Source organism: Cellulosimicrobium composti (assembly GCF_010287905.1).
GTDB lineage: Bacteria > Actinomycetota > Actinomycetes > Actinomycetales > Cellulomonadaceae > Cellulosimicrobium > Cellulosimicrobium composti.
Map to the genome: position 1 here is coordinate 1 of NZ_JAAFAN010000009.1, position 101,622 is coordinate 101,622.

Below are 101,622 nucleotides of genomic sequence, written 5' to 3' on the forward strand. Positions count from 1 at the left end.
TGCGGGTGGTCATGACGGTCTCTTTCGCGGGAGGGCGTCGGGGCGGGGGCCGGGGGGGGGGGGGGGGGGGGGGGGGGGGCGGGCCCCCCCCCCCCCGCCCGCGGGGGGGGCCCCGCGCCGGGGCCGGGGGGGGGGGGGGGCCGGCGGGGCGCGCCCCCCCCCCACAACCGCATGCTCGGCGCCGGGGTGTGTCTGGGATCCCAGACTGAACCTCGCGCCTCGGGCTCCCGGTGCGGCAGGGCGCGGTGTGTCCTGAGGGCATGGCAGCGACGACGCACTCCTCGGCCGTCCCCGGCACGACGACGACCCTCGCCCCCGACCCGGCCCGCGCCGCGCGCGTCGTCGTCGTGGGCGACGGCCCGCTGACGATCGACGACGTCGTCGACGTCGCGCGGCACGGCGCGCGCGTCCGGCTCGCGGACGCGGCGGTCGAGTCGATGGCGGCGAGCCGCGCCGTCGTCGAGGGCCTCGCGGACGACGACCGCCCGCACTACGGCGTCTCCACCGGGTTCGGTGCGCTCGCGCGGCGGCACATCCGCGTCGAGCGGCGCGCGCAGCTGCAGCTCAGCCTCGTGCGGTCGCACGCGGCGGGGTCGGGGCCGGAGGTCGAGCGGGAGGTCGTGCGCGCGCTGCAGCTCCTGCGGCTCGCGACCCTGGCGACCGGGCGGACCGGGGCGCGCCCCGTCGTCGCGCAGACGTACGCGGCGATGCTCGACGCCGGGATCACACCCGTGGTGCGCGAGTTCGGGTCGCTCGGCTGCTCGGGCGACCTCGCGCCGCTCGCGCACGTGGCGCTCGCGGCGCTCGGCGAGGGCGAGGTCCGCGACGCGACGGGGGCCCTCGTGCCCGCCGCCGACGCGCTCGCCACGGCCGGGATCGCGCCGCTCGCGCTGCGCGAGAAGGAGGGCCTCGCGCTCATCAACGGCACGGACGGCATGCTCGGCATGCTGTGCCTCGCGCTGCACGACCTGCGGTCCCTGCTCACGACGGCCGACGTCGCGGCGGCGGCGAGCGTCGAGGCGCTGCTCGGCTCGGACGCGCCGTTCGCCGAAGACCTCGTCGCGATGCGGCCGCACCCCGGGCAGGCGGCGTCGGCCGCGAACCTGCGCGCGCTGCTCGACGGCTCGCCCGTCGTCGCGAGCCATCGCACGCTCGACGCCGAGGGTCGCCCCGAGTGCACCCGGGTGCAGGACGCGTACTCGCTGCGGTGCGCACCGCAGGTGCACGGTGCCGCGCGCGACACTCTCGACCACGCGGCCACCGTCGCGGGGCGCGAGCTCGCGTCGGCGATCGACAACCCGGTCGTCACGGTGGACGGGCGCGTCGAGTCGAACGGCAACTTCCACGGCGCCCCGGTCGCGTACGTGCTCGACTTCCTCGCGATCGCCGCGGCCGACGTCGCGAGCATGAGCGAGCGCCGCACGGACCGGTTCCTCGACAAGGCCCGCAACGAGGGCCTGCCGCCGTTCCTCGCGGACGACCCGGGCGTCGACTCCGGGCTGATGATCGCGCAGTACACGGCGGCGGGGATCGTCTCGGAGCTCAAGCGGATCGCGGCCCCGGCGAGCGTCGACTCGATCCCGTCGTCGGCGATGCAGGAGGACCACGTGTCCATGGGCTGGGCGGGAGCACGGAAGCTCCGCCGCGCGGTCGACGGGCTGGGCCGCGTCCTCGCGATCGAGCTCCTCACGGCGACGCGCGCCCTCGACCTGCGCTGCGACGGCGGGCCCCTGCACCCGGCGCGGGGGACGGGCGCCGTGCGCGACCTCGTGCGCACGGCCGCCGCGGGCCCCGGACCGGACCGCCACCTCGCGCCCGAGATCGAGGCCGTGACCCACCTCGTCACGACGGGTGCCGTGACCGCGGCGGCGAGCGCCGCCGTCGGGCACCTGGCCTGACCCCCTTGAGCCGTCCCCGAAGGAGCGAGCCGACCATGACCCACGAGCCGACCCACCGCCTCGGCACGCCCGTCCCCGTCCGTGCGCCGCGCGGCACGACCCTCACCGCGCGGTCCTGGCAGACCGAGGCGCCGCTGCGGATGCTCATGAACAACCTCGACCCCGAGGTCGCGGAGCGACCCGACGACCTCGTCGTCTACGGCGGCACGGGCCGGGCGGCGCGCGACTGGCCGAGCTACCACGCGATCATCCGCACGCTCACGACGCTCGCGGACGACGAGACGCTCCTCGTGCAGTCGGGCAAGCCGGTCGGGGTGCTGCGGACGCACGAGTGGGCGCCGCGCGTGCTGCTCGCGAACAGCAACCTCGTCGGGGACTGGGCGACGTGGCCCGAGTTCCGCCGGCTCGAGGCGATGGGCCTGACGATGTACGGGCAGATGACGGCCGGGTCGTGGATCTACATCGGCGCGCAGGGCATCCTGCAGGGCACGTACGAGACGCTCGCCGCGGTCGCCGCCCAGCGGTTCGGCGGGACGCTCGCCGGGACGCTGACCCTCACCGGCGGGTGCGGCGGCATGGGCGGCGCGCAGCCGCTCGCGGTGACGCTCAACGGGGGCGCGTGCCTCGTCGTCGACGTCGACCGGTCGCGCCTCGACCGGCGCGTGCGCGAGCGGTACCTCGACGTGGTCGCCGACGACCTCGACGCCGCGGTCCGGCACGTCGAGGACGCCCGGCGCGAGCGCCGGGCGCTGTCGGTGGGCGTCGAGGGGAACAGCGCGGTCGTGGTCCCCGAGCTCCTGCGGCGCGGGGTCGAGGTCGACGTCGTCACGGACCAGACGTCGGCGCACGACCCGCTGTCGTACCTGCCGGTCGGGGTGTCGGTCGACGAGTGGGCGGACTACGCCGCGGCGAAGCCCGACGAGTTCACCGACCGCGCGCGCGAGTCCATGGCCCGGCACGTCGAGGGCATGGTCGGGTTCCTCGACGCGGGTGCCGAGGTGTTCGACTACGGCAACTCGATCCGCGACGAGGCGCGCCGTGGCGGGTACGACCGGGCGTTCGCCTTCCCGGGGTTCGTGCCCGCGTACATCCGGCCCCTGTTCGCGCAGGGCAAGGGGCCGTTCCGGTGGGCCGCGCTGTCCGGCGACCCGCGCGACATCGCCGCGACCGACGCCGCCGTGCTCGACCTGTTCGACGACGACCACCTCCACCGCTGGATCCGCGCCGCCCAGGAGCGGGTCGCGTTCCAGGGTCTGCCCGCGCGCATCTGCTGGCTCGGGCACGGCGAGCGCGACCGCGCGGGCCTCGCGTTCAACGACCTCGTGGCGTCGGGCGCGGTGCGCGCGCCGGTCGTCATCGGCCGCGACCACCTCGACGCCGGGTCGGTCGCGTCCCCGTACCGCGAGACGGAGGCGATGGCCGACGGCTCCGACGCGATCGCGGACTGGCCGTTGCTCAACGCGCTCACGGCCGCGTCGTCGGGCGCGACGTGGGTCTCGATCCACCACGGCGGCGGCGTCGGCATGGGCCGCTCGATCCACGCGGGCCAGGTGTCCGTCGCGGACGGCACGCCGCTCGCCGCGGCGAAGCTCGCGCGCGTGCTCTCGAACGACCCCGGCCTCGGTGTGCTGCGCCACGTCGACGCCGGGTACGACGACGCCGTCGCGGCCGCCGCGCGGGGCGGGCTGCGCGTGCCCGTGCGGGAGAGCGACGCCGTCCCGGCGCGGGAGGTGTGACGTGCGTGAGGTGGAGCACCCGGGCGGTGCGCACCCGGCGACGCTGGTCCTGGGGATCGGCGAGCTCACGACCAACGCCCCCGAGGCGGTCGGCGTCGACCCCGTGGACGACCCGACGGGCGTCGTGCGCGACGCCGCGCTGCTGCTCGACGGCGGTCGGGTCGCCTGGGCCGGCCCGGAGAGCGCGTGCGCGGCCGGCGTGGAGGAGGTGCTCGGCCGCGCGCCCGACCGCGTCGTCGAGGTGGAGGGGCGCGCCGTCCTGCCCGGGTTCGTCGACGCGCACACCCACCTCGTGTTCGCGGGCGACCGCGCCGCCGAGTTCGAGGCGCGCATGGCCGGCCGCCCGTACGAGGCGGGCGGCATCCGGTCCACCGTCGCGGCGACGCGCGCGGCGTCCGACGACGCGCTCCGGGCCGGGCTGGCCCGGCACCTCGACGAGGCGGCGCGGCAGGGCACGACGACGGTCGAGGTGAAGAGCGGGTACGGGCTGACCGTCGCGGACGAGGAGCGGTCGGTGCGGCTCGCGCGCGAGGTGACGCCCGAGGTGACGTTCCTCGGGGCGCACGTCGTGCCCGCCGAGTACGCGGGGCGCGCGGACGAGTACGTCGACCTCGTGTGCGGCGACATGCTCGCGGCGTGCGCGCCGCACGCCCGGTGGGTCGACGTGTTCTGCGAGACGGGCGCGTTCACGCCCGAGCAGTCCCGCCGCGTCCTGGAGGCCGGTGCCGCCGCCGGTCTCGGCGTGCGTCTGCACGCCGGCCAGCTCGGTCCGGGGGAGGGCGTGCGGCTCGCGGTCGAGCTCGGCGCCGCCGCGGTCGACCACTGCACCTACCTCACCGACGACGACGTCGCGGCGCTCGCGGGCTCGTGGACGGACGCCGGGTCGGCGACAGGAGGCACGTCGCCTGGCGCGACGTCGCGCGGCGGGACGCGGCCGGACCGGACGCGTCCGGACGGCACGCGCCCGGACGGGACGACGGGCACCGTCGCGACCCTGCTGCCCGGGGTCGAGTTCTCCACGCGCCAGCCGTACCCCGACGCGCGCCGCCTGCTCGACGCGGGGGCCGTCGTCGCGCTCGCGAGCGACTGCAACCCCGGGTCGAGCTACACGTCGTCGATGCCGCTGTGCGTCGCGCTCGCGGTCCGCGAGATGCGGATGACCGTCGCCGAGGCGGTCTGGTCCGCGACCGCGGGCGGCGCGCTCGCGCTGCGGCGGGACGACGTCGGGCACCTCGCTCCCGGCGCCCGGGCCGACGTCGTGCTGCTCGACGCCCCGAGCCGCACCCACCTCGCCTACCGGCCGGGCGTCCCGCACGTCGCGGCGGTCTGGCAGGACGGCGTCCGCGTCCCCTGAGACACCCCCGACCCGCCGAGCATGCGGTTCTGGCCCGTCCCGGGCGCCTGACTCTCCAGGACCGCATGTTCGGCGGAGGACTACGTGCGAAGGGCGAGGCCCGCCGCGAGCTCGAGGACGCAGAGCGCGGCGAGGCGGACCGTGCGCCCGTCGGGGGCGTCGGCGGTCGCGTCGACCTCGACGACGTCGGCGGAGCGCAGGCGGCCGTCGCGAGCCGCGGCGCGCACGAGCGCGCGCAGCTCCCACGCGGCGATCCCGCCCGGCACGCTCGCGGGGCATCCGGGCGCGACGGAGCGGTCGCACACGTCCACGTCGACGTCGAGGTGCACCGGGCCGCCCCCCGCGCCTGCGACCTCCAGCGCCGCGCGCATCACGTCCTCGGGGCCGCGGCGGCGCAGCTCGTCGACGTGCACGACCGTGATCCCGAGGTCGAGCGCGCGCCGCGCGTACTCGGCGGAGTTCGCGAAGTCCGCGATGCCGACCTGCACGACCCGCCGCGGGTCGAGCCCGGCCTCGACGAGCCGACGCACGGGCGACCCGTTCGAGACGCCGTCGCGCAGGTCGTGGTGGGCGTCGAGCGTGACGAGGCCGGCGGTCACGAGGTCGTCGCCCCACGCGCCGAGCGCGGTCGCGACGGTCACGGAGTTGTCTCCGCCGAGCGCGACGAGCAGCCGTGCCCGGTCCAGCGCCGCGCGGACCGCCGCGCGCGTCCGCCCCTCGCCCTCCTCGCCGTCCGGCTCCTCGACGTCGCCGAGGTCGGCGAGCCTGAGCCGGTCCAGGTCGACCGGCCCCCCACGACCCGACGGCGCTCCGCCCCGAAGGCCCGCACCCGCAGGCGCGGCGGGACCGGGCGCAGCGGGAGCAGGCGCAACGGGACCAGGTGCAACGGGGCCGGGTGCAACGGGGCCGGGTGCACCGGGACCGGGAGCGACGGCGGGTCGCACGCGGGCGGAGGGGCCGGCGTCGGGCAGGGCGCGGTCCGGGACGAGGGCGGGGCTGAACCGGCGCAGCGCGTCGCGCACGGCCGCGGGCGTCGCGTGCGCGCCGGTGGGGGACAGCGACGTGCGCCAGGCCGGGACGCCGAGGACGGCGAGGTCGACGCCGTCCGGGCCGGGCGCGGGCCAGTCGCCGGCCCGCGGCCAGGACGGGTCGTGGGGCAGGGGCTGCGCGGCGCTGCTCACGTCCCGACCGTAGCAACGGCCCGGGCGGCGGGAAGGGTCAGGACGCGAGGGTCGCGAGGAGGGTCGCGAGCCCGAACCCGGACTGGCCGAGCGTCCCGGTCCAGAGCCGGTGGTCGGAGATCCACAGGACGATCCCGCCGAGCGTCATGAACCCCGCGGTGTAGAGCACGAGGGTGCGGCCCTCGTCCACGAGGCCTCGCGCGACGAGCACGACGCCGAGGACCGTGCCCAGCCCGAGGAAGACGTTGTAGAACGCGACGTTGAACGCCCACAGGTCCACCTCGCGCGGCGACGAGCGCTTGCGCAGCAGGAACTGCTGGGCCCACGGGCGCTGGAAGAAGAAGGCCTCGACGACCCCGACGCCGACGTGCAGGACGCCGGCCGTGACGGCGAGGACCTGGGCGAGCGTGCTCATGGGAGCTCCTCCCGGTCGTGCGGCGCGAGCGAGCGGGCGAGGACGTGCGCGCCGTCCCCGTCGAGGTGGGCGAGGGCCGCGGGTCGCCCGGTGAGCAGCAGGAGCAGGGCGGTCATGGAGCCCGTGACCTGCTGGCCGTCGCCGCGGTGCCAGGGCACGTCGTCGGCGACGAGGCGGAACCCGGCGAGGCGGCGCCGGGCGCGGAACGGGAAGGACACGGCCCACACGCGCTCGGCCGCCTCGCGCGCCGCGACGGGCGGGGCGGGGACGGGGGCGCCGAGCGCGACGGCCACGTCCTGGGTGTGCACGAGCGCGTCGACGAGCGCGACGCGCGGCACCGTGCCGGGCGCGAGGTGCCGCGAGGTGACGGTCGCGCGCAGCGCCGCGACGACGTCGTCGCGCGGGCGCGTCCCCGCCTCGCGCGTGAGGAGGTCCATCGTCCGGTCGAAGCTCCCGCGACCCCGCACGAGGCCGCGCACGAGCGCACCGTAGGTGGCGGTGGGGGCGAGGGTGAGGTGCGCCGCGACGTCGTGGACGCGCCACCCGGCGCACAGGCTCGGGCGTTCCCAGGCGGCCGGGTCGAGCCCGGCGACGAGGTCGACGAAGGTGGCCCGGGCACGGGCGACGGCCGCCCACACCTCGTCCTGGGTCATCCAGTAGTCGGGTGCACTCATGGGAGCGCCTCCAGAACTGATACGATGATCTGACGAGTTTAGTCAGTCCATCTGACCATGACAACCCCTGACGGCCCCGGGAGGCGACGCGCGTGAGCGAGCAGGACGAGCTCAACACCGGGCTGCTCCTGTTCATCCCCTACCGCGCGCTCGAGCTGCGCGTGTACGCGGCGGTCCGCGAGGCCGGGTTCGACGACGCGACGCCCGCCCAGCTCCGCGTGTTCCAGCGCGTCGGGCCGCACGGCACACGGCTCACCGAGCTCGCCGATGCGGCCGAGATCACCAAGCAGACGGCCGGGTTCCTCGTGGACCAGCTCGAGGCCGCGGGCTACGTCGAGCGCGTCCCCGACCCGGCCGACGGCCGCGCCCGGCTCGTGCGCGTCACCGCGCGCGGCGAGGAGGCCTCGCGCGTCGCGGCCGCGGAGGTCGCGCGCGTCGAGGCCGAGTGGACCGCGCACCTCGGGGCGCGCGGGATGGCGTCGCTGCGACGCCAGCTCGCGCGCCTGCGCGAGATCACCGACCCCTGGGCCTGAGCGGCCTCAGGGCTTGCCGGCGTGCACGACGGCGACGGCGTGCGTCGCGTGGTGCAGCACCTGCTGGCTCACGGAGCCCAGCAGCATCCCGCGCAGCTCGCCCCGGCCGCGCGAGCCGACGACGGTCAGCGCCGCCCCCGCGGCCGCCTCGCGGATCGCGACGGACGGCTCGCGGTCGACGACGAACGTCTCGACGAGGACGTCGGCGTGCTCGGCGGACCGCACGCGCGCGAGCGCCGCCTCGACGGTGCGCGACGCCTCGGCCCGCGCGTCGCGCTCGACCGCCGTGTAGAACGCGGGGTTCTCCTCCCACAGGGGCCCCACGGGCAGGCGCCACGCGCACACCGCGACGACGCGACCACCCGTGCGGGCGGCCTCGTCGAGCGCGAACCGCAGCGCCGCGTCGCCGTGCACGGACCCGTCGACGCCGACCACGACGTCCGTCGTCCGCTCGCCGGCGTCCGCGACCGGCGGCACGACGACGACCGGCACCGGCGAGCGCGCGGCCAGACGCGCCCCGACCGAGCCGAAGAACATCGAGCCCACGGACCCCAGCCCGCGCGAGCCCACCACGACGAGGTCGGCGTCCTTCGCCTCGTCGAGCAGTGCCTCCGCGGGCGGCCCGGACCGCAGCGCGGTCCGCACGGGCACGGACGGGTCCACGCGCGCGGCGCGCTCGGCGGCCGCCGAGAGGATGGGCCCGGCGATCTCGCCGAGCTCCTCGACCGTCGGGTAGTACGCGCCGCCGACGAACGGCGTCGCGATCACGGGCACGTAGGCGACGTGCAGCACGCGCAGGTCCGCGTCGCGTCGCGCCGCCTCCTTCACGGCCCAGTCCAGGGCCTTGCCGCTCGTCGTGCTGCCGTCCACGCCGACCAGCACGACCTGCCTCGTCGAGTCGCTCACCGTGACCACCTCGGTCCCTCGTGCCCTCCGCGGCGGGAGACACCGCCGCCCGTACTCCTCCTGGATACGCCCCCGCCTGCGCGGCCCGCACCGAGCGTCGGCCCCCGGTCGTGGGGACCCACGGCTCCAGGTCGTGGGACGAAGGTCCCCACCTGCGGCGCGACGCCCTCCCGCGCGCGAGGAACGCGCGGCGACGGGCTACGTTGAGGGCATGGGCTCTCCCCACCCGATCCGCGTGTTCCTGCTCGACGACCACGAGGTGGTCCGCCGCGGCGTCGCCGCGCTGCTCGAGGCGGCCGGCGACATCACCGTCGTCGGCGAGGCCGGCACCGCCGCGTCCGCCCTCGCGCGCATCAAGGCGACGCGACCCGACGTCGCGATCCTCGACGTGCGCCTGCCCGACGGCTCGGGCGTCGAGGTGTGCCGCGAGGTGCGCTCCGAGCTGCCCGAGGTCGGCTGCCTCATGCTCACGTCGTTCGCCGACGACGAGGCGCTGTTCCAGGCCGTGCTCGCCGGCGCGTCGGGGTACGTGCTCAAGCAGATCCACGGGTCCGACCTCGTCGGCGCCGTGCGCACGGTCGCCGCGGGCGGTTCGCTGCTCGACCCGGCCAGCACCGCGCGCGTGCTCGAGCGTCTGCGCCACGCCGCGGACGAGACGCCCGACCGGCTCGAGGGCCTGTCCCAGCAGGAGCGCCAGATCGTCGCGCTCATCGGCGAGGGCCTGACCAACCGCGAGATCGGCAAGCGCCTCTACCTCGCGGAGAAGACCGTCAAGAACTACGTGTCGCACGTCCTCGCGACGCTCGGGCTCCAGCGCCGCACCCAGGTCGCGGTGCTCGCGACCGAGCTGCGCCAGGAGGAGGCGTCGCGCCAGGGCACGGCCGGCGCTGCCGGGGCGAACGGGCCGGTGGGGGACCGGCGGCACGGTGGCGAGCCGCGACGCGCCTGACGGCGCGCGGGGCGACCGGGCGTCGGGGTCCGAGGGCACGCCGTCGCACGGACCCGGGGCCGACGACGGCGGACCGGGCGGCCACGCGGCGTCGGGACCTTCGGCACTCCCGGATCTGACACCGCGGCGCGACGATGGCGGCATGGACACAGTCGAGCGGGCCGGCACCGGGGTACCGGCGGGGGGCGCGGCGGCAGCGACGGTCGAGCGCCCGCGCGCGTCGGCGGGGCTCGCCGAGCTCACGCCCGAGGAGAGCTACGCGCTCGTCGCGACCGTGCCGGTGGGCCGCATCGTCTACACCGACCACGCGCTGCCGGCGATCCAGCCCGTGAACTTCGTGCTCGACGGCCCGGACGTCGTGTTCCGCACCGCCGAGGGGTCGAAGCTCGCGGTCGCCGCGAGCCGGGCGGTCGTCGCGTTCGAGGTCGACCAGTTCGACGCCGACGCGCGCTCGGGATGGTCCGTCGTGCTCGTGGGCCGCACGTTCGAGGTGACCGACCCGGTCGAGCGGGAGCGGCTGCTCGCGCTGCCCCTCGAGACGTTCGTGCCGGGCGTGCGCGACCGCGTGATCAAGGTCGTGCCGCGCATCGTCACGGGGCGCCGCATCGTCCGCTGACGGCGCGGCGTCGCGTCAGACGAGCGGGACCCACCACTCCAGGCGCGTACCGCCCTCCGGGAGCGCGGTCGCCGTGCTCGACCCGCCCAGCGCCGCGGCGCGCGCCTGCATGTTCCGCAGGCCCGAACGGCGCCCGCCGGGCTGGATCCCCACGCCGTCGTCCGTGACCGTCAGGCGCGCCTCGTGCGCCGTGACGGCCAGGTGCACGACGACGGTGCTCGCCTGCGCGTGCCGGGCCACGTTCGTCAGGGACTCGCCGAGCACCACGACGAGCTGGTCCGCGACCTCCGCGGGCAGGCTCGGGCCGCCGTCGGACACGCCCGCGCCCGAGCCCTCCGACGAGACCTCGACGCTCACCTCCGGCGCGAACCCGAGGACCGTCGTCGCCGCCTCCGCCTGCGCGCGGAACCGGTCCTCGATCGACGGCGCGTCCGGGTCGGTCGCGGTGTGCAGCGCGAAGATCGTCGAGCGGATCTGCCGGATCGTCTCGTCGAGGTCCGAGACGGTCTCCTCGATCCGGGTCCGGGCGTTCGGGTCCGTGACGAGCGGCTGCACGCTCATGAGCGTCATGGCCGACGCGAACAGGCGCTGGATGACGACGTCGTGCAGGTCCCGCGCGATCCGGTCGCGGTCCTCCAGGACGCCGACCTGCTTCGCGCGCCCGTAGAGCCGCGCGTTCTCGATCGCGACGCCCGCCGCGGCCGCGAGCGCCACGACCGCCGCCTCGTCCTCCGCGGAGAACTCCTCGCGCGCGCCGCCCGCGCCGAGCTTGTCGGTGAGGTACAGGTTGCCGAACACCGTCTCGCGCACCCGCACCGGGACGCCGAGGAACGTGTGCATCGGCGGGTGCCCGTCGGGGAAGCCCGCCGAGCGCACGTCGTCCGCGATCTCCGGGACGCGGATCGGCGCCGGGTGGTCGATGAGCTCGCCGAGCAGACCCTCGCCGTGCGGCCAGTGGTCGATCGCGGCGACCTCGTCGTCCGACAGGCCCAGGGGGATGAACTGCGCGAGGCGCTCGCGCCCCGACGCGTCCAGCACGCCCAGCGCGCCGTACCGCGCGCCCGTGAGCTCCATCGCCGCCTCGACGATGCGCCGCAGGACCAGCGGGAGGTCGAGGTCGCTCGTCACCGCCACGACGGCGTCCAGCACACGCTGCCCGGCAGCGCTCGGCAGGTCGGTCGTTCCGCTCACCGCTGCAGTCTCCCAGACCCGGGCCGTCCCGCGGCAGCCGGGCACCGCCGGGTGTGACGTGGACGACACCCCGTGCGCTATCGTGCGTCCACATCTCGGGACGTCCGTCGCCGTCCTGCCGTCGGTCCGCACACCGCACACCGCCGGCCCGGCGCCCGGACCCCGGGCCGTCGACGCAGGGGCCGAAGGGACGCGGTGCCGCATGCCGACCACCGACCGCAGCACGGAACCCGCCACCGGGCCCGGACCGGGCCGGAGCAGCCCGCCCGACGCCGGCCCCGCGCCGTACGAGAGCGAGCCCGGGGCGTCCGGCCCGGCCGGTGCCGCGACCGCGCTCGCCGACCTGCGCGCCGCCGTCGGGCACCTGCACCCCGACGACCCCGCCGAGCTCGTCGCCATCGCCGACGACCTGTGCGCCCTCGGCAGCCCCGCCGCCGCCGTCCCGTTCTACGAGTCGGCCGTCGAGCACGGCGTGCCCGGCGCGGTGTACCGGCTGGGCGTCGCGCACCACGAGGCGGGCGACTCCGCCGAGGCGTTCCGGTGCTTCGAGCTCGCCGGCCTCGCGGGTGACGCGCTGGGGGCGTTCATGGCCGCGCAGGTCGCGAGCGAGCGCGGCGACCTGCACGCCGCGCGCCGGTGGTTCGAGCAGGCTCAGGACGTCGAAGGCGCCCCCGTGCGGCTCGCGCAGGTCCTCGCCGAGCTCGGCGAGCAGGACGCCGCCGACGACGTCCTCGCCGCGTCGTCCGGGCAGAGCTGGGAGTCCGCCGTCGAGCTCGTGCGCAGCGGTGCGCTCACGACCGAGGACGCCGTGGCGCTCCTGGAGGGCTGGGCGAGCGCCGGCGAGGTCCGCGTCGCGGCCGCGCTCGCCGACGTCTACGTGCGCGCCGGGCGCGGTCTCGACGCCGAGGACCTGCTCGAGCAGGCCGCGCTCGCGGGCGAGCCGACGGCGCGCACGAGCCTCGGCGTCCTGCGCCTGCGGGCCGGGCGCGTCGCCGAGGCGATGGCGCTGTGGCACGACGCCGCCGCGCAGGGCGACCCGCAGGCGGCGGAGCTCCTGGCGCGCTTCGGCTGAGCGGAACCCGCTCGTCCTGGGCGCCGTCCACGCAGAAGGGCGCCCGGCGGGCGACCGGCTCCGTCGAGCGGTGGTCGCCCTGCCGGGCGCAGAGGGCGGGACGTGCGGGTGGTCTCCCCACCGCCCGCACGTCCCTCTTCCCCCGGGGAGCGACGCCCTGCTGCGACGGCCTCAGAATCGTCGCGCGGTACCGGTCGCTCCGGTGGGCCCGCCGCACACGGCGGGCGGTCCTGCGGTCAGACCAGCCAGGCGTTGTGCTGGACCAGCGGGAGCCGCTGCCAGGTCTTGCCCAGGCCGAGGACGCTGCCCGCACCGAGGAGGGTGAGGGCGATGATCGTCAGCGCCATCGTGATGTGGTCGTCGATGATCGGGTTGGTCACGAGCGGCAGCTCCGCGAGGTACATCAGCAGGAGCAGGGCGGTCGCGCTGACCGCCGCGACCCGCATGCCGATGCCGAGGATCAGCGCGAGCCCGATGCCGAGCAGGCCGACCATGAACAGCACGTCGACGAACGCGTTGCCGGCGAGGTTCGCGAAGACGCCCGAGAACGTGCCCTCGAGGTTCGACAGGAACCCGGTGGTCGGGCTTCCTCCGTTGACCCAGGCCCGCTCCGCGGGGGTCGCGAACCCGAGCCCGAACGTCTTGTCGAGGAAGGCCCAGAGGAAGTAGAACCCGATCAGGATGCGCAGGACCCCGAGCACCACCTGCGTGGGCCGCGTGGCACGCTCCGCGAGGTTGACGGTCTCCGGCTCGGTGCCCTCGACCGTGGGGAGCGGCGCGTTGGCGTTCCGCTCGATCGTCCCCTTCATCACTGTCCCCTCTCATCGACCCGGCCGGTGCGGCCGGGCTTCTTGAGACCAAGCAAACTCCTGTGGAGGAAGGGTGGACGTCGGGCGAAGGTCGCCGCCCGCGGGGACCTAGGTCCCCGGTGCGGTGGCGGTCAGGAGCCGGTGGAACCGTCGAGCTCGGCGCGCAGCTCGTCGACGCGGGTGCGCAGCCGCTCGAGCGCGTCGCGGACCGCGGCGTCTGCGCCGGTGAGCGAGTCCGCGACCTCGCCGAGGCGGTCCGACGCGTCGTCGAGGGCGGCCTCCGCGTCCGCGAGGCGCTGCTCCGCCTCGGCGCGGGTGTCCTCGGTCGCCGTCGCCGCGTCGTCGGCGGCCGCGCGCGCCTCCTCGGCCGCGTCCTGCGCCGCCGCGACGGCCTCCTCGGCGCGGGGGCGCGCGTCCTCGGACAGCGAGCCGATCTCGTCGGCGAGGGACCGCACGTCGTCCCCGATCGTCTCGGCCTGCGAGCGCGCGTCGTCGAGGAACTGCTGGACCTGGTCGCCCGTGAGGGTGAATTCCGGCACGCTCACCGAGCCGTCCTCGGCGCAGCCCGCGAGCGCGACGACGGCGGCGAGGGCCGCGCCGAGCGCGAGCGTGCGGGACGGTGACCTGCGGCGACGCGTCGGGGTGCTCATGCAGGGATTGTCCCGCGCGAACATGAGACAGGGGTGAGAGCCCGGTGGAGGCGGTGTACGGTAAGCGGACGAGGGCACTGTGGCGTGCGGCACACCAGGAGGTGTGGTGCACGCCCGTGACGTCGGTGCGCGACGACGCGCAGAACCGGCGCACGGGGGGCCGCAGGCCCGTGGTCGGGCACGAGGCACGGGAGCGAGCGGTGAGCACCACGGACGACGAGGGCGGCGCAGCGGTCGGCGCGCCCGAGACGCCCGCGCCCGAGACACCTGCGCCCGAGGCGCCCGCGGCCGAGACGCCGAGCCCGCTCGGGCGCCGGGCCCGCGCCGTCTCGCACGTCCTCATCTCCTCCGCCCTCGCGATCACCCTCGCGGCCGCGCTCGCGGGCAGCACCCAGCCGCGGCCCGGTGCGTCGTTCTTCGCCGAGGAGGCCGCCGGCGCGACGCAGGTCGCCGCCGTCTCGAGCACCCTCGGCGCCGGGCTGGACGAGGACCAGCAGCTCGACAGCGCGATCGAGGTCCTCGCGACGGCGAACGCGCTCGACCAGAGCAAGGTCACCGCCCCCGTCGAGCAGGCGCGCGCCGAGCTCGGCATGCTCCTCGCGACGTACCTCGCGCAGCGCGACGCCGCGCGCCGTGTCCCGGTCCAGGTCGTCCCCGACGGCGGCCTCGACCTCGACGACCCGCTGGACGGCGGCGGCGTGCCCGAGCTCCCCGAGCCGCTCGACCCGGACGCCGACGGCGACGCGACCGACACGGACAGCGGCTCCGACGCCGGTTCCGGGAGCCGCGCCCGGACGACGGACCCTCAGGACGAGACCCGCTCGCCGACGCAGCAGCCCACGACCGTGGACGCCGCGGGCGACGCGGACGCGGTCCGCACGTCCGCGCTGCGCGCCGCTCCGTCCCCGAGCCCGACGGGCGACCCGTCGCCCGACCCGTCCCCGAGCGGCTCCCCGTCGCCGGGCGTCTCGCCGTCCCCGGGCTCGACGCCCACGGACGAGGCGGCGGACCCGGGCTCGGGAGCCACGACGCCGGGCGGCTCGCAGGTCCCGCCCGAGCGCGCGCTGCCCGAGGACGCGGTGCCCGCTCCCGACGGCGTCTCGCCGCAGGAGCTCGACGGCACGTCCGACGAGCCGGAGCGGTCGGATGACAGCGGTGACGGCGACCACGCCGAGGACGACGACCACGCGCACGGCACCGTGACGCTCGAGGACGTCGTGACGTCGGCGACGCACCTCGCGAACCTGCTCGGCACGGACCTCGTGCCGGTCGGCGTGATCCCGGCCGTGGGTCGTGGCGCGCCGCCCGCAGGGACGACGCTCGCGGAGCGGCTCGCGGAGGTCGTCGAGCGGTACGCCGGCTCGACGGCGGAGTACCAGAACGGGCGCATCCCGCCCGAGGCGCTGTGCGAGCTCGACTTCGCGCCCGGCAAGACCCTGCGGTGCGACGCCGCGGTGCAGCTCGAGGCGCTCGCCGCCGAGTTCCACAAGGAGTTCGGCTACGCGCTGAAGATCACGGACGCCTACCGCCCGTACGAGGACCAGGTGCGGCTCAAGGCCATCAAGCCGTACCTCGCCGCCGTGCCCGGCACGTCGCAGCACGGGTGGGGCCTCGCGATCGACGTCGGCGGCAGCGTGCCGTCCGGCACGTCGCGCGAGTACGTGTGGATGCGCATGCACGGGCCGGACTACGGGTGGGACAACCCCGCCTGGGCACGCCCGAACGGCTCGAAGCCCGAGCCGTGGCACTTCGAGTTCTTCGCCGCCGGCAAGATGCCGACGCGCTACACGCCGTCCGAGAGCACGGCGCCGTCGACGCCGCAGCGGCCGTCGTCGCCGAGCACGCCGGCCCCCGCGCCCAAGCCGTCCCCGACCCAGCCGGCGAAGCCGACCGAGCCGGCGAAGCCGACCACGCCCACGAACCCGACGCCGACCACCCCCACCGAGCCGACGCCGACGCAGCCCACGACGGTCGCCGTGCCGGGCGGGCTCGTCGGGGGGACGCAGGCCGCGGCCGAGGCCGCGATCGCGAAGGCGGGACTCACGGTCAGCGTGACGACGAAGGCGGACGCCGCGAAGGCGGGCACGGTGCTCGCGGTGACGCCGGGCGCGGGTGCGCAGGTCGCGAAGGGCAGCACCGTGACGATCGTCGTCTCGACCGGCCCGGCGCCCGACCCGGAGCCCGAGCCGACGCCCGACCCGGAGCCCACGCCGGAGCCCGAGCCGACGCCGGACCCGACCGAGCCCGCCCCGGAGCCCACGGTCGCGCCGACGCAGGAGCCGACCGCCGACCCGACGGAGACGCCCGCCTCCTGACGCGGCCCGGCGGACGTCGCGCGCGCCCGCCGAAAAAGCCGTGCGCGCGACCGACCACGGGCGTAGCGTCGTCGGCGATGTGATCCTCACCTGCCCCGACCGCTCCGTCCCGTCGAGCCCGTCGTCGTGGCCCCGCGCCGTCCCCGGCGCGCGCGTGCCGCCCGGGCACCCTGGTAGGTGATCACCCCGTGCCTCGTCCCACCCCTGTCCTGCGCGCGACCGACGTCCGCGTCTCCTTCGCCGGCCGCCCCGTGCTGCGGGGCGTCGACCTCGCCGTCGACCCCGGCCACCGCACCGGCCTCGTCGGCGAGAACGGCGTCGGCAAGTCGACGCTCCTGCGCGTGCTCGCCGGCGTGCTCGCGCCCGACGCCGGCATCGTGTCCTGTCCCGCCGACCTCGGGTACCTGCACCAGGAGTTCCCGTACCCGCCGTCGACGACGGTCCGCGCCGTCGTCGACGACGCGCTCGCGCGCGTCCGCGCGATCGAGCGCGAGCTCGAGGAGGCGGCGCTCGCGCTCGCGGCCGGAGCGAGCACCGGGCCCGGCGCCGACGAGGCGTACGCGCGCGCCCTCGCCCGGGCCGAGCTCGCCGACGTGTGGGACGCGGACGCGCGCGCGGCTCGCACGCTCGCGGGCCTCGGGCTCGACGTCGAGGGCGTCGCGGAGCGCGCGGTCGGCTCGCTCTCGGGCGGGCAGCGCACGCGGCTCGGCCTCGCCGCCCTCCTCGTGCGCCAGCCCGGCGCGATGCTGCTCGACGAGCCGACGAACCACCTCGACGACGACGCCGCCGGGTTCCTCGCGGCCGCGCTGCGAGCCCTCCCGGGCGCCGTCGTGCTCGCGAGCCACGACCGCGTGTTCCTCGACGAGGTGTGCACCGAGATCCTCGACCTCGACCCGGTCGCCGAGCCCGTGCGGGGGTCCGCGGCGCGCGGTGGCGCGGGGCGGCCCGGGGGAGCGGCGACCCTGTACGGCGGCTCCTACAGCGACTACCTGGAGGCGAAGCGGGTCGAGCGCGAGCGCTGGGAGCAGCGGTTCGAGACCGAGCAGGCGGAGCTCGCGGCGCTGCGGCGCTCGGTCGCCGTGACCGCGCGCGACGTCGCGAAGAACCGCGAGCGCGGCAACCAGGCGAAGATCCTCTACGACTTCAAGGGCGAGCGCGTCCAGAGCCAGGTCTCGCGGCGCGTGCGCAACGCCCAGCAGCGGCTCGACGCCCTCGAGCGCGACCAGGTGCGCAAGCCGCCGCCGCCCCTGCGCTTCGCGCCGCCCGCGGGTGCGACGGGACCCGCGGGCGGGGGCGACGTCGTCGCGTGGGCGCGGGACGTCGTCGTGCGCCGCCCGAGGGCGACCGAGGCCCCGGCGGCGCCCGGCGAGCGGCCCCACCGGCTCGACATGACGGCGTCGGGCGTGCCGTCGGTCGAGGTCGCGCGCGGCACGCGCCTGCTCGTGACCGGGGCCAACGGCGCCGGGAAGTCGACGCTGCTGCACGTGCTCGCGGGCGACCTGGACCCGGACGCGGGCACCGTGGGGCGGGTGCGGGGCGCGCGGGTCGGCCTGCTGGAGCAGGACGTCCACCTGCACGACGACGACCGCACCCCGCGCGAGGTCCTCGCCCTCGCGCGCGGCGTCGACCCCGCGGACGCGCGCGACGCGGCCGTCGACGCGCACGGCCTCCTCGCGCCGCGCGACCTCGACCGCCCGCTCGCCGTGCTGTCGGTCGGACAGCGGCGCCGGGTCGTGCTCGCGATGCTCGTGACGCAGGCGCCGGACGTGCTGCTGCTCGACGAGCCGACGAACCACGTCTCGCTGACCCTCGCCGACGAGCTCATGGAGGCGGTGGACGCGTGGCCGGGCGCGGTGGTCGTGGCGTCGCACGACCGCTGGCTGCGCCGGCGGTGGACGGGGGACGTCGTGCACCTGTCGTGACGGCGTAGCCGGGGCCGGACCGCGTGGCGCGGGGAACGCGCTGGCCGCGTCCCGCCCGGCGCGCCTAGGGTCGGGAGCGTGGACGAAGGACGGACCGGTGGGTCGGACAACGCGTGGAAGCAGGTCGTGGCGTCGCTCGCGGACGAGGGCCGGCTGCGGGTGCTCGCGCGCGTGGTGACGGAGGGTCCCGCGGAGGCGGCGCTGACGACGGACGAGCGGCGGCGGCTCGCCCCGCTCCTCGCCGCGGGGGTCGTCGTGCGGGGCGAGGACGGGCTCCTGCGGGCCGCGCCCGAGCGGTTCGCGGCCCTGCTCGCGACGTCGCCCGCCCCGCGGCCGACGGGACCCGAGCGGTTCCTCACGGACGGGCGCCTGCTCCGCACGCCCAAGCGCCTGCGCGACCGCGAGCTCGTCGTGCGGTTCCTCGCGTCGCAGGTCCTCCCGCTCGAGGAGCCCGTCACCGAGCTGACCCTGACGAAGCGGCTCGCGGCGCGCGCCGCCGACCCGGTGTCGCTGCGGCGCGCGATGGTCGACGCCGGCCTCGTGCACCGCACGCGCGACGGCGCGGAGTACTGGCGCACCGTGGTCACGGAGTTCGACGACGTCTGACTCCCGGGCCGGTCGCGCGGGACACCGGGTGGGTAGGGTCGGTCCCATGAGCAGCGAGCGCGCCCTCGCGGCGCTGGAGGCGTCGGGCATCGACTTCACGATCACGCGCCACGGGCGCGTGGGGTCGCTCGAGGAGGCCGCCGCCGCGCGCGGCGTGCACCCCTCGCGCGTGCTCAAGACGATCGTCGTGCGGCGCGCGGAGGACGACTACCTGTTCGTCCTCGTCCCCGGCGACCGTCAGATCTCGTGGCCCAAGCTGCGCGCTCTCCTCGGCGTCTCGCGCCTGTCCCTGCCGGACAAGGAGGTCGCGCGCGACGTCACGGGCTACGAGCGCGGCACGATCACGCCGTTCGGCGCGACGCACGCGTGGCCCGTGGTCGCGGACGTCCGCGTCGTCGCGGACGCGGGCGCCGACGAGGTCGACGTCGCGGGCGACGCGACGGGCGGCGACGGCGGGCAGCGCCTCGTGTCGATCGGCGGCGGCGCGCACGGCGTCGCCGCGACGGTCGACGGGCGCGCGCTCGTCGGCGCGCTCGGCGCGCAGGTCGCCGACGTCACCGACCCCGCCTAGCGGGCGTCCCGCGCGCACGTCCCGCGCTGTTGTGAGGGTTCGGGGGAAGGTGGCGTGCCGTCACGTCCCCGGGCTGGTGCGCGACGCGCGCGGGGTGCACACTCATGGTGCTCCGGTCACGGTCGCCCGGCGCGACGGCCGCCGGGGACGGCGACCGTGAGCGACCGCACGGAGCCTCGCGGGGACGCACGGGAACAGACCCGTCACCGCCGGACGTTGTCCGGAGGGACGGCCGACAGCACGCACGACGACTCGAGAGACGGTGAGCAAGACCCGTGGACACAGGCAGCGCGATCGACCGGGCGAGCGGGATCGTCTACGCCCCGGCGGACGGCGGCGTGGTCGTGAGGATGTGGGGCGAGATCGACGCGGCCCTGCGCGACCGCGCGAGCGAGGCGATGTCGTACGTCCTCGACACGCCGGGCCCCGTCGCGGTCGACGTGGCGGACGTGACCTTCATCGACTCGTCGGGCATCGCGTTCATCATCCAGCTCTACATGCTCGGCGAGGAGGACGGTCGCGAGGTCGTGCTGCGCGACCCGTCGCCGAGCATCGTCGAGCTCCTGGACATGATCGGCATGGGCGGGCGCATCCCGGTCGAGCGGAGCGGCGCCGCGACCGGCCCGATCGAGGCCGTCGGCGCCGTCTGACCCTGCCCCCCGCGCGCCCCGCTCCCGCGTCCCGGGGGCTGTGGGACCCGGCCGGTACGGTGCGGGCATGCGCATCCTGCACACGTCCGACTGGCACCTCGGGCGGACGCTGCACGGGGTCGACCTGCTGGAGCACCAGGCCGCGCACCTCGACCACCTCGTCGAGCTGACCCGCACCGAGGGCGTCGACGCCGTCGTCGTCGCGGGTGACGTGTACGACCGCGCGATCCCGCCCGTGGACGCGGTCGCCCTCCTGTCCGACGCGCTCGCGCGGCTCGCGGAGCACGCGCACGTGGTCGTCACGCCGGGCAACCACGACTCCGCCGTGCGGCTCGGGTTCGGCGACCGCGTCATGCGCCCGGGCGTCCACCTGCGGGCGCGCCTGGCCGACGTCGGGTCGCCCGTCGTCCTTCCACCCCGGGCCGGGGACGCGGGATCGCCCCTGCTGGTCTACGCGCTGCCGTACCTCGACCCCGACGCCGCGCGCCACGCGCTCGCCGAGACCCCCGAGGGCGAGGGGGAGGGCGACGCCGCGCCGCGGCCGCTCGCCCGGTCCCACGAGGCCGTCATGGGCGCCGCGATGCGCCGCGTCGGCGCGGACCTCGCCCGGCGGCGCGCGGCGGACCCGGGCGTGCGGGCCGTCGTGTCGGGCCACGCGTTCGTCGTGGGCGGTCTCGCGTCGGAGTCGGAGCGGGACATCCGCGTCGGCGGGGTCGACGCCGTGCCGGCGGCCACGTTCGGCGGGTGGGGGGTCGACTACGTCGCGCTCGGGCACCTGCACGGACCGCAGCGCGTCACCGTGCCGCACGTCGAGCGCGCGGGCGCGGCGAGCCGGACCGTCGCGCGCTACTCCGGCTCGCCGCTCGCCTTCTCGTTCTCGGAGCAGCACCAGCGCAAGTCCACGACGCTCGTGGACCTCGCGCGGCTCGCCGCGGACCCGGACGCGGCGGTCGAGCTCGTCCCCGCACCCGTGCCTCGCCGGCTCGCCGACGTCACGGCCACGCTCGACGAGCTGCTCGGCGCCGCGGGCGAGCCCCACGTCGACGACTGGCTGCGCGTCGTCGTGACCGACGCCGTCCGCCCCGCCGAGCTCTACGCGCGGGTCCGGGCGCGCTTCCCGCACGCGCTCCAGGTGACCCACCGCCCGCCGCGGCCTGTTGAGCGGGAGGTCGTGACCGCCGTCGGGCCCGGGCGCGACCCGCTCGACGTGGCGCGCGACTTCGTCGAGCACGTCTCGGGCCACGCCCCGAGCGACGCCGAGGTCGCGGTGCTGCGGGAGGCGTTCGAGCTCGCGCTCGCCGAGGAGCGCAGCGCCTGATGCACCTGCACTCGCTCACGTTCCAGGCGATCGGCCCCTTCGCGGGCCGCCACCACGTGGACCTCGCGTCGCTCGGCGCGTCGGGCATCTTCCTGCTCGACGGCCCCACGGGCGCCGGGAAGTCGACCGTCATCGACGCGATCGTGTTCGCGCTCTACGGCAAGGTCGCGTCGGAGTCCGCGAGCGACGACCGCCTCCGCTCGGCCTTCGCCGGGCCGGACGTCGAGTCGTTCGTCGACCTCGTGCTCGAGGTCCCGTCGGGCGTCTACCGCGTGCGGCGCACGCCCGAGTACCGCCGCCCCAAGAAGCGCGGCACGGGCACGACCGTCCAGCAGGCGTCGGTGCGCCTGTGGCGCCTGGCCGCGGTCCCCGAGCCCGGGGACGACGCGGACGACCCGCCCGGAGAGCTCCTGTCGTCGCGCCTGGACGAGGCGGGCGACGAGATCCGTCGCATCGTCGGGCTCGACCGCCGACAGCTCGTGCAGACGGTCGTGCTGCCGCAGGGCGAGTTCGCGACCTTCCTGCGCGCGAAGCCCGAGGACCGCGCCGTGCTGCTGCAGAAGGTCTTCGGCACCGAGCTCTACCACCGTGCCGCGGCGCGCCTCGCCGAGCTCGCGCGCGGGGCCCGCGCCGGGATCGACGCCGCCCGCCAGGGCGTCACCGGCGCGGTCGAGCGGTTCGCGGGCGCGAGCGGGCTCACGCCCGACGACGCGCGGCGGCTGCGCGAGGCGGCGCAGGACGACACGCTGCTCCGGCAGGCCGACGACGCGGACGTCGCGCGCGCCGCCGCGGTGGTGGCAGCCGGGACCCGTGCCGTCGGGACGGGCGCGGCCGGGACGGACGCGGGCGCGGTGGACGCGGCCGGGGTGGCGGGCGCGACGGACGTGGCCGAGGAGCGGCCCGGCGTCCACGCGATCGCGCTCGCCCACGTGGCGCGGCTGGAGGAGGAGGCGGACCGCCTCGCCGAGCGCGAGGTCGCGGCGAACGCGGCCCTCGTCGCGGCGCGCGACCGCCTCGAGGCCGAGCGCGCCCTCGCGGAGGGCGTCGAGCGGCGGGCACGGCTGCGCGCCGAGCAGGAGCGTCTCGACCGTGCGGAGGACGAGGTGGCGCAGGACCGTCGGCGCGTCGACGCCGCGGCCCGGGCGGCCGTCGTCGCGCCCGCCGCCCAGGGTCTCGCGCGCGCCGACCAGGCCCTGCACGCCGCGCACGAGCGGCTCGCGCTCGCCCGGACCGGGCTCCCGCCCGACCTCGCCGACGCGGACGCCACGACGGTCGAGGCGCTGCGGGCCGACGTCGCGACGGCGGCCGTGCGCGCCGCGCGCCTCGTGCCCGTCGGGGCCTCGCTCCCGGTGCGCGAGCGCGAGCTCGCCGACGCCCGGAAGGACCTCGCGCACGCGACCGAGGAGCGCGAGCGCGTCCTGGCCGAGCTCGCCGACCGTCCGACGCTGCGCGACGCGCTGCGGACCCGCGTCGCCGCGCTCGCCGAGGCGGCCGGGGACCTCGGGGTCCTGCAGGAGCGGCTGCTCCGGGCGCGCGCGGTCGAGGTCGCGGCGACGCAGGCGGCAGCCCTCGCGGACGACGTCGAGGCGGCCGAGGAGGAGCGGGCCCGTGCCGCCGCCGCGGCCCGTGCCGCCGTCGAGCACGAGGCGCGGGTCCGCTCCGCGCGCATCGCGGGCCTCGCGGGCGAGCTCGCCGCCGGGCTCGACGCCGGGGAGCCGTGCCCGGTGTGCGGGGGCACGGAGCACCCGCAGCCCGCGCCGCTGGCGCCGGACCACCCCGCGGCCGAGGACGTCGAGCGCGCCGAGCGCGCCCGGACCGAGGCGGAGTGGTCCCTGCACGACGCGTCCGCTCGGGTCCAGGTGCTCGCCGAGCGCCTCGCGTCCGGCCGTCGTGACGCCGAGGGCCTCACGCCCGAGGAGGCGGCGGCACGCGTCGTGGAGGTCGACGTGTCGGTCGCGACCGCCCGCGACGCGGCGCGCGAGCGCGCGGACGCCGAGCGCGAGCTCGAGGCCCTCGACGCCGGGACGGACGCCCTCCAGGAGCGCGCGGGCGAGCTCGCCGCGTCGATCGCGGCCGGTGCCGCGCGCCTCGACGAGCTCGAGACCGCGCTCGCCGCGGACCGCGCCGAGGTCAGGGCCGAGCTCGAGACGGCCGGGCGCCACGTCGGTCTCGACGGCCTGCCCGACCCCCTTGCGGAGCCCGGGGCGCGGAACCCCGTCGCCGTCCTCGCCGCGGCGCTCGAGGACCGCGTGCGGACGATCGACGTGCTCGCCGACGCGACGAGCGCCGTCGCCGCCGCGCACCGGTCGCGCGCCGACCGCGCCGTCGAGCTCGACGCGCTGCTCGACGGGTCCGGGTTCGCCGACGTCGCCGAGGCGCTCGCCGCCGTGCTCGACGACGCCGACCGCCGGGCGCTCGCGCGCCGGGTCGCGGAGCACGACGCCACGCGCGCGGCGACCGCCGCCGGGCTCGCCGACCCGGCCCTGGCCGCGCTCCCCGAGGACGCGCGCCCGGACGTCGCCGCGGCGCGCGCCGCGGTCGCGGAGGCCGAGGCGACGGCGGGTGCCGCCGCCCGCAGCCACGAGCTCGTCGCGCGCCGGGCGCAGGCGGCGCGCGAGGGGGCCGACGGGATCGGCGCCGCCGTCGAGGCGTGGCTCCGCGCCCGGGAGGACGCGGGGCCGGTCACGCGCATGGCGGCCCTCGCGGGCGGCGCCGGGGACAACGCCCAGGCGCTGTCGCTCGCGACGTTCGTGCTCGTGCAGCGGTTCGAGGACGTCGTCGCGGCCGCGAACGAGCGCCTCGCCGAGATGTCGTCCGGTCGGTACGAGCTCGTGCGCAGCGCGACGCGCGAGGACGTGCGCGCGCACAAGCGCGGTCTCGCCATGAAGGTGCTCGACCACGTGACCGAGCGTGAGCGGGACCCACGCACGCTCTCCGGCGGCGAGACCTTCTACGTGTCGTTGTGCCTGGCCCTCGGGCTCGCGGACGTCGTCACGGCCGAGGCGGGCGGGGTCGAGCTCGGGACGCTGTTCGTCGACGAGGGGTTCGGGAGCCTCGACCCCGAGACGCTGGACGCCGTGCTGTCCGCGCTCGGCCGGCTGCGGGCGGGCGGGCGCGTCGTCGGCGTCGTCTCCCACGTGGAGGCGCTCAAGCAGTCCGTCGCCGAGCGGATCGAGGTCCGGCGCGTGCCCGGAGGCGGGAGCACCCTCACCGTGCGAGCGTGACCGGGAGGGCGGTCCGTCGCGCGCGGTGAGCAGGTCGCCGCCGCGCAGCGCGGGCACCGGTGCGTCGGAGGGAGCACCCATGGCTGGTCGGACCCTCGGGGAGCGGGCAGCGGCGCGCGCGGCGCGGCTGCGACGGCGCTGGGACCGCGAGGCGGGCGCCTACGACCGCGGCATGGCGGCGGCCGAGCGGCGGATGTTCCCGGACGTGCGTCCTCGCGTGTGCGGCCTCGCGTCGGGCGACACGCTCGAGGTCGCGATCGGCACGGGCCTCAACCTCGCGCACTACCCCTCCGCCGTGCTCGACGGCCGTCTCACGGGCGTCGAGTGGAGCCCCGGCATGCTCGCGGTCGCGCGGCGCCGGGCCGCGGAGCTGGGGGTCGACGTCGACCTGCGCCTCGGGGACGCGCAACGTCTCGACCTGCCCGACGACGCCTACGACACCGTGGTCTGCACGTTCTCGCTGTGCGCGGTGCCGGACCGCCGTGCGGCGCTCGCCGAGATGGTCCGCGTGCTGCGGCCGGGCGGGCTGCTCGTGCTCGCCGACCACGTGTCGTCGACGGCGTGGCCGGTGCGCGTCCTGCAGGCCGCGGCGGAGGTCGTGAGCGTGCCGCTCGCGGGCGAGCACTTCCGGCGCCGGCCGCTGCGCTGGGTGCTGGAGGCAGGGCTCGCGGTCGAGCAGCACGAGCGCACGCGCGCGGGCGTCATCGAGTGGCTGGCGGCGCGCACACCCGGTCCACGAGCTCGGTGACTGCCGCGCGCACGGGCCGCGGCGGGGCGCCCGCGTCGAGCGCGAGCGCCGCCCGGTCGAACGCGGCGGAGAGCAGGAGCGTGAGCGCGTCGAGCCGGTCGTCGTGGGTGAGGTCGTCGCCGACCGCAGCGTCGCCCCCGCCCGCGGGGGCCGGCTCGGCCTCCGTGCGGGCAGCCGGTGCGTCGAGCGCGGCCGCGAGACCGGCGCGGAGCGTGCGGCGCGCGAACCGGGCGTCGAGCGCGTCCGCTTCAGCGGTCCCCAGCACGGCCGGGGCGTCGACGAGCAGCAGGCGGGTGCGGCCCGGGACGGCCATCGCGTCGAGGTAGGCCCGCGCGCCCTCGACGAGCATCGCGCGGGCGTCCGGCGCGGACGCGCCGGGGCGGTCCGTCGCCCGGGCCCGGTCCTCGATCTCGCGCGCGACGGCCTCGGCCTCGGCCTCGACGACGGCGCGGAACAGGTCCCGCTTGTCGGCGTAGTGGTGGTAGAGCGCGCCACGGGTGACGCGCGCGGCGGTCGCGATCCGCGGCGTCGACGTCGCGGCGTACCCGGCCTCGACGAACAGCCGACGGGCGGCGTCGACGAGCGCGGTGCGGGTGGCGAGCGTCCGCTCGGCGTTGGTACGGCGGCCCTCTTGCATACCGACAGACTGTACGTCATGCTGAACCGACAGACAGCCTGTTTGTTTGTGATCGGATCGCACCCACCGACGAGGAGAGAACCGTGCACATCACGAGCTGGTACCCGGTGATCATGACCGGGGACGTCGCGGCGACCGTCGCGTTCTACGCCGAGCACCTCGACTTCCGGCCGCTCTTCACGAGCGACTGGTACGTCCACCTCCAGTCCGCGCACGACGAGGCGGTGAACCTCGGCGTGCTCGACGGCGATCACGAGACGATCCCCGAGAGCGCCCGGGGGCGGGCGGGCGGCCTGCTGCTCACCCTCGAGGTGGACGACGTCGACGCCGTGCACGCCCGCCTCGTCGCCGCCGGCCTGCCGATCCTGCACTCGCTGCGCGACGAGGCGTTCGGGCAGCGGCACTTCATCACGGCCGACCCGAACGGCGTGCTCGTCGACGTCGTCACGCCGATCCCGCCGACGGGAGAGTTCGTCGACCAGTACGACGAGTCCGGGCTGCCGACGGCCTAGCACTGCGCGGGCAGGCCGCTCGGCACGCGTCGGCGTGCCGCCCGCTCGGCCCCGCGCGTGCGACGGCCCGGCTCTCGTCCGACGGCGGATGTCACGAAACGGCCGCGCGCCGGTCTCTCCGTACGGGGGAGCGGCGACCGGAGTCGTGGTCGCCGCGCGTCACCACCGGGGCGGAGCCGGAAGGACCGCCGCCGGAGCCGTCGAAGGAGAGCAGCAATGTCAGCAGCATCGTCCCCGCTCGAGCGTGAGCTGCGGCGCATGGAGGTCATCGTGCGTCGCGAGCAGCTCCGGCTGATCGGCCGCGTCGCGCCGCGCGTCGCCGAGCGTCGCCGCTGGGCGGACGAGCCGCGTCGGCAGTCGCCGGCGACCGCGGCCCGGCAGGGCGGCTAGGCGTCGTCGGTCGGGCGCCGCCGGCCAGGAGGTCGGTCACGACCGGCGGTCGCGAGGCAGCCGGGGCGCGCCGAGCCCGGCGAGGTCACGCGCCCGGAGCAGCACGTCGTCGAGCATCTGCGGCGTGAGCCGCCCGGTGAACGTGTTCTGCTGGCTCACGTGGAAGCACCCGAGCAGGGTGAGGGTCTGCGCCGGGCCGCCGGGACCGCCGTCGGGCACCGCGCCGGGACCGTCGTGTGGTGATGCGCCAGGGTCGTCGCCGGCCGTGCCGCGGTCGTCGCCCGCCGCGCCGGGGGCTCGGCGGAGCGTCACCTCCGCGCCGTGGGCGAACCGGGGGCGTGGCCGCGGGACGTCCCAGCCCTGCTCGGCGAGCGTCGACAGCAGCGCCTGCCAGCCGAAGCCGCCGAGCACGACCGCGACGCGCACCGTCGCCCCGAGCAGCTCGACCTCCCGCGCGAGGTACGGCCCGCAGCGGCCGCGCTCCTCGGGGGTGGGCTTGTTGTCCGGAGGGGCGCACCGCACGGGCGCGGTGACGCGGATCCCGGTGAGGCGCAGGCCGTCGTCGGCCGAGACCGACGTCGGCTGGTTGGCCAGGCCCGTGCGGTGCATCGCCGCGAAGAGGAAGTCCCCGCTGCGGTCGCCGGTGAACATGCGCCCGGTGCGGTTCGCGCCGTGCGCCGCGGGTGCGAGCCCCACGACGAGGATGCCCGCGCGCTCGTCGCCGAACCCGGGCACGGGCCGGGCCCAGTAGTCGTCGTCGCGGAACGACGCCCGCTTGACCTCGGCCACGTGCTCGCGCCACGCGACGAGCCGCGGGCACGCGCGGCAGTCGACGAGGTGCGCGTCGAGCGCGGCGAGGGTCGGCGCGCTGCGGGCCGCGTGCGGGTAGCCGGGGTCGTCGGGCGTCATCCACCCATCCTTCCCCGCCGAACACGGGGTTGCTGTCGTTATCGAGCGGATAGCGTCAGCAGCCCCGTGTTCGGCAGCGTGCAACCTCGTGCTCGGCGGGACGCCGTGGGCCGGGTCAGGAGCGTCGGTCGGCCAGCACCGTCGTCTCGGCGAGCGCCGCGGGGTCGTCCGGCACGTCGACGGCGGGGTCCCGCACGGTCGCCGCCGCCGTCACCGCCTCGGTCGTCGTCGCGTCAGTCGTCGTGGCCCCGGTCGTCGTCGGGTCAGTCGTGGCCCCGGTCGTCGTCACGTCAGGCGTCGTCCCGGCGGTCGCGGCGCCGTCGGTGCCGTGCGCGCCGAGGGCGTCCGCGGCGTCGTCGGGCACGCGGGCCCCGAACGTGCGGCGCAGGCCGAGGAGCACGGCGCCTGCGACCACGATCACGCCGAACATCACCGCGGCCATCGTCACGGGCGGCGAGCCGCCGAGCAGTCCCGTGACGGGGGCGATGACCGCGCCGACGCCGAACTGGAAGGCGCCGATGAGCGCGGCCGCGCTCCCGGCCCGGTGGGCGTTGCGCTCGAGCGCGATCGCGGGGACGGACGGCATGACGAAGCCGGCGGTGCCGAGCGTGAGCACGATGAGCGGCACGAGCCACGCGAGCCCGCCGCCCGCCAGCGCGGCGACGAGCAGCCCGCCCGAGAGCACGAAGCCTGCGGCGACGGCCGCCTGGAGGATCCGCTCGGGCGCCACGCGGCCGACGAGCGCGCCGTTGATCTGGCTGCCCGCGGTGACGGACACGGCGCCGACGCCGAACACGACCGCGTACTGCTGGGCGGACATGCCGAAGAAGTCCTGGAACACGAACGTCGAGGCGGAGATGTACGTGAACATCGCGGCCATGTAGAAGCCGGCGATGAGCGCGAGGCCGATGAACGACCAGTCGCCGAGGAGCGACCCGTACGAGCGCAGCGCGGCGGTGGTCCCGCCCGAGCGTCGGCGCTCCGCGGGCAGGGTCTCGCGCAGGCGGAGCAGCACGACGACGAACAGCAGCGCTCCGACGGCGGCGAGCGCGACGAACATGCCGCGCCACGACCCGAACCGCAGGAACTGCGCGCCGATGGTCGGCGCGAGGATCGGCGCGACGCCGACCACGAGCATGAGGCGGGCGATGACCTTGCCGATCCGGTAGCCCTCGAACGAGTCGCGCACGATCGCCATCGACAGCACCATGCCCGCGGCCGCGGCGAGGCCCTGGACGAACCGCAGTCCGGTGAGCGCGGCGACCGACCCGGCGACGACGATGCCGACGGACGCGGCGACGTACACGGCGAGCGAGACGAGGAGCGGCGCACGACGGCCCACGGCGTCGGACACCGACCCGATGAGGAGCTGTCCGATCGCGAGCCCGGCGAGCGTCGCGGTGAGGGTGAGCTGGACGCGGGACTCGGTCGTGCCGAGCTCGTCGACGATGCGCGGGAACGCGGAGAGGTACAGGTCGATCGTCAGCGGGCCGACCGCGGTGAGCGCGGAGAGCAGCAGGACGAGGCCCGCGCTGATGCGCCCGGAGCGGTCGGCGGCGGGGCTCGTGGCGGACGGGGTGCCCGGCGGGGCGACGGGCGCGGTCGGCGCCGTGGTCGCGGGTGGCGTGGAGGACATGACAGGGCCAACCGCGCGAGGTGCGTCGTGTGTTCCCGTACGGCCGACGTGATCGGATGCTGAGACGCCGGTCACGGGCTCGCGGTCGAGCACGGGGTTGGTGCCGCCAGGCGCGCCAGAACGACAGCAACCCCGTGCTCGGCGGGACGGTCAGGCGTGGGCGTCGCGCCAGGCGACCCACTCGCGCACGAGCGAGAGGTCGTAGTCGGGGCCGCTCGTGCCGACCGTGAAGAGGGTCGCGCCGGCGGCGACGAGCGCGTCCGCGGACTCCGACGGCGGCCGGGAGACGCCGACCGAGCGCTCGACGAGCGCGGCGGTGTCGCGGCCGACGGCCTGCCCGTGCTCGTCGAGGATCGCGCTCTTGCGTGCGAGCGTGCTCGCGTCGCCGAACGAGTGCCAGACGTCGGCGTGCTCGGCCACGACGCGCAGCGTCTTGCGCTCCCCGCCGCCGCCCACGAGGACGGGGATGTCGCGCGTCGGCGCGGGGTTCGACTCCGCCCACCGGGCCTTGATGCGGGGCAGGGCCTGCGCGAGGTCCGCGATGCGCGCGCCCGCGGTGCCGAACTCGTACCCGAACCGGTCGTAGTCCTTCTCGAACCAGCCCGCCCCGATCCCGAGGATCAGACGCCCGCCGCTGATGTGGTCGACCGTGCGCGCCATGTCGGCCAGGAGGTCGGGGTTGCGGTAGCTGTTGCACGTGACGAGGGCGCCGATCTCGACGCGCTCGGTCTGCTCGGCCCACGCGCCGAGCATGGTCCAGCACTCGAAGTGCTTGCCGTCGGGGTCGCCGGTGAGCGGGAAGAAGTGGTCCCAGTTGGTCAAGTTCCGATGCGCACCTGGTGCACTAGCGTCTCCTCATGGAGCCTCTCGACTACGCCCTCTTCCGGGCACATGTGTATGACGAGCCGAACCGACTTGCCGCGTTCCTCAAGGGACATCTGTGGGTAGAGCGGTGCCTTAACTCATACTTGGATCAAGCGCTGGTTCGAGCAGAAGTGTTGAACATCGCCAAGGAGTCGTTTTCTCGCAAGGTCAATCTTGCAGAAGCCCTGGGGTTGGTTGAGAATTACGCTAGTGCACTCCGCGCCATGAACGCAGTTCGGAATCGCATTGCACACGACCTCGACCACGAGTTAGCCCGTGATGATGTCAAACAGATGTATGCGCCGCTGATAGCCGCTGTGGCCACTACGGACCCGGATTTGTCGCAGGGCCTTCGGATGCACGCAGAGGAGCCGTTGGGAGAAGCGATCTCTAAGTGGTTTGAACTCTGCCTGTCCACTCTTCAAATGCGTGTTCTCGCGATGCATGCCGAAAACGCTTGGCATGAGGACTTGTCTGCCGCCCTGTCGAGCGGTCCAAGAGCCCCACTGCCCAGCGCACCCAACAAAGTCAACCCTGCCGATGTCTGGACCAACCGGACGGTTTCGGGGGGTTTGGACTAGTCCCAGTTGAAGACGACGTCGACGCCGAGGTCCTCGGCGCGCAGCACGGCGTCGCGGACCTGGGCGTACTCCGCGTGCTGCGGCTGGAGCTGGACGCCGATGCGGTACGGGTGACGGGGTGAGGTCATGCCGGGCAATCTACGTCCCGGTCGAGAACGACGACACCCCGCGTCGAGCACGAGGTTGCTGCCGCGAGGAGCCCGAGAACGACAGCAAGGTCGTGCTCGGCGGACCTAGGGTGGGGGCCATGAGGCGACTGGTGGGACTGCTCGTGACGCTCGTGGCGCTCGTGGCGGTGGCCGTCGTCGCGGACCGGGTCGCGGTCGGCGCCGCGGAGCGCGGTGCGGTGACCGCGTTCGAGCAGCAGGCGGACGACGTCACCGGGGCGCAGATCGACATCACGGGCTTCCCGTTCCTCACCCAGCTCCTGCGCGGCGAGCTGACGCACGTCACCGGCTCCGCGGACACGGCGTCGTTCGGCGGCTACGCGATCTCCGACCTGAGGGTCGAGGCCGACGGCGTCGGCACCTCCGAGCCGTACCGCATCGCGTCGGGCGCGGCGTCGGGCGTCATCGCGGCCGAGTCGCTGCAGGAGGTCGTCGCGGAGCAGTCGGGCCTCGACGTCGCCGTCACCTCCTCCGCCGACGTGCTGTCGCTGGGGTTCGACCTGTTCGGTGCGGAGATCACGGTCGACGTGACGCCCCGCGTCTCCGGTCCGGCCGAGCTCGCCGTGGACGTCGTCGCGGTCCGCACGGGCCTCGGCACGGTCTCGGTGGACGACCTGCCGTCCGGGATCGCGGGAGCGCTGTCCGACCTGCGCGTCCCGCTCGACCTGCCCGACGGCGTCACGCTGGACTCCGTGGCGCCCGTCGAGGGTGGCGTGCGGGTCGCGGTGACCGGGACGGACGTCGTCGCCGAGGACCTGGTGGCGTCGTGAGCGGCAGCGGCAGGGCCGGGGGCGGTGCGGTGAGCGTGGCGCCCGTGGACGGACGCCACGTGCTCGCGGCGCGCCTCGCCGCGCAGCGCCTGCGGTCGCCCGACCTGCCCGACGTCCCGAGCGCGGTCGGGCACCTCGTCGCGGTGCAGGGCCAGGAGTTCCACCCCGCGCTGTGGGGCCTCACGCGGCGATTGCGGCCGGACGCGCGGCCCGGCGCGGCCGGGGCCGCCGCGGCCTGCGACCGCGGGGAGGTGGTCCGCACGCACGTGCTGCGCCCCACGTGGCACCTCCTGCGTCCCGACGACGCCCGCTGGCTCCTCGAGCTCAGCGCGCCGCGCGTGCACCAGGCCAACGGGACGATGTACCGGCAGGTGGGCACCGCCGGGCACGCGGCGGAGATCGACCTCGTCGTCGCGGCCGTGCAGGAGCGGCCCCGCACCCGGCGCGAGCTCGCCGGACTGCTCGCCGCCCACGGGCGCCCGCTCGAGGGACTCGCGCTCGGGTACGTGCTCGCGCACGCCGAGCTCGACCGGCTGCTGATCAGCGGTCCCCTCGACGGGAAGCAGCAGACGTTCGCCGCGTTCGACGACCGCGTGCCGCCGGGCTACGGCCCGCTCGGCGAGCGGTTCGACCGGGACGCCGCGCTCGTCGAGCTGCTGCGCCGCTACCTCGCGAGCCGCGCGTACGCGACGGTCAAGGACGTCGCGCAGTGGTCGGGGTTCACGCTCACGGACGTGCGGCACGCGCTCGACCTGCTCGGCGACGAGGTCGTGGCCGTCCCGGGCGCGGGCGCGCTGGACGGCGCGACCCTGTGGCGGCTCGCCGACGCCGACCCACGGGTGCTCGCACCTGAGTCGTTCGCGGGCGCCGTCGCGCCCGACGGCGACCCGGCCGCCCCGGTGGTCGACCTCCTGCAGAGCTACGACGAGCTCTTCGTGTCCTACGGCGAGTCCCGCGGGGTCGTCGTGGCCGACGGCGTCGACCTCGGCGACCGGCGCGGGTCCTTCATCCACGCGATCGCGGTCGACGGCGTCGTGGTCGGCCGGTGGCGCTGGGTCGTCGGGACGCGCGACGTCGTCCTCGAGCCGCAGTGGCGTCGGGCGCCGTCGCCCGCGGAGGAGGCGGCGTTCGCCGCCCAGGCGGACGCGGTGCGTGCGCACTGGGGGCGCGGTGCCCCGGCGCCCGGGGTCAGTGCCGGGGCGGACCCGGGCGCGTGACGAGGTGCACGAGCACGGCCGTCAGCACGATCACCCCCACGTAGACCGCCATCGCGACGGGTGACGTGACGGCGAGGAACGTCAGGGCGGCGTTCCCCACGAGGTGCAGCACGACGGCCGCCGGCACCCCGCCGCGCAGGCGCTCGCTGACGAGCCAGTACGCGCTCGACAGCGGGACCATCGCGAGCAGGAAGAGCGCCGCCTCGACGCTCGCCAGACCGAGGGACGCCTGCCACGTCCCCGTGAGCGCGAACAGCGGCAGGTGCCAGACCGCCCACACCGCGCCGAGCACGACCGACGTCGCGAGCGGCGAGAGCCGGCGGCGCAGGCGCGGTTGCGCGTAGCCGCGCCAGCCCACCTCCTCCGAGAGCGGGCCGGCGCACAGCGAGACGACGGCGAACAGGAGCGGGCCGCCCGCCGCGGCGACGGCCGCCGCCCCGGCCGCGAGGTCCGCCGTCGGGCCGCCGAGCAGCGGGACGACGAGCGCGGTCACGACCGCGGGCGCGGCGCCGACCCCGACGGCGGCCGGGAGCCACCGCCCGGCCGCCGTCCAGCGCGCGGCCCGGGGGCTGCGGCGACCCGCGACCCGGAGCACGAGCGCGGCCAGCGTCGGGCCGAAGCCGCCGAGCGCGAAGAGCGCGAGGACGGCGGGGTCCGCGAGGTCGCCGCCGAGCAGCCACGCCGCTCCCCACGAGGTCCACGACAGGCCGAACGCGAGCGCCCAGAACGCGGCGAGCCCGCCGCGGGGGAGCCGCCCGGGGTCGTCCGGGGCCGGGGCGGAGGATGGGCGGCGGGACCGCTGCGTCGCGGTCCGTGGGTACGCGCTGGTGGTCATGTCTCGATCCCACCGCTTCGTCCGTTTCGCCAGAGCCCGGGACGCCCCCGACCGAGGGTGGGGAGAACCCCACGGTCGCCGTCCTGCGCCGGCGACGGGCCCGCCGCCGGGAGCACGCGTGCCCCGGGGCCAGACCCCGTGCCGTGTCCGGCGGCGAGGGGAGTGGCAGGGTGGGGGCGTGACGACGACGCCCGAGACCTCGCGCCCCGCCAACTGGGCCGGCAACCTCACGTACTCCTCCGCCGCGGTCGAGCACCCCACGACCCCGGGCGAGCTGGCCGACGTCGTGCGGCGCTCGCGGCGCGTCAAGGCGCTCGGGTCGCGGCACTCGTTCGGCGACGTCGCGGACACGACCGGCACGCACGTCGCGCTCGACCGGTACGACGACGGCCGCCCGCCCGTCGAGGTCGACCCCGCCACGGGCGTCGCGTCCGTCGCGGCGGGGCTGCGGTACGGCGACGCGACGCGGTCCGTCCAGGCCGCGGGCCGCGCGCTCGCGAACCTCGCGTCGCTCCCGCACATCTCGGTCGCGGGGTCGGTCGCGACGGCGACCCACGGCTCGGGTGACGCCGTGGGGTCGCTCGCGAGCGCCGTCGTCGGGCTCGAGCTCGTCACGGGCGACGGCGAGGCGCGCACGCTGCGCCGCGGGGACGCGGACCTCCCGGGCGCGGTCGTCGCGCTCGGGGCGCTGGGCGTCGTGACGCGCGTCGAGCTGGAGACGGTCCCGACGTTCGACGTGCGTCAGGACGTGCACGTCGGGCTGCCGTGGGACGCGGTGACCGACCACTACGACGAGATCACGGCGTCGGCGTACTCGGTGAGCCTCTTCACGGACTGGGGGCCCGACGGCGTCCAGCAGGTCTGGCGCAAGTCGCGCCTCGCGCCGGGCGAGGCGGGGACCGCGCGCGCCGAGCTCTTCGGCGCCACGCCCGCGCGCACGCCGTTGCACCCTCTCCCGGGCGTGGACCCCGTGCACTGCACGACCCAGCTCGGCGAGCCCGGGCCGTGGAACGAGCGGCTGCCGCACTTCCGCCTCGACTTCACGCCGAGCAACGGCGCCGAGCTGCAGTCGGAGTACCTCGTGCCGCGCGCCCGCGCGCAGGAGGCGTTCGCCGCGATGCGCGACCTGGGCCCGCGCGTGACCCCGCTGCTCCAGGTGGGGGAGATCCGCACGGTCGCGCCCGACCCCGCGCCGTTGTGGCTCAGCCCGTTCGACGGCCCCGCCGTGGGGATCCACCTCACGTGGAAGCCCCTGGCCGACGACGTCGCGCGCGTCCTGCGCGACGTCGAGTCCGCGCTCCTCCCGCTCGGCGCGCGCCCGCACTGGGGCAAGCTCTCGCACGCGCTCGTGCACGACCCCGGCTCGGTCGCGGGGCTGTACCCGCGGTTCGACGACTTCGGCGAGCTCGTGCAGCGGTACGACCCGCAGGGCCGGTTCCTCGGCGGGTACGTCGAGCGCCTGCTGGCGGGCTGAGCCGCCCGGCCCCGCTCGGCTCGCTGCACGACCCCCGTCTGGATTACGGTCGGACTGGAGACGACCGGCCCGACGACGCGCCGCCACGACCGGGCGCGCGGGCACGCACCGAGGAGGACCGTGGCAACGACCGGAACGGCCGGCACAGGGCCGACGACGCAGAAGCCCCGCGAGGAGTGGACCGGGCAGGTCGGGTTCATCATCGCGGCGATCGGCTCGGCCGTCGGGCTGGGCAACATCTGGCGGTTCCCCGGCGTGGCGTACGAGAACGGGGGCGGCGCGTTCCTCGTGCCCTACCTCGTCGCGCTGCTCACCGCGGGCATCCCGATCCTGTTCCTCGACTACGCGATCGGGCACCGCTTCCGCGGCTCCGCGCCGACGGCGTTCCGGCGCATCCGGACGTGGCTCGAGAGCCTCGGCTGGTTCCAGGTGATGATCTGCTTCGTCATCGCGCTGTACTACACGGCGGTCATCGCGTGGGCGGTGAGCTTCTTCGTCTTCTCGTTCGACCTGCGCTGGGGCGACGACCCCGCGGGGTTCTTCACGGGCGACTACCTCCAGCTGGCCGACCCGGGCGTGAGCCTGGAGTTCGTGCCGTCGGTGCTCGTCCCGCTCGTCGCGGTGTGGGTCGTGACGATCGCCGTCCTCGCGGCCGGCGTCGCGAAGGGCGTGCAGCGCGCCAACATGGTGTTCCTGCCGCTGCTCGTCGTCGCGTTCCTCGTGCTCGTGGTGCGCTCGCTCTTCCTCGAGGGCGCGGCCGATGGCCTGAACGCCCTGTTCACGCCGGACTGGGCGGCGCTCGGGGACGCGAACGTGTGGATCGCGGCCTACAGCCAGATCTTCTTCTCGCTGTCCATCGCGTTCGGGATCATGATCACCTACGCGTCCTACCGCAAGCGGCGCGCCAACCTCACGACGCCGGGCCTCGTCGTCGCGTTCTCCAACTCGTCGTTCGAGATCCTCGCGGGCATCGGGGTCTTCGCGACGCTCGGCTTCCTCGCGCACGAGCAGGGCGTGGGCGTGGGCGAGCTCGAGGGCATCAGCGGTCCGATCCTGTCGTTCGTCACGTTCCCCGCGATCGTGTCGCAGATGCCGGGCGGCCCGTTCTTCGGCGCGCTGTTCTTCGGTTCCCTCGCGATGGCGGGGTTCACGTCGCTCCTGTCGATCCTCCAGGTGGTCTCGGCGGGGTTCCAGGAGAAGTTCGGCTGGTCGCCGCGGCAGGCGTCCGTGCGTCTCGGCGTCGTGAGCGCGGTGATCTCCGTGGCCCTGTTCTCCACGACGACGGGCCTCATCGCGCTCGACACCGCCGACCAGTGGGCCAACAACATCGGCATCGTCGCGTCCGCAGTGCTCATGTCGGTGCTCGTGCTGTGGGTGCTGCGCCGTGGACCCGAGCTGCGCTACCACCTCAACACCGTGTCGACGTTCCGGCTCGGTGCCTGGTGGCAGGTGCTCGTCGCGGTGCTCGCGCCGCTCGTGCTCGGCTACATGCTCGTCTCCCGGATCGTCACGCTCCTCGTCGACGGCTACGAGGGGTACCCCGGCTGGTACCTCGCGCTCGTGGGCTGGGGGACGGTCGCGTTCGTCGTGGTCGCCGCGCTCGTCCTCGCCGCGATGCGTTGGCGCCGCAGCCCGGACGACTTCGTGCCGTGGCCGCCGTTCCCGCCGGGTGAGGCCGTGCAGGGCGCGGGACGCACGCCGTCGGCGGGCGGGAGCGCCGCCCGACGACCGGCCGGCACCGCGGGGGAGGAGGCTCGATGAGCGCCGAGGCCGTGACCCTGCTCGTGCTCTCGATCGTCGTCGTCTGGGGCGGGCTGCTCGCCGCGATCCTGCGCCTGCGGGCGCGGCCGGAGCGCACCGACCTCCCGTCCGGCGGCGAGGACGACCACCGTGAGGACGTCGCGCCCGTCGAGCGCGACACCTGAGCGGCTCGCGCCCCGGCGGGAGCGCGCGTTTCGTCACGGTTGGGCGTCGATGTCCCCGTCGGTTTGGTGAGCGGGGGGCTGCGGCCTCACACTCGTGCGCAGGTGCTGCGCACCGCCGGGTCCTCTGTTCCCCGTACGTTCCCCAGCCGCGAGGCCGGGTGCCGACGTAACACGACGGAGACGATCGGTGTCTACGCTGCCCCTGCCCGGACCACCCCCCGATCGGAGAGAACCCCGTGCGTACGACCCTGCGCAAGCCTTCCCTGACCGGCCTCGTCGCGCTCGCGGCGACGAGCGCCCTCCTGCTCACCGCGTGCACCGACGCGTCCCAGACCGGGACCGACGGCGGCGCGTCGGGGTCCGACGAGACGTCGGCCGCGCCGTCGTTCGACCCCTCGACGATCGAGGTCGACGAGGCGGCGGCGGCGCTCCTGCCCGAGGACGTCGCGTCCGCCGGCACGCTCGTCGTCGGCTCGAACACCGAGTACGCGCCCGCCGAGTTCGTCGACGCCGACGGCAAGACGCCGATCGGCTTCGACATCGACGTCATCAAGGCCGTCGGCGCGACGCTCGGCCTCGACGTCGACGTCCAGTCGGCCGACTTCCCGGCGATCATCCCCGCGCTCGGCACCAAGTTCGACGCCGGGATCTCCTCGTTCACGATCACCGCGGAGCGCATGGAGCAGGCGAACATGATCGCGTTCCTCAACGCGGGCTCGGCCTACGCGGTCGCCGCGGGCAACCCGGACGACGTCGACCCGGCGAACCTGTGCGGCGTGACCGTCGCCGTGCAGACCGGCACGATCCAGGACGAGGACATCGCCGTGCAGAGCCAGGCGTGCACCGACGCCGGCGAGGAGAAGATCGACATCCTCCAGTACGACTCGCAGTCCGACGCCACGACGAACGTCGCGGGCGGCAAGGCGCAGGTCCTCTACGCGGACTCGCCCGTCATCGGCTACGCGGTCGAGCAGACCGGCGGCCAGCTCGAGCAGCTCGGCGACGTGTTCGACAGCGCGCCGCAGGGCGTCGTCGTCGCGAAGGAGGACACCGAGCTCGCCGAGGCGATCCAGGCGGCGCTGCAGTCGCTCATGGACAGCGGCCAGCTCGCCGAGATCCTCGGCGCGTGGGGCAGCGGCGACGCCGCGCTCGACACGGCGGAGCTCAACCCGTCCGTCGGCTGACGCCGTCCGCCCTCCAGTCCCGCCGTGTCGCGGGCGCCCGGACGGCGCCCGCGACCGGCACACTGGACGCCTGCGCGGGCGACGACGCCCGCGCGGCCCGGCTCGTGCCGCGAGCCCCGACCCCCCGAGGTGCACCATGACCGGTAGGACACCCGGCGGCGACGCCGCCGGAGCGCCGGGCGACGACCCGGTACCCGACCGCATCCACGCCCGCCCCGTCCCCCGCCCGGGACGATGGGTCTCCGCCGTCGTGCTGCTCGTGCTCGCCGCGATGGCGGTCAACGCGCTGCTGACGAACGAGAAGTTCCGGTGGGACGTCGTCTGGCTCTACTTCCGCGACGTGACGGTCGTGCGCGGCGTGGGCTGGACCCTCGTGCTGACGTTCGGATCGATGCTCATCGCGATCGTCCTCGCCGTGCTGCTCGCGATCATGCGGCGCTCGGACAACCCCGTGATGAAGGCCGTGAGCTGGGGCTACATCTGGTTCTTCCGCGGCACCCCGATCTACACCCAGCTCGTGTTCTGGGGCCTCATCTCGGTGCTCTACCCGCGCCTGAGCCTCGGCATCCCGTTCGGCCCCGAGTTCTTCGAGTTCCGCACCGCCGACCTGTTCACCGCGTTCGTGTGCGCGCTCATCGGGCTGTCGCTCAACGAGGCGGCGTACCTCGCGGAGATCGTGCGCGCCGGCCTCGGGTCCGTCGACCCGGGCCAGACGGAGGCCGCGAAGGCGCTCGGCATGAAAGACGGCAAGATCCTCACGCGCATCGTGCTGCCGCAGGCCATGCGCGTCATCGTGCCGCCCACGGGCAACGAGACGATCTCCATGCTCAAGACGACGTCGCTCGTCCTCGCCGTGCCGTTCACGCTCGACCTGCAGTACTCGACCAACGCGATCGGCAACCGGCTGTTCCTGCCCATCCCGCTGCTCATGGTCGCCGCCATCTGGTACCTGCTCATCACGAGCGTCCTCATGGTCGGCCAGCACTACGTCGAGCGGTACTACGGGCGCGGGTTCGGCACGCAGACGTCGGGCGGCCGCCGCGGGCGCGGCCCGGGCGGGCGCGGTCGGCGCCCCCGCAAGCAGGACCTCATCGCCGCGTCCGGCACGACGAAGGACGACCCCTTCCTGGAGGTGACCCCGTGAGCGGGACGCACGACGCGCCGGCCCCGGCCGCCGGGACCCCGATGGTCCAGGTCGAGGGCCTGCACAAGATGTTCGGCGACCTGCACGTGCTCAAGGGCGTGGACCTTGAGGTCCCGCGCGGCTCGGTGTGCGTCGTGCTCGGACCGTCCGGCTCGGGCAAGTCGACGCTGCTGCGCTGCGTCAACGAGCTCGAGGAGATCACCGGCGGACGCATCCGCGTCGACGGCGAGCTCATGGGCTATCGCGAGGTGACGAAGGACGGGCGCACGCGCCTGCACCGCCTGCACCCCAAGGTCGTCGCGCGGCAGCGCTCGCGCATCGGCATGGTGTTCCAGCACTTCAACCTGTTCCCGCACATGACGGCGCTCGACAACGTCGCGGAGGCGCCCGTCCAGGTGCGCGGGCTGAGCAGGTCCGAGGCGCGCGCCCGCGCGGCCGAGCTCCTCGACCGCGTCGGCCTCGCCGACCGCGCGGACCACTACCCGGCGCAGCTCTCCGGCGGGCAGCAGCAGCGCGTGGCCATCGCCCGCGCGCTCGCGATGGACCCCGAGCTCATGCTGTTCGACGAGCCGACGTCCGCGCTCGACCCCGAGCTCGTCGGCGAGGTGCTCGCGGTCATGCGCGACCTCGCGCGGTCCGGCATGACGATGATGGTCGTGACGCACGAGATCGGGTTCGCGCGCGAGGTCGCGGACACCGTGGTCTTCATGGACGAGGGCGTCATCGTCGAGCAGGGCACGCCCGAGCAGGTGCTCGGCGACCCGCAGCACGAGCGCACGCGGTCGTTCCTCGCGCACGTGCTCTAGCCCGCGCGAGCCGTCGCGCAGGCGCCGTCCGGGCTCGGCGCGCGCGACGGCGGCGCGGCGAGCGGGCCTCGACGGTCGTCAGCCCGCGCGACGGCGGCGCGGGAGCGCGGGGGCGTCGTGCGCCGGCGCGAGGCGGGGGGACAGTCCCGTGGGTCGCGCGACCGTGACCATCTCCCCGCTGAGCGCCCGGCCCAGGTGCACGAGCGGCAGCATGTGCTCGTGCTCGACCACGAGCGCGTCGTAGATCGGGGTCTCGCTGTCCGGGGCGTGGGAGGAGGATCGCGTCAGCACGCCTCCCACTGTCGGTGAGCGACGTGCGTTCCGCGACCGGAAGCCGTGACGTGTCCGTGAGGCGTTCGTGGAGACCGCGGGCGCGCAGCGGCCTCACCAGCTCCAGTCGCCCCAGTTCCAGCCGCCGTCGTTGCCGCCGTCGTCGTTGCCGCCACCTCCACCGCCGCCGTCGTCGCCGCCGCCCGGGCCGCCGTTCCCGCGGCCCGGCCGGTTCTGCTGCTCCTTCTCGCGCTCGTCCTGCTGCTTCTGGCGGTCGTCGAGCTCCTGCGCGCGCTGCGCGGCGTCCGCCTCGGCCTGGGCCACGGCCTCCTCGCGTGCGGTGAGCTGCGCCGTCGCCTCGTCGAGCGCGGCGCGCTGCGACTCGAGGTCCGCGCGCTCCGTCTCGAGCTGCTCGCGCTCCGCCGCGACCTCGCTCTGCACGCGCTGCGCCTCCGCCTTCTCGCGCTGCGCCTCGCCCTGCACCGAGAGCGTGAGGCCGATGCCGACGAGCAGTCCGACCGCGACGCCGGCCAGCCCGACGGCGGTCGGCACCAGCCAGCGGCGACCCCGGTCGGGCGCGCCGTCCTCGTCGTCGTCCGCCGCCGGGAGGGCCAGGGGGCCGACGCTCGTCGCGCGCGGCGTCGGCCCGGACGTCGCGCCGCCGGGCGGCCCCGCGGGCGTCGGGCCCACGGGCACGACGCCGGAGCGGGACCCGGCGGGGACGGACGCCACGCCCGGCGCGGGACGGGCCGGCGCGCCCGCCGCGGGGTCGTCGAGCGCGGCGCCGAGGGCCGGGAGGATCATCGTCGAGCTCGCGACGGGGTGGTCGTCGACGCCCGGCGCGGCGGCCGGGGCGAGCGTCGCGACGCGCGTCGCGTCCGCCGGGGCGAAGGCACCCACCGCGGGCGTCGGGCCGGACGAGCGGGCGCCCACCGCGGGGGTCGGGCCGGACGAGCGGGCGCGCAGCGAGCGGCGGGTGGGCACGGCGCCCGCGGGCAGCGGCTCCGTCGAGCGCAGGACCGGCGGCTCGGGCACGGGAGCGGGCGCGGCCGGCTCGGCGACGTCCTCCCAGAACACCCATCCCGGCGGGGGCGGGGGCCACGACGGGTCCGGGTGCCAGTCGGTCGTGGGGGTGAAGCCCTCGGGGACGGGCCACCCCGGGGGCGGCACGAACCGCACGGCCATGGGTCCTCCTTCGGTAGCGCCCGCTGGGCGGTCGACGGATGCGGGTCTCGACGGACGCGGGGGTTCGACGGGGCGCCGGGTTCGACGGGAACAGTAGGGGAGTCGTGGCCCTCGGCACGAATCCCGGGGTCGTGGCGGGCAACGGCGCAGCCCCGGCCGGTGGCGTGGGCGGTCGCTGGTAGAACGGTCCCAGACCGGTGGACGGCGCGGCGCACGTGCCGCGGGCCCGGCCCCCGGCCCTGACCCGGAGGTGTCTGTGTTCCTCGTCGACGAGCCGGTGGTGCGGACCGCCACGGCGACCGCCGAGCCCGGGCGGCCCGCCGCCGGCGCCCCGCCGCGCGAGCGGGTGCTCGTGCACGCCGCGGGGGACCTCGTGGTCGCCGCCGAGTGCGAGTACCGCCTCCTGTGCCGGCTCGACGAGCAGCTCGGCCGCGCGCCCCGCCGTGAGTCGGCCGAGGACGCCCTGCTCGCGCGCGCCACGGCTCTCGGCGCGCGGCACGAGCGCGAGGTCCTCGCGAGCCTCGAGGCCGAGCACGGGCCGTTCGACCCGGCGACGGGGCGGGGCGTCGTGCGGGTCGAGCCGCCGCGCACGGCGTCGTGGGACGAGCTCGTCGCCGCGCACGCGCGCACGCTCGCGGCCGTCGAGGCGGGGGCCGACGTCGTGCACCAGGCCGCCCTGTTCGACGGGACCTTCCACGGCCGTGCCGACTTCCTCGTGCGGACCGGCACGGACGACGCGGGCGCGGCCCGCTACGCCGTCGTCGAGACGAAGCTCGCGCGGCGCGCCAAGGTGACCGCGCTCCTCCAGGCCGCCGCGTACGCGGACCAGCTCCTCGCCGCCGGCGTGCCCGTGGACCCCCAGGTCGCGCTCGTCCTCGGCACGCGCGAGCGCACGACGCACCGCCTCGCGGACCTCCTGCCGGTGCTGCGCGCGCGGCGCGACCGGCTCGTGCGGCTCACCGCCGAGCACGTGGCGCGCGACGCGCGCGCGCCCTGGGACGACCCGGACGTCCTCGCGTGCGGGCGGTGCGAGGACTGCCGGGCGCAGATCGAGGAGCGCCGGGACGTGCTGCTCGTCGGCGGGGTGTACGAGTCGCAGCGCGCGCGCCTGCACGCCGCGGGCATCCGCACGATCGACGAGCTCGCCGCCGCGACGGACGAGACGCCCGTCCCGGACGGCATGAGCGCGTCCGCGTTCGCGCGCGTGCGGCGGCAGGCCGCGCTGCAGCTCGGGACGGGGCCCGCCGACGGGACGGTCGTGTGGGCGGACGCGTCCGGACCGCACGAGCTCTCGTGGCGCATCGACGACCCGTCGCCGGTGCTCGCCCTGCCCGCGCCGAGCCCGGGAGACCTGTTCTTCGACTTCGAGGGCGACCCGCTGTGGACGGACGCGGGCGGGACGACGTGGGGCATCGACTACCTGTTCGGGTGGGTCGAGCGACCGGCGTCCCCCGAGGACCGCCCGCCCTTCCACGCGCTGTGGGCGCACGACCTCGCGGCCGAGCGCGACGCGCTCGTCGCGTTCGTCGACCACGTCAACGCGCGCCGCCGCGTGCACCCCGACCTGCACGTGTACCACTACGCCGACTACGAGCGCGCGCACCTCCTCGCGATCGCGGCGCGGCACGGCGTGTACGAGGAGGAGGTCGACGACCTGCTGCGCGACGGCGTCCTCGTCGACCTCTACGCCGTCGTCCGGCAGGCCCTGCACGTCTCCGACCGGTCGCGCTCGATCAAGCGGCTCGAGCCGCTCTACATGGGCGACGAGCTGCGCACGGGCGACGTGACGACGGGCGCCGCGTCCGTCGTCGCATACGCGGAGTACACCGCGCTCCGGGACGCGGGCCGCGACGCCGAGGCGGACGACCTGCTGCGCGGGATCGCGGACTACAACCGCTACGACTGCGTGTCGACGCTGCGGCTCGCGGACTGGCTGCGGTCCGCGGCCGCCGCCGTGGCGGACCGCGCCCGGGTCGTCCCGGGCGCGGGGACCGGCACGGGGGCAGCCGCGCCGACCGGCGGGGCGGACGGGACGCCGGGCGCGGCGACCCCGCCGCGCGAGCGGTCGTCCGCGGTGGCGCTCGAGGAGGAGATCCGGCGGGCGGTCGGGGAGGACCGGGCGCGGCGCGGCCCGGACGAGAGCGGGCTCGCGCTCTACGGTGCGGCGGCCGGGTACTTCCGGCGCGAGGCCAAGCCGTTCTGGCACGAGCACTACTCGCGCCTGTCGCTCCCCACCGACGAGTGGCTGGGCCGTCGCAACGCGTTCCTCGTGGAGGACGCCGTCGTCGTCTCGGGCTGGGAGGTCGAGCCGGGGCGGCGCACGCTGTCGCGTCGCCTCGAGCTCGTGGGCCGGCTGCCGGAGGGCAGCGACCTGCGCGTCGGCGTCGCGCCGTTCGCGCTCTACGACCCGCCGCTTCCCGCGTGCGCGCGCACGGCCGCCGACGGCGTGCGCGGCTGGCTCACGGGCGCGTCGATCCTCGACGCCGGGCGTCGCGGGACGCCCGCCGGCGAGCGGGACGTGCTCGTCGTGCGCGAGCAGCTCCCCACGGGGGCCGAGCCGTTCGACGCGACCCCGGTCGCGCTCACGCCGTCCCCCGGCCCCAGCGCGAAGCCGCTCGAGGCCGCGGCCGAGGCGGCTGCGCGTCGCGCGCTCGGCACGTGGCGCGACGCCGGGACCCTGCCGCGCGACGCGGCGACCGACGTCCTGCTGCGACGGCCGCCGCGGCTCGTCGGGGCGTCGGGCCCGGACGGCGGCACCGCCACGGGCGACCCGGCGGGGGCGGGCCTGCCGCCGGTCGTGGGCGACGACGTCGTGGCGGCGGTGACGCGCGCCGTCGAGCGGCTCGACGACTCCTACCTCGCCGTCCAGGGACCGCCCGGGACGGGCAAGACGTACGTCGGCTCGCACGTCGTCGCGCGGCTCGTCGCGCAGGGGTGGCGCGTGGGCGTGGTCGCGCAGTCGCACGCCGTGGTCGAGAACATGCTGCGCGCCGTCGTGCTCGGGGCCGGCGTCCCGCGCGAGCGCGTCGCGAAGAAGGTCGCCGCCGACGGGCCCTCCGCGCGCGCCGTCTACGACGAGGTCGACGGCACGCGCCTCGCCGCGTTCGCGACCGAGCCGGGCGGGCGCGTCGTCGGCGGCACCGCGTGGGACTTCGCCGCCGAACGCCTCCCGGCGGGCACGCTCGACCTGCTCGTCGTCGACGAGGCCGGGCAGCTCTCGCTCGCGACCACCGTCGCCGTCGCACGGGCCGCGCGGCGCCTCCTGCTGCTCGGCGACCCGCAGCAGCTCCCGCAGGTGAGCCAGGGCCGCCACCCGGAGCCCGTCGACCGGTCGGCGCTCGGCTGGCTCGCGGACGGGCACGGCGTGCTCCCGCCCGACCGCGGCTACTTCCTCCCGACGACGTGGCGCATGCACCCGCGCCTCGCGCGCGCCGTCTCGACGCTCGCGTACGAGGACCGGCTGCGCGCGCACCCGTCGACCGCGGGCCGCCACCTCGACGGGGTCGAGCCCGGCGTCGAGCAGGTGCTCGTCGAGCACGCGGGGAACTCCGTGCGCTCGCCCGAGGAGGCTGCCGAGGTCGTGCGGCAGGTCGAGCGCGTGCTCGGCCGCACGTGGACGACGACGGTCGACGGGGTCGTGCGCGAGCGGCCGCTCGGTCAGGCGGACGTGCTCGTCGTCGCGGCGTACAACGCCCAGGTGTGGGCCGTGCGCGGTGCGCTCGCGGGCGCCGGGCTTCCCGACATCGAGGTCGGCACGGTCGACCGGTTCCAGGGCAAGGAGGCGCCCGTCGTCGTCGTGACGCTCGCGGCGTCGTCGGCGCGCGACGCGTCCCGCGGCCTCGGCTTCCTGCTCTCGCGGAACCGGGTGAACGTCGCGGTCTCGCGCGCGCAGTGGAGCGCGGTCGTCGTGCGCGCGCCCGGCCTGACCGACGTCCTGCCGCACTCGCCGCGCGGCGTCGAGGAGCTCGGCGCGTTCCTCGCCCTCACCGCCTCGGCGCCCGGCGACTGACGGGAGACCGGCAGGGGACGACCGGCCCCGGACGCACGAGTGCCCCCGACCCGAGGGGTCGGGGGCACTCGGTGAACGATCAGGGGGCGCGGCCGTCGAGGGCCGTCACCGCGGAGATCGGGTCAGAGCGCGCGGATGTTCTCCGCCTGCGGGCCCTTCGGGCCCTGCGTCACGTCGAACTCGACGCGCTGGTTCTCCTCCAGCGTGCGGAAGCCCTGCGACTGGATCGCGGAGTAGTGCGCGAACACGTCGGCCGAGCCGTCCTCGGGGGCGATGAAGCCGTAGCCCTTCTCGCTGTTGAACCACTTCACGGTTCCGGTAGCCATTGTTACTCCTTCAAGAGTGTGGAAACACCCCCCGCGGGCGCAGGGGAGTACATCACGGTGTTCGTCGTCAACTCTTGGGTAACAAGGTCCGCCGGGCGGCCGCCGCGAGGGCGATCACGTCGACGCGAGGACAAGCGAGGCACTGCAATCTCGGAGACAACCGTACAGGGTATGCCCGGACTTGGCCATGGTCCTTTCCCGAGTCGTGTCGGGAGCCCGGCCGGGCGCGGCGCGCTCCACGGGTCAGCGCCCGAGCGTCGTGACCTCGACGACGGGGACGACGCGCCGCCAGTCCGGCTCCCCGCGCTCGGCGGCGAGCGGCTCGGCCCACTCGCGGAGCACCGGCTCCAGCATCGCCCACCCCTGGGCGTGCCCGTCCGCGTACGCGCGCAGGAGGCCCGCGCCGACCTCGGGGGGCAGGACGCGCGTCGTGGCCCGGACGCCGCGCCGCCGCCCCGTCCACACGAGGACGCGCGGGTCGGCGACGACGTTGCGGTACCACTGCGACCGCGGGCCGAGCCCCGCGACCACGACCCACGACCCCGGCGCGGGCCGGTCCACGACCTCCAGCACGACGTACCGCACCGCCCCCGTCGTCCGGCCCCGGTGCGCGAGCATCAGCAGGCGGCTGCCGGCGAGGGCGCCGAGGCCGGACCGGAAGAGCGCGATCGGCGCGCGGACGAACCAGCGGGCGTGCAGGAGACGGGACGCGAGGGGCATCGTCCGACGGTAGTCCGGGGCCCGGGAACGGCACATCCGTACCGTCCACGGAACGAAACGAGACCCTTGCGTTACGAGTCGGTAACAACTCGCTGCGCCCCAGGAAATCCGAACCGCCTACGTTCGCGTCACCCAGGAACGCGGAGGGCGCCACCTCCCGCGGATCCGTGGGTCCGGAGCTCCGCGGGACGCCCCGCGGGACCTCGGACGACACGTCCGCGCGAAGGTTTCGTCCCCTCGTGACCTGTGTCACTATTCAGCACGCTATTCAGTGTTGAATTCAGCGATCGACCGCGGGGACATGCGGCTCTCGGGCCCTCCGCGGGGATCAGGACCACGGAGGTTGGCATGCATCGCACAGCACGACGGGCGAGCGGGGGTGCCGCGCTGCTCCTCGCGGCCACTCTCGTCCTCACCGCCTGCGGTCCCCAGTCCCAGGGCGGCGGAGGCGACGAGACGACCGGGACGTCGACCGAGACCGACGACGGCGGCTCGACCGAGCTCAGCATCGTCCCCTCGGTCCAGATCGACATCGAGGGCGCCGAGGTCGAGGCGACCGAGGGCGGCGACCCGGCCGACCCGGCCGGCGACGGCAGCGCCGAGTGCGCCGAGGGCACGGCGATCGCGATGGCCGGTGCCCTCACGGGCCCGAACGCCGCGCTCGGCCTCAACATCCTCTACGGGGCGCAGCTCGCGGTGGACGAGTTCAACGCGGCGAACCCCGGGTGCCAGGTGACGATCAAGGAGTTCGACACCGAGGGCGACCCGCAGAAGGCGACCCAGGTCGCGCCGCAGATCGTCGGTGACGCGTCCGTGCTCGGCCTCCTCGGCCCCGCGTTCTCCGGCGAGACCGCGGCTACCGGCGACGTCTTCAACCAGGCGGGCCTGCTGTCGCTCAGCGCGTCGGCCACGAACCCCGACCTGACGAAGAACGGCTGGACGAACTTCTTCCGCGGCCTCGCGAACGACGCCGTCCAGGGCCCGTCGGTCGCGAAGTACCTCGTGAACACGAAGAGCTTCGGCAGCGTCTGCGTCGTCTCCGACAACTCGGACTACGGCATCGGGCTCGCCCAGCAGATCACCGAGGGTCTCGGTGACGCGGCGAACGACGAGTGCGCCGCCGAGGTCAAGACGGGCGACAAGGACTTCTCCGCAGCCGTCCAGATCATCTCGGGCGCCGACGCCGACGCCGTGTTCTACGCCGGCTACTACGCGGAGGCCGCGCCGTTCGTCCAGCAGCTGCGCGACGGCGGCGTCGACATCCCGTTCGTCTCGGCGGACGGCACCAACGACCCGCAGTTCGTCTCGCAGGCCGGCGCCTCGTCCGAGGGCGCGATCCTGTCCTGCCCGTGCGGCCCCGCCCCGGACGAGTTCGCGGCGGCGTACGAGGAGTCGGCCGGCCAGGCGCCGGGCGTGTACTCGGTCGAGGGCTACGACCTCGCGACGATCATGCTCTCGGGCATCGCGTCGGGCGTCGCGGACCGTGCCGGCCTGATCGACTACGTGGCGAACTACTCCGGTGACGGCCTGGCCCGCACCTACGAGTGGGACTCCGCGGGCGAGCTCGCCGCAGCGCTCATCTGGATCTACGAGGTCCAGTAGTCCGACGACGACGGGCGCCCCGCCCCGACCCCCGCACCGCGGGGGCCGCCGGGTGGGGCGCCCGTCGTGGACCACGACCTCGTACCCCCAGCAGAACCAGGGAGCGTCATGCCCGCTCTTGCAGAAGCGCTGGTGCACAGCGCGACCGCCGGACCCCTCGTCCACCAGTCCCTCATCGACTTCAACCTCGCCGGCCTCGGCCGGAACTTCTGGGGCCTCACCATCGAGGGCCTCACGTACGGCGCGATCTACGCGCTCGTGGCCGTCGGCTACACGCTCGTCTACGGCGTGCTGCGGCTCATCAACTTCGCCCACTCCGAGGTCTTCATGCTCGGCATGTTCGGGCAGTACGCGACCCTCCTGCTCCTGGGCTTCTACCCGAGCGGGAACGCGTACGACAAGGGGATCCTGCTCACCGTGCTGTACCTGGGCATCGCGATGCTCGGCGGCATGATCGTCGCGGGCGGCACCGCCGTCGGGCTCGAGCGTGTGGCGTACCGCCCGCTGCGCAAGCGCGGCGCACCCTCCCTCGTGTTCCTCATCACCGCGATCGGCATGTCCTTCGTGCTGCAGGAGTTCGTGCACTTCGTGCTCCCCAAGCTCACGGGTGGCACGCTCGGCGGCGTCAACGCGCAGCAGCCGATCCGGCTCGTGCAGCCCGAGGTGCAGTTCACGATCGGCGGCGCGCCCGTCACGAACGTCACGCTCGTGATCATCCTGTCGGCGCTCGTCCTCGCGCTCGCGACGGACCTGTTCATCAACCGCACCAAGTTCGGCCGCGGCATCCGCGCCGTCGCGCAGGACCCGGTGACGGCGACGCTCATGGGCGTCTCGCGCGAGCGCGTGATCATGCTGACGTTCCTCATCGGCGGCATCCTCGCGGGCGCCGCCGCGCTGCTGTACACGCTGCGCGTCCCCAACGGGATCATCTACTCCGGCGGCTTCATCCTGGGCATCAAGGCGTTCTCCGCCGCGGTGCTCGGCGGCATCGGCAACCTGCGCGGCGCGCTGCTCGGTGGTCTGCTGCTCGGCGTCATGGAGAACTACGGCCAGGTGGTCTTCGGCACGGAGTGGCGCGACGTCGTCGCCTTCGTGCTCCTCATCGTCGTCCTGATGTTCCGCCCGACGGGCATCCTCGGGGAGTCGCTGGGGAGGGCCCGCGCATGAGCACCTCGACACCTGCACCGCAGTCCTCGTCGTCGGGGGCGCCCCCGTCGATGCCGCCGGCCGGCCGCGTCGCGACGAAGGACCGCCCGCACGGCGGCGTCGGCGACCGCCTCCGCCTCTGGTGGGACGCGCTCCCGCGCCCGACGCAGTGGCTCGTCGGCGTGCCGTTCGTCCTCTTCATGGCGCTCGTGCCGATCCTCAACATCCCGGTGCTCACGACGGTCGGGACGAACTTCGGCGGCGTCATGGCGCAGTTCGGGATGATCGCGCTCATCGCGATCGGCCTGAACGTCGTCGTGGGCCAGGCCGGCCTGCTCGACCTCGGGTACGTCGGCTTCTACGCCATCGGCGCGTACACGGTCGCGATCCTCACGAGCCCCGACAGCCCCTGGAACCAGGCCGGCGAGGGGCACTGGCTCGGGCGCGAGTGGGCATGGCTCGCGGCGCTGCCGGTCGCGATCGCGATCACGTCGCTCTCCGGTCTCATCCTCGGGTCGCCGACGCTGCGCCTGCGCGGCGACTACCTCGCGATCGTCACGCTGGGCTTCGGCGAGATCGTCCGCCTCCTCGCGGACAACCTCGACGAGCTCACGGGCGGCGGCCAGGGCCTGCGCGGCGTGGCCTACCCGCGGCTCGGCGTGACGGAGGACCTGCCGAACGGCGTCTTCTCCGCGGGCAACGCGGCGGGAACGCTCAACTCGGGCGTCTGGTGGTACTGGCTCAGCCTCGTCTTCATCATCATCTCGCTCCTGTTCGTCGGGAACCTCGAGCGCTCGCGCGTCGGGCGCGCGTGGGTCGCGATCCGCGAGGACGAGGACGCGGCCGAGATCATGGGCGTGCCGACGTTCCGCTTCAAGCTCTGGGCGTTCGTCATCGGCGCCTCGATCGGGGGCGTCGCGGGCGCGCTCTACGCCGGGCAGGTCCAGTTCGTCATCCCGACGAACTTCAACGTCATCAACTCGGTCCTCTTCCTGTGCGCCGTCGTGCTCGGCGGCCAGGGGAACAAGCTCGGGGTCATCCTCGGCGCGTTCATCATCGTCTACGTGCCGAACTTCTTCCTCGGCCGCACCGAGCTGTTCGGCATCCCGATCAACGGCAACGAGATCGCGAGCTACCGGTACCTGTTCTTCGGTCTCGCGCTGGTCGTGCTCATGATCTTCCGACCGCAAGGACTCCTGCCCGTCCGGCAGAAGCTGCTCACGTACGGGCGCGAGCTCTACGTGGCGGCGCGGCGCGCCGCGCACGCGGTCGCCCCGCGCGGCGGGTCCGACGGCGGCGCGCGTCCGGGCACCCCGGCCGTCGCGACGGCGTCGGGCGGCGCGGGCGGGGCCGCTCCCGTCGCGGGAGGACCGACGGCGGACGGGCCGGGGACGGCCCGGAGCACGACGAACGAGGAGGAGACCCGATGAGCACCCACGACCCGGGCGGGATCGGGGCGGGCGGCGAGCACGGGGACGAGCACCTCGCGGCGTCGGGCCGCGCCGACTCCTCGCGCGCGGACCTGTACATGCCGGGCGCCGTCCTGGAGGAGCCGGCGATCGTCGACGTCGCGGAGGTGCGGCCCGAGCTCGCCAACCCGGACCTCGTCGACGCGATGGTCGCGCCGGACCGCACGGTCCGCGCGAAGGTCGGCGAGCCGCTGCTCCAGATGGAGAACGTCACCGTGCAGTTCGGCGGGCTCGTGGCGCTGGACGACGTGACGTTCGAGATCCGGCGCGGCGAGATCCTCGGCCTCATCGGCCCCAACGGCGCGGGCAAGACGACGGCGTTCAACGCGATGACCGGCGTCTACCGCCCCACGAAGGGGCAGGTCGTGTTCGACGGCACGCCCGTGGGCAAGCTCAAGCGCTACCGGATCACGCAGCGCGGCATCGCGCGCACGTTCCAGAACATCCGCCTGTTCAACGAGATGACGGCGCTCGAGAACGTCGTCGTCGGCTCGGACGCGCGGCACCGCACGTCGGTCCCCGGCGCGCTGTTCCGCACGCCGCGGCACCGGCGCGAGGAGCGCGACGCGATCGACCGTGCGATGGCGCTGCTCGAGTTCGTGGGCGTCGGCGGCCGGGCCACGGAGAAGGCGCGCAACCTCTCCTACGGCGACCAGCGCCGTCTGGAGATCGCGCGCGCCCTCGCGACCGAGCCCAAGCTCCTGTGCCTCGACGAGCCCGCGGCGGGCTTCAACCCGGCGGAGAAGGAGGCCCTCATGGACCTCATCCGCCACATCCGCGACGACGGGTACACCGTGCTGCTCATCGAGCACGACATGCGCCTGGTCCGTGGGGTCACGGACCGGATCGTCGTGCTGGAGTTCGGGCGGGTCATCGCGGACGGCACGCCCGACGAGGTGACGAACGACCCCAAGGTCATCGCCGCCTACCTGGGCGTGCCCGACGAGGAGCTGGCCGCCGCGGAGGGCGGCACGGGCGCCGACGCGCCCGCCGCCCCGACGACCGAAGGAGGCAGCGGCGATGCCTCTGCTTGAGCTGCAGGACATGACGGTCGCGTACGGCCGCATCGAGGCGGTGCGCGGCATCTCGATCACCGTGGAGGAGGGCGAGCTCGTCACCCTCATCGGGGCCAACGGCGCCGGGAAGACGACGACGATGCGCGCGATCTCGGGCATCCGCCCGGTCTCGCGCGGCAGGGTCGTCTTCGACGGCAAGGACATCACGCGCATGAAGGCGCACCTGCGCGTGCTCGAGGGCATCGTGCAGGCGCCCGAGGGCCGCGGGATCTTCCCCGGGATGACCGTCGTCGAGAACCTTGAGATGGGCTCCTACGCGCGGACGTTCTCCTCGAAGGCCGAGCACGACGAGACGGTGGAGCGGGTGTTCGACCTGTTCCCGCGTCTCGCGGAGCGCAAGGACCAGGTGGGCGGAACCATGTCCGGCGGCGAGCAGCAGATGCTCGCGATCGGGCGGGCGCTCATGGCGCGGCCGCGCCTGCTCCTGCTCGACGAGCCGTCGATGGGTCTCGCGCCCATGGTGATCCAGCAGATCTTCCGCATCGTGTCGGAGATCAACGCGCAGGGGACGACGGTCCTGCTCGTGGAGCAGAACGCGCAGCAGGCGCTGTCGCGCTCCGACCGCGCGTACGTGCTCGAGACCGGCGAGGTCGTGCGCACCGGTGGTGGCCGGGAGCTCCTCGCCGACCCGAGCATCAAGGAGGCGTACCTGGGCGTCGCCTGACGCCCGTCGACCCCGACCGGCGGCCACCGGTCGCCCGCAGCGCCCGGCGGCGGCGCGCCCTCCTCGGACGGCGCGTCCCGCCGGGCGTCGGCGCGTCGGGACACGTCCGTGCGCGGGCCCGGCGCGGGGTCCCGCGCGGCCGCCGTTCCCCTACGCTGGACGGGTGCCGCTCCGCCGCCGTGACGCCCGGGACCGACTGACCTTCGAGCTGGTCGAGTCGACGGACGAGGACGTCGACGACGAGGTCGCGCCGCCGGCGCCGCGGACCCGCCCGCCGGGCGCGCCCGGGTTCACCCGGCCCTCCCCGGGCGCGCAGACCTCGCGCCCCGCCGACCTCGACGCCCGGCCCGGCCCGGCGCCGGTCGCGAGCGACGACCCCGCCGACACCGCGGCGTCCCCCGACCCCGGGCCCGGCGTCGCCGAGGACGCCGTCGGCGACGGACCCGACGGTGGCGACGGCGACGCGCCCGACGGCGCGCGCGACGAGACCGTCCCGCCGCGGCGCGGTCGGCGGACCGCCGTCGTGGGCGCCACCGCCGCGGGCGTCGCGCTCGTGCTGGGCGGCATGCTCGCGGTCGACGCGTGGCAGGGGCGGGGCGAGCTCGACCGGCTGCGCACGGCCCCGGGTGCGGTCGAGCCGCTCCCGGACGCGCCCGAGGAGCGGTGGACGACGGACGTCGCCGTCGCCAACAGCATCGGGTTCCTGCCCTCGACGGTCGTCACGGTCGAGGAGGGCGCCGCCGTCGGGTCCTCGCTCGACACCGGCGAGGAGCTCTGGCGCGTCGACGTGGGCGTCGGTGCGGCGTGCGGGAGCGTCTTCCTGTGGTCGCCGCCCGCCGGGGAGCCCGACCCCACGATCGTGTGCGTGGCGCCGGTCCTGGACGGCGCGGGTGCGCAGGACGAGGACGACCTGCCGACCGACCCGTGGACCGGGCGCGTGCAGACCACGGACTGGGAGGTCGTCGTCGTGGACGCCGCCGGCGAGGTGCTCGGGCGGCGCAGCACGACGACCGAGGGCGGGGTCCCCGCGCCGGGACCCGGGGGCACGGTCGTGCGCGCCGAGCGCGTCGGCCCGGTGCCCGAGGGCGACGGCACGGAGCTCGAGATCGACATGACGACGGGCAGCGTCGGAGAGATCCCGGAGGGCCGGGCCGCCGTCCTGCGCGTCGAGGACGCCCTCACGGGCGACGTCCGCTGGGACGCCGAGCTGCCGTTCGTGGCGCGGTCCGGCCAGTGCGTCGAGTGGAGCGAGGTCGACGGCGCCGAGACCGTCCGCGCGTCGCTCGAGGGCCTGTGGACGGGTGCGGAGCCGCGCCTCGTCCGCGTCGACGGCTGCGGCGTGACGGGGTGGTTCACCCCGGACGGCGCGCGGCTCGACGACCCGGACAACCCCGTCGACAGCGTCGTCGCGCTCGGGGACGGCAGCTACTACCGCGACCCGGCGAGCAACGAGTACGGCTGGGGCTACGGGTCCCCGGAGCCGGCCGACCCGGCCGCGGCGCCGGCGGTCCTCGGGCCCGACGGGTCGCTGCGCTGGGAGGCGCCGGGCCCGGTGCTCGTGCCGCAGTCGACCGACGGGCGGCCCGCGCCGCTGCTCGTCCAGGACGGGCTCGAGGTGGCTGCGTTCGACGGGACCGGGGCGGAGGTCTGGCGCGGGACGGAGCCCTGGACGCCCGAGAGCGTGCTCGTCGCGGCGGGCGGGACGTTCGTCGTGAGCACGGGGTACGGGGGTGCCGTGCTCGTCGGGATCGACGCCGCCACGGGGCGTGAGACGTGGTCGCTCTCGCGCGACGACGTGGACGGCCTCCTCGGGGACTCGGGCTCGGAGGCGTCGGGCTGGTCGGTCGACTCCGCGTACACCGACGGCTCGCGAGCCATCGCGGTGGTCTCCAACTGGCAGGACGGGTCGAGCACGCTCGTGGCCCTCGACCTCGCCGACGGGCGGGTGGTGTGGACCGCGGACTGGGGGGAGGACGCCCGCGGCTCGTGGGTGCTCCCGATCCAGGGGCGCCTGCTGCGCCTCGGCGAGGCGGCGATCACCCGGCTCGGTTGACGCCCGTCCTACGCTGGGGACGTGCCGCTCCGACGACGCGACGGCGGTGACGACCGCCGGACGTTCGAGCTCGTCGACACGGCCGGGGTCGACGTGGACCCCGACCTCCTCGACGCGCCCCGCACGGTGCTGCTCGGCGCGCCCCCGCGCGGCCCCGACGCGCGCGACCTCGCGTCCGGCACGGACGACCGGGCGGCGCCCGGTGAGGGCGGCACCGCACCCGGGCCCCCGGCCACGACGGGCGGGCCCGGCGCCGACCGCCGTCGACGCCGCACGGTCGGTGCCGCGGTGACCGGCGGCGTCGTGGTCCTGGTCGTCGGCGGGATGCTCGTGGTCGACGCGGTGACGAGCGGCGACGCGCAGGATCGCCTCGAGTCCGCGCGCGGCGCGGTGCGTGCGCTCGACGGCGCCCCGGTCGAGCGCTGGACGGCGCCCGTGGCGGCGGAGCGTGGCGTCGCCTACCTGCCGGGCCTGCTCGTCACGGTCGACGGCGACGAGGCGGTCGCGCTCGACCTCGACACGGGCGCCGAGGCGTGGCGCACCGCGATCGGCAGCGACGAGGCGGTGTGCGGGTCGTGGAGCCCGTGGCCGGCGTCCGGCCCGGCGCCGAGCACGGTCGTGTGCGTCGCGGGCCCGGGGGTCGTGCCGTTCTGGTACGACCCGGTCGACGAGCCGCGCACCGCGCCGGACGAGGTCGACGTGACGGTCCTCGACGCCGACGGCCGCGTGGTGGGGGAGCGCACCGTCGAGGTGGGCGGGGACGTGCTCGTGCCCGGTCCCGACGGGGCCCTGGTCCGGGCCGAGCGCGTCGGCGAGCCCGGCCCCCCGATCGGCGCCCCGGTCGCCGTCGACCCGGGGGCGGGGGAGTCGGTCGACGGCGTGTCCGGCCGCGACGCCGTCGTGACGGTCGAGGACGCGCTGAGCGGCGAGGTGCGCTGGCGCGGCGAGCTCCCGTTCCAGGACGTGCCGTGGTCGTGCACCACGTGGGACGCCGAGACCGGCGGCGAGGTGATCGAGCCGGAGCACCTCACGGTCGTCGCGACCGACACGATGGTGGAGGTCTCCGGCTGCGGCGTCGCGGCGTCGTTCCACGTGGACGGTCGGCGGCTCGACGACGCCGACGTGCCCACGGACGGCGCGGTGCCGCTCGCCGGCGGCCGGTTCCTCGTGGACGCCGACCGCCAGGGCACGACGGGCGCGCTGCGCGCCGACCGCGTGCTCGACCCCGACGGGAGGCCCGTGCTCGACGCCCCGGGCGAGGTCCTCGACCCCTGGGCGACCGACGACCCGGTGCCCGGCGTGCTGCTCGTGCGCGACGGCATCGACCTGCGCGCCTTCGACGACGAGGGCGCGCGCCTGTGGACGTACGACGGCGCGCGCGTGCCCGAGGCCGTGTACGCCCTCGCGGGCGGGACGGCCGTCGTCGGCACGGCCAACACCGTCCTCGGCCTCGACGCGCTCTCGGGCACGGCGACGTGGTCGCGGTTCCTCGACGACCTCGGGAACGACGGCGGGGACGCGATGGTGACGCAGGCCTTCACCGACGGGCGGTGCGCGTTCCTCGTGCTCGTCGACCCGGCGACGGGGACGCACCCGCGGGTGGTCGCGCTCGAGCTGTCGTCGGGCGCGGTCGTCTGGGAGGACGACCTGCCGGGGGAGTGGGCGTCGTTCGCCCCGGTCCAGGGGCGGCTCCTGCGCTGGGACGACGCGGCGGTCACGCTGCTGGGCTGACCCGCCCACGGCCGCCGGCCGCACTACCCTGGCCAGATGCCTGACGACCTCACGCAGACCGCCACGTCCCCGACCCCCGCGCACGGGGAGGGACCGGCCGCCCCGGTCGCGCCCCGCCGCCCGGCGTCGCGCACGCACCACGGCGAGACCGTCGTCGACGACTACGAGTGGCTGCGGGACAAGGAGTCGCCCGAGGTCGTCGCGCACCTCGAGGCGGAGAACGCGTACACCGAGGCGCAGCTCGCGCACCTCGCGCCGCTGCGCGAGCGGATCTTCGAGGAGATCAAGGCGCGCACGCTCGAGACGGACCTGTCTGTGCCGGTGCGCCAGGGCGCGTACTGGTACTACTCCCGCACGGTCGAGGGGTCGCAGTACCCGGTGCGGGCGCGCGCGCCGATCGACGCGAGCCTGGGCAGCGACGCGCCGTCCGCGTGGGTGCCGCCCGTGCTCGAGCCGGGCGTGCCCGTGCCGGGCGAGCAGGTGCTGCTCGACGACAACGTCGAGGCGCGCGGGCACGACTTCTTCTCCCTCGGCTCGTTCGACGTCTCCGCCGACGGGACGCGGCTCGCGTACGCCGTCGACGTCGTGGGCGACGAGCGGTACACGCTGCGCGTCCGCGACCTCACGACCGGCACCGACCTCGCCGACGAGGTCCCGGGCACCTTCCCGGGGGCCACGTTCTCGCCGGACGGGCGCTTCGTGTTCTACCCGACGGTCGACGACGCGTGGCGCCCCTGGCGCGTCTGGCGCCACGAGGTCGGCACGCCCGCGACGCAGGACGTCGTGGTCTTCGAGGAGCCGGACGAGCGCTTCTGGGTCGGCGTGGGCGTCACGCGCTCGCAGCGGTTCGTGCAGATCGACGTGGGCTCGAAGATCACGTCGGAGACGTGGCTGATCGACGCCGACGACCCGACCGGGGAGCCGCGCGTCGTCTGGCCCCGGCGCGAGGGCGTGGAGTACACCGTCGAGCACGCGGTCCTGCCGCCCGCGTGGCTCCCTGCCGACCATGCGGACGTGTCCCGTCCCGAGGCCGGGACGGGCGACGATCGCATGGTCGGCGGTCGAGGGGCGGCTGGTCGCGACGCGCTGCTCGTGCTGCACAACGAGGGCGCGGAGAACTTCGAGCTCGTCGTCACCGGCGTCCCCGGTCCGGGCGCGCCGCTCGACCCCGCGGACGCGACCGTCGTCGTGCCGCACGACCCGGCGGCGCGGCTCGAGGCGGTCGACGCGTTCGCCGGCCACCTCGTCGTGTCCTTCCGGCGCGACGCGCTGTCCCGTGTCGGCGTCGTCGACCTCGCCGCCGACGAGCCCACGCGGCCCGCGGGTCTGCCGACCCCGATCCGCACCGGCGACACCCCGGCGCCGGGCGACCCGTGGCACGTGCGCGAGGTCGCGTTCGACGAGCCGCTCTACACCGTCGCGCTCGCGGGCAACCCCGAGTGGGAGCAGCCGAACGTCCGCCTGTCGTACACGAGCTTCGTCACGCCGTCGACCGTCTACGACCTGCGCGTCGAGACGGGCGGCCTGACGCTGCTCAAGCAGCAGCCCGTGCTCGGCGGGTACGACGCCGCCGACTACGTGCAGCGGCGCGAGTGGGCGACGGCCGAGGACGGCACCCAGGTGCCCGTCTCGCTCGTGTGGCGGCGCGACGCCGTCGGGCTCGACGCGACCGGCACCGGCGCGGAGCCCGCCCCGCTGCTGCTGTACGGCTACGGGTCGTACGAGATCAGCATCGACCCCGGCTTCTCCATCTCGCGCCTGTCGCTGCTCGACCGCGGCGTCGTGTTCGCCGTCGCGCACGTGCGGGGCGGCGGGGAGATGGGGCGCCGCTGGTACGACGAGGGGAAGACGCTCGCCAAGCGGAACACGTTCACCGACTTCGTCGCCGTCGCACGGCACCTCGTCGACGCGGGCTGGACGAGCCCCGAGCGGCTCGTCGCGCAGGGCGGCTCGGCGGGCGGCCTGCTCATGGGCGCGGTGACCAACCTCGCGCCCGAGCTCTTCGCGGGCGTGCTCGCGCAGGTCCCGTTCGTCGACGCGCTCACGTCGATCCTCGACCCGTCGCTCCCGCTGACGGTCGTCGAGTGGGACGAGTGGGGCGACCCGCTCCACGACGCCGAGGTCTACCGGTACATGCGCACGTACTCGCCGTACGAGAACGTGCCCGACGACGCGTCGCACTACCCGAGGATCCTCGCCGTGACGTCGTTCCACGACACGCGGGTGCTCTACGTCGAGCCGGCCAAGTGGGTCGCGCGCCTGCGCGCGGCCGGGGCGCCCGCGCTGCTGAAGATCGAGATGCACGCCGGGCACGGCGGCGTCTCGGGCCGGTACGAGGGCTGGCGCGAGGTCGCGTACGAGGACGCGTGGGTGCTCGACGTGCTCGGCCTGGCCGGGTGACGCACGCGCGGCGAGGGGAGACGCGATGACGGAGAGGGCGACGCGATGACCGGGACGACGGTCCCCGACCCGCGCACGACGCACGACGCGACCCCGCCCGGGCCCGTGGCGCTGCGGCTGCGGCCCCTGGGCTACCTCGCCGTCGCGCTCGGGCTGACGGCGGTCGGGATCGCCCTCGCGGGCCTGTACCTCTCGGTCGCGGTCCGGGGGCTCGTCGAGCCGCCGGAGACGCAGGTGCCGTGGGCCGAGGTCGTCGCCGACCCGGGCGCCGCGCTCGGCCGGCTCGCCGTGCTCGCGCCGGTGCTCGTCGTGCTCGCCGGGCCCGTCGCCTGGTACGTCTCGTGCGCGGTGTGGCCGCTCGCCGCGCTGGCGTTCGTGCACGCCGGGCGCGCGCTGCGACCGTCGTCGCGGGGCGACCGCGTGTCGTTCACGAGCCGGGTCGTCGCGGGCGCGACGCTCGGCACGGCCGTCCCGGGCCGCGTCCCCCTCGTCCTGCAGCCGCAGCGGCGCTCGCGACTCACGGACACGCTCGTGCGCTTCGCCGTGTGCGGCTGGCGACCGGACCGGCGCGAGGCGGGGGCCGCCGTCCCCGCGGGCGTCGCCTGGGTGCTCGCGAGCGCCGGGGCCTCGACCGCGCTCCCGTCGGGGTGGCGCACCGGGCTCGTCCTGACGGCGGTCCCGTTCGCGCTGTGGTCGGTGGTCGCCCTGCGACGCCGGTGGGCGTGGCGGTTCCACGGGGAGCGCGTGCGCGAGGCGCGGCGCGAGCGGTGGATCGCGCAGCACGGTGACCGTCGTGACCTGCGCGACGGCCCGCGCGTCGTGCGCTCGCGCCCGCAGTCGGCCGAGCACCGCGCGCGCGTCGAGGCCGAGCGTGCCGCTGCCCGTGCGTCCCGGGACAGCCTGACGAGCCTGTCGAGCGACGCGATCGGGGAGCGCCGCGAGGCGGTGCTGCGCGCACGCCGCGAGCGGGCCGCGCGCGAACGGGCCCAGACGGACGACGGGCGTCACCAGGGCTGAGCCGAGCATGCGGTTGCCGCCCGTCAGAGGCCCGGGACGGTCGACGACCGCATGCTCGGCGGGCGGTCAGACGTGCGGGCTGCCGCACTCCGCGCAGAACCGCGCGCCCGGCGTGCTCTCGGCACCGCACTCGCGGCACGCGGTGCTCGGCGCGAGGCGCTCGCCGCACTCGGGGCAGAACTTGCCGCCGCCGACCTTCGCCGCGCACGACGGGCACTGCGTCACGGCCGGCGTCGCGAGGTCCGTGCCGCCGACGAGGTCGGTCGTGCGGAGCTGGTCCCGCAGCTGGTAGCGGCGAGCCTCGGCCTGGAGCTGCGCGAGCTCCTCGGCCTGTTTGGGCGAGCAGCGCACGCACTGCCCGACGGCGTCGTTCCAGCAGACCTCGTGGCACATCCAGTCGCCGCACCCGTGGCACTGGCGGAACGCGTCGCGCACCTCGCCGACGGCGGCGTCGAGCGCCTTGTCCTTCGCCTGCGAGTTGGTCTGGCGGTCCGCGGCCCACGACCCCGCCGCGTAGGACAGGTCCGCGACCTTGCCGCCGAAGAGGCGGCCCGCGGCCTTGATGAGGCTGCTCCCCTTGGCCACGACGTCCGTCTGGTACGCGGAGCGGTAACCGTTGCCGCACCGCTCGCACCGGAACTCGAACTGGTACCCGCCCGAGTTCGACAGGTCGCGGACGTTGTCGGTGAAGGCGATGGGCGTGCTCATGGGTCGGACCTCGGCGGCTCGTGGGCTGTGACCTGCGGAGGGGAACCGCAGGAGGGGGCGTCATGGGGATCCCGTGACCGCTGCGATGCTACCTATCGACCCGCCGACCGTGGGGGATCACCGGGTGAAATCGGGCAGAGCGGCCGCGTCCGGCGAGGGCCTGGGCCGGGTCAGGGCCGGACGAGGCGCAGCGGCGCGTCCGCGGTGCGGACGGTGACCGTCTGGCCCCACGAGGCGACGAGGCGGTCGACCTCCACGCCGTCGCCGAACACGACGAGCCGGTCCGACGCGACGACGAGCGCGACGTCGGCGCCGTCCTCGACGTAGCCCTCGGTGAGGGACGCCCCGGTCGACGGCGAGGGCCACGCCTCGCGCACGAACCAGCCGAGCCGGTGCTCGGTGCGGCCCGGCGCGGGACGACCGCCGCGGTCGTGGGCGAGCGACGCCCACCACCCGGTGGCGCCCGTGCCCGTCGCGACGAGCACGCCCGACGACGACTGGCGCTCCTCGCCCGCCGCGCACCGCAGCGTGTAGCGCGCGCTCTGGTGGCTCGAGTGCCCGACGAACACCTCGTTGAGCGCCGTGAGGTGCTGCCCGTCGTCGAGGTCGGCGCGGACCATGGTGAGCGCGTCGACGGGGAGGGTCGCGACGCGGTCGGGCGCGCCGCCGGGTGCGTCGTCCTCGGTGCCGAGGCCGCGCAGGAGGGCCGTCGCGGCCGCGACCGGGTGGCGCACGAGCACGCCGGCGTTGACGCCCGGCTCGGGGTCGACGCCCAGCACGGGCTGGCCGTCCAGGTACTTGGCGACGTTCGCGACGAGACCGTCCTGGCCGACGACGACCACGACGTCCTCGGGTGCGACGAGGAACCGCGACAGGTCGCCGCGCTCGACGTCCGCGCGCGCCCACCCGGCGGGGAGGGCGGCCACGACGGCGTCGCGCGCCGCCGTGAGCGCGTCGTGCCTCGCCTGGACCTCGGCGAGCGACCGGCCGCGCGAGCGGAGGAAGAACTCGGCCTGGCCCCGGGTGCCGTGGCGGTCCACCAGGTCGTCGAGCTCGGTGCGCCGGTGGACGACGACGGCGCGTCGCCTCAGCATCCTCAGGCCGCCTTCCCGGTGGTCGCCGCTCCGGTGCCGCCCTGCGGCCCGGTCGGCCCGCCGTCCCCGGCCATCCCGCGGGCGAGGGTCCCCAGGACCCCGGTGAGCAGGTCCGGCGTGATGGTGAGGTTCTGGACGTCGGGGAGCGACCCGGCCGCCTCGCGGAGCGCGAGCGCGAGCAGCGTGCCCTGGCCGGCGTTCGCGTAGACCTCCATGCGCGCCTGCTCGGCCGCGGCCTCCGCCGCGCCGACGACGCGCACCTGCTCGGCCTTCGCGTCGGTCGCGAGCTGTGCGCGCTCGGCCGTCGCTCGGGCGTCGACGAGCGCGGCCGCGGCCTTCTCCTCGGCCTCGCGCCGGGCGTTCGCGCCCTCCTGGGCGACGAGGCGCTCGCGGCGCGTCGCGAGCTCGATCTTGCTCGCGAGCTCGTTCTCGGCGATCGCGCGCTCGCGCTCGACCGCGAGCGCGCGCCGCTCGTACGTCGCGCGGTCGGCCTCGGCCTGGACGTGCTCGCGCGCCGGCATCTGCAGCGCGCGCTCGACGTCCTTCTCGGGGCGGACGGCGAGCACCTGGACGCCGATCACGACGATCCCCGTCGCGGCGAGGCGCGGGTCCGTGGTGAGCGCCTCGGTGAGGACGTCGCGCACGTGCGGCACGCCGGCGGTGAGCGCGTCGGCGAGCGGCATCGCGGCGAGCGCGTCGGTCGCCCGGCTCTGCGCGAGGCGTCCGACGATGCTCGTCACCTGGTCGCGCCCCGCGGTGCTGACCTCGCCGGTGCCGGGGTCGATCGCGAAGTCGAGGCGCTGCGAGACCGTCACGGGGTCGGCGAACCGGTACGTCACGCCCGCCTGGACGGTGACGTCCTGGTGGTCGGAGGTCACGGCGTGGAAGAAGACGGGCAGCTCCTGGTCGTCGACGGGGACCTCCGAGAGGACCGACGTCGTCGGACGGAACCAGAACGCCTGCCCCACGCCCTCGTGGGCGACGCGGCCGCGGCGCAGGTGCACGACGTGCCCGGTGGGGCTGCCGAGGAAGTGCCGGGTCCAGGGGTAGGTCCGGATGGTGGCCATGGTCGTCTCCGATCGCTTTTCGTCATTCTGACGATAAGAGCGTAGGCACGGCCATGGGTTCTCGTCAATCTGACACGAACGTGCGATGATCGTCCGCATGAGCACCCCGGACCCGGCCCGCGCCGTCCCGCCCTCGGCCGCGCTGCTGCCCGTGACCGTCGACGTCGTCGCGCTCACCGTGCGCGACGACGCGCTCCACGTGCTCCTCGTCGAGCGCGGGGTCGAGCCCTTCCGCGGCGCGCTCGCCCTCCCGGGCGGGTTCGTCCTGCCCGGGGAGCGGCTCGCGGCCGCCGCGCGCCGCGAGCTCGCGGAGGAGACCGGCGTCCGGCCGCCCGGGCACCTCGAGCAGCTGCGCACGTACGGGCCGCTCGACCGCGACCCGCGCGGCCCCGTCCTGTCCGTCGCGTACCTGCTGCTCGCGCCCGAGTTCGGCGTCGTGCACGCGGGGTCCGACGCCGGGGGCGCGGCCTGGCACCCCGTCGAGCCCCTGCTCGGGGCCGGGCCCGACGACCGCCTCGCGTTCGACCACGCGCGGATCCTCGCCGACGGCGTCGAGCGCGCCCGCGCCAAGCTCGAGTACTCGGCGCTCGCGACGGCGTTCTGCCCGCCCGAGTTCACCGTCGCCGACCTGCGGCGCGTCTACGAGGCCGTGTGGGGCGTGCGGCTCGACCCGCGCAACTTCTCGCGCAAGGCGACGACGACCGCCGGCTTCCTCGAGGAGACGGGCCGCACGACGTCGGGCGGCACGGGCCGGCCCGCGGCGCTCTACCGCGCGGCGCCCGCAACCTCGGGCACGGGCGCCGCGGCGGACGCGCGGCCCGCCGACGTCGACCCCGACGACGCGCCCGCCTCCGTGCCCGCCGTGCTCGACCCCCCGCTCATGCGCCCGCGGCGCTGACGCCCGGCGCGGCCGCGGCGCGCCGACGGGGGAGTTCTCCCCCTCGACAGCCCGGCCTGCGTGGGTACGCTCGCGCGCATGTCGACCTACAGCTCCTGGCGCAGCGACCAGGGCAACATGCGCGCCCTCTCGGACGAGCTGGCCGCCCAGGCCGCGATGGCGCGGTCGCGCGAGGCGGCCCTCAACCGGCGCCTGCGCTCGCTCGAGGGCGACCTCTCGAGCCGCGTCGAGGTGCTGCAGCGCCTCGTCAACGCGCTCATCGAGCTCGGCGAGGTGCGCGAGGAGCTCGCGCTGTTCGCGCCCGCGCGCCGGGCGCGCGACGCGGCCCGCGCCCTGACGCGCGCCGTCGTCACGGGCGAGGGCGACGTGTCGCACCTGCGCCGCGCGCCCGACCTCGCCGACGTCCCCGGCTACTGGCTCGTCCCCGCCGCGCTCGCGGTGGCCGACCTGCCCGCGGGCCGTGTCGACGCCGAGGCCGCCCAGGAGGCCCTCCTGCGCGACCGGCGCCGTGCGGCGACGTACCTCGTCGCCGTGTGCGCGCTCGTCGGGCGGCCCGGGCTCGCGCGCGAGTGGGCGCCGTGGGCCCTCGACGCCCCCGTCCTGCCCGCCGCCGGTTGGGGCAGCGCGGACGGGGCGCCCGAGCCCGCGCCCGCACGGACGACGTCGGCGCGCGCGGCGGCCGGGGACCCGGCGCCCGACGAGGTGCTCGTGACGGGCGCCGAGCGCGCGCTGTGGCTCGCCGCCGCGGCGGGCGCCCTCGGCGACGACGGCGCGGCGGACGTGCGCCGCGCGCTCCGCGAGCGCGTCGCGCTGCTCGACGACGACGCCCGCGCGCGGTGGCGCACGCGCCTCCTGGAGGCCGCGCCCGCGCTGCCCGGCGGCGGCGCGGACTGGGGCACGCCCGCGGACCACGCACGCGGCCGCCGTCGGGCCGCCGCGCCGGACACCCTGCCCCTCCTGCGGTCCTGGGCGGCGTGGTCGCGCGCCGTCGCGGACGGTGAGATCGTCGCGCCGGCCGCCGAGCCCCGCCCGCTCCTGCTCGGCGCGGCGGGGGTCCCGTCCGGCGCGACCGCCGCCCCCGGGGGCGACGAGGACGCCGAGGCGCCCGGCGAGGCGCTGCTGCGCGTCGTCGGGTCGCTCGTGGACGAGGGGGCGCCCGTCGAGCGTGACCTCCTCCAGCGGGCCGAGGTGCTCGGCGAGCGCGTCGGGCGCGCGCCGGAGGACGACGGCCCGGCCTGGGACGCGTCCGCGGGGACGCTCGTCGACCTCCTCGTGGCCGACGCGCGGGGCACCGACCCGGGCCGCGCCGCGTTCGTCGCCCCGCTGGTCGCCGACGACCTGCGCGACGCGAGCCACGCGCGCGCCGCGCAGCTCGCGGCGGCCCCGGCGCCGTCCCGCGCGCTGCGCCTCGGGGGGCGCACCGTGACGGTCACGCCGACGGACGACGCCACCGCGCCCGCCGCGACCGCGCGTGCCGAGCTCCTCGCGCGGCCCGTGGAGGGGCCGTCGTGGGGCGTCGTCGGCGCGGCGGGGGCCGCCGCCGTCGTCGCGCTCGTGCTCGGGATCGTGGCCGGTCCGGCGTGGTTCGTCGTGACCGTCGTCGCGGGCGTCGTCGCCGCGTGGCAGTGGTTCGCGGGCGAGCAGCGGGGCCGCGACCAGCGCATGCAGGCGCAGCAGCGCGCCGAGCAGTTCGACGCCGACCTCGCCGCGGCGCGTCGCGACGTCGCGGCCGAGGCGGACCGCGCGAGGACCCAGCGCGAGGCCGTCGCGACCGTGGTCTCCGACCTCGACGAGGCGCTCGCCGACGTCGGCGCGCGGACGCCCGCCTGACCCTCGTCCGGCGTTCGAACAGGGCTTCGAACGCCGGATGAACTGTCGGTGAACAGTGGCGGAAGAATCCACAGGATGGTCGAGCCGGGCCCGGCCCTGACCCCACCATGGAGGACGTGACCGAGACGCTCCTGCTGGTGCTCGTCGTCGTGACCGCACTGGCCTTCGACTTCACCAACGGCTTCCACGACACGGGCAACGCGATGGCCACGTCCATCGCCACCAAGGCCCTCAAGCCCAAGACCGCCGTCGCCCTCTCCGCGGTCCTCAACATGGTCGGGGCGTTCCTCTCCCTGGCCGTCGCGGCGACCATCGCGAAGGGACTGGTCGACGCGAACGTCATCACCCTCGAGGTCGTCCTCGCGGGCCTCGTGGGTGGCATCACCTGGAACCTGCTGACGTGGCTGCTCGGCATCCCGTCGAGCTCGTCGCACGCGCTCGTCGGCGGCGTCGTGGGCTCGGTGCTCGCGGCCGTCGGCTCGCAGGGCGTCATCTGGAGCGGCGTCGCGGCCAAGGTGCTCATCCCCGCCCTGCTCGCCCCGCTCATCGCGGTCGGCGTCGCGAGCGCGGGCACGTGGGCCGTCGCGCGCCTTACGCGCGACGTCCCCGAGGACGTGTCGACGCGCGCGTTCCGCTGGGGCCAGGTCGGCTCCGCGTCGCTCGTCTCGCTCGCGCACGGCACCAACGACGCGCAGAAGTCGATGGGCATCATCCTGCTCGCGCTCATCGCGGCGGGCGCGGTGCCCGCCGACTCGGGCGTGCCGTTCTGGGTCATCCTGTCGTGCGCGTTCTTCATGGCCCTCGGCACGTACCTCGGCGGCTGGCGCATCATCCGCACCCTTGGCAAGGGCCTCGTCGAGATCGACACGCGCCAGGGCATGGCCGCCGAGACGTCGTCCGCGGCCGTCATCCTCATGTCCGGCTTCTTCGGCTACTCGCTGTCGACGACGCACGTCGCCACCGGCTCGATCCTCGGCTCGGGGGTCGGCATGCCCGGCGCCAAGGTCCGCTGGGGCGTCGCGGGCCGCATGCTCGCCGCGTGGGGCCTCACGCTCCCGGCGGCCGGCCTCGTCGGGGCGGCGTGCTACGGCATCCAGCACGGGATCGGGGGCGCCGCCGGGACCGTCGTGGTGTTCGCGGTCCTCGTCGCGACGTCCGTCGCCATCTGGGTCGCGTCGCGCCGCAAGCCCGTGGACCACACCAACGTCAATGACGCCTGGGAGGAGGGCGCGGTCGACGCCGGGCTCGAGACCGAGGTCGTCGAGGCGCGCGAGGCCGCGCTCGAGCGCCGCCTCGACGTCGCCGACCCGTTCACCGGCGCTGAGACCCCCGCGACCGCCGCCCCGGCGGCGACGCCCGCACCGTCCACCCCCGCCTCGCGCCAGCGCGCGGGCGTCTGACCCGACCGCGACAGGAGAGAACCGTGTTCGTCGAGATCGACTCGCTGCTCAAGGTCGTCGTCGCCGGCCTCGTCGTCGGCGCGGGCCTGCCCGCGCTGTTCGCGCTCGGGGTCCGGCTCGCCGCGGGGCGTGCCGTCCCGGTCGAGGTCGGCACCCCGGACGGCCGCTTCACGTCCGACGGCCGGACCGTGCGCGTCGAGCGCGCGACACGGCCCCGTCAGGTCGGCGCGGCGGTGTGCTTCGCCGTCGTCGTCCTCGCCATCGCCGGGGGCATCGCCTTCGTCGCGGGCGGGGGCCACTGACCCGGCCCGCTCAGGCCGAGCGGCGCACCACGAGGCTCGGGTCGAAGACGACCGAGCGCGGCTCCGTCGCCGGGTCGTCGATCACGGCGAGCAGGAGCCGGGCCATCTCGGCTGCCATCTCCTCGACCGGCTGACGCACCGTCGTGAGCGGCGGGTGCGACTGCGGCGCGACCGTCGAGTCGTCGAAGCCCACGAGCGCGACGTCCTCGGGCACGCGGCGGCCCGCCGCCTGCAGCGCCGTGGACGCGCCGTCGGCCATGAGGTCGCTCGCCGCGAAGACGCCGTCCACGTCGGGCCGGGCCGCGAGCAGCTCGCGCGCCGCCGTCTCGCCGCTCGCGCGCGTGAAGTCGCCCTCGACGACGAGGGGCTCCGCGAGCCCCGCCTCGCGCACGGCTCCGAGGAACCCGTCGAGCCGGGCCCGCGCGAACGGGACGTCCGTGGGCCCGGCGACGGTCGCGAGGCGCGTGCGCCCGGTGCTCACGAGGCGCTCGGCGGCGAGCCGGCCGCCTGCGGCCTGGTCGAGGTCGACCCAGCTCACGCCCGCCGCCTCGTCCGCGCCGTCGATGTGCGTCGAGAGCACGACCGGCGTCGCGAGCGCGGCGAACCGTGCGGGCAGGGGATCGCCCGCGCTCGACGTGACGAGGAGGACCCCGTCGACGTGCCCCTGGCGCACGTAGCGCACCACCTGGTCGTGCGCGGGCGGGTCGGCGGGCAGGATCGCGAGGTGGATGTCGCGCGGGCGCAGCACCTGCTGGGCCCCGGCGGTCACGCGGCCGATGTACGGGTCGGTGAACAGCCGCTCGAGGAACGGGCTCGACGAGCCGTGCTCGGTGGGCTCCGAGACGACGAGCGCGACGGACCCCGTGCGGCGCGTGACGAGCGTGCGCGCGGCGAGGTTGGGGACGTAGCCCGTCTCGTCGATCGCCTTCTCGACGACCTCGACGATCGCCGGGTCGACGGTCGGCACGCCGTTGATCACGCGTGAGACGGTGGCTCGGGACACGCCCGCGACGGCCGCGACGGCCTCGAGCGTCGGGCGGGGTGCGGGCTGACGGGCTGTCATGGCGTCAGTTATACCGCCCGGCCACCCGGCCGGTCCGGGACCCGCGGACATCCCCGCGGGCGCGTCTCAGCGCAGCCGCTCCTTCGCGGCGAGCACGCGCTGCACCGCCGCGTCGACCTTCGCGGCGAACGCCGGGTCCGTGCTCGCGCGCTCGACGACGGCCGCCACCATCGGCTCGACGACTCCCGGGTCCGCCGAGGCGAGCACCATGTCGCCGCCCGCCTCGATCGTGAGGACGGCACGCTCGGCGGGCGACCAGGCCTGCACCTGCTGCGCCGCTGACACGTCGTCGGTGATGACGACGCCGTCGAACCCGAGGTCCTCGCGGAGCATCCCGTCGACGACGACGGGCGAGAAGGCCGCCGGGAGCGACGGGTCGATCTGCGTGTAGACCGCGGTCGACGTCATGACGAACGCGGCGCCCGCCTCGATCCCCGAGGCGAAGACCGCCACGGACGGGTCGTCGCGCGTGGTCACGTCGTCCGTGACGCCCGCGTCGGTGTCGGTGTTCTCGGCGACGCGCCCCAGGCCCGGGAAGTGCTTGATCGTCACGTCCACGCCCGAGGCCTCCATGCCGGCGCTGAACGCGTTCGCGTGCGACGTGACGGCGTCGGGCGTGAACCCGTAGCTGCGCTGGAAGTACCCGATCGGCGGGTTCTGCGCGGCCGTGGCCTCGGGCACGAGGTCCATGACGGGCGCGAGGTTGAGGTTGACGCCCGCGGCGGCGAGCTCGGCGCCCCACGTGGTCGCGTCGGCCCGGAGCGCGGACGGGTCGAGCCCGGCCTGGTCGAGGGCCGTGGGGATCTGGGAGAACCCGGGCCCGCGCAGCACCTGGACGTACCCGCCCTCCTGGTCGGTCGCGACGAACAGCGGCGTGCCGTTCGTCGTCTCCGGCGAGACGAGCGCGGTGAAGCCCGCGACGAGGTCCGCCGTCGGACCGGTGCCCGCCTGCGAGCGACCGGCGAGGAACACGTTGCCGACGTGCAGGCGTGACACCGCGTCGTAGCTCGTCTGCTGCGGGGCGCTCACGTCGACGCCGACCATGAAGAGCTGCCCGACCTTCTGCTCGAGCGACCACCCCGCGAGCGGGTCCTCGGGCGGCGTGGACGGCGTCGGCGGCGTGGGCGTCGGCGACGGGTCCGGCGCGACGGTCGGCGCGCCGGACGGGGTCGGGGACGGCGCGGGTGCGGGTGCGGGGCGGGCGAGATACCAGGCGACCGCCGCGACGGCGGCGAGCGCGCTGACGAGGGCGACGACGATCCAGACGGTGCGTGCACGAGGGGTCACGGATACCTCCAGCGGTCTAACCTACCCATGCGGTGAGAGAGTGACGCACGCCACACGGAAGCGCCGTCATGGCGGGAGGCGATCGACGTCTCACCGGTGGAAGCGAGGCCGGGGTCCCCCTCCTCGGCGAACGTCTACCTGGAGCACCCATGACCCGCAGCTCGTCCCCCTTCACCTCCGCGAGGCCACGCGGACCGCGTCGGCTGCTCGCCGCGGCCACCGCGGCCGCGCTGGCGCTGTCCGGTGCGCTCGTCGTGGTCGCCGGCCCCTCCGCCGCGCCCGCGTCCGCGGTCCCCGGGCAGTGCCCCGCCCCCGGCGAGATGCCGGGCATCGGGAACCTGCCGCCGAAGTTCACCGACAACAACGTGGCCGTGTACGCGGGGGGCAACTACCTCGCGACGGGCAGCGCCGCCGAGTCCGAGGGCGTGCTGCTCGTGCGCGGCGACGCGACGTTCGACAAGGACCCGGACGGCCTCTTCAACGTCGGGACGGTCGGCGTCGGCTCGCAGATCGCGCCCGACCCCGGCGCGCTCATGCTCGCCGTCGGCGGCGACCTGACGATCGTCGGGACGAACACCGTCCAGGTCGGCGCGGGCCTCACGCCCGGCGGCGCGGTGCAGGTGGGCGGGGCCCTGACGGCTGCCGCAGGCCAGCCCGAGACCCAGGGCGCGCCCGTGACCACCGGCATGGGCCAGGCCGCCGCGATGTCGCCGTTCGCCGACTTCCAGGACGTCATCACCGAGACGTCGGCGACGCTCGGCACGGCGACCGCCACCGGGACGGCGACGCGCGACGGCGGGCGCGTGACCTTCACGAGCACCGACCCGTCGAACGTCACGCTGCAGGCGTTCACGATCGACGCCGCGGACCTCGACGGCGCGTCCGAGTTCTTCTTCGCCGGGATCCCGGCCGACGCGCCCGTCGTGATCAACGTCGTCGGCGGCCCGGTCGCGGTGTCCGCGAACTACGTCGACTACAACGGCGTGCGTGCGGACGACCTCTCGAGCGCCGCGCTCGGCGAGGCCGCGTCGCGCATCCTGTGGAACTTCGTCGACGCCGAGCAGGTCGACATCACCGGGAGCGGCCAGTTCATCGGGTCGATCCTCGCCCCGGCCGCGAGCTCGACGATCACGTCGAGCACGAACGGCCGCGTGTACGTCGGCAACGACCTGACGACGGCCGGCTCCGGCAACGAGCAGCACAACTACCCGTGGATCGGCCCGGGGCCGTTCGACTGCATCGCGGGCAGCGAGGGCGGCTTCTCCGTCGCGAAGCTCGTCGACGGCACCGGCGCGGCCTCCGTCCCGGCCGGCACCGAGTTCACGGTCACGTGGTCCGCGCAGATCCCCGACGGCGTCGTGTACGAGGGCGAGACCAGCGGCACCCTGACGCTGCTCGCCGACGGCACCGTGGTGGACGGGCCGTCCGACCTGCCCGAGGGCACCGTCGTCACGCTCGCCGAGCCGACGCTCCCGGAGCTGCCGGGCATCGCGTGGGGCACGCCCGCGTTCGACCCGTCGGCCGAGATCACGATCGGCGCGGGCTCGACGACCGCCGTCACCCTGACCAACACCGCGACGCTCGCCGTCGGCGGGTTCTCGCTGAGCAAGGCCGTGCAGGGCTCCGGGGCCGGAGCCGTCCCGGGTGACGCGTCGTTCACCGTCGCGTGGACCGCGCAGGTGCCCGACGGCGTCGTCTACGACGGCGCGACCACGGGGACGGTCACCGTCCTCGCGGACGGGACCGTCGCCGACGGCCCGCAGGACCTCCCGGTCGGCACGGTCGTGACGTTCGAGGAGACCGTCTTCCCCGAGGTGCCCGGCATCTCCTGGGGCACGCCCGTGCTCGACCCGTCGAGCGTGACGGTCGGCGACGGGACGAACACGCTCGTCACGGTGACCAACGCCGCCGTGCAGCAGGTCGGCGGCTTCTCGGTCGCGAAGTCGGTCGAGGGCGAGGCGTCCGGCCTGGTCCCGGACGACGCGCAGTTCACGGTCGAGTACTCCTACGAGCTCGACGGCACGACGGTCACGGGCTCGCTGACGGTCCTGGCGGACGGCACGCCGGTGGACGGTCCGCAGAACCTGCCGGTGGGCACGGTCGTGACGTTCATCGAGGTGCAGCTGCCCGAGGTCGAGGGCGTCGTGTGGGGCGCGCCGTCGTTCTCCCCGTCGAGCGTGACGGTGGGTGACGGCGAGAACGCCCTGGTGACCCTGACGAACACCGCGACGGACGCGCCCGCGGGCGGCTTCTCGGTCGCGAAGTCGGTCGAGGGCGAGGCGTCCGGCCTGGTCCCGGACGACGCGCAGTTCACGGTCGAGTACTCCTACGAGCTCGACGGCACGACGGTCACGGGCTCGCTGACGGTCCTGGCGGACGGCACGCCGGTGGACGGTCCGCAGAACCTGCCGGTCGGCACGGTCGTGACGTTCACCGAGGTCGACCTGCCGACCCTCCCCGGCGTCATCTGGGGTGCGCCGCAGATCAGCCCCGAGTCGGTCACCGTGGCGGACGACGTGAACGCCGAGGTCGTCGTGACGAACACCGCGACGCTGCAGGTCGGCGGCTTCCAGGCCGTGAAGGTCGTCGAGGGCACCGGCGCGGGCCGCGTCCCGGCCGGCACGGAGTTCACCGTGGAGTGGACCGCAGAGATCCCCGACGGCATCGTCTACGACGGCGCGACGAGCGGCACGTTCGCGCTGCTCACGGACGGCACCGTGGTCGCGGGCCCGCTGGACCTGCCGATCGGCACGGTCGTCACCTTCGCCGAGCCGGAGATCCCCGAGTTCGACGGCGTCGTGTGGGGCGCCCCGGCGTTCGACCCCGAGACCGTGACCGTCGCCGACGGCCAGGTCGTCACCGTCACGGTGACGAACACCGCGACCGAGCTCTTCGGCACCTTCTCCGTCGAGAAGCAGGTCGCGGGCGAGGCCGCGGGGCTCGTCCCCGACGGCACCGAGTTCACGGTCACGTGGACGGCGCAGCTCCCCGCGGGCACGTCGTACGAGGGCCCGTCGACCGGTGAGGTCGTCGTCGCCGCCGGCGGTGGTGCGGTCGACGCGGGCGTGAGCCTGCCGCTCGGCACGGTCGTGACGTTCGCCGAGACCACGCTGCCCGACGTCGACGGCGTCGTGTGGGGCACCCCCACGTTCGAGCCCGCCTCGATCACCCTCACGTCGACCAGCGAGACCGCCGAGGTCGTCGTGACCAACGACGCGACCACGGCACCCGCGGGCGGGTTCTCCGTCGCGAAGGCGCTCACGGGCGAGGGAGCGTCGCTCGTCCCCGCCGACACCGCGTTCACCGTCGAGTACGCGTACGACCTCGACGGCACCCCGGTCACGGGGACGCTCACGGTCCTCGCGGACGGCACCGTCGTCGACGGCCCGCAGAACCTCCCGGTCGGCACGGTCGTCACCTTCACGGAGACGAACCTGCCGGACGTGCCGGGCGTCGTGTGGGGCGCCCCGGTCTTCAGCCCGGAGAGCGTCACCGTCGCCGACGGCGAGAACGTGCTCGTCACCCTGACGAACACCGCGCAGGACGGCCGGACCGGCGGCTTCTCGGTCGCCAAGGACGTCGTCGGCGGCGCCGCGGCCTCCGTCCCGGGTGACGCGCAGTTCACGGTCGAGTACTCCTACGAGCTCGAGGGCGTGCCGACCACGGGGACGCTCGTCGTCACCGCGGACGGGACCGTCGTCGACGGCCCGCAGAACCTTGCGGTCGGGACGGTCGTGACGTTCGCCGAGACCGTCCGGCCCACCGTGCCGGGCGTGGCGTGGGGCGCCGCGGAGTTCAGCCCGCAGTCCGTGACCGTCGGCGACGGCGAGAACACGCTCGTCACGCTGACGAACACGGCCGACGTCGCCGCGGGCGGGTTCTCCGTCCACAAGGTCGTCACGGGCGAGGCGAAGGGCACGGTCCCCGCGGACACGACGTTCACCGTCGCGTACGAGTACACGGTCGGCGACCAGGCCGTCACGGGCACGCTCGCGCTGCGCGCCGACGGGACCGTCGTCGACGGGCCGCAGGGCCTGCCGCACGGCACGGTCGTGACGCTGCGCGAGGTCGACCTCCCGGCGGTCGCGGGTGTCGACTGGGGCACGCCGTACTTCACGGTCGACGGCGAGAAGGTCACCACGGTGACCGTGGTCGGCGGCGGGTCGGTCGGCGTGACGCTGACCAACACGGCGACGTCCGCCGGCGGCGGGCTCGCGACGACGGGCGCGAGCACGGCCCTGTTCGCGGGCCTCGGCGCGCTGCTCGTCGTGGGCGGAGCCGCGCTGCTCGTGGTGACGAGGCGCCGCCGCAGCGCCTGACGCGCCGGTCGGCCGGGTCCCTCCGGCCGCACGGCGACGGGCCGGTCACCTCCGCGCGGAGGTGACCGGCCCGTCGTCGTGCGGGGACCGCTCAGTCGCGGCCGGCGAGCGTCCCGAGCGCCTTCGTCCACAGGGCACGGGCGCGCTCCGCGCGCTCGGCCGACTCGATGTTGCGCTCGTCGACGCGCACGCGCGTGCCGGAGTCGTCGGGCTCGAGCGTGATCGCGATGTCGTGATAGCTCTCCGGCACGTCCGGCAGGCCCATCGTCGGGGAGAAGTGCGTGAAGTGCAGCAGGCGCGGGCGGTCGACGGCGACGACCGTGCCCCAGTCCGCGAACTCGCGCCCCATGTAGTGGCCCTCGAACGTGATGGCGCTCCCCGGGACGAAGTCGCTCTCGACGTTCATGCCCAGCATCCAGCGGGCGCTCGGGTGCATCAGCTCGGCCCACACGACCTGCGGCGGCCGGCCGACGTGGACCTCGACGGACGTGCTGTGCTCGGTGAGAGTGGGGTCGGACATGTGCGTACCTCCGTGCTGCGTGCTGGTCTGGGGCCGACGCTAGACCCTCCGGGCGGGTCCGGCAGCCGGTAGGTTCGGCGGGTGACCCGACTCGTGCTCGTCCACGGCCGCGACAACCAGGGGCTCGACGCCGAGCAGCTCGACCGCACCTGGGTCACCGCGTTGGACGCGGGCCTCGCGGCCGCCGGGTCCGACCTGCGCCTGCGCGACGAGGACACGTCGTTCGTGTTCTACGGCGACGCGCTCGCCGGCCTCGTCGCGGGCGACGCGGCACCACCCCCGGTCACGGTCCACGCCGCCGACGACCCCGCCGGAGGGGCCGGACCCGTGCTGCCCGACGACGAGCTCGCGTTCGTCGCGGACGTCGCCGAGGAGGTGCTGCGCGCGGCCGGGGCCGACGTGCCCGTCCGCGCGGAGGGCTCGGGCCTGGGCGGCGGAGCCGCGTGGGTCAACCTGCTGCTGTCCGCGCTCGACCGTTCCGTGCCCGGGCTCAGCGCCGCCGTCGTCGTGCTGCTCGCCCGCGACGTCTGGGCGTACCTGCACGACCCGGACGTGCGCACCGTGCTGGACGACGCGCTCGCCGCCGCGCTGGCGACCGACGGGCCGGCCGTCGTCGTCGCGCACTCGCTCGGGTCGGTCGTCGCCTACGGGGTGCTCCGCGAGCACCCGGCCGCGGGGCGGTGGGACGTGCCCCTGCTGCTCACGCTCGGGTCGCCGCTCGCCGTCCGCGCGATCCGCGACGTGCTCGCGGCGCGCGCCCCGCTGCGCGTCCCGGCGCCGGTGCGGCGCTGGGTCGCCGTCCGGGACCGGCGCGACGCGCTCGCGCTGCACGGTCTCGGCCCGGACGCGTTCCCGCTCCGGCCGCCGGCGCCGCCGGTCGAGGAGCTCGTCGTCGCGAACGCCGCCCCCGGCCACCACGCGGCGGCCGTCGTGCTCGACGACGGCCGGCCCGCCGGCTACCTCGCGGTGCCCGAGGTCGCGCGCACCGTCGCGGACGCGCTCGACGCCTGACGCAAGGCCGTCGTCACGCACGCCCGGGTGGCAGCGCGGCGGTCAGGCGACGCCGTGCAGGCGCGCGTGCAGGGCCCGGACCTCGACCTCGAGCTCGTACGCGGGGCCGCGCACGACGACGCCGGGCGCGACCTCGCCGATCGCGAGCGGCCGCACGGGCCCGGGCGCCACGCCCCACTCCTCGAGCCAGCCGAGCAGCTGCGTCGTGCTCGCGGCGTAGACGATCGGGCCGAGGCCGACCCACGCGTGCGCGGCGCTGCACATCGCGCAGTGCTCGCCCGACGTGTAGACGACGGCGCCGCGGCGCTCCTCGGGGGTGAGGTGCGTGGCGGCCCAGCGGGCGATCTCGAATTCGGGGTGGCGGGTCGCGTCACCGCCCTGCACGCGGTTGCGGTCCTCGAACCGCACGACCCCGTCGGCGTCGACGAGGACGGAGCCGAACGGCTCGTCGCCGTCGTCGAGCGCCTCACGGGCGAGCTCGACGCAGCGGCGCAGGTGCACGAGGTCGTCAGGGGTGGGTGGCGTCACGGGAGTCATGGCGCCATCCTCGCCCGGTCAGAGCCCGACCGCGAGGGTGCGGTGCACGTCCGCGACGAACCCGTCCACGTCCTCGGGCGTCGTGTCCCACGCGCACATCCAGCGCACCTCGACGCGCTCGGGCGTCTCGCCCGGCCCCCAGTCGTAGAAGCGGTGGCGCTCGCGCAGGCGCGCGACGGCGGCGCGCGGGAGCGTCGCGAACACCGCGTTGACGAGCGTGGGCTGGGTGAGCGCGAGGCCGGGGGCGTCGGCGAGACCGGCGCGCAGCCGCGCGGCCATCGCGTTGGCGTGCCGCGCGTTGCGCAGCCACAGCTCGTCGAGGTGCGCGGCGTCGTCGACCTCCGCGACGGCGTCGCCCACGGGCTCGAACAGCGCGAGGAGCTGCGCGGAGACGTAGCGCATCTTCGACGCGAGCTGCATCGTCGCCTTGCGCACGAACTCCACGCCGTCGACGGCCGAGGGGTCGAGCACGACGACCGCCTCGCCGAGCGCGAGGCCGTTCTTGGTCCCGCCGAACGACAGGACGTCCACGCCCGCGTCCGACGTCAGCGCGCGCAGCGGCACGTCGAGCGCCGCGGCGGCGTTCGCGAGGCGCGACCCGTCGAGGTGCACGCGCATCCCGTGCGCGTGCGCGGCGTCGGCGACCTCCCGGATCTCCGCGGGGGTGTAGAGCGTGCCGAGCTCGGTCGACTGCGTGAGCGAGACGACGAGCGGCTGGGCGCGGTGCGGGTCGCCGAGGTCGCCCGCGAACCGCTCGACGGCGTCGGGGCCGATCTTCCCGTCGGGCGCGGGGACCGCGAGGACCTTGACGCCGCCGACCCGCTCGGGCGCGCCGTTCTCGTCGGTGTTGAGGTGCGCGTGCTCGGACGCGACGACGCCGCCCCACCGGGGCAGCATCGCCATGAGCGCGACGACGTTCGCCCCCGTCCCCGTGAGGACCGGCCAGGCGGTCGCGTCCGCGCCGAACCGCTCCCGCACGGCGTCCTGCAGGCGGGCCGTCCACGGGTCCTCGCCGTAGGAGATCGCGTGCCCGGCGCTCGCCGCCGCGAGCGCGGCGAGGACGTCGGGGTGGGCGGGGGAGTAGTTGTCCGAGGCGAACGAGGTCACGGCCCCAGGGTAGGACGCGCGCCCGGACGCGCCCGACGGTGCCCGCGGCGGGCGAGCGAGCCGAGCCGTGCCTAGCGTCGGAGGGGAACGCAGACGGAATCCCGAGCAGCGTCGCGAGCAGCACGGAGGTGCAGCCATGACCACGAACTCCCACGACCCCGTCGACCCGGACCGTCGCACCGACCCGGGCGGACCGGTCGAGCCGGCGCGACCGGCCGAGCCGACGGTCGCGCCGCCCAAGTCGCCGGGGCCGCCCGCGGACCCCTCGGAGCCGCCGCACGACCCGAGCCACGCGGACCCGGTGCCGGGCGAGCCGCGCCCGTCCGACCCCGACTCGCCGCCCGACTGGCCCTCGTCGCCGGGCCGACCGGTCGGCCCGGACGAGCCCAGCCACGACGACTGACGTGCGGCGCACGGCCCGGGCGCGTGCGGCTCACAGGAGCCGGCGCGACCCCGGGTGCGTGACGCGCAGCCACCGGTAGCCGTAGCCGTCGAGCCGGACCTCGGCCTTCCCGTCGGGGTCCGGCTCGACGTCGTCCGCGTCGAGCAGGTCGACGAGGCGCGCGCCCTCGGGCAGCTCGCCGAGCGCGAGCGGGACCACGACCGGGTCCGGCGAGAGGTTGTGGAGCGTGACCATCGACGCCTCCTGCCACGTGCTGCGCAGCGCGAGGACCGACGCCTCGGGCTGGTCGAGCACGTCGACGTCGCCCCACCCGAGCTCGGGGCACTCGCGGTAGCGGTGCGCGAGCAGGCGCACGAACGTCAGCAGCGAGTCGGGGTCGCGCCGCTGGTCCGCGACGTTGACGTGCTCGGGCGCGTACCCGTCCCCGGGGACCGGCCCGGACAGGCGGCGCGCGGGCGCGCGCGAGAACCCGCCGTTCGGCCCCGACGTCCACTGCATCGGCGTCCGCACGGCGAGCCGGCCGTCGGCTGCGAGGTTCTCGCCCATGCCGATCTCCTCGCCGTAGAAGAGCACCGGGGTGCCCGGGAGCGCGAAGAGCAGCGAGTACACCATCCGCACGTGGCGCGGGTCGCCACCGAGCATCGGCGGGAGCCGGCGCCGCAGGCCGCGGCCGTAGAGCTGCATGTCCTCCTCGGGCCCGAACGCGGCGAAGACCTCCTGGCGCTCGTCCTCGGACAGCTTGTCGAGCGTGAGCTCGTCGTGGTTGCGCACGAACGTCGCCCACTGCGCGTCGTGCGGGATCGGGGGCCGCGCCTCGAGCGACGCGGCGAGGGGCCCGGCGTCGTGCCGCGCGAGGGACAGGTACATCGCCTGCATGCCGTTGAAGTCGAACTGGAGGGTGAGCTCGGAGCTCGACGGGCCGGACTCGCTCCCGTCGCCCTCCCCGTCGTCGCCGAAGTACAGGCGCTGCTCGGCGAACGGCAGGTTGACCTCGCCCATGAGGATCGAGTCGCCCGTGCGGCGCGAGAGGAACGAGCGCAGCGCGCGCAGGAAGTCGTGCGGGTCCTCGATCTCGTCCGACGGGTTCGCCGCCGCGTCGCCGAGGAAGAACGGGACGGCGTCGACGCGGAACCCCGACAGGCCGAGCTGGACCCAGTAGCCCATCGACTTCGCGATCGCGTCGCGGACCAGCGGGTTCGCCGTGTTGAGGTCCGGCATGTGGCGGTAGAACCGGTGCCGGTACCACTCGCCGGTGCGGTCGTCCTTCGTCCAGATGCCGCCCTCCTGGTCGGGGAAGATCACCTCGTCCTTCGTCGGCGGCGGCTTGTCGGCGCGCCACACGTAGAAGTCGCGGTACGGGTCGTCCGTGCTCGACCGCGACGCCGTGAACCACGGGTGCCGGTCCGACGTGTGGTTCACGACGAGGTCCGCGATGACGCGGATGCCGCGGTCGTTCGCGGTCCTGATCAGCTCGACGAGGTCGCCCACGTCGCCGAGCCGCGGGTCGACGCCGAGGAAGTCGGTGATGTCGTAGCCGTCGTCGCGGTCCGCGGTCGGGTAGAACGGCATGAGCCACAGGCACGTGACCCCGAGGTCGGCCAGGTGGTCGAGGCGCTGCACGAGCCCCGCGAAGTCGCCGATCCCGTCGTCGTCCCAGTCCATGAACGTCTCGACGTCGAGGCAGTAGATCACCGCGTTCTTCCACCACAGGTCGCCGGTGTCGCTGATCCTCATGCCGCACCCCCGCCGGTCGTGGTGGCCGACCGCAGGAGCGGCAGGAGCGTCTCGCCCGCGGCGTCGAGGAACGCGTCCTGCTGCTGCCCCACGTGGTGCAGGTACACCTCGTCGAACCCGCACGCCGCGAGCTCGGCGACGCGGTCGGCGAACCGCTGCGCGTCGTGCTCGACGAGGACCGTCCCGCGCACCTCCTCCGGGCGCACGAGGTCCGCGACGGCGTCGAACTGCTCGGGCGTCTCCAGGTGCCAGCTCACGCTGGGTGGCAGCAGGTTGGAGCGCCACTGGTCGTGCGCGACGGCGAACGCGGCCTCGTCGTCGTCGCCCCACGCGACGTGCACCTGGAGCGCGAGCGGTCCGCGCCCGCCCGCGTCGCGGTACTCGCCGACGACGCGGCGCAGCGCCTCGACCGGCTGGTTCACCGTCACGAGGCCGTCCGCCCAGTCCGCGTGGCGGCGCGCCGTCGCCGGGGTGACCGCCGGGCCGACGAGGCGCGGGACGACGTCGGGCAGCGACCAGACCCGGGCCCGGTCCACGGTGACGTGCCCGTGGTGCGTGACCTCCTCGCCGGCGAGGAGCGCGCGGATCACGCCGACGCACTCGCGCAGCCGCTCGTCGCGCTCGGCCTTCGTGGGCCACCGGTCGCCCGTGACGTGCTCGTTCATCGCCTCGCCCGAGCCGAGCGCGGCCCAGAACCGGCCGGGGAACATCGACCCGAGCGTCGCGACCGCCTGCGCGACGACCGCCGGGTGGTAGCGCTGGCCCGGGGCCGTCACGACGCCGAACGGCAGGCCGGTCGTGGCGAGCGCCGCGCCGAGCCACGACCACGAGTGCCCCGACTCGCCCTGCCGCACGCTCCACGGCGCGAGGTGGTCGGAGCACATCGCGACGTCGAACCCCACCTCCTCGGCACGCCGTGCGGCGCGGAGGAGCGGGCCCGGGGGGATCTGCTCGTGGGACGCGTGGAAGCCGAGGGAGACCATCTCGCCAGTGAACCGAGGCTTCGTCGACCACGCGCGCGGAGGAGGGGGAACGGTGGAGGGTCGGTGGGCGGTCCGGGGCGGCTCCCGGATCCGGGTGCGAGGCCCCTACGCTGGCGTGGTGCGCCTGCTGACCTGGACGTTCGCCGCCTACCTCGCCGCGGTCCTCGTCGTGACCCTGTGGCCGTCGCCGCAGTCGACCGACGCCCCCGGCTGGGCGACCGCGACGCTCGGCTTCCTGCAGGGCCTCGGGATCCCGATCACGCTGCCCGTCCTCGAGGCGCTCGCGAACGTCGTCATGTTCGGCCCGTTCGGCCTGCTCGGCGTGCCGCTCGCGCGCGGCGCGGGTGCCCGACGACGCGGGGTCGCGCCCGGTCCGTGGCGGACCGCGGCGCTCGTGACCCTCGCGGGGTGCGCGCTCTCGGTCGCGATCGAGCTCACGCAGCACCTGCTGCCGGGCCGCGTCCCGACCGTCCAGGACGTCGTCATGAACACCGCGGGCGCGTTCCTCGGCGCGGCGCTCGTCGCGCTCGCGGTCGTCGCCGCGTCGGCGCGCCGCCGCGTGGTCGCCGGCGTCGCGTGACCGGCGGTCTCAGCCCACGTCGCCGTCGACGTAGTACCAGCGGTCGCCCTCGCGCACGAACCGGCTCACCTCGTGGAGCCGTCCGCGGTCGGTGCGGTCGGTGCGTGAGCGGTGGTGCGCGACGAACTCGACGACGCCCGCGGCGTCGAACGGGCCGCCCGCATCGGTCCGCAGCACGTCGAGCCGGCGCCACTCGAGGTCGTCGTCGAGGTCGAGGTCCGCCGGACGGGTCGACGTGTGCCACGTCGCGTGCAGGTAGGCGGCGTCACCCACGGCGAAGGCGCTGTAGCGCGAGCGCATGAGCGCCTCGGCGGTCGGCGCCCACGGGCCGGGCGCGGCGCCGTCCGCCCCGGTGCGCATCCCGGCGTGGTACCGGCCGCAGCACGCGCCGTACGCGTCGCCGGACAGGCAGGGGCAGCGCGCGTCGTCGGTCAGCGGGCCGGTCACGACGCCTCCCGGGCGCGGCCCGGCCCGCCGGCCCCGTCGTCCGGCTCCCGGCCCTCCGCGGACGTCCCGCGCGAGCGCTCGACCGACTCCTGGATCGTGCGCGAGACCGACTCGAGCCGGGCGAGGCCGTCGGGGCCGAGGGGCTCGAACACCAGCTCGCGCAGGAGCGCGGTGTGCCCGCGGACCGCGCGCAGGAGCGCGCGGCGGCCCGGGTTGGTGAGCCCGATCCAGGTGCCGCGCGCGTCGTCGACGCACTCGCCGCGCTCGACGAGGCCGCGCTCGCCCATGCGGCGCACGAGGTGCGAGACGCGGCTGCGCTCCCAGCACAGCGCGGCGGCGAGCTCGCCGGTGCGCAGCGTGCGGTCGCGCGCGGAGTGCAGCGCCAACAGGGCCTCGAACTCGGCCTCGGAGAGGTCGGCGTCGTCCCGGAGCCCGGCGGCCAGGGCCCGGTCCAGCGCTGTGCGCATCGCGACGTAGGCGTCCCACGCCGCGCGCTCGGCGTCGTCGAGGATCGGGTGGCCCGTCATGGGGACGATCCTAGCCGCGATAGGTGACACATCACCGAGCACGAGCTAGGGGTGACGCATCACCAACTTTGGTGACACGTCACTCTTTCTGGAGGAACCATGTCCTCGACCCTGCGCATCGCGATCCTCGTCGGGAGCACGCGCACCGGGCGCAACGGCGAGGGGGTCGCGCGCTGGGTGCTCGACCGCGCGTCGCGGCGCACCGACGCGACGTTCGAGCTCGTCGACCTCGCCGACCACCCCCTGCCGCACCTCGACGAGGCGCTCCCGCCCCGGATGCAGCAGTACGAGAACCCGCTCGTGTGGGAGTGGTCGCGCGTGATCGACGGCTACGACGGCTACGTCGTCGTGACCCCCGAGTACAACCACGCGCCGCCCGCCGTGCTGAAGAACGCGATGGACTGGCTCTACCACGAGTGGACCGACAAGGCCGTGGGCTTCGTCGGCTACGGCGCGCAGGGCGGCGCGCGCGCCGTCGAGCAGCTGCGGCTCGTCGCGGGCGAGCTGCGCCTCGCCGACGTGCGCACCGCCGTCGGGCTGTCGCTCTACGACGACTTCGAGGAGTTCCGCACGCTCGCGCCGCGCGAGCGGCACGCGCGCGACCTCGACGCGACCCTCGACGAGGTCGTCGCGTGGAGCGGCGCGCTCGCGACCGTGCGCGCGGCGAGGGCCGTCAGCGCCGCCTGACGCCGCGGAGTCCGCGCACGACCGCGCCCGCCCACCGGGAGGTGAGCGGGCGCCGTCGTGCCGTGCCTCACCCGGGCGCAGGTCCCGGGCGGGGGCGCGTCAGTCCTGCGGGTCCCACGGACCCCAGCGGTCGCCGGGCTCCTGGTTCCGCGTCCACCACCTCGCGGTGTACGTCGTGCCCTCGTGGGTCACGGTGTCGCCCTGGACGTACACGCGGCTCGGCTTCCACGACCCGACGCCGTTCGAGTCGACCCCCGCGATCTCCTCCCACGGGCCCCACGGGTCACCGGGCGTCTGGCCCTGGGTCCACCACTGCGCACGCCACACGGAGCCCGCGTACGTGACGGTCTCCCCGCCCTGGTAGGTGGCACCCTTCGACCAGGCCGCCGGCTCGTCGTACGTCGGCTGGGCCTGCGGGTTGAGCTCGTCCGCGACGACCGACCGCGCCGCGTTCGTGAGCGGGTCGTCGAGCAGCAGGACGTCGAGACCCTGCTGGATGTCGTTCGAGATGATCGCGCCGTTGTACCAGTACGCCGACCACGAGCCGCCGAGGATCAGCCGCTCGGAGGACAGCGGGCCGCGGTCGAACCACGCGATCTCGACAGGGTTGGCCGAGTCCGTGAAGTCCCACACGGAGATGCCGCCCTGGTACCAGGCCTGGACCATGATGTCGCGGCCCGGGACGGGGATGAGCGAACCGTTGTGCGCGACGCAGTTCTCCGTCGCGGCCTGCTCGCGGTCGATCTTGTAGTAGCTCTTGAACACGAGCTCGCCGTCCACGATGTCGTAGATCGCGTCGGCGCCCTTCTCCGGCCCGGTCGCCGCGTTGCACGTGGGCGCGCCGCCGCCGCCGAGCTCGTCGGTGAAGACGACCTTGGTGCCCGCGTTGTTGAACGTCGCCGAGTGCCAGAACGCGAAGTTCGTCGTGTCGCGCACGACCTCGGTGACCACCGGGTGCGCGCGGTCGGAGATGTCCATGAGGATGCCGTCGCCCATGCACGCGCCCGCCGCGAGGTCCTTCGACGGGTAGGTCGTGATGTCGTGGCAGCCCGACGTCGTGCTCGACCCGTTGCCGCCCGGGTTGCCGCCGTCCGGGAAGAGGACGGGCGTCGAGACGAGAGCGGCCGACGCCGGGTCGTCGAGCGGGATCTGCACGACCGAGATCAGGTCGTGCGGCGGCTGGCAGTCGGGGAAGGCCGCGTTCGGGCTGTACGACGACACGTAGACGAACAGCTCCTCGCCGTCCTTCGACGGCGCGAGCGAGTGCGTGTGCGAGCCGCACTGCGTCTCGACCGACGCCACGTACTGCGGCGACGTCGGCTCGGAGATGTCGAAGACCTTGATGCCCTCCCACGACTCCTTGATCGCCGCGCTCTGGGCGACGTTGTCGCACGAGTCGTTGCTGCGCGACGAGTCGGTGCTGAGGACCAGGAGGTCCCCGTAGACGGAGATGTCGTTCTGCGAGCCCGGGCAGACGACCTGGGCGACCTGCTGCGGGGCGGTCGGGTTCGCGACGTCGTACACCGTGAACCCGCCGTAGTTGCCGGCGAAGGCGTAGCGGCCCTGGAACGCGAGGTCGCTGCTGTACTGGCCCTCGGGGGCGAACTCGCCGTTCTTCGGGATGTTGGCGACGTGGGTGAGGTTCGGGCTGCCCGCGACCTCGCCGGGTGCCAGGACGTCGGTGGCCTGGGCGAGCGGGGCGAGGCGCTGGGCGGGGAGGTCCGGGAGCGAGCCGGCGGCCTGCCCGGTGAGCGCGGCCACCGCCTCGGGAGAGCCGTCGGACGGCTCGGCGGACGCCGCCGTGGCGAGCGCGAGCGAACCGGCGGAGAGGGTGACGGCCACGGACGAGGCGAGCAGGACCCGGCGTCGTTGCCGGTGTGACTTCCGGTGCGTCGTTCGATGCACGGGGGAAACACCTCCTTGGTAGTGTTCTGCGAATTCTGACCGGGAGGTGTGATCTGTACCACCCAAACCGGGCGGATTCCGGAGACTTTTTACACGGAGGGAACGGAGCGGGTGCAGAGTTTTCCTCGTCGTAACGCAACCCGGCGGGCCGCCGCCCGCGCCCTGACCTGCGGCGTCGTCGCGCTCGCCGTCTCGCTCGGCGCCGCGGCGTGCACCGCGGACCCGGCCCCGACCTCGACGCCGTCCAGCGTCGTCGTGCAGCCCGGGCGACCGGGCGAGGACGCGACGACCGTCGCCCCGGAGGACTACGAGGCGTCGCCCGAGGGGGACACCTGGAACCGCGCCGACGTCGCGTTCGTGACGGGCATGATCGAGCACCACCTCCAGGCGCTCGAGATCGCGGCGCTCGCGCCCGAGCGCGCGGAGTCGGACGCCGTGCGCGCGTTCGCCGAGCGCGTCACCGCCGCGCAGGGGCCGGAGGTCCACGCGCTCGCGTCGTGGCTCCAGGCGCGCGACCTCGCCGTGCCGGAGGGCGTCGAGGGCGCCGGCGGGACGGGCCCGCGCGCGCCCGACGGCGCGGACCACGAGCACGGCGACGGCGTGGCCGGGATGCTCTCCGCCGAGCAGCTCGACGCGCTCGAGGCGGCGCGCGGCGCGGAGTTCGACCGCCTCTTCCTCGAGGGGATGATCCAGCACCACGAGGGCGCGCTCGCGATGGTCGACGTCGTGCTCGTCGAGGGCCAGGACCTCGCCGCGAACGAGATCGCCGCCGAGACGGGGGCGGGGCAGGGCGGCGAGATCGAGCGCATGCGCGACCTCCTCGACGCGCTCTGACGCGCGAGCCCGCTCCCGGCGGGCGCAGAGCCGTGGCCCGTCCCCGCCGGGGACGGGCCACAGCCGTGCGCTCGGGCGGTCAGCAGTAGAGGTTCGCGCCCGTCGTCGTGCCGAGGATCTGCGCGAAGTGCTGGAACGCGGTCACGCGCGACTGGACCTGGGCGGGGTTGCCGCCGTTGCACTCGATCGAGCCGTTGATCGAGCGGATCGACTCGCCGAAGCCCGCCCCGGAGACGATCGCCTGGTGGCCGGACATCGTGCCCGCGCCGGACTGCGTGTTCCAGAACCACAGCCCCGTCTTCCACGCGACCGCCGAGTCCTGCTCGACGAGGTACGGGTTGTTGAGCAGGTCGATGCCGAGCGCGTCCCCGGCCGCCTTGTAGTTGTAGTTCCAGCTCAGCTGGACCGGTCCCTTGCCGTAGTACGCGCTCTGGCCCGCGGGGCAGCCGTACGGCTGGGAGGCGTCGCAGTAGTGCGGGTAGTTCGCGGTGTTGATCTCCTTGACGTAGACCAGGCCGCCCGTCTCGTGGTTGACGTTCGCGAGGAACGCGGCTGCCTCGCGCTTGGCGACCTCGGTGCCGCCCGTCGTCGCGAAGCCCGGGTACGCGGACAGCGCGTCGACGAGGCCCTGGTACGTGTAGAACGGGTTCCGGTTCGGGAACATCTGGTTGAACTGCGCCTCGGAGACGACGAAGCCCGTCGAGGTGCCGGGGTCGCCCGGCCCGCCCGGATCGCCCGGGTCGGTCGTGCCGCCGCCGCACGCGCCCTGGGAGCGCCACACGCCCCACTCGCCGGTGGTGCCGGGCGTCTCGCCCTGCGTCCACCAGCCGGCCTGCCAGTTCTGGCCGCCGTGCGAGACGACGGCGCCGCCGAGGTAGACGGCGCTCGCGCTCCACGCCGGCGCGCACGTCGCGGCGTGCGCCTGGCGGACGGGACCGGCCACCGTCCAGGAGAGCGCTCCCACAAGCGCGAGCAGAACGGCCAGGAGCAGGGCGGCCGGGCGGGACGCGGGCCGCAGGGCCACGGCGGGCGCCGCGGGGGAGGGCGCCGGAGCTCGGGTGTGCATCGGTGCACCTTTCGTCGAGGGTCGGGTCGCGTCGAGCCTGGGCGCGGCGCCCCCGCGTGGACAACCCCCGTACGCGGAACCCCGTAGGCGTGGGAGCGCGCGGTCCGGTCGAGGCGCGACGTCAGGCCGGTCCGCGCCCGACGACGTCGGTCGCGGCGTGCGGGGTTGACGCACCGGGCGACGGATGCGAGAGTGGCGCCAACCCGGAAACGTTTCCAGGCGGAACGACGCCGGAAATCTGGAAACGTTTCCAGACCGAGGACTTCGACGACGAGGTGGACGACAGTGACGTCATCACGCGCCACGCTGATCCAGGTGGCACAGCGGGCCGGGGTCTCCCTGGCCTCGACGTCCCGCGCGCTGCACGGGACGGGCGCGAGCCCGGCGATGGTCGAGCGCGTGCGCGCGGCCGCGACCGAGCTCGGCTACAGCCCCGACGCGATCGGGCGGTCCCTGCGCCTGAAGAAGACCTTCCAGGTCGCGTTCGCGGTCGCGGACATCGGCAACCCCGTCTACGTCGAGATGATGACCGCGATCCACGAGGTCCTCGCGCCCCACGGCTACCGCGTCGTCGTCATGACCACGGGGGACACGACGACGTCCACGGCCGAGCTCGTGCGCAGCCTGTCCAGCGGGTTCGTCGACGCGATGATCCTCAGCCCGCTGCGCACGGACGACGCGCTCGTCGAGGAGATCCGGCAGGCGTCCGTGCCCGTCGTCGTCATCGGCCGCACCCTCGCGGACCGCGGCATCGACTCCGTCTCGACCGACTCCGCGGGCGGCATCGGCGAGGCCGTGCGGCACCTGCTCGGCCTCGGCCGTCGCCGCCTCACGTTCCTCAACGGCCCGCTCGACACGACGCCCGGTGAGGCGCGCCAGCGCGGCTTCGACGCCGCGACGCGCACCGACGGGTTCACGGGCGAGCGGGCGGACGCCGTCGTCGCGGCCGACTTCACCGTGGCCGCGGGCCTCGCCGCGACGCGCGCCCTGCTCGACGCGGCCGACGGCGACGCCCGACCGGACGCGATCGTCGCCGCGAACGACCTGCTCGCGATCGGCGCCGTCCGGGCCGTCCGCGAGCGCGGGCTGGCCGTCCCGCAGGACGTCGCGGTCACCGGGATGGACGACACCGAGATCGGCCGCGTGTTCCAGCCGAGCCTCACGAGCGTGTCGCTCGGATCGACCGAGCGAGGGCGCGCCGCGGCGCAGCTCGTGGTCGACCTCGTCGACGGCGACGCGCAGCCGGGCCGGCACATGGCCGTCGGGCCGCGGCTCGTCGTGCGCGAGTCGACCGACCCCGCCGCGGGCGACGGCGTCTCGGCCGGCACCCCGGACGACGGCACGGGAGGTGGGCACCGATGAGCACCCCGACCCTCGCGGGCGACCCGCACGCCGCGGCAGCGCGCCGCCCCGACCGCGGGTCGCCGCGCCGGACCGGCGGCATGGCCCGCGCCAAGCGGCGTGAGGCGATCGCGCTCGTCATGCCGTCGCTGCTGCCGATCCTCGTGCTCAGCGTCGCGCCGCTCGTCATGGGCGTCGCGCTCGCGTTCACCGACGCGCGCCTCGTGCGGCACCCGGACTACCAGTTCGTGGGCGTCGACAACTTCGTGCGCCTCGCGGACAACTCGTTCTTCTGGGACTCCTTCCGGATCGGCATGGTCTGGGCCGTCTCGGTGACGCTGCTCCAGCTCGTCGCGGCGATGGGCCTCGCGCTCCTGCTCAACTCGGGCCTGCGGCTCCAGGGGCTCACGCGCGTCCTCGCGCTCATCCCGTGGGCGATGCCGCCCGTCGTCGTGGCGATCATGTGGCAGATGATCTACTCGCCCAACGCCGGGCCGCTCAACGCGTTCCTCGGCGCGCTCGGGCTCCCGGACGACATCAACTGGCTCGCGGACTTCTCGACCGCGCTGCCCGCGGTGATCGTCGTGGGGGTGTGGGTCGGCATGCCGCAGACCACGGTGACGCTCCTCGCGGGGCTCCAGCAGATCCCGGGCGAGCTGCACGAGGCGGCGGCGATGGACGGCGCGGGCGCGTGGCGGCGGTTCACCGCGGTGACGCTCCCGAGCCTGCGACCGATCATCACGTCGATCACGTCGCTGAACTTCATCTGGAACTTCAACTCGTTCTCGCTGGTCTACGTGCTCACCGAGGGCGGGCCGGGCGGCCGGACGATGCTGCCGATGCTGTTCACGTACCTCGAGGCGTTCAAGAACCGGAACATCGGCTACGCCGCCGCGATGGGCGTGGTGCTCGTGATCGTCGTCGTCCTCCTGCTCGCGATCTACCTGCGGTCGCAGTTCCGCACCGAGAAGGAGAGCTGACCCGTGCGCGCACTCGTCCGCCCGGCCCAGTACGTGGCCCTGGCCTTCTACATCGTCTTCCTCGGCTTCCCGCTGCTCTGGCTGATCTCGGCGTCGCTCAAGTCGTCGGGCGAGCTCAACTCGCTCACGGTGAGCCTGATCCCGCAGGACGTGCACTGGGACAACTACTCCCAGGCGCTCGCACGGCAGGGTCTCGTGCGCTCGGCGTGGAACAGCGCCGTCGTCGCGCTCGTCTCGACCGCGCTCGTCATCGTCATCGCGCTGCCCGCGTCGTACGTGCTGGCCCGGCTGCGGGGCAAGATCCGCGCCGCGGGCGTCGGCTGGATCCTCGTGAGCCAGGTGTTCCCGGTGATCCTCATCATCCTGCCGCTGTTCCTCATCCTGCGGACCATCGGGCTCACCGACTCCCTCGTCGGCCTCACGCTCGTCCACACCACGTACACGCTGCCGTTCGCGCTGTGGATGATGCAGGGCTACGTGGCCGCCATCCCCGTCGACCTCGAGGAGGCGGGGTCGATGGACGGCGCGAACCGGTTCACCGTCCTGCGCACCATCGTCTTCCCGCTGCTCATGCCGGGCATCGTGGCGACGGCGATGTTCAGCTTCGTGTCCTCGTGGAACGAGTTCTTCTTCGCGCTCGTGCTGCTCCAGTCGCCCGAGAACTACACGCTGCCCATCACGCTGAAGATGTTCATCGGCGGCGAGGGCAAGGTGGCGCTCGGCCCGCTCGCCGCGGGCTCCGTGCTCGCGGCCATCCCCAGCATCGTCTTCTTCTCGATCATGCAGAAGAAGCTCACCGGCGGCCTGCTCTCGGGCGCGGTGAAGGGCTGACCGTGACCCCTTCCACGCCCGGTCCCGCCCCCAGGCTCTCTCGACCCCACCCCCACCCGAAAGGTAGAACCATGAAGACTCGTGGTGCGTCCATCGCCGCATGCCTCACGATCACGACCCTGCTCGTCGCCTCCTGCTCGAGCGGGGGCGGCAGCGGGGACGACGGCGCCGACGGCGGCCCGGTGACCCTGACGTTCCAGTCCCTCTCGGACCAGCCCGCCGCGATCGAGGCGACCGAGAAGATCGTCGCCGACTGGAACGAGGCGAACCCCGACGTCCAGGTCGAGATCGTGCCCGCGGGCTGGGACGGGATCTACGACAAGCTCATCACGCAGTTCAACGGCGGCGCCGCGCCGGACATCATCCACTACGAGGCGGCGAGCATCGTGCCGTTCGCCGTGGACGGCTACCTCGCGGACCTGTCCGAGTACATGTCGGACGAGAAGCGCGCCGACATCCCCGAGGGCATCCTCGACTCCGTGACGGTCGACGACCAGGTCATCGCGTACCCGACCGAGCTCCAGTCCTACATGGTGTTCGCCAACCGGACGATGCTCGAGGACGCCGGCGTGGAGATCCCCACGGGCGAGACCATGACGTGGGACGAGCTGCGCGAGATCGCGCAGGCCACGACGAAGGACGGCGCGTACGGCCTCGGCTGGGGCCTCGCGAGCCCGACGGCCGCGTTCATGGCGATGGCCCCCGGCTTCGGCGGCGAGTACTTCGAGGGCACGGGCGCCGACGCGAGCATCACCATCGGCGAGGGCGAGATGGCCCTGCCCGAGCTCGTCGACACGATGGCGCACACCGACAACACCGTGCTCCCCGTGACGCTCACGCAGTCCGGCTCCGAGACGCTCGCGTCGTTCTACGCGGGCCAGGTCGCCATGACGATCCAGGGCTCCTACCAGGCGGCGAACATCGCGAACGACGCGCCCGAGGGCTTCGACTGGGTCGTGCTGCCGCCGCTCGAGGGCCCCGACGGCGCCGAGCAGGCCGCCAACCCGCAGACGCTCTCGGTGAACATCGACTCCGAGCACGTCGAGGAGGCCGCGGAGTTCATCGACTTCTTCACGGACACCGACAACCTCGCCGCGCTCAACGAGGCGGACGCGCTCATCCCGGCGACGACGTCGGCGCAGGAGGCCATGGCCTCCTCCCTCGGCGACGAGAACGGCTGGTCGACGATCCTCTCGTCCGGGCAGTACCTCACGTCGGCGCCGTACCTGTTCGTCGACGCGTACGCGCAGTGGAAGGACACCGTCGCGACGCCCGCGTACCAGAAGTTCCTCGCCCAGGAGATCGACGCCGACCAGCTCGCGAGCGAGCTCGAGGCGGGCTGGGACGAGATCACGAAGTAGCGGCTCGGGCGCCCGCCGCGACACCGCGGCGAGCGCCGAGCAGCAGCGGCCGGGGCGGCCGCGCACGCGACCGCCCCGGCCCCGAAGCGCGACCCGCACGGGTCGCACCGGGCGCGAGAGCGCCGAGAGAGATCGACAGGGAGTGGACCGTGACCTGGCTGGACGACCGAGCGGTGGCCGTGATCACCGGAGCGGCGGTGGGGGACGCGCTGGGGGGCGCCACCGAGGGCTGGACCCCCGAGCAGATCGAGGAGCGCCACGGCGGGCGCGTCACCGGGATCGTGGGGCCCTGGTACCCGAACTGGCAGGAGGCGCGTCCGATCGCGCCCTACCACAAGGGTGACGGGCACGTCACGGACGACACCCTCATGACGCGCGCGCTCGTCGAGGTGTACGCGAAGCGCCGCGACCACCTCGACGCGTACGCGATGGCCGAGGACCTCGTGCCGCTCATGATCGGCGAGCCGCGCTGGATCCCCGAGCTCGAGTCGACCGCGCTCCTGCTGCAGCGCGTGTTCCTCGCCGAGAAGTGGATCGTCGCGCGCCTGCACTACGGGCACGTCGACCCGCGCGAGGCCGGCGTCGGGAACGTCGTGAACTGCGGCGCCGCGATGTACGTCGCGCCGGTGGGCCTCGCGAACGCCGGCGACCCGCGCGGCGCGTACGCCGAGGCGATCGACCTCACCGGCGCGCACCAGTCGAGCTACGGCCGCGAGGCCGCGGGCGTGTTCGCGGCCATGGTCGCCGCGTCGGTCGCACCCGGGGCGACGGTCGACGACGTCGTGCACGCCGCGCTCGACGTCGCCCACGACGGCACCGCGGCCGCGCTGCGCGCCGTCGTCGAGGCGTTCGACGGCTGGACGACGGCGCCCACCACGGACGAGGAGGAGCGCGCCCTCGCGCGGCTGATCCGCGACACGGTCGCGCCGTTCGACTCCGTCGGGCCCGCGTACCGGCAGATGTCGATGGACGCGCGCCGCCCGTCGCGCACCAAGTCGATCGAGGAGCTGCCCGCCGCGCTCGGGTTCGTGCTCGGGCACCGCGGCGACTTCCGCGGCGCGGTCCTCGGCGCCGTGAACTACGGCCGCGACGCCGACTCCATCGCCGTCATGGCCGGCGCGGTGTGCGCCGGGCTCGGGGGGACGGCCGTCGTGCCGGACGAGTGGCTCGACGCGATCGAGGAGGCGAGCCGCATGGACATCCGCGAGACCGGGCGCCTCATGGCGTCCGCCGCGGCCGACATCCTGCGCGCCGACCGCGAGCGCGCGACGGCCCGCCTGCGCGGGCTCGCCGAGCTCGGCTCGGCCACGGTCGACGAGGCCGCGGTCGACGGGGCCTCGACGCCCGACGGCGCGGCGCGGGCCGCGCGGGCGGGGGACCCGGCGTGAGGCTCACGTGGGCCCAGCCCGAGGACCTGCTCGCGCACGAGCTCGTCCAGGCGGCGGCCGAGGGCAAGGACGCGGCGGCGCTCGCGGACGTGCGCGAGCGGTGGGCCGCCGCGGGGGGCGACCCCGTCGCCGCGGTGAGCGGCGCCGGCCCGGTTCCCGCGACCCCGGCGCTGCGCGCGCTCGCGCGCGACCTGCTCGTCGAGCTCGACGCGCTGCCCGCCGCGCCCGCGCCGCACGAGCCCGACGACTGGGACGCGATCCTCGCGACGCTCCCGGCCGCGCCCGCACTGCCCACGGCCGGTCCCGCGTACGGCGACCGCGTGCTCGGCGCGTGGACGGGCCGCGCGGCGGGCTGCCTGCTCGGCAAGCCCGTGGAGAAGATCCCGCGCGCGGGCATCGAGGAGATCCTGCGCGCGACGGGCCGGTGGCCGCTCGACCGCTGGTTCACCGCCGTCGGGCTGCCCGACGACGTCGCCGCGCGCTGGCCGTGGAACAAGCGCAGCGCCCCGACGTCGCTCGAGGAGAACATCGACGGGATGCCCGAGGACGACGACCTCAACTACCCGATCCTCGCGCTCGCCCTGCTGGAGAAGCACGGGCGCGGCTTCACGACGGACGACGTCGCGCAGCTCTGGCTCGACGCGCTGCCCGCGGGCCGCGTGTTCACGGCCGAGCGCGCCGCGTACCGCAACGTGCTGGATGCGCGGCCGGTACCCGAGACCGCGACGCACCACAACCCGTTCCGGGAGTGGATCGGCGCGCTCATCCGCACGGACGTGCTCGGCTGGGTCTCGCCCGGCGACGTGCGTGAGGCGGCACGGCTCGCGTGGATGGACGCGCGGCTGAGCCACACGCGCAACGGCGTGTACGGCGCGATGTGGGCGGCCGCGCTCGCGTCGGCCGCGACGGTCTGCGAGACGGTGGACGAGGTGCTCGACGCCGCGGACGCCGTCGTGCCGCCGGGCAGCCGCCTGGCGGCCGCGATCCGGCTCGGGCGGGACGCGGGCCGCGACGGCGACGCGTCGGAGGCGGGCGTGCGCGCCGGGCTCGACACGATCCACGCCGCGTACGGCGACCTGCACTGGGTGCACGTGCTCAACAACGCCGCGGTGATCGCGTACGCGCTCACCGCGGGTCGCGGGCCGGACGGGCGCGGCGACTTCGGCGCGAGCGTCGCGATCGCCGTCACCGCGGGCTGGGACACCGACTCCGCGGGGGCGACGGTCGGCGGCGTGGTGGGTGCGCTGCAGGGCGTCGAGGGCATCGGCCAGCGGTGGACGCGCCCGCTCGACGGCCACATCGCGACCTCGCTGCCCGGCGGCGAGCAGAGGATCGTGGACCTCGCGGCGCGGACGGTCGCGCTCGCGATCGGTGCCGGGGACGCGGCGCAGGGAACGGTGCAGGGAGCGGAGGCGCGCGCATGAGCACGGACGGGACGCAGGGCGGCACGGTGCCGCGCACGGGCCAGGTCGTCGTCGTGGGGTCCGCGAACGTCGACCTCGTCGTCGACGTGCCCCGGCACCCCGGCGGCGGCGAGACGATCCTCGGCGGCGACCTGCGCCGCAACCCCGGCGGCAAGGGCGCGAACCAGGCCGTCGGCGCGGCGCGCGCGGGCGGTGCCGGGACGACGTTCGTCGGCGCCCTCGGGCACGACGACGCCGCCGACCTCCTGCTCGCGTCGCTCGACGGCGCGGGCGTGCGGACCGACCTCGTCGAGCGCGTCGACGTCCCGACCGGGACCGCGCTCATCACCGTCTCGCCCGACGGCGAGAACGCGATCGTCGTCGCACCCGGGGCCAACTCGCACGTGCGCGTCGGCGCGGCGCAGGCCGCGCGGATCGCGGCTGCGGACGTCGTGCTCGCCCAGCTCGAGATCCCGCTCGACGTCGTCCGCGCGGCCGCGGCCGCGCGCCGTCCCGCAGCGCTCCTGGTGCTCAACGCGGCGCCGTCGCGCGACCTGCCGCGCGACGTCTGGGACGCGATCGACGTGCTCGTCGTCAACGAGCACGAGGCGGCGGACCTGGCCGGCGCGACGGGTGACGCCGACCCGAGCACGCTCGCGGCGCTGCTGCTGGAGCGCGTGCCGGCCGTCGTCGTGACGCTCGGACGAGAGGGCGGCCTCGTGGCGGAGCGTCGTGCCGACGGCCCGCTGCTCACGACCGTCCCCGCGACCCCGGTCGAGGCCGTCGACACGACCGGCGCGGGCGACACGTTCTGCGGCGTCCTCGCCGCGGCGCTCGCGCGCGGCGCGGACCTACCCGACGCCGCGCGCCTCGCCGCCGCCGCGGGCGCGCTCGCGGTGACCCGGCCCGGGGCGCAGGACGCGGTGCCCGACGCGGCCGACGTCGTCGCGCTCGCACAGCGGACCGCGCACCCGGCGCCCCAGGCCTGACCAACCCGCACGACCGAGCGCGGGCCCCGGCCCGCCGAGGGAAAGGCACCATGACCTACACGTTCGACCCGCTCGTCCCGCGGCCCATCGACCGGCCGACCGACGTCGCGCTCGACGGGCCGCTCACGCCCGAGCAGTCCCTCGCGCTCGACGAGGCGAAGATCTTCGTCGGGCCGGCCGACCCCGCCGACCGTCCGGCCTGGCGCGAGCGCCTCGCCGCGTGGCGCGACGACGCGCGCCGCCGCCACGGGTACACGGGCGCCGCGTACGACCGCCCGGACGCGGCGTGGGCCGCGGGCTGCTCGACGGTCGCGCAGGTCTGGCTCTGGGACGAGCTGCTGTACTCGTTCGCCGAGCACCGGTTCACGCCCGAGCGGTTCCTCGCGGACGCGCGCGAGCGGTTCGGCGGCCTCGACGCCGTCGTGCTGTGGCACGCGTACCCCGTCATCGGGATCGACGACCGCAACCAGTGGGACTTCTACCGCGACGTCCCGGGGATCGTCGACCTCGTGCGGACCTTCCACGACGCGGGCCTGCACGTGTTCGTCGACTACAACCCGTGGGACGTCGGCACGCGCCGCGGCGACGACGACCTCACCGAGCTCGCCGCGCTCGTGCGCGACCTCGGCGCCGACGGCGTCTTCCTCGACACCCTGAAGAAGGCCGAGCCGGAGCTCGTCGCGCGGCTCGAGGCCGCGCGCCCGGGCGTCGTCCTGGAGGGCGAGTCGAAGCTCCCGGTCGAGCGCATCGAGGACCACTCGTCGTCGTGGGCGCAGTTCTTCGCCGACTCGCCCGTGCCCGGCGTGCTGCGCGCGCACTGGTACGAGCGCCGGCACATGCAGCACCACGTGCGCCGCTGGCACCGCGACCACTCCGAGGAGCTCCAGTCCGCGTGGCTCAACGGCGTGGGCGTCATGGTGTGGGAGGTCGTGTTCGGCGTGTGGGTCGGCTGGTCGCCGCGCGACGCCGCGACCGTGAAGCGCCTCGTCACCGTCCAGCGCGCGGCCCGGCCGCTGCTGCTCGACGGCGCGTGGACGCCGCTCGCCGAGCTCGCGCCCGAGGCCGAGGCCGCGGGGGTGTACGCATCGCGCTGGGAGCTCGACGGCGTGACCCTGTGGACGCTCGTCAACCGGGGCGACGCCGACTACGCGGGCCCGCTCCTCCCGGGCGGCGCGGGCGGTGCAGCAGGCGCGGCCGGCTCTGTCGGCGCGGACGTGCGCGTGCCTGGCCGGGGGATCGCCGCGGCGCTGCACGTGGCCGACGACGCGGAGGAGCCCGCGTGGCTGGCGCACCTGCACGACGTGGTCGCCTCGCTCGACGAGACCGCGCCCCACGATCCCGACGCGCGGTTCCCGCACCGGCTCGCGCGCCGCCTCGACGCGTCCGCCCCCACCCCCGCGCCGACCAGGGGGACGGGCGCGCCCGGGCCGGGCGCCGCCGTCGGGCGGGACGCCACCGGGGCGACGGGCGCGCCCGAGCCGGGGGCCGTCGTCGTGCCCGCCGGGCCGTACGTGCTGACCGTCCGGTACCGCGCGCGCGAGACCGGGATGTACCAGGGCGCGCCGTACGTGGACGAGTGGAAGCCGCTCCCGCCGCGCCTGCACGACGCGCGGACCCTCCAGCGCGACGGCGAGCTCGCCGCGCCGGTCGCGGTCGGGGCCGACGTGACGAACGCGCAGTTCGCGGAGTTCGTCGCCGCGACCGGGTACGCGCCCGCCGTCGCGCACCGCTTCCTCGCTCACTGGGCCGACGGGCGTCCCGCACCCGGCACCGAGGACGAGCCCGTGACGTTCGTCGACCTCGACGACGCGCGCGCGTACTGCGCGTGGCGCGGCGGGCGCCTGCCCACCGAGGACGAGTGGCAGCTCGCCGCCGAGCGGCCCGGCTGGACGCGCGGCGAGCCCGCCGTGTGGAGCTGGACGGCGTCCGAGCACTCCGACGGTCGCACGCGGTTCGTCATGCTCAAGGGCGGCAGCGACCACCGCGCCGAGGGCTCCGACTGGTACGTCGAGGGCGGACGACACGCCCCCGACTACGCGGTCAAGCTCCTCGTGCCCGGCCTGGGGCTCGCCCGCGGCGCGACCGTCGGGTTCCGCTGCGCGTGGGACCTGCTCACGGAGGAGGTGACGGCATGACCGACGCACCCCGCGTCTCGCGCGACCCCGCCGCCGGCGCGCTCGCCGGCCTGCGCGTGATCGACGCGTCGACGCTGTTCGCCGGCCCCATGGCCGCGATGCACCTCGGCGACCTGGGCGCCGACGTCGTCAAGGTCGAGCACCCCACGAGGCCCGACCCGTCGCGCACGCACGGCGCCGCGAAGGACGGCGTCAACCTGTGGTGGAAGACGCTCGGTCGCAACAAGCGCACCGTCACCGCGAACCTCGGCAGCGACGGCGGCCGGGAGGTGTTCCTCGCGCTCGTCGCCGACGCCGACGTCGTCATCGAGAACTTCCGGCCCGGCACGCTCGAGCGCTGGGGCCTCGGCTACGACGAGCTGTCCGCGCGCAACCCGCGGCTCGTGCTCGCGCGCGTCAGCGGGTTCGGGCAGGTCGGGCCCTACCGCACGCGCCCCGGGTTCGGCACGCTCGCCGAGGCGATGAGCGGGTTCGCCGCGATGACCGGCGAGCCCGACGGCCCGCCGACCCTCCCGCCGTTCGGGCTCGCCGACGGCGTCGCGTCGCTCGCGACCGCGTTCGCCGTCATGGTCGCGCTGTCCACGCGCGAGCGCACCGGGCACGGGCAGGTCGTCGACACGGCGATCGTCGAGCCCATCCTCGCGATGCTCGGGCCGCAGATCACGCGCTGGGACCAGCTCCGCACCGTGCAGCCGCGCACCGGCAACCGCTCCGCGAACAACGCGCCGCGCAACACCTACCGCACGCGCGACGGGCAGTGGGTCGCGGTGTCGACGTCGGCGCAGTCCATCGCCGAGCGCGTCATGCGCCTGGTCGGGCGCCCCGAGATCCTCGAGGAGTCGTGGTTCGCCAGCGGCGTCGAGCGCGCGCAGCACGCCGACCTGCTCGACGAGGCCGTCGGCGGCTGGATCGCGCAGCGCACGCGGGACGAGGTCGTCGCCGCGTTCGAGGAGGCGCAGGCCGCCGTCGCGCCGATCTACGACGCGCACGACATCGTCGACGACCCGCAGTTCCGCGCGCTCGGCACGATCCACGAGATCGAGGACCCCGACCTCGGGCCGATGCTCATGCAGGGCCCGCTGTTCCGGCTCTCCGACAACGACGGCGTCATCCGCTTCACCGGCCGCCCCCACGGCGCCGACACCGACGCCGTGCTCGGCGAGCTCGGGTTCACGCCCGAGCGCGTCGCGGAGCTGCGCGCGGAGGGGGCGGTATGAGCGCGTCGGGTCCGGGCGGCGCGCTCACCTCCCCGCCCGGGGCACCCCCGCTGACGCTGCTGTACGTGCCCGCGGACCGGCCGGACCGGGTGGCGAAGGCGCTCGGGTCGGCGGCCGACGTCGTGCTCGTGGACCTCGAGGACGCCGTCGCGCCGGCGCGCAAGGACGAGGCGCGGGGATACGTCGTCGGGCTGCTCGACGACGCGGCCGCCGCCCGCGGGGTCCAGGTGCGGGTCAACCACCCCGCGACGCCGTGGCACGCCGACGACGTCGCGGCGCTCGCGGGCCTGCCGCTCGCGGTCGGTGCGCGCGTGCCGAAGGTCGAGTCGGCCGACGACGTGCGCGCGCTCGCCGCCGCGCTCCCCGGGCGGGCGCTGCACCTGCTCGTCGAGTCGGCGCTCGGCGTCGAGCGCGCGTTCGAGCTCGCGTCGGCGTCGCCGCAGGTCGCGTCGCTCGCGCTCGGCGAGGCCGACCTGCGCTCCGACCTGCGGGTCGACGACGAGGCCGGGCTCGCGTGGGCACGCAGCCGGGTCGTCGTCGCGGCCCGGGCGGCGGGGCTGCCCTCGCCCGCGATGTCCGCGTTCACGCACGTGCGCGACCTCGACGGGCTCGCGGCGTCGTGCCGCGCCGGTCGCGCGCTCGGCTTCTGCGGCCGCACCGCGATCCACCCGGGACAGCTCGACACGATCCGCGACGCGTTCCTCCCGACCCCGGACGAGGAGGCCCGCGCGCGCGAGGTCGTCGAGCGCGTCGGCGACGCCGCGGCGTCGGGCACGGGCGTCGTGGCGCTCGACGACGGCACGTTCCTCGACGCCGCGATGGTCGAGCGCGCGCGCACCGTGCTCGCGCTCGCCGCGCGCCGCCCGGCGGTGTGACCCGCCGAACACGACTCTGCTCCGCGTCGAGCACGGGGTTGCTGTCGTCATCCGCCCGAGAACGACGTCAACCCCGTGCTCGGCGGGAGACCGACCACCCGATCTCGACGAGGAGACACGATGGACGCAGCACGACGGCCGCACCGGCGGCCCTGCACGACGGCGGCGCTCACGGCGCTCGCGGTGAGCGCGACGATCGGCGGGGCCGCGCTCGCGCTGCCCGCGACCGCCGCGGAGCAGGGCACGGTCGAGGCGGGACGGGTCGCGGACTCCGCGGCCGGACCGATCGACTACACGGTCTACCTGCCGCCCGGCTACGACGACGCCGAGCAGGAGTACCCGACGCTCTACCTGCTGCACGGTCGCGGCGACACGCAGGCCGCGTGGCAGCAGGTCACGGGCGACCTCGACGAGCTCATCGGGTCGGGCGACATCCAGCCGATGGTCGTCGTCATGCCCGACGCGCCGTGGAACGACCGCGGCTCCTGGTACACGGACTCCCTGTACACCGGGGACGCGACGGGCGCCGGGGCCGGCACGGCCGTCGAGACGGCGTTCACGCGCGACCTCGTCGAGCACGTCGACGCGACGTACCGCACGGTCGAGGACCGCGAGGCGCGCGCCGTCGGCGGCTACTCCATGGGCGGCGCGGGCGCGCTGCGGTTCACGCTCGCCCACCAGGACACGTTCTCCGCGGGCATCGTGCTGAGCCCCGCCGTCTACGTGCCGCAGCCCCCGGCCGACTCCTCGGCCCGCGACCACGGCGGCTACGGCGTCGGGACCGCGCCGTTCGACGCCGACCGGTACACCGAGCTCTCGTACCCGACGGCGCTCGCGGCGCTCGACCCGGCGCTCCCGGTGCACCTGTTCGTCGCCGTCGGCGACGACGAGTGGGCCAACCCCGACCCCGCCGAGGCCACGCACGACATCGACTTCGAGTCCGCGCGCCTCTACAACCAGGCGCGCCGCGTCCCGGGCGTGACGGCCGAGCTGCGCGTGCTCGACGGCGGCCACGACTGGGACGTCTGGCGGCCCGCGTTCCGCGAGGGGGTCGTCGACGTCTCGGCGCGCCTGCGCACCACGCCCGCCGCGCCGTGGGACGCCGAGCTCCTCGGCTCCGCGGGCGACGACCGCGCGGGCGGGATCGCGGCCCTGCCCGACGGCGGGACCGCCGTCGCGCTGAACCTCGCCGGTGCGTGGGACGGGTACGAGCCCGCGGGCGGGCTCGACACGGTCGTCGTGCGGCGCGACGCCGACGGTGCCGAGGTCTGGCGGCACGCGGTCGCGACGGCCGCGGACGACCGCGCGTACGGCGTCGTGCCGGGCGCCGACGGCGGCGTGCTCGTCGCCGGGTACACGAAGGGCGACCTCGACGGCGCCCACGCGGGCACGACGCGCGACGACGGGTTCGTCGCGGCCGTCACCGCCACCGGCGAGCGCGCCTGGACGCTGCAGACCGGCGACCCCGGCGCGGCCGACCGCTTCTACGCCGTCGCGCCCGACGGCGCGGGCGGCGCCTACGTCGCCGGGTACACGAGCGTTGCCGTGGGCGATGCGCCGAGCGCCGGGGACAAGGACGCGCTGGTCGGGCGGGTCTCCGCGGCGGGCGAGCTGCTGTGGCTGCGCCAGGTGGGCGGGCCTGGCGAGGACAAGGCGCTCGCCGTCGCGGCCTCGCCCGACGGCGCGGTGTACGTGGGCGGGGTGTCCGGCGGCGGGATGCCCGGGGCCGAGCACCTGGGCGCGAACGACGGCTGGGTCGCGCGGTACGACGCGGACGGTGAGCAGGAGTGGCTGCGCGCCGTCGCGACGGGCGAGAACGACCAGGTCAGCGGCCTCGTCGTCCGGTCGGACGGGTCGGTCGTCGCCGTCGGGCACACGCGCGGCGCGCTCGGCGAGGGCGGCGCCCTCGGGGACAACGACGTCGTCGTGCGCGCGGTCGACCCCGCGGGAGAGGTCCTGTGGACGACGCAGGTCGGCACGTCGACCGACGACCGCGGCGTCACGGGCGTGCTCGGCGCGGACGACGCCGTGCTCGTCGTCGGGACGACGTACGGGGCGATGGGCTCGGCCGTGGGCGGGGTCGACGTCGTGACGGTCCCCGTCGCGGCGGACGGCACGCCGGGCGAGCCGACGCAGACCGGGTCGCGCGAGCGCGACGGCGCCGACGAGTGGGACGACGCGAACCTGTTCGCGGCCCCCGCGCCCGCCGCCGACGGCCGTGAGGGCGCGGCGCTGCTCACCGGGCTGACCTACGGGGCGCCCGCCGGCACGGCGAACGCGGGCGCCGCGGACGTGTTCGTCGCGCGCGTGCCGTGGGACGCCGTCGTGCCGGGGCCCTCCGGTCCGGGCGAGCCGCCGCTGACCGTGACCGCCGAGGCGCGCTGCCTCGCGGGCAGCGCCTACGTCGCGGTCCGCGCGACGAGCACCGCGGACGCGCCCGTCGACGTCGAGCTCGCGACGCCGTACGGCACGCGCGTCGTCGCGGGCGTCGCTCCGGGCGCGAGCGCCTACCAGGCGTTCCCGGTGAGGGCGCCCGAGGTGCCCGCGGGCGAGGCCACCGCGACCGCCGAGGGTCGCACCGCCGTCGTCCCGTACGACGCGCTCGCCTGCGGCTGACGCCGGCCGCACCGCCGAGAACGACCCTGCGCGCGGCCCCAACCCGGGGTTGGCGGGGGTTGAACCCCCGAAACACAACACCCACCCGGTGAGGGGCCGGGGCCGGGGGTAGCCCCCGAA

At 75.6% G+C, this 101,622-nt stretch carries 87 protein-coding genes and 1 pseudogene; 57 read left to right on the forward strand and 31 right to left on the reverse strand.

What is annotated here, in order from left to right; translation table 11 throughout:
- The first annotated feature begins 260 nt into the window (after nt 1–260).
- From hutH to GYH36_RS04120, 3 genes are read left to right on the forward strand one after another with little or no spacing between them, the layout of a single operon-like run.
- Entirely contained in the window at nt 261–1,898 is a 1,638-nt protein-coding gene (gene hutH / locus GYH36_RS04110; RefSeq protein ID WP_162289186.1) for a histidine ammonia-lyase, read from the forward strand.
- Between the two features lie 35 nt (nt 1,899–1,933).
- Complete coding sequence (hutU, locus tag GYH36_RS04115) at nt 1,934–3,634, forward strand: urocanate hydratase (protein ID WP_162289187.1); 1,701 nt, start codon at nt 1,934–1,936, stop codon at nt 3,632–3,634.
- Nucleotide 3,635: 1 nt separating this feature from the next.
- Nucleotides 3,636–4,988, forward strand: a complete 1,353-nt coding sequence (locus GYH36_RS04120) for an amidohydrolase family protein (RefSeq protein WP_312028502.1) — start codon at nt 3,636–3,638, stop codon at nt 4,986–4,988.
- An 80-nt stretch (nt 4,989–5,068) separates the two neighbouring features.
- Here GYH36_RS04120 and GYH36_RS04125 read toward each other — a convergent pair whose 3' ends face one another.
- Genes GYH36_RS04125 through GYH36_RS04135 form a run of 3 tightly spaced genes read right to left on the reverse strand, consistent with a single transcriptional unit; the run spans nt 5,069 to nt 7,258 of the window.
- Nucleotides 5,069–6,169 (reverse strand): arginase family protein, encoded by a 1,101-nt coding sequence (locus tag GYH36_RS04125; protein WP_162289188.1) that lies wholly within the window; start codon nt 6,167–6,169, stop codon nt 5,069–5,071.
- Between the two features lie 37 nt (nt 6,170–6,206).
- Nucleotides 6,207–6,584, reverse strand: a complete 378-nt coding sequence (locus GYH36_RS04130) for a DUF1304 family protein (RefSeq protein WP_024841342.1) — start codon at nt 6,582–6,584, stop codon at nt 6,207–6,209.
- Nucleotides 6,581–7,258 carry a maleylpyruvate isomerase family mycothiol-dependent enzyme gene (locus GYH36_RS04135; RefSeq protein WP_203231561.1) on the reverse strand — a complete coding sequence of 226 codons (678 nt, stop codon included), beginning with the start codon at nt 7,256–7,258 and terminating at the stop codon, nt 6,581–6,583. Before GYH36_RS04135 ends, GYH36_RS04130 begins: the two co-directional genes overlap by 4 nt.
- A gap of 92 nt (nt 7,259–7,350) precedes the next feature.
- On the opposite strand from GYH36_RS04135, the gene GYH36_RS04140 reads away from it, so the two are divergent.
- On the forward strand, nt 7,351–7,791 hold the full coding sequence (locus GYH36_RS04140; protein WP_162289189.1) for a MarR family winged helix-turn-helix transcriptional regulator: 441 nt from the start codon (nt 7,351–7,353) through the stop codon (nt 7,789–7,791).
- Between the two features lie 6 nt (nt 7,792–7,797).
- Here the strand turns inward: GYH36_RS04140 and GYH36_RS04145 are convergent, their stop codons facing one another.
- Nucleotides 7,798–8,697, reverse strand: coding sequence for a universal stress protein (locus tag GYH36_RS04145; RefSeq protein WP_162289190.1), 900 nt, complete (start codon nt 8,695–8,697; stop codon nt 7,798–7,800).
- A gap of 211 nt (nt 8,698–8,908) precedes the next feature.
- On the opposite strand from GYH36_RS04145, the gene GYH36_RS04150 reads away from it, so the two are divergent.
- On the forward strand, nt 8,909–9,646 hold the full coding sequence (locus tag GYH36_RS04150) for a response regulator (protein WP_024841338.1): 738 nt from the start codon (nt 8,909–8,911) through the stop codon (nt 9,644–9,646).
- A 142-nt stretch (nt 9,647–9,788) separates the two neighbouring features.
- A complete protein-coding gene (locus GYH36_RS04155; protein WP_162289191.1) occupies nt 9,789–10,262 on the forward strand; it encodes a pyridoxamine 5'-phosphate oxidase family protein in 474 nt (157 codons plus the stop codon).
- Between the two features lie 15 nt (nt 10,263–10,277).
- On the opposite strand, the gene GYH36_RS04160 is transcribed toward GYH36_RS04155, so the two are convergent.
- Nucleotides 10,278–11,453, reverse strand: a complete 1,176-nt coding sequence (locus GYH36_RS04160) for a GAF domain-containing sensor histidine kinase (protein ID WP_231492866.1) — start codon at nt 11,451–11,453, stop codon at nt 10,278–10,280.
- Between the two features lie 202 nt (nt 11,454–11,655).
- Here GYH36_RS04160 and GYH36_RS04165 point away from each other — a divergent pair, with 202 nt between their 5' ends.
- On the forward strand, nt 11,656–12,525 hold the full coding sequence (locus GYH36_RS04165; protein WP_162289192.1) for a tetratricopeptide repeat protein: 870 nt from the start codon (nt 11,656–11,658) through the stop codon (nt 12,523–12,525).
- Nucleotides 12,526–12,761: 236 nt separating this feature from the next.
- Here GYH36_RS04165 and GYH36_RS04170 read toward each other — a convergent pair whose 3' ends face one another.
- Nucleotides 12,762–13,334, reverse strand: coding sequence for a hypothetical protein (locus GYH36_RS04170; protein ID WP_024841334.1), 573 nt, complete (start codon nt 13,332–13,334; stop codon nt 12,762–12,764).
- A gap of 131 nt (nt 13,335–13,465) precedes the next feature.
- On the reverse strand, nt 13,466–13,984 hold the full coding sequence (locus tag GYH36_RS04175) for a hypothetical protein (protein WP_024841333.1): 519 nt from the start codon (nt 13,982–13,984) through the stop codon (nt 13,466–13,468).
- Between the two features lie 200 nt (nt 13,985–14,184).
- Here GYH36_RS04175 and GYH36_RS04180 point away from each other — a divergent pair, with 200 nt between their 5' ends.
- From GYH36_RS04180 to GYH36_RS04215, 8 genes are all read left to right on the forward strand, one after another.
- A complete protein-coding gene (locus GYH36_RS04180; RefSeq protein ID WP_162289193.1) occupies nt 14,185–16,299 on the forward strand; it encodes a M15 family metallopeptidase in 2,115 nt (704 codons plus the stop codon).
- Nucleotides 16,300–16,487: 188 nt separating this feature from the next.
- Complete coding sequence (locus tag GYH36_RS04185) at nt 16,488–18,221, forward strand: ABC-F family ATP-binding cassette domain-containing protein (protein ID WP_162289194.1); 1,734 nt, start codon at nt 16,488–16,490, stop codon at nt 18,219–18,221.
- A 78-nt stretch (nt 18,222–18,299) separates the two neighbouring features.
- Nucleotides 18,300–18,827, forward strand: coding sequence for a DUF2087 domain-containing protein (locus GYH36_RS20250; protein WP_312028503.1), 528 nt, complete (start codon nt 18,300–18,302; stop codon nt 18,825–18,827).
- A gap of 46 nt (nt 18,828–18,873) precedes the next feature.
- Nucleotides 18,874–19,398 (forward strand): aminoacyl-tRNA deacylase, encoded by a 525-nt coding sequence (locus GYH36_RS04195; RefSeq protein ID WP_024841329.1) that lies wholly within the window; start codon nt 18,874–18,876, stop codon nt 19,396–19,398.
- A 275-nt stretch (nt 19,399–19,673) separates the two neighbouring features.
- Nucleotides 19,674–20,048, forward strand: a complete 375-nt coding sequence (locus tag GYH36_RS04200; protein ID WP_312028504.1) for an STAS domain-containing protein — start codon at nt 19,674–19,676, stop codon at nt 20,046–20,048.
- Nucleotides 20,049–20,115: 67 nt separating this feature from the next.
- Entirely contained in the window at nt 20,116–21,366 is a 1,251-nt protein-coding gene (locus GYH36_RS04205; protein ID WP_024841327.1) for an exonuclease SbcCD subunit D, read from the forward strand.
- Nucleotides 21,366–24,590 (forward strand): AAA family ATPase, encoded by a 3,225-nt coding sequence (locus GYH36_RS04210; protein ID WP_162289195.1) that lies wholly within the window; start codon nt 21,366–21,368, stop codon nt 24,588–24,590. The genes GYH36_RS04205 and GYH36_RS04210 overlap by 1 nt, the downstream gene beginning before the upstream one ends.
- 79 nt (nt 24,591–24,669) lie before the next feature.
- Complete coding sequence (locus tag GYH36_RS04215) at nt 24,670–25,338, forward strand: class I SAM-dependent methyltransferase (protein ID WP_162289196.1); 669 nt, start codon at nt 24,670–24,672, stop codon at nt 25,336–25,338.
- Here the strand turns inward: GYH36_RS04215 and GYH36_RS04220 are convergent.
- Complete coding sequence (locus tag GYH36_RS04220) at nt 25,292–25,975, reverse strand: TetR family transcriptional regulator (protein WP_162289197.1); 684 nt, start codon at nt 25,973–25,975, stop codon at nt 25,292–25,294. The two genes, GYH36_RS04215 and GYH36_RS04220, sit on opposite strands and share 47 nt — an antisense overlap.
- Nucleotides 25,976–26,058: 83 nt before the next feature.
- Between GYH36_RS04220 and GYH36_RS04225 the strand changes: the two genes are divergently transcribed.
- Both GYH36_RS04225 and GYH36_RS04230 read left to right on the forward strand, forming a co-directional pair.
- On the forward strand, nt 26,059–26,487 hold the full coding sequence (locus GYH36_RS04225) for a VOC family protein (RefSeq protein ID WP_162289198.1): 429 nt from the start codon (nt 26,059–26,061) through the stop codon (nt 26,485–26,487).
- A gap of 216 nt (nt 26,488–26,703) precedes the next feature.
- A complete protein-coding gene (locus tag GYH36_RS04230) occupies nt 26,704–26,877 on the forward strand; it encodes a hypothetical protein (protein WP_155098846.1) in 174 nt (57 codons plus the stop codon).
- A 36-nt stretch (nt 26,878–26,913) separates the two neighbouring features.
- On the opposite strand, the gene GYH36_RS04235 is transcribed toward GYH36_RS04230, so the two are convergent.
- The 3 genes from GYH36_RS04235 to GYH36_RS04245 all read right to left on the reverse strand — a co-directional run bounded on the left by GYH36_RS04235 (nt 26,914) and on the right by GYH36_RS04245 (nt 30,244).
- On the reverse strand, nt 26,914–27,786 hold the full coding sequence (locus GYH36_RS04235; protein ID WP_162289199.1) for a uracil-DNA glycosylase: 873 nt from the start codon (nt 27,784–27,786) through the stop codon (nt 26,914–26,916).
- Nucleotides 27,787–27,901: 115 nt separating this feature from the next.
- A complete protein-coding gene (locus tag GYH36_RS04240) occupies nt 27,902–29,422 on the reverse strand; it encodes a multidrug effflux MFS transporter (RefSeq protein ID WP_246209178.1) in 1,521 nt (506 codons plus the stop codon).
- Between the two features lie 150 nt (nt 29,423–29,572).
- Nucleotides 29,573–30,244: an LLM class F420-dependent oxidoreductase gene (locus tag GYH36_RS04245; RefSeq protein WP_203231562.1), complete on the reverse strand. Its 672-nt coding sequence runs from the start codon at nt 30,242–30,244 to the stop codon at nt 29,573–29,575.
- A 35-nt stretch (nt 30,245–30,279) separates the two neighbouring features.
- Here GYH36_RS04245 and GYH36_RS04250 point away from each other — a divergent pair, with 35 nt between their 5' ends.
- Nucleotides 30,280–30,867: a hypothetical protein gene (locus GYH36_RS04250; protein ID WP_162289200.1), complete on the forward strand. Its 588-nt coding sequence runs from the start codon at nt 30,280–30,282 to the stop codon at nt 30,865–30,867.
- Here GYH36_RS04250 and GYH36_RS04255 read toward each other — a convergent pair.
- Nucleotides 30,867–30,995 (reverse strand): annotated as a pseudogene (locus GYH36_RS04255) (LLM class F420-dependent oxidoreductase); the annotation flags it as partial. The gene GYH36_RS04250 and the pseudogene GYH36_RS04255 sit on opposite strands and share 1 nt — an antisense overlap.
- A gap of 119 nt (nt 30,996–31,114) precedes the next feature.
- Between GYH36_RS04255 and GYH36_RS04260 the strand changes: the two are divergent.
- Nucleotides 31,115–31,804 (forward strand): LmeA family phospholipid-binding protein, encoded by a 690-nt coding sequence (locus GYH36_RS04260; protein WP_151192025.1) that lies wholly within the window; start codon nt 31,115–31,117, stop codon nt 31,802–31,804.
- Nucleotides 31,805–31,848: 44 nt separating this feature from the next.
- Entirely contained in the window at nt 31,849–33,021 is a 1,173-nt protein-coding gene (locus GYH36_RS04265) for a DNA glycosylase AlkZ-like family protein (protein ID WP_162289201.1), read from the forward strand.
- On the opposite strand, the gene GYH36_RS04270 is transcribed toward GYH36_RS04265, so the two are convergent.
- Entirely contained in the window at nt 32,993–33,856 is an 864-nt protein-coding gene (locus GYH36_RS04270; protein WP_024841317.1) for a CPBP family intramembrane glutamic endopeptidase, read from the reverse strand. The two genes, GYH36_RS04265 and GYH36_RS04270, sit on opposite strands and share 29 nt — an antisense overlap.
- A 178-nt stretch (nt 33,857–34,034) precedes the next feature.
- On the opposite strand from GYH36_RS04270, the gene GYH36_RS04275 reads away from it, so the two are divergent.
- The 6 genes from GYH36_RS04275 (at nt 34,035) to GYH36_RS04300 (ending at nt 40,389) form a co-directional block, all read left to right on the forward strand.
- On the forward strand, nt 34,035–35,330 hold the full coding sequence (locus tag GYH36_RS04275; RefSeq protein ID WP_024841316.1) for an FAD-binding protein: 1,296 nt from the start codon (nt 34,035–34,037) through the stop codon (nt 35,328–35,330).
- Nucleotides 35,331–35,450: 120 nt separating this feature from the next.
- A complete protein-coding gene (locus tag GYH36_RS04280; RefSeq protein WP_024841315.1) occupies nt 35,451–37,091 on the forward strand; it encodes a sodium-dependent transporter in 1,641 nt (546 codons plus the stop codon).
- The gene (locus GYH36_RS04285; protein ID WP_081772393.1) at nt 37,088–37,255 is read left to right on the forward strand and encodes a methionine/alanine import family NSS transporter small subunit; all 168 of its coding nucleotides are present in this window, start codon (nt 37,088–37,090) and stop codon (nt 37,253–37,255) included. Before GYH36_RS04280 ends, GYH36_RS04285 begins: the two co-directional genes overlap by 4 nt.
- 236 nt (nt 37,256–37,491) lie before the next feature.
- Entirely contained in the window at nt 37,492–38,439 is a 948-nt protein-coding gene (locus tag GYH36_RS04290; RefSeq protein ID WP_231492865.1) for an ABC transporter substrate-binding protein, read from the forward strand.
- A 136-nt stretch (nt 38,440–38,575) separates the two neighbouring features.
- Nucleotides 38,576–39,583, forward strand: a complete 1,008-nt coding sequence (locus GYH36_RS04295; protein ID WP_024841313.1) for an amino acid ABC transporter permease — start codon at nt 38,576–38,578, stop codon at nt 39,581–39,583.
- A gap of 41 nt (nt 39,584–39,624) precedes the next feature.
- Nucleotides 39,625–40,389: an amino acid ABC transporter ATP-binding protein gene (locus GYH36_RS04300; protein ID WP_162289224.1), complete on the forward strand. Its 765-nt coding sequence runs from the start codon at nt 39,625–39,627 to the stop codon at nt 40,387–40,389.
- Nucleotides 40,390–40,467: 78 nt separating this feature from the next.
- Here GYH36_RS04300 and GYH36_RS04305 read toward each other — a convergent pair whose 3' ends face one another.
- Together GYH36_RS04305 and GYH36_RS04310 are read right to left on the reverse strand one after the other, a co-directional pair.
- Nucleotides 40,468–40,680 (reverse strand): hypothetical protein, encoded by a 213-nt coding sequence (locus GYH36_RS04305; protein WP_024841311.1) that lies wholly within the window; start codon nt 40,678–40,680, stop codon nt 40,468–40,470.
- A gap of 93 nt (nt 40,681–40,773) precedes the next feature.
- Nucleotides 40,774–41,844: a hypothetical protein gene (locus GYH36_RS04310; protein ID WP_115941383.1), complete on the reverse strand. Its 1,071-nt coding sequence runs from the start codon at nt 41,842–41,844 to the stop codon at nt 40,774–40,776.
- A gap of 256 nt (nt 41,845–42,100) precedes the next feature.
- Between GYH36_RS04310 and GYH36_RS04315 the strand changes: the two genes are divergently transcribed.
- The gene (locus GYH36_RS04315) at nt 42,101–45,853 is read left to right on the forward strand and encodes a TM0106 family RecB-like putative nuclease (protein WP_312028505.1); all 3,753 of its coding nucleotides are present in this window, start codon (nt 42,101–42,103) and stop codon (nt 45,851–45,853) included.
- A 122-nt stretch (nt 45,854–45,975) separates the two neighbouring features.
- On the opposite strand, the gene cspE is transcribed toward GYH36_RS04315, so the two are convergent.
- Nucleotides 45,976–46,179: a transcription antiterminator/RNA stability regulator CspE gene (gene cspE / locus GYH36_RS04320; protein ID WP_024841308.1), complete on the reverse strand. Its 204-nt coding sequence runs from the start codon at nt 46,177–46,179 to the stop codon at nt 45,976–45,978.
- Between the two features lie 243 nt (nt 46,180–46,422).
- Nucleotides 46,423–46,899: a nitroreductase family deazaflavin-dependent oxidoreductase gene (locus GYH36_RS04325; protein ID WP_162289202.1), complete on the reverse strand. Its 477-nt coding sequence runs from the start codon at nt 46,897–46,899 to the stop codon at nt 46,423–46,425.
- Between the two features lie 348 nt (nt 46,900–47,247).
- On the opposite strand from GYH36_RS04325, the gene GYH36_RS04330 reads away from it, so the two are divergent.
- The 9 genes from GYH36_RS04330 (at nt 47,248) to GYH36_RS04370 (ending at nt 60,057) form a co-directional block, all read left to right on the forward strand.
- Nucleotides 47,248–48,501, forward strand: a complete 1,254-nt coding sequence (locus GYH36_RS04330) for a branched-chain amino acid ABC transporter substrate-binding protein (RefSeq protein WP_024841306.1) — start codon at nt 47,248–47,250, stop codon at nt 48,499–48,501.
- A gap of 132 nt (nt 48,502–48,633) precedes the next feature.
- Nucleotides 48,634–49,668 (forward strand): branched-chain amino acid ABC transporter permease, encoded by a 1,035-nt coding sequence (locus GYH36_RS04335; RefSeq protein ID WP_231492864.1) that lies wholly within the window; start codon nt 48,634–48,636, stop codon nt 49,666–49,668.
- On the forward strand, nt 49,665–51,077 hold the full coding sequence (locus GYH36_RS04340; RefSeq protein WP_024841304.1) for a branched-chain amino acid ABC transporter permease: 1,413 nt from the start codon (nt 49,665–49,667) through the stop codon (nt 51,075–51,077). Before GYH36_RS04335 ends, GYH36_RS04340 begins: the two co-directional genes overlap by 4 nt.
- Nucleotides 51,074–52,150, forward strand: a complete 1,077-nt coding sequence (locus GYH36_RS04345) for an ABC transporter ATP-binding protein (RefSeq protein WP_115941380.1) — start codon at nt 51,074–51,076, stop codon at nt 52,148–52,150. The genes GYH36_RS04340 and GYH36_RS04345 overlap by 4 nt, the downstream gene beginning before the upstream one ends.
- Nucleotides 52,137–52,856, forward strand: a complete 720-nt coding sequence (locus tag GYH36_RS04350) for an ABC transporter ATP-binding protein (protein WP_024841302.1) — start codon at nt 52,137–52,139, stop codon at nt 52,854–52,856. The genes GYH36_RS04345 and GYH36_RS04350 overlap by 14 nt, the downstream gene beginning before the upstream one ends.
- 163 nt (nt 52,857–53,019) lie before the next feature.
- Nucleotides 53,020–54,909, forward strand: coding sequence for a PQQ-binding-like beta-propeller repeat protein (locus GYH36_RS04355; protein ID WP_162289203.1), 1,890 nt, complete (start codon nt 53,020–53,022; stop codon nt 54,907–54,909).
- A gap of 21 nt (nt 54,910–54,930) precedes the next feature.
- A complete protein-coding gene (locus GYH36_RS04360) occupies nt 54,931–56,640 on the forward strand; it encodes a hypothetical protein (RefSeq protein ID WP_162289204.1) in 1,710 nt (569 codons plus the stop codon).
- Nucleotides 56,641–56,676: 36 nt separating this feature from the next.
- Entirely contained in the window at nt 56,677–59,040 is a 2,364-nt protein-coding gene (locus GYH36_RS04365; protein ID WP_115941377.1) for a S9 family peptidase, read from the forward strand.
- Between the two features lie 45 nt (nt 59,041–59,085).
- Nucleotides 59,086–60,057, forward strand: a complete 972-nt coding sequence (locus GYH36_RS04370) for a hypothetical protein (RefSeq protein WP_162289205.1) — start codon at nt 59,086–59,088, stop codon at nt 60,055–60,057.
- Between the two features lie 66 nt (nt 60,058–60,123).
- Here the strand turns inward: GYH36_RS04370 and GYH36_RS04375 are convergent, their stop codons facing one another.
- The 3 genes from GYH36_RS04375 to GYH36_RS04385 all read right to left on the reverse strand — a co-directional run bounded on the left by GYH36_RS04375 (nt 60,124) and on the right by GYH36_RS04385 (nt 62,926).
- A complete protein-coding gene (locus tag GYH36_RS04375; protein ID WP_197022560.1) occupies nt 60,124–60,765 on the reverse strand; it encodes a double zinc ribbon domain-containing protein in 642 nt (213 codons plus the stop codon).
- A gap of 170 nt (nt 60,766–60,935) precedes the next feature.
- Entirely contained in the window at nt 60,936–61,859 is a 924-nt protein-coding gene (locus GYH36_RS04380; RefSeq protein ID WP_162289206.1) for a hypothetical protein, read from the reverse strand.
- Nucleotides 61,860–61,861: 2 nt separating this feature from the next.
- Entirely contained in the window at nt 61,862–62,926 is a 1,065-nt protein-coding gene (locus GYH36_RS04385; protein ID WP_115941373.1) for an SPFH domain-containing protein, read from the reverse strand.
- A 97-nt stretch (nt 62,927–63,023) separates the two neighbouring features.
- On the opposite strand from GYH36_RS04385, the gene GYH36_RS04390 reads away from it, so the two are divergent.
- From GYH36_RS04390 to GYH36_RS04405, 4 genes are all read left to right on the forward strand, one after another.
- Nucleotides 63,024–63,824: an NUDIX hydrolase gene (locus tag GYH36_RS04390; RefSeq protein WP_034604791.1), complete on the forward strand. Its 801-nt coding sequence runs from the start codon at nt 63,024–63,026 to the stop codon at nt 63,822–63,824.
- 78 nt (nt 63,825–63,902) lie between these two features.
- Nucleotides 63,903–65,654 carry a hypothetical protein gene (locus GYH36_RS04395; protein ID WP_162289207.1) on the forward strand — a complete coding sequence of 584 codons (1,752 nt, stop codon included), beginning with the start codon at nt 63,903–63,905 and terminating at the stop codon, nt 65,652–65,654.
- Nucleotides 65,655–65,761: 107 nt separating this feature from the next.
- Entirely contained in the window at nt 65,762–67,054 is a 1,293-nt protein-coding gene (locus GYH36_RS04400; protein ID WP_034604781.1) for an inorganic phosphate transporter, read from the forward strand.
- A 23-nt stretch (nt 67,055–67,077) separates the two neighbouring features.
- Nucleotides 67,078–67,356: a hypothetical protein gene (locus GYH36_RS04405; protein ID WP_024841291.1), complete on the forward strand. Its 279-nt coding sequence runs from the start codon at nt 67,078–67,080 to the stop codon at nt 67,354–67,356.
- Nucleotides 67,357–67,366: 10 nt separating this feature from the next.
- Here the strand turns inward: GYH36_RS04405 and GYH36_RS04410 are convergent, their stop codons facing one another.
- Nucleotides 67,367–68,419, reverse strand: a complete 1,053-nt coding sequence (locus GYH36_RS04410; protein ID WP_024841290.1) for a LacI family DNA-binding transcriptional regulator — start codon at nt 68,417–68,419, stop codon at nt 67,367–67,369.
- Between the two features lie 66 nt (nt 68,420–68,485).
- The gene (locus GYH36_RS04415) at nt 68,486–69,706 is read right to left on the reverse strand and encodes a glycoside hydrolase family 3 N-terminal domain-containing protein (RefSeq protein WP_312028506.1); all 1,221 of its coding nucleotides are present in this window, start codon (nt 69,704–69,706) and stop codon (nt 68,486–68,488) included.
- 149 nt (nt 69,707–69,855) lie between these two features.
- On the opposite strand from GYH36_RS04415, the gene GYH36_RS04420 reads away from it, so the two are divergent.
- On the forward strand, nt 69,856–74,025 hold the full coding sequence (locus GYH36_RS04420) for a DUF5979 domain-containing protein (protein ID WP_162289208.1): 4,170 nt from the start codon (nt 69,856–69,858) through the stop codon (nt 74,023–74,025).
- A gap of 91 nt (nt 74,026–74,116) precedes the next feature.
- Here the strand turns inward: GYH36_RS04420 and GYH36_RS04425 are convergent, their stop codons facing one another.
- Nucleotides 74,117–74,545 carry an SRPBCC family protein gene (locus GYH36_RS04425; protein ID WP_155098306.1) on the reverse strand — a complete coding sequence of 143 codons (429 nt, stop codon included), beginning with the start codon at nt 74,543–74,545 and terminating at the stop codon, nt 74,117–74,119.
- 81 nt (nt 74,546–74,626) lie between these two features.
- Between GYH36_RS04425 and GYH36_RS04430 the strand changes: the two genes are divergently transcribed.
- Entirely contained in the window at nt 74,627–75,556 is a 930-nt protein-coding gene (locus tag GYH36_RS04430) for a hypothetical protein (protein WP_151192023.1), read from the forward strand.
- A 42-nt stretch (nt 75,557–75,598) separates the two neighbouring features.
- Here the strand turns inward: GYH36_RS04430 and GYH36_RS04435 are convergent, their stop codons facing one another.
- Both GYH36_RS04435 and GYH36_RS04440 read right to left on the reverse strand, forming a co-directional pair.
- Nucleotides 75,599–76,093 carry a nucleoside deaminase gene (locus GYH36_RS04435; protein ID WP_162289209.1) on the reverse strand — a complete coding sequence of 165 codons (495 nt, stop codon included), beginning with the start codon at nt 76,091–76,093 and terminating at the stop codon, nt 75,599–75,601.
- 18 nt (nt 76,094–76,111) lie between these two features.
- Complete coding sequence (locus GYH36_RS04440) at nt 76,112–77,200, reverse strand: threonine aldolase family protein (RefSeq protein WP_312028507.1); 1,089 nt, start codon at nt 77,198–77,200, stop codon at nt 76,112–76,114.
- Between the two features lie 136 nt (nt 77,201–77,336).
- On the opposite strand from GYH36_RS04440, the gene GYH36_RS04445 reads away from it, so the two are divergent.
- Nucleotides 77,337–77,603 carry a hypothetical protein gene (locus GYH36_RS04445; RefSeq protein ID WP_162289211.1) on the forward strand — a complete coding sequence of 89 codons (267 nt, stop codon included), beginning with the start codon at nt 77,337–77,339 and terminating at the stop codon, nt 77,601–77,603.
- A gap of 30 nt (nt 77,604–77,633) precedes the next feature.
- On the opposite strand, the gene GYH36_RS04450 is transcribed toward GYH36_RS04445, so the two are convergent.
- Together GYH36_RS04450 and GYH36_RS04455 are read right to left on the reverse strand one after the other, a co-directional pair.
- The gene (locus tag GYH36_RS04450; RefSeq protein WP_162289212.1) at nt 77,634–79,337 is read right to left on the reverse strand and encodes an alpha-amylase family protein; all 1,704 of its coding nucleotides are present in this window, start codon (nt 79,335–79,337) and stop codon (nt 77,634–77,636) included.
- Nucleotides 79,334–80,320, reverse strand: a complete 987-nt coding sequence (locus tag GYH36_RS04455) for a TIGR03885 family FMN-dependent LLM class oxidoreductase (protein ID WP_024841393.1) — start codon at nt 80,318–80,320, stop codon at nt 79,334–79,336. Before GYH36_RS04455 ends, GYH36_RS04450 begins: the two co-directional genes overlap by 4 nt.
- 118 nt (nt 80,321–80,438) lie before the next feature.
- Here GYH36_RS04455 and GYH36_RS04460 point away from each other — a divergent pair, with 118 nt between their 5' ends.
- A complete protein-coding gene (locus GYH36_RS04460) occupies nt 80,439–80,900 on the forward strand; it encodes a VanZ family protein (RefSeq protein ID WP_155098301.1) in 462 nt (153 codons plus the stop codon).
- Between the two features lie 9 nt (nt 80,901–80,909).
- Here GYH36_RS04460 and GYH36_RS04465 read toward each other — a convergent pair whose 3' ends face one another.
- Complete coding sequence (locus GYH36_RS04465) at nt 80,910–81,347, reverse strand: YchJ family protein (RefSeq protein WP_231492870.1); 438 nt, start codon at nt 81,345–81,347, stop codon at nt 80,910–80,912.
- Entirely contained in the window at nt 81,344–81,874 is a 531-nt protein-coding gene (locus tag GYH36_RS04470; RefSeq protein ID WP_024841396.1) for a MarR family winged helix-turn-helix transcriptional regulator, read from the reverse strand. The genes GYH36_RS04465 and GYH36_RS04470 overlap by 4 nt, the downstream gene beginning before the upstream one ends.
- Nucleotides 81,875–81,973: 99 nt before the next feature.
- Between GYH36_RS04470 and GYH36_RS04475 the strand changes: the two genes are divergently transcribed.
- The gene (locus tag GYH36_RS04475) at nt 81,974–82,561 is read left to right on the forward strand and encodes an NADPH-dependent FMN reductase (protein WP_034604839.1); all 588 of its coding nucleotides are present in this window, start codon (nt 81,974–81,976) and stop codon (nt 82,559–82,561) included.
- 99 nt (nt 82,562–82,660) lie between these two features.
- Here GYH36_RS04475 and GYH36_RS04480 read toward each other — a convergent pair whose 3' ends face one another.
- Entirely contained in the window at nt 82,661–84,403 is a 1,743-nt protein-coding gene (locus tag GYH36_RS04480) for a carbohydrate-binding protein (protein WP_024841398.1), read from the reverse strand.
- Between the two features lie 174 nt (nt 84,404–84,577).
- Here GYH36_RS04480 and GYH36_RS19540 point away from each other — a divergent pair, with 174 nt between their 5' ends.
- The gene (locus tag GYH36_RS19540; RefSeq protein WP_024841399.1) at nt 84,578–85,300 is read left to right on the forward strand and encodes a DUF305 domain-containing protein; all 723 of its coding nucleotides are present in this window, start codon (nt 84,578–84,580) and stop codon (nt 85,298–85,300) included.
- Between the two features lie 79 nt (nt 85,301–85,379).
- Here GYH36_RS19540 and GYH36_RS04490 read toward each other — a convergent pair whose 3' ends face one another.
- Entirely contained in the window at nt 85,380–86,366 is a 987-nt protein-coding gene (locus tag GYH36_RS04490) for a glycoside hydrolase family 19 protein (RefSeq protein WP_162289213.1), read from the reverse strand.
- A 285-nt stretch (nt 86,367–86,651) separates the two neighbouring features.
- Between GYH36_RS04490 and GYH36_RS04495 the strand changes: the two genes are divergently transcribed.
- From GYH36_RS04495 to GYH36_RS04545, 11 genes are all read left to right on the forward strand, one after another.
- Complete coding sequence (locus tag GYH36_RS04495) at nt 86,652–87,728, forward strand: LacI family DNA-binding transcriptional regulator (RefSeq protein WP_024841401.1); 1,077 nt, start codon at nt 86,652–86,654, stop codon at nt 87,726–87,728.
- Complete coding sequence (locus tag GYH36_RS04500; RefSeq protein WP_246209179.1) at nt 87,725–88,687, forward strand: carbohydrate ABC transporter permease; 963 nt, start codon at nt 87,725–87,727, stop codon at nt 88,685–88,687. The genes GYH36_RS04495 and GYH36_RS04500 overlap by 4 nt, the downstream gene beginning before the upstream one ends.
- A 3-nt stretch (nt 88,688–88,690) precedes the next feature.
- Nucleotides 88,691–89,518 carry a carbohydrate ABC transporter permease gene (locus tag GYH36_RS04505; protein WP_162289214.1) on the forward strand — a complete coding sequence of 276 codons (828 nt, stop codon included), beginning with the start codon at nt 88,691–88,693 and terminating at the stop codon, nt 89,516–89,518.
- Between the two features lie 71 nt (nt 89,519–89,589).
- Complete coding sequence (locus GYH36_RS04510; protein WP_162289215.1) at nt 89,590–90,879, forward strand: ABC transporter substrate-binding protein; 1,290 nt, start codon at nt 89,590–89,592, stop codon at nt 90,877–90,879.
- 149 nt (nt 90,880–91,028) lie between these two features.
- Nucleotides 91,029–92,267 carry an ADP-ribosylglycohydrolase family protein gene (locus GYH36_RS04515; RefSeq protein ID WP_312028508.1) on the forward strand — a complete coding sequence of 413 codons (1,239 nt, stop codon included), beginning with the start codon at nt 91,029–91,031 and terminating at the stop codon, nt 92,265–92,267.
- The gene (locus GYH36_RS04520; RefSeq protein WP_162289216.1) at nt 92,264–93,691 is read left to right on the forward strand and encodes an ADP-ribosylglycohydrolase family protein; all 1,428 of its coding nucleotides are present in this window, start codon (nt 92,264–92,266) and stop codon (nt 93,689–93,691) included. Before GYH36_RS04515 ends, GYH36_RS04520 begins: the two co-directional genes overlap by 4 nt.
- A complete protein-coding gene (locus GYH36_RS04525) occupies nt 93,688–94,659 on the forward strand; it encodes a ribokinase (RefSeq protein WP_162289217.1) in 972 nt (323 codons plus the stop codon). Before GYH36_RS04520 ends, GYH36_RS04525 begins: the two co-directional genes overlap by 4 nt.
- Nucleotides 94,660–94,709: 50 nt before the next feature.
- A complete protein-coding gene (locus GYH36_RS04530; protein ID WP_162289218.1) occupies nt 94,710–96,794 on the forward strand; it encodes an SUMF1/EgtB/PvdO family nonheme iron enzyme in 2,085 nt (694 codons plus the stop codon).
- A complete protein-coding gene (locus tag GYH36_RS04535) occupies nt 96,791–98,011 on the forward strand; it encodes a CaiB/BaiF CoA transferase family protein (RefSeq protein WP_162289219.1) in 1,221 nt (406 codons plus the stop codon). The genes GYH36_RS04530 and GYH36_RS04535 overlap by 4 nt, the downstream gene beginning before the upstream one ends.
- Nucleotides 98,008–98,886: an HpcH/HpaI aldolase/citrate lyase family protein gene (locus tag GYH36_RS04540; protein ID WP_162289220.1), complete on the forward strand. Its 879-nt coding sequence runs from the start codon at nt 98,008–98,010 to the stop codon at nt 98,884–98,886. The genes GYH36_RS04535 and GYH36_RS04540 overlap by 4 nt, the downstream gene beginning before the upstream one ends.
- Nucleotides 98,887–99,006: 120 nt before the next feature.
- On the forward strand, nt 99,007–101,502 hold the full coding sequence (locus GYH36_RS04545; protein ID WP_162289221.1) for an alpha/beta hydrolase-fold protein: 2,496 nt from the start codon (nt 99,007–99,009) through the stop codon (nt 101,500–101,502).
- Nucleotides 101,503–101,622 lie beyond the last annotated feature (120 nt).

What these genes read in the sequence shown, in the direction of transcription:
- hutH (WP_162289186.1), top strand. Translation starts at nt 261, where the DNA reads ATGGCAGCGACGACGCACTCCTCGGCCGTCCCCGGCACGACGACGACC.
- hutU (WP_162289187.1), top strand. Translation starts at nt 1,934, where the DNA reads ATGACCCACGAGCCGACCCACCGCCTCGGCACGCCCGTCCCCGTCCGT.
- GYH36_RS04130 (WP_024841342.1), bottom strand. Translation starts at nt 6,584, where the DNA reads ATGAGCACGCTCGCCCAGGTCCTCGCCGTCACGGCCGGCGTCCTGCAC.
- GYH36_RS04135 (WP_203231561.1), bottom strand. Translation starts at nt 7,258, where the DNA reads ATGAGTGCACCCGACTACTGGATGACCCAGGACGAGGTGTGGGCGGCC.
- GYH36_RS04150 (WP_024841338.1), top strand. Translation starts at nt 8,909, where the DNA reads ATGGGCTCTCCCCACCCGATCCGCGTGTTCCTGCTCGACGACCACGAG.
- GYH36_RS04155 (WP_162289191.1), top strand. Translation starts at nt 9,789, where the DNA reads ATGGACACAGTCGAGCGGGCCGGCACCGGGGTACCGGCGGGGGGCGCG.
- GYH36_RS04165 (WP_162289192.1), top strand. Translation starts at nt 11,656, where the DNA reads ATGCCGACCACCGACCGCAGCACGGAACCCGCCACCGGGCCCGGACCG.
- GYH36_RS04170 (WP_024841334.1), bottom strand. Translation starts at nt 13,334, where the DNA reads ATGAAGGGGACGATCGAGCGGAACGCCAACGCGCCGCTCCCCACGGTC.
- GYH36_RS04175 (WP_024841333.1), bottom strand. Translation starts at nt 13,984, where the DNA reads ATGAGCACCCCGACGCGTCGCCGCAGGTCACCGTCCCGCACGCTCGCG.
- GYH36_RS04195 (WP_024841329.1), top strand. Translation starts at nt 18,874, where the DNA reads ATGAGCAGCGAGCGCGCCCTCGCGGCGCTGGAGGCGTCGGGCATCGAC.
- GYH36_RS04205 (WP_024841327.1), top strand. Translation starts at nt 20,116, where the DNA reads ATGCGCATCCTGCACACGTCCGACTGGCACCTCGGGCGGACGCTGCAC.
- GYH36_RS04210 (WP_162289195.1), top strand. Translation starts at nt 21,366, where the DNA reads ATGCACCTGCACTCGCTCACGTTCCAGGCGATCGGCCCCTTCGCGGGC.
- GYH36_RS04215 (WP_162289196.1), top strand. Translation starts at nt 24,670, where the DNA reads ATGGCTGGTCGGACCCTCGGGGAGCGGGCAGCGGCGCGCGCGGCGCGG.
- GYH36_RS04220 (WP_162289197.1), bottom strand. Translation starts at nt 25,975, where the DNA reads ATGCAAGAGGGCCGCCGTACCAACGCCGAGCGGACGCTCGCCACCCGC.
- GYH36_RS04230 (WP_155098846.1), top strand. Translation starts at nt 26,704, where the DNA reads ATGTCAGCAGCATCGTCCCCGCTCGAGCGTGAGCTGCGGCGCATGGAG.
- GYH36_RS04235 (WP_162289199.1), bottom strand. Translation starts at nt 27,786, where the DNA reads ATGACGCCCGACGACCCCGGCTACCCGCACGCGGCCCGCAGCGCGCCG.
- GYH36_RS04240 (WP_246209178.1), bottom strand. Translation starts at nt 29,422, where the DNA reads ATGTCCTCCACGCCACCCGCGACCACGGCGCCGACCGCGCCCGTCGCC.
- GYH36_RS04250 (WP_162289200.1), top strand. Translation starts at nt 30,280, where the DNA reads ATGGAGCCTCTCGACTACGCCCTCTTCCGGGCACATGTGTATGACGAG.
- GYH36_RS04260 (WP_151192025.1), top strand. Translation starts at nt 31,115, where the DNA reads ATGAGGCGACTGGTGGGACTGCTCGTGACGCTCGTGGCGCTCGTGGCG.
- GYH36_RS04270 (WP_024841317.1), bottom strand. Translation starts at nt 33,856, where the DNA reads ATGACCACCAGCGCGTACCCACGGACCGCGACGCAGCGGTCCCGCCGC.
- GYH36_RS04285 (WP_081772393.1), top strand. Translation starts at nt 37,088, where the DNA reads ATGAGCGCCGAGGCCGTGACCCTGCTCGTGCTCTCGATCGTCGTCGTC.
- GYH36_RS04295 (WP_024841313.1), top strand. Translation starts at nt 38,576, where the DNA reads ATGACCGGTAGGACACCCGGCGGCGACGCCGCCGGAGCGCCGGGCGAC.
- GYH36_RS04300 (WP_162289224.1), top strand. Translation starts at nt 39,625, where the DNA reads ATGGTCCAGGTCGAGGGCCTGCACAAGATGTTCGGCGACCTGCACGTG.
- GYH36_RS04310 (WP_115941383.1), bottom strand. Translation starts at nt 41,844, where the DNA reads ATGGCCGTGCGGTTCGTGCCGCCCCCGGGGTGGCCCGTCCCCGAGGGC.
- cspE (WP_024841308.1), bottom strand. Translation starts at nt 46,179, where the DNA reads ATGGCTACCGGAACCGTGAAGTGGTTCAACAGCGAGAAGGGCTACGGC.
- GYH36_RS04325 (WP_162289202.1), bottom strand. Translation starts at nt 46,899, where the DNA reads ATGCCCCTCGCGTCCCGTCTCCTGCACGCCCGCTGGTTCGTCCGCGCG.
- GYH36_RS04330 (WP_024841306.1), top strand. Translation starts at nt 47,248, where the DNA reads ATGCATCGCACAGCACGACGGGCGAGCGGGGGTGCCGCGCTGCTCCTC.
- GYH36_RS04340 (WP_024841304.1), top strand. Translation starts at nt 49,665, where the DNA reads ATGAGCACCTCGACACCTGCACCGCAGTCCTCGTCGTCGGGGGCGCCC.
- GYH36_RS04345 (WP_115941380.1), top strand. Translation starts at nt 51,074, where the DNA reads ATGAGCACCCACGACCCGGGCGGGATCGGGGCGGGCGGCGAGCACGGG.
- GYH36_RS04350 (WP_024841302.1), top strand. Translation starts at nt 52,137, where the DNA reads ATGCCTCTGCTTGAGCTGCAGGACATGACGGTCGCGTACGGCCGCATC.
- GYH36_RS04365 (WP_115941377.1), top strand. Translation starts at nt 56,677, where the DNA reads ATGCCTGACGACCTCACGCAGACCGCCACGTCCCCGACCCCCGCGCAC.
- GYH36_RS04370 (WP_162289205.1), top strand. Translation starts at nt 59,086, where the DNA reads ATGACCGGGACGACGGTCCCCGACCCGCGCACGACGCACGACGCGACC.
- GYH36_RS04375 (WP_197022560.1), bottom strand. Translation starts at nt 60,765, where the DNA reads ATGAGCACGCCCATCGCCTTCACCGACAACGTCCGCGACCTGTCGAAC.
- GYH36_RS04380 (WP_162289206.1), bottom strand. Translation starts at nt 61,859, where the DNA reads ATGCTGAGGCGACGCGCCGTCGTCGTCCACCGGCGCACCGAGCTCGAC.
- GYH36_RS04385 (WP_115941373.1), bottom strand. Translation starts at nt 62,926, where the DNA reads ATGGCCACCATCCGGACCTACCCCTGGACCCGGCACTTCCTCGGCAGC.
- GYH36_RS04390 (WP_034604791.1), top strand. Translation starts at nt 63,024, where the DNA reads ATGAGCACCCCGGACCCGGCCCGCGCCGTCCCGCCCTCGGCCGCGCTG.
- GYH36_RS04395 (WP_162289207.1), top strand. Translation starts at nt 63,903, where the DNA reads ATGTCGACCTACAGCTCCTGGCGCAGCGACCAGGGCAACATGCGCGCC.
- GYH36_RS04400 (WP_034604781.1), top strand. Translation starts at nt 65,762, where the DNA reads ATGGAGGACGTGACCGAGACGCTCCTGCTGGTGCTCGTCGTCGTGACC.
- GYH36_RS04410 (WP_024841290.1), bottom strand. Translation starts at nt 68,419, where the DNA reads ATGACAGCCCGTCAGCCCGCACCCCGCCCGACGCTCGAGGCCGTCGCG.
- GYH36_RS04420 (WP_162289208.1), top strand. Translation starts at nt 69,856, where the DNA reads ATGACCCGCAGCTCGTCCCCCTTCACCTCCGCGAGGCCACGCGGACCG.
- GYH36_RS04425 (WP_155098306.1), bottom strand. Translation starts at nt 74,545, where the DNA reads ATGTCCGACCCCACTCTCACCGAGCACAGCACGTCCGTCGAGGTCCAC.
- GYH36_RS04435 (WP_162289209.1), bottom strand. Translation starts at nt 76,093, where the DNA reads ATGACTCCCGTGACGCCACCCACCCCTGACGACCTCGTGCACCTGCGC.
- GYH36_RS04445 (WP_162289211.1), top strand. Translation starts at nt 77,337, where the DNA reads ATGACCACGAACTCCCACGACCCCGTCGACCCGGACCGTCGCACCGAC.
- GYH36_RS04450 (WP_162289212.1), bottom strand. Translation starts at nt 79,337, where the DNA reads ATGAGGATCAGCGACACCGGCGACCTGTGGTGGAAGAACGCGGTGATC.
- GYH36_RS04455 (WP_024841393.1), bottom strand. Translation starts at nt 80,320, where the DNA reads ATGGTCTCCCTCGGCTTCCACGCGTCCCACGAGCAGATCCCCCCGGGC.
- GYH36_RS04470 (WP_024841396.1), bottom strand. Translation starts at nt 81,874, where the DNA reads ATGACGGGCCACCCGATCCTCGACGACGCCGAGCGCGCGGCGTGGGAC.
- GYH36_RS04475 (WP_034604839.1), top strand. Translation starts at nt 81,974, where the DNA reads ATGTCCTCGACCCTGCGCATCGCGATCCTCGTCGGGAGCACGCGCACC.
- GYH36_RS04490 (WP_162289213.1), bottom strand. Translation starts at nt 86,366, where the DNA reads ATGCACACCCGAGCTCCGGCGCCCTCCCCCGCGGCGCCCGCCGTGGCC.
- GYH36_RS04500 (WP_246209179.1), top strand. Translation starts at nt 87,725, where the DNA reads ATGAGCACCCCGACCCTCGCGGGCGACCCGCACGCCGCGGCAGCGCGC.
- GYH36_RS04510 (WP_162289215.1), top strand. Translation starts at nt 89,590, where the DNA reads ATGAAGACTCGTGGTGCGTCCATCGCCGCATGCCTCACGATCACGACC.
- GYH36_RS04525 (WP_162289217.1), top strand. Translation starts at nt 93,688, where the DNA reads ATGAGCACGGACGGGACGCAGGGCGGCACGGTGCCGCGCACGGGCCAG.
- GYH36_RS04530 (WP_162289218.1), top strand. Translation starts at nt 94,710, where the DNA reads ATGACCTACACGTTCGACCCGCTCGTCCCGCGGCCCATCGACCGGCCG.
- GYH36_RS04535 (WP_162289219.1), top strand. Translation starts at nt 96,791, where the DNA reads ATGACCGACGCACCCCGCGTCTCGCGCGACCCCGCCGCCGGCGCGCTC.
- GYH36_RS04540 (WP_162289220.1), top strand. Translation starts at nt 98,008, where the DNA reads ATGAGCGCGTCGGGTCCGGGCGGCGCGCTCACCTCCCCGCCCGGGGCA.
- GYH36_RS04545 (WP_162289221.1), top strand. Translation starts at nt 99,007, where the DNA reads ATGGACGCAGCACGACGGCCGCACCGGCGGCCCTGCACGACGGCGGCG.